Origin of the sequence: Methanosarcina vacuolata Z-761 (assembly GCF_000969905.1) — an archaeon.
GTDB classification, from domain to species: domain Archaea; phylum Halobacteriota; class Methanosarcinia; order Methanosarcinales; family Methanosarcinaceae; genus Methanosarcina; species Methanosarcina vacuolata.
On sequence record NZ_CP009520.1, the window covers coordinates 3517963 to 3633305 of the forward strand.

General features: G+C 40.7%; 85 protein-coding genes, 3 tRNA genes, 1 other RNA gene, 3 pseudogenes and 1 CRISPR repeat array (1 of these 93 running past the window's edge). Of the genes and pseudogenes, 56 read left to right on the top strand and 36 right to left on the bottom strand.

The genetic code is table 11. The annotated features are described in order from the left end of the window. The first annotated feature begins 717 nt into the window (after positions 1-717). From MSVAZ_RS14515 to MSVAZ_RS14540, 6 genes are all read left to right on the top strand, one after another. The gene (locus MSVAZ_RS14515) at positions 718-1533 is read left to right on the top strand and encodes a formylglycine-generating enzyme family protein (protein ID WP_232316116.1); all 816 of its coding nucleotides are present in this window, start codon (positions 718-720) and stop codon (positions 1531-1533) included. Positions 1534-2017: 484 nt separating this feature from the next. After that, a complete protein-coding gene (locus MSVAZ_RS14520) occupies positions 2018-2332 on the top strand; it encodes a hypothetical protein (RefSeq protein ID WP_048122098.1) in 315 nt (104 codons plus the stop codon). Positions 2333-2348: 16 nt separating this feature from the next. Next, positions 2349-4112: an SUMF1/EgtB/PvdO family nonheme iron enzyme gene (locus MSVAZ_RS19715; RefSeq protein ID WP_082091152.1), complete on the top strand. Its 1764-nt coding sequence runs from the start codon at positions 2349-2351 to the stop codon at positions 4110-4112. A gap of 196 nt (positions 4113-4308) precedes the next feature. Further along, positions 4309-6726, top strand: coding sequence for a ribosome rescue protein RqcH (gene rqcH, locus MSVAZ_RS14530; RefSeq protein ID WP_232316117.1), 2418 nt, complete (start codon positions 4309-4311; stop codon positions 6724-6726). Next, the gene (locus MSVAZ_RS14535) at positions 6723-7775 is read left to right on the top strand and encodes an mRNA surveillance protein pelota (protein WP_048122103.1); all 1053 of its coding nucleotides are present in this window, start codon (positions 6723-6725) and stop codon (positions 7773-7775) included. The genes rqcH and MSVAZ_RS14535 overlap by 4 nt, the downstream gene beginning before the upstream one ends. Positions 7776-8714: 939 nt before the next feature. Continuing rightward, positions 8715-10946: an S-layer protein domain-containing protein gene (locus MSVAZ_RS14540; protein ID WP_048122105.1), complete on the top strand. Its 2232-nt coding sequence runs from the start codon at positions 8715-8717 to the stop codon at positions 10944-10946. A gap of 260 nt (positions 10947-11206) precedes the next feature. On the opposite strand, the gene MSVAZ_RS14545 is transcribed toward MSVAZ_RS14540, so the two are convergent. Together MSVAZ_RS14545 and MSVAZ_RS14550 are read right to left on the bottom strand one after the other, a co-directional pair. Further along, on the bottom strand, positions 11207-11926 hold the full coding sequence (locus tag MSVAZ_RS14545) for a DUF1614 domain-containing protein (protein WP_048122107.1): 720 nt from the start codon (positions 11924-11926) through the stop codon (positions 11207-11209). A 312-nt stretch (positions 11927-12238) separates the two neighbouring features. After that, positions 12239-13114 (bottom strand): DNA integrity scanning protein DisA nucleotide-binding domain protein, encoded by an 876-nt coding sequence (locus MSVAZ_RS14550; RefSeq protein WP_048124136.1) that lies wholly within the window; start codon positions 13112-13114, stop codon positions 12239-12241. Positions 13115-13534: 420 nt separating this feature from the next. On the opposite strand from MSVAZ_RS14550, the gene thpR reads away from it, so the two are divergent. Then, positions 13535-14080, top strand: coding sequence for an RNA 2',3'-cyclic phosphodiesterase (gene thpR / locus MSVAZ_RS14555; protein WP_048124138.1), 546 nt, complete (start codon positions 13535-13537; stop codon positions 14078-14080). 206 nt (positions 14081-14286) lie between these two features. Here thpR and MSVAZ_RS14560 read toward each other — a convergent pair whose 3' ends face one another. Further along, positions 14287-15366, bottom strand: coding sequence for an epoxyqueuosine reductase (locus tag MSVAZ_RS14560; RefSeq protein ID WP_048122109.1), 1080 nt, complete (start codon positions 15364-15366; stop codon positions 14287-14289). 649 nt (positions 15367-16015) lie between these two features. Here MSVAZ_RS14560 and MSVAZ_RS14565 point away from each other — a divergent pair. Then, positions 16016-17020, top strand: coding sequence for a replication factor C small subunit (locus tag MSVAZ_RS14565; RefSeq protein ID WP_048122111.1), 1005 nt, complete (start codon positions 16016-16018; stop codon positions 17018-17020). Between the two features lie 118 nt (positions 17021-17138). Then, positions 17139-17651 (top strand): COG2426 family protein, encoded by a 513-nt coding sequence (locus MSVAZ_RS14570; RefSeq protein ID WP_048122113.1) that lies wholly within the window; start codon positions 17139-17141, stop codon positions 17649-17651. A gap of 298 nt (positions 17652-17949) precedes the next feature. Here MSVAZ_RS14570 and MSVAZ_RS14575 read toward each other — a convergent pair whose 3' ends face one another. Continuing rightward, positions 17950-18171 (bottom strand): histone family protein, encoded by a 222-nt coding sequence (locus MSVAZ_RS14575; protein ID WP_255420828.1) that lies wholly within the window; start codon positions 18169-18171, stop codon positions 17950-17952. Between the two features lie 344 nt (positions 18172-18515). On the opposite strand from MSVAZ_RS14575, the gene MSVAZ_RS14580 reads away from it, so the two are divergent. The 3 genes from MSVAZ_RS14580 (at position 18516) to MSVAZ_RS14590 (ending at position 21109) form a co-directional block, all read left to right on the top strand. Beyond that, positions 18516-18848 (top strand): hypothetical protein, encoded by a 333-nt coding sequence (locus tag MSVAZ_RS14580; protein ID WP_157206102.1) that lies wholly within the window; start codon positions 18516-18518, stop codon positions 18846-18848. A 128-nt stretch (positions 18849-18976) separates the two neighbouring features. Beyond that, positions 18977-19930 (top strand): class I SAM-dependent methyltransferase, encoded by a 954-nt coding sequence (locus tag MSVAZ_RS14585; protein ID WP_048122118.1) that lies wholly within the window; start codon positions 18977-18979, stop codon positions 19928-19930. Positions 19931-19972: 42 nt separating this feature from the next. After that, entirely contained in the window at positions 19973-21109 is a 1137-nt protein-coding gene (locus tag MSVAZ_RS14590; RefSeq protein ID WP_048122120.1) for a tyrosine-type recombinase/integrase, read from the top strand. A gap of 34 nt (positions 21110-21143) precedes the next feature. Here MSVAZ_RS14590 and MSVAZ_RS14595 read toward each other — a convergent pair whose 3' ends face one another. Beyond that, positions 21144-22217, bottom strand: coding sequence for a hypothetical protein (locus MSVAZ_RS14595; protein WP_048122122.1), 1074 nt, complete (start codon positions 22215-22217; stop codon positions 21144-21146). Positions 22218-22628: 411 nt separating this feature from the next. Here MSVAZ_RS14595 and MSVAZ_RS20550 point away from each other — a divergent pair, with 411 nt between their 5' ends. The 4 genes from MSVAZ_RS20550 (at position 22629) to MSVAZ_RS20555 (ending at position 26484) form a co-directional block, all read left to right on the top strand. Next, positions 22629-22790 carry a hypothetical protein gene (locus tag MSVAZ_RS20550; protein WP_157206103.1) on the top strand — a complete coding sequence of 54 codons (162 nt, stop codon included), beginning with the start codon at positions 22629-22631 and terminating at the stop codon, positions 22788-22790. Further along, positions 22787-23428 carry a hypothetical protein gene (locus MSVAZ_RS14600; RefSeq protein ID WP_048122124.1) on the top strand — a complete coding sequence of 214 codons (642 nt, stop codon included), beginning with the start codon at positions 22787-22789 and terminating at the stop codon, positions 23426-23428. Before MSVAZ_RS20550 ends, MSVAZ_RS14600 begins: the two co-directional genes overlap by 4 nt. Then, entirely contained in the window at positions 23428-25704 is a 2277-nt protein-coding gene (locus MSVAZ_RS14605; RefSeq protein WP_048122126.1) for a phage/plasmid primase, P4 family, read from the top strand. The genes MSVAZ_RS14600 and MSVAZ_RS14605 overlap by 1 nt, the downstream gene beginning before the upstream one ends. Before the next feature lie 600 nt (positions 25705-26304). Further along, on the top strand, positions 26305-26484 hold the full coding sequence (locus tag MSVAZ_RS20555; RefSeq protein WP_157206104.1) for a hypothetical protein: 180 nt from the start codon (positions 26305-26307) through the stop codon (positions 26482-26484). A gap of 1025 nt (positions 26485-27509) precedes the next feature. After that, positions 27510-28243: direct repeats of the CRISPR family, unit length 37 nt; unit sequence GGTCTAACCCTAGTTCCGTCACAACAAGCTCAGGAAC. A gap of 190 nt (positions 28244-28433) precedes the next feature. On the opposite strand, the pseudogene MSVAZ_RS14615 reads toward MSVAZ_RS20555, so the two are convergent. The 5 genes and pseudogenes from MSVAZ_RS14615 to MSVAZ_RS14635 all read right to left on the bottom strand — a co-directional run. Beyond that, positions 28434-29525 (bottom strand): annotated as a pseudogene (locus MSVAZ_RS14615) (RNA-guided endonuclease InsQ/TnpB family protein); the annotation flags it as partial. Between the two features lie 78 nt (positions 29526-29603). Beyond that, the gene (locus MSVAZ_RS14620) at positions 29604-32597 is read right to left on the bottom strand and encodes a type I restriction endonuclease subunit R (protein ID WP_048122130.1); all 2994 of its coding nucleotides are present in this window, start codon (positions 32595-32597) and stop codon (positions 29604-29606) included. A 2-nt stretch (positions 32598-32599) separates the two neighbouring features. Beyond that, positions 32600-33997, bottom strand: a complete 1398-nt coding sequence (locus MSVAZ_RS14625; protein ID WP_048122132.1) for a restriction endonuclease subunit S — start codon at positions 33995-33997, stop codon at positions 32600-32602. Then, complete coding sequence (locus tag MSVAZ_RS14630; protein WP_048122134.1) at positions 33994-35829, bottom strand: DUF262 domain-containing protein; 1836 nt, start codon at positions 35827-35829, stop codon at positions 33994-33996. Before MSVAZ_RS14630 ends, MSVAZ_RS14625 begins: the two co-directional genes overlap by 4 nt. After that, the gene (locus tag MSVAZ_RS14635) at positions 35826-37970 is read right to left on the bottom strand and encodes a type I restriction-modification system subunit M (RefSeq protein ID WP_048122136.1); all 2145 of its coding nucleotides are present in this window, start codon (positions 37968-37970) and stop codon (positions 35826-35828) included. The genes MSVAZ_RS14630 and MSVAZ_RS14635 overlap by 4 nt, the downstream gene beginning before the upstream one ends. Before the next feature lie 968 nt (positions 37971-38938). Here MSVAZ_RS14635 and oadA point away from each other — a divergent pair. From oadA to MSVAZ_RS14660, 4 genes are all read left to right on the top strand, one after another. Next, entirely contained in the window at positions 38939-40660 is a 1722-nt protein-coding gene (oadA, locus tag MSVAZ_RS14645; RefSeq protein WP_048122140.1) for a sodium-extruding oxaloacetate decarboxylase subunit alpha, read from the top strand. Positions 40661-40682: 22 nt separating this feature from the next. Further along, positions 40683-42164, top strand: a complete 1482-nt coding sequence (locus tag MSVAZ_RS14650; protein WP_048122142.1) for an acetyl-CoA carboxylase biotin carboxylase subunit — start codon at positions 40683-40685, stop codon at positions 42162-42164. A 110-nt stretch (positions 42165-42274) separates the two neighbouring features. After that, positions 42275-43252 (top strand): biotin--[acetyl-CoA-carboxylase] ligase, encoded by a 978-nt coding sequence (locus MSVAZ_RS14655; RefSeq protein ID WP_048122144.1) that lies wholly within the window; start codon positions 42275-42277, stop codon positions 43250-43252. Beyond that, on the top strand, positions 43236-43916 hold the full coding sequence (locus MSVAZ_RS14660; RefSeq protein WP_048122146.1) for an S-layer protein domain-containing protein: 681 nt from the start codon (positions 43236-43238) through the stop codon (positions 43914-43916). The genes MSVAZ_RS14655 and MSVAZ_RS14660 overlap by 17 nt, the downstream gene beginning before the upstream one ends. A 354-nt stretch (positions 43917-44270) precedes the next feature. Here the strand turns inward: MSVAZ_RS14660 and MSVAZ_RS14665 are convergent, their stop codons facing one another. The 5 genes from MSVAZ_RS14665 to MSVAZ_RS14685 all read right to left on the bottom strand — a co-directional run bounded on the left by MSVAZ_RS14665 (position 44271) and on the right by MSVAZ_RS14685 (position 49549). Next, a complete protein-coding gene (locus MSVAZ_RS14665; RefSeq protein WP_048122149.1) occupies positions 44271-45230 on the bottom strand; it encodes a coiled-coil protein in 960 nt (319 codons plus the stop codon). 31 nt (positions 45231-45261) lie between these two features. Next, positions 45262-45885: a hypothetical protein gene (locus MSVAZ_RS14670; protein ID WP_048122151.1), complete on the bottom strand. Its 624-nt coding sequence runs from the start codon at positions 45883-45885 to the stop codon at positions 45262-45264. A gap of 122 nt (positions 45886-46007) precedes the next feature. Beyond that, positions 46008-46298 (bottom strand): DUF424 domain-containing protein, encoded by a 291-nt coding sequence (locus tag MSVAZ_RS14675; protein ID WP_048122153.1) that lies wholly within the window; start codon positions 46296-46298, stop codon positions 46008-46010. A 268-nt stretch (positions 46299-46566) separates the two neighbouring features. Continuing rightward, positions 46567-48669: a minichromosome maintenance protein MCM gene (locus tag MSVAZ_RS14680; RefSeq protein WP_048122155.1), complete on the bottom strand. Its 2103-nt coding sequence runs from the start codon at positions 48667-48669 to the stop codon at positions 46567-46569. A 121-nt stretch (positions 48670-48790) separates the two neighbouring features. After that, positions 48791-49549 (bottom strand): RNA methyltransferase, encoded by a 759-nt coding sequence (locus MSVAZ_RS14685; protein ID WP_048124142.1) that lies wholly within the window; start codon positions 49547-49549, stop codon positions 48791-48793. 600 nt (positions 49550-50149) lie between these two features. Between MSVAZ_RS14685 and MSVAZ_RS14690 the strand changes: the two genes are divergently transcribed. The 6 genes from MSVAZ_RS14690 to MSVAZ_RS14715 all read left to right on the top strand — a co-directional run bounded on the left by MSVAZ_RS14690 (position 50150) and on the right by MSVAZ_RS14715 (position 56004). Then, positions 50150-50533, top strand: a complete 384-nt coding sequence (locus MSVAZ_RS14690) for a ferritin-like domain-containing protein (RefSeq protein ID WP_048122158.1) — start codon at positions 50150-50152, stop codon at positions 50531-50533. 659 nt (positions 50534-51192) lie between these two features. Continuing rightward, positions 51193-51870 (top strand): nitrite/sulfite reductase domain-containing protein, encoded by a 678-nt coding sequence (locus MSVAZ_RS14695; protein ID WP_048122160.1) that lies wholly within the window; start codon positions 51193-51195, stop codon positions 51868-51870. Between the two features lie 755 nt (positions 51871-52625). Beyond that, positions 52626-53405, top strand: a complete 780-nt coding sequence (gene hdrE, locus MSVAZ_RS14700) for a dihydromethanophenazine:CoB--CoM heterodisulfide reductase subunit HdrE (RefSeq protein ID WP_048122162.1) — start codon at positions 52626-52628, stop codon at positions 53403-53405. Positions 53406-53409: 4 nt separating this feature from the next. Further along, the gene (hdrD, locus tag MSVAZ_RS14705) at positions 53410-54639 is read left to right on the top strand and encodes a dihydromethanophenazine:CoB--CoM heterodisulfide reductase subunit HdrD (protein ID WP_048122165.1); all 1230 of its coding nucleotides are present in this window, start codon (positions 53410-53412) and stop codon (positions 54637-54639) included. A 107-nt stretch (positions 54640-54746) separates the two neighbouring features. Continuing rightward, positions 54747-55382: a DUF116 domain-containing protein gene (locus tag MSVAZ_RS14710; RefSeq protein WP_048122167.1), complete on the top strand. Its 636-nt coding sequence runs from the start codon at positions 54747-54749 to the stop codon at positions 55380-55382. Then, the gene (locus tag MSVAZ_RS14715) at positions 55375-56004 is read left to right on the top strand and encodes a DUF116 domain-containing protein (RefSeq protein ID WP_048122169.1); all 630 of its coding nucleotides are present in this window, start codon (positions 55375-55377) and stop codon (positions 56002-56004) included. The genes MSVAZ_RS14710 and MSVAZ_RS14715 overlap by 8 nt, the downstream gene beginning before the upstream one ends. A 127-nt stretch (positions 56005-56131) precedes the next feature. On the opposite strand, the gene MSVAZ_RS14720 is transcribed toward MSVAZ_RS14715, so the two are convergent. Beyond that, a complete protein-coding gene (locus MSVAZ_RS14720; RefSeq protein WP_048122172.1) occupies positions 56132-57760 on the bottom strand; it encodes an IS1634 family transposase in 1629 nt (542 codons plus the stop codon). 304 nt (positions 57761-58064) lie between these two features. On the opposite strand from MSVAZ_RS14720, the gene MSVAZ_RS14725 reads away from it, so the two are divergent. From MSVAZ_RS14725 to MSVAZ_RS14740, 5 genes are all read left to right on the top strand, one after another. Next, positions 58065-59228 carry a geranylgeranyl reductase family protein gene (locus tag MSVAZ_RS14725; protein WP_048122174.1) on the top strand — a complete coding sequence of 388 codons (1164 nt, stop codon included), beginning with the start codon at positions 58065-58067 and terminating at the stop codon, positions 59226-59228. A 735-nt stretch (positions 59229-59963) separates the two neighbouring features. Further along, positions 59964-61088, top strand: a complete 1125-nt coding sequence (locus MSVAZ_RS14730; protein ID WP_048122176.1) for a geranylgeranyl reductase family protein — start codon at positions 59964-59966, stop codon at positions 61086-61088. A gap of 18 nt (positions 61089-61106) precedes the next feature. After that, the gene (locus MSVAZ_RS14735) at positions 61107-62231 is read left to right on the top strand and encodes a geranylgeranyl reductase family protein (RefSeq protein ID WP_048122178.1); all 1125 of its coding nucleotides are present in this window, start codon (positions 61107-61109) and stop codon (positions 62229-62231) included. A 130-nt stretch (positions 62232-62361) separates the two neighbouring features. Then, the gene (locus MSVAZ_RS21370) at positions 62362-62544 is read left to right on the top strand and encodes an FAD-dependent oxidoreductase (RefSeq protein WP_232316118.1); all 183 of its coding nucleotides are present in this window, start codon (positions 62362-62364) and stop codon (positions 62542-62544) included. Beyond that, on the top strand, positions 62529-63536 hold the full coding sequence (locus MSVAZ_RS14740) for a geranylgeranyl reductase family protein (RefSeq protein ID WP_332310053.1): 1008 nt from the start codon (positions 62529-62531) through the stop codon (positions 63534-63536). The genes MSVAZ_RS21370 and MSVAZ_RS14740 overlap by 16 nt, the downstream gene beginning before the upstream one ends. A 139-nt stretch (positions 63537-63675) precedes the next feature. Here the strand turns inward: MSVAZ_RS14740 and rnpB are convergent. Beyond that, positions 63676-64033: RNase P RNA component (rnpB, locus tag MSVAZ_RS19065), an RNA gene on the bottom strand. A 326-nt stretch (positions 64034-64359) separates the two neighbouring features. Here rnpB and MSVAZ_RS14745 point away from each other — a divergent pair. From MSVAZ_RS14745 to MSVAZ_RS14760, 4 genes are all read left to right on the top strand, one after another. Then, a complete protein-coding gene (locus tag MSVAZ_RS14745) occupies positions 64360-65499 on the top strand; it encodes a methanogenesis marker 9 domain-containing protein (RefSeq protein ID WP_048122180.1) in 1140 nt (379 codons plus the stop codon). Further along, positions 65486-66529 carry a triphosphoribosyl-dephospho-CoA synthase gene (locus MSVAZ_RS14750; protein ID WP_048122183.1) on the top strand — a complete coding sequence of 348 codons (1044 nt, stop codon included), beginning with the start codon at positions 65486-65488 and terminating at the stop codon, positions 66527-66529. The genes MSVAZ_RS14745 and MSVAZ_RS14750 overlap by 14 nt, the downstream gene beginning before the upstream one ends. Next, positions 66526-67173: a DUF447 domain-containing protein gene (locus MSVAZ_RS14755; protein ID WP_048122185.1), complete on the top strand. Its 648-nt coding sequence runs from the start codon at positions 66526-66528 to the stop codon at positions 67171-67173. The genes MSVAZ_RS14750 and MSVAZ_RS14755 overlap by 4 nt, the downstream gene beginning before the upstream one ends. Before the next feature lie 152 nt (positions 67174-67325). Continuing rightward, entirely contained in the window at positions 67326-68045 is a 720-nt protein-coding gene (locus tag MSVAZ_RS14760; protein ID WP_048122187.1) for a dihydromethanopterin reductase (acceptor), read from the top strand. A 223-nt stretch (positions 68046-68268) separates the two neighbouring features. Here MSVAZ_RS14760 and MSVAZ_RS14765 read toward each other — a convergent pair whose 3' ends face one another. Together MSVAZ_RS14765 and MSVAZ_RS14770 are read right to left on the bottom strand one after the other, a co-directional pair. Then, complete coding sequence (locus tag MSVAZ_RS14765; RefSeq protein WP_048122189.1) at positions 68269-68775, bottom strand: nitroreductase family protein; 507 nt, start codon at positions 68773-68775, stop codon at positions 68269-68271. 175 nt (positions 68776-68950) lie between these two features. Continuing rightward, positions 68951-69781 (bottom strand): metal-dependent hydrolase, encoded by an 831-nt coding sequence (locus MSVAZ_RS14770; protein WP_048122191.1) that lies wholly within the window; start codon positions 69779-69781, stop codon positions 68951-68953. A 273-nt stretch (positions 69782-70054) separates the two neighbouring features. On the opposite strand from MSVAZ_RS14770, the gene MSVAZ_RS14775 reads away from it, so the two are divergent. Both MSVAZ_RS14775 and MSVAZ_RS14780 read left to right on the top strand, forming a co-directional pair. Then, a complete protein-coding gene (locus tag MSVAZ_RS14775; RefSeq protein WP_048122194.1) occupies positions 70055-70474 on the top strand; it encodes a pyridoxamine 5'-phosphate oxidase family protein in 420 nt (139 codons plus the stop codon). 654 nt (positions 70475-71128) lie between these two features. Further along, on the top strand, positions 71129-71539 hold the full coding sequence (locus tag MSVAZ_RS14780; protein ID WP_048122196.1) for a pyridoxamine 5'-phosphate oxidase family protein: 411 nt from the start codon (positions 71129-71131) through the stop codon (positions 71537-71539). A 108-nt stretch (positions 71540-71647) separates the two neighbouring features. Here the strand turns inward: MSVAZ_RS14780 and hdrB are convergent, their stop codons facing one another. Genes hdrB through hdrA form a run of 3 tightly spaced genes read right to left on the bottom strand, consistent with a single transcriptional unit; the run spans position 71648 to position 75685 of the window. After that, entirely contained in the window at positions 71648-72592 is a 945-nt protein-coding gene (gene hdrB, locus MSVAZ_RS14785; protein WP_048122198.1) for a ferredoxin:CoB-CoM heterodisulfide reductase subunit HdrB, read from the bottom strand. Continuing rightward, on the bottom strand, positions 72546-73256 hold the full coding sequence (hdrC, locus tag MSVAZ_RS14790; RefSeq protein WP_048122200.1) for a ferredoxin:CoB-CoM heterodisulfide reductase subunit HdrC: 711 nt from the start codon (positions 73254-73256) through the stop codon (positions 72546-72548). The genes hdrB and hdrC overlap by 47 nt, the downstream gene beginning before the upstream one ends. After that, complete coding sequence (hdrA, locus tag MSVAZ_RS14795; RefSeq protein WP_048122203.1) at positions 73253-75685, bottom strand: ferredoxin:CoB-CoM heterodisulfide reductase subunit HdrA; 2433 nt, start codon at positions 75683-75685, stop codon at positions 73253-73255. The genes hdrC and hdrA overlap by 4 nt, the downstream gene beginning before the upstream one ends. Before the next feature lie 554 nt (positions 75686-76239). Here hdrA and MSVAZ_RS14800 point away from each other — a divergent pair. Beyond that, positions 76240-76641, top strand: coding sequence for a transcriptional regulator (locus MSVAZ_RS14800; RefSeq protein WP_048122205.1), 402 nt, complete (start codon positions 76240-76242; stop codon positions 76639-76641). A 1452-nt stretch (positions 76642-78093) separates the two neighbouring features. Then, positions 78094-78507: a transcriptional regulator gene (locus tag MSVAZ_RS14810; RefSeq protein WP_048122209.1), complete on the top strand. Its 414-nt coding sequence runs from the start codon at positions 78094-78096 to the stop codon at positions 78505-78507. Between the two features lie 590 nt (positions 78508-79097). On the opposite strand, the pseudogene MSVAZ_RS14815 reads toward MSVAZ_RS14810, so the two are convergent. The 3 genes and pseudogenes from MSVAZ_RS14815 to MSVAZ_RS14825 form a co-directional block, all read right to left on the bottom strand. After that, positions 79098-80682: pseudogene (locus MSVAZ_RS14815) on the bottom strand (IS1634 family transposase). Positions 80683-81073: 391 nt separating this feature from the next. Continuing rightward, positions 81074-81147: transfer RNA gene (locus MSVAZ_RS14820), tRNA-Ile, on the bottom strand. Between the two features lie 59 nt (positions 81148-81206). Beyond that, a tRNA-Ile gene (locus tag MSVAZ_RS14825) sits at positions 81207-81283 on the bottom strand. Between the two features lie 224 nt (positions 81284-81507). Here MSVAZ_RS14825 and MSVAZ_RS14830 point away from each other — a divergent pair. Beyond that, positions 81508-81579 (top strand) — tRNA-Ala (locus MSVAZ_RS14830). Positions 81580-81692: 113 nt separating this feature from the next. Here the strand turns inward: MSVAZ_RS14830 and MSVAZ_RS21375 are convergent. Both MSVAZ_RS21375 and MSVAZ_RS14840 read right to left on the bottom strand, forming a co-directional pair. Further along, positions 81693-81899, bottom strand: coding sequence for a hypothetical protein (locus tag MSVAZ_RS21375; RefSeq protein ID WP_048122211.1), 207 nt, complete (start codon positions 81897-81899; stop codon positions 81693-81695). Between the two features lie 106 nt (positions 81900-82005). Further along, positions 82006-83112: a hypothetical protein gene (locus MSVAZ_RS14840; protein WP_048122214.1), complete on the bottom strand. Its 1107-nt coding sequence runs from the start codon at positions 83110-83112 to the stop codon at positions 82006-82008. Between the two features lie 259 nt (positions 83113-83371). Between MSVAZ_RS14840 and MSVAZ_RS14845 the strand changes: the two genes are divergently transcribed. Both MSVAZ_RS14845 and MSVAZ_RS14850 read left to right on the top strand, forming a co-directional pair. Continuing rightward, on the top strand, positions 83372-83890 hold the full coding sequence (locus MSVAZ_RS14845; RefSeq protein ID WP_232316119.1) for a nucleoside deaminase: 519 nt from the start codon (positions 83372-83374) through the stop codon (positions 83888-83890). Between the two features lie 908 nt (positions 83891-84798). Further along, entirely contained in the window at positions 84799-85797 is a 999-nt protein-coding gene (locus tag MSVAZ_RS14850) for a YVTN family beta-propeller repeat protein (protein WP_048124144.1), read from the top strand. Positions 85798-86135: 338 nt separating this feature from the next. On the opposite strand, the gene MSVAZ_RS14855 is transcribed toward MSVAZ_RS14850, so the two are convergent. Both MSVAZ_RS14855 and MSVAZ_RS14860 read right to left on the bottom strand, forming a co-directional pair. Continuing rightward, positions 86136-89900 (bottom strand): PAS domain S-box protein, encoded by a 3765-nt coding sequence (locus MSVAZ_RS14855; RefSeq protein WP_048122219.1) that lies wholly within the window; start codon positions 89898-89900, stop codon positions 86136-86138. A 926-nt stretch (positions 89901-90826) separates the two neighbouring features. Next, a complete protein-coding gene (locus MSVAZ_RS14860; protein ID WP_232316120.1) occupies positions 90827-91345 on the bottom strand; it encodes a hypothetical protein in 519 nt (172 codons plus the stop codon). Between the two features lie 550 nt (positions 91346-91895). On the opposite strand from MSVAZ_RS14860, the gene MSVAZ_RS14865 reads away from it, so the two are divergent. From MSVAZ_RS14865 to MSVAZ_RS21870, 10 genes and pseudogenes are all read left to right on the top strand, one after another. Continuing rightward, the gene (locus MSVAZ_RS14865; protein WP_052725536.1) at positions 91896-92378 is read left to right on the top strand and encodes an FKBP-type peptidyl-prolyl cis-trans isomerase; all 483 of its coding nucleotides are present in this window, start codon (positions 91896-91898) and stop codon (positions 92376-92378) included. Positions 92379-92383: 5 nt separating this feature from the next. Next, the gene (locus MSVAZ_RS14870; RefSeq protein ID WP_048122225.1) at positions 92384-92953 is read left to right on the top strand and encodes an FKBP-type peptidyl-prolyl cis-trans isomerase; all 570 of its coding nucleotides are present in this window, start codon (positions 92384-92386) and stop codon (positions 92951-92953) included. Positions 92954-93002: 49 nt separating this feature from the next. Continuing rightward, the gene (locus MSVAZ_RS14875; RefSeq protein ID WP_232316121.1) at positions 93003-93548 is read left to right on the top strand and encodes an FKBP-type peptidyl-prolyl cis-trans isomerase; all 546 of its coding nucleotides are present in this window, start codon (positions 93003-93005) and stop codon (positions 93546-93548) included. A 28-nt stretch (positions 93549-93576) separates the two neighbouring features. Continuing rightward, on the top strand, positions 93577-93984 hold the full coding sequence (locus MSVAZ_RS14880; RefSeq protein WP_048122227.1) for an OB-fold nucleic acid binding domain-containing protein: 408 nt from the start codon (positions 93577-93579) through the stop codon (positions 93982-93984). 290 nt (positions 93985-94274) lie between these two features. Next, positions 94275-95453 carry a nucleotidyltransferase family protein gene (locus MSVAZ_RS14885; RefSeq protein WP_048122229.1) on the top strand — a complete coding sequence of 393 codons (1179 nt, stop codon included), beginning with the start codon at positions 94275-94277 and terminating at the stop codon, positions 95451-95453. 342 nt (positions 95454-95795) lie between these two features. Further along, positions 95796-96392: a diacylglycerol/polyprenol kinase family protein gene (locus tag MSVAZ_RS14895; protein WP_048122233.1), complete on the top strand. Its 597-nt coding sequence runs from the start codon at positions 95796-95798 to the stop codon at positions 96390-96392. Positions 96393-97114: 722 nt separating this feature from the next. Then, positions 97115-98742: pseudogene (locus MSVAZ_RS14900) on the top strand (IS1634 family transposase). Between the two features lie 84 nt (positions 98743-98826). Next, positions 98827-99048, top strand: a complete 222-nt coding sequence (locus MSVAZ_RS14905) for a hypothetical protein (RefSeq protein ID WP_048122234.1) — start codon at positions 98827-98829, stop codon at positions 99046-99048. Continuing rightward, positions 99038-100129, top strand: a complete 1092-nt coding sequence (locus tag MSVAZ_RS14910) for a UDP-2,3-diacylglucosamine diphosphatase (protein ID WP_048122236.1) — start codon at positions 99038-99040, stop codon at positions 100127-100129. The genes MSVAZ_RS14905 and MSVAZ_RS14910 overlap by 11 nt, the downstream gene beginning before the upstream one ends. A 30-nt stretch (positions 100130-100159) precedes the next feature. Next, positions 100160-100435 (top strand): pentapeptide repeat-containing protein, encoded by a 276-nt coding sequence (locus MSVAZ_RS21870; protein ID WP_394297491.1) that lies wholly within the window; start codon positions 100160-100162, stop codon positions 100433-100435. Here MSVAZ_RS21870 and MSVAZ_RS14915 read toward each other — a convergent pair. The 6 genes from MSVAZ_RS14915 to pheA form a co-directional block, all read right to left on the bottom strand. Continuing rightward, positions 100351-102846: a vWA domain-containing protein gene (locus MSVAZ_RS14915; protein ID WP_048122238.1), complete on the bottom strand. Its 2496-nt coding sequence runs from the start codon at positions 102844-102846 to the stop codon at positions 100351-100353. The two genes, MSVAZ_RS21870 and MSVAZ_RS14915, sit on opposite strands and share 85 nt — an antisense overlap. Beyond that, entirely contained in the window at positions 102843-104726 is a 1884-nt protein-coding gene (locus tag MSVAZ_RS14920) for a vWA domain-containing protein (RefSeq protein WP_048122240.1), read from the bottom strand. The genes MSVAZ_RS14915 and MSVAZ_RS14920 overlap by 4 nt, the downstream gene beginning before the upstream one ends. 2 nt (positions 104727-104728) lie before the next feature. Beyond that, positions 104729-105610: a DUF58 domain-containing protein gene (locus tag MSVAZ_RS14925; protein ID WP_048122242.1), complete on the bottom strand. Its 882-nt coding sequence runs from the start codon at positions 105608-105610 to the stop codon at positions 104729-104731. A gap of 111 nt (positions 105611-105721) precedes the next feature. Continuing rightward, on the bottom strand, positions 105722-106696 hold the full coding sequence (locus MSVAZ_RS14930) for an AAA family ATPase (protein ID WP_048122244.1): 975 nt from the start codon (positions 106694-106696) through the stop codon (positions 105722-105724). A gap of 195 nt (positions 106697-106891) precedes the next feature. Next, positions 106892-107785 (bottom strand): OadG family protein, encoded by an 894-nt coding sequence (locus tag MSVAZ_RS14935; protein ID WP_048122246.1) that lies wholly within the window; start codon positions 107783-107785, stop codon positions 106892-106894. Between the two features lie 781 nt (positions 107786-108566). Then, on the bottom strand, positions 108567-109448 hold the full coding sequence (gene pheA, locus MSVAZ_RS14940; protein WP_048124148.1) for a prephenate dehydratase: 882 nt from the start codon (positions 109446-109448) through the stop codon (positions 108567-108569). Between the two features lie 314 nt (positions 109449-109762). On the opposite strand from pheA, the gene MSVAZ_RS14945 reads away from it, so the two are divergent. Beyond that, the gene (locus MSVAZ_RS14945) at positions 109763-110194 is read left to right on the top strand and encodes a transposase (protein ID WP_084626159.1); all 432 of its coding nucleotides are present in this window, start codon (positions 109763-109765) and stop codon (positions 110192-110194) included. Further along, positions 110151-110342 (top strand): hypothetical protein, encoded by a 192-nt coding sequence (locus MSVAZ_RS21875; RefSeq protein WP_198146751.1) that lies wholly within the window; start codon positions 110151-110153, stop codon positions 110340-110342. The genes MSVAZ_RS14945 and MSVAZ_RS21875 overlap by 44 nt, the downstream gene beginning before the upstream one ends. 56 nt (positions 110343-110398) lie before the next feature. Here the strand turns inward: MSVAZ_RS21875 and MSVAZ_RS14950 are convergent, their stop codons facing one another. Beyond that, complete coding sequence (locus MSVAZ_RS14950) at positions 110399-111391, bottom strand: IS701 family transposase (protein ID WP_052727998.1); 993 nt, start codon at positions 111389-111391, stop codon at positions 110399-110401. Positions 111392-111797: 406 nt separating this feature from the next. Here MSVAZ_RS14950 and MSVAZ_RS19730 point away from each other — a divergent pair, with 406 nt between their 5' ends. After that, on the top strand, positions 111798-112058 hold the full coding sequence (locus MSVAZ_RS19730) for a hypothetical protein (protein WP_232316122.1): 261 nt from the start codon (positions 111798-111800) through the stop codon (positions 112056-112058). A 2067-nt stretch (positions 112059-114125) separates the two neighbouring features. Then, on the top strand, positions 114126-115343 hold the 5' portion of the coding sequence (locus MSVAZ_RS14960; RefSeq protein ID WP_084626161.1) for a glycosyltransferase family 2 protein. Its footprint extends 372 nt past the window's final position; the window shows 1218 of its 1590 coding nt (coding positions 1-1218); its start codon is at positions 114126-114128; its stop codon lies off the right edge, out of view.

The window sequence follows — 115343 nt, forward strand, 5'->3', positions numbered from 1 at the left end:
TATGGATTCTGATTAGGAGCATAGATTAGGGATTCTGACCAGAATTACGGTTTAGTAACTCTAATCAAGGGTATGGTTTAAGAATCTGAATAGGTCTTGTTCAATGATTTCGATCAGGAGTTTTAATTAAGTTTTTGGTTTGGGACTTTTTAACTTTGATAGCATTTATCTAAGAGAGTCTGGCTGGTTTTTTTCTATGATAGATCAATCTCATATTTTACTTTTGGTTATATGAGTTTTTTTAAAAACGTTTAACAGTCAATTTAAATTTAGATACTTTTCTTTATTGCGATGGGATACATAAAGACTCATTGTCCAGGTGTTTTTGGCAGTAAGGTTCACTCTCAACTTGAACAACAATGTGCAACAACATTATAATAGAGTTCCAGAATCTAACAATAAAAGCTAAAAACAAAACTGAAATAGGTAAGCTGAAAATAAGCTGAAAATAAACTGAAAACAAGCTGAAAACAAAGATTAACAAGCTGAAAACAAAAATTAATAAGTAAAAATTAAAATTCGAAGTTGACAAATATGAATTGAATTATAGCTGGGAAATTGTACTGAAAAATGAAAATTGACAAATCGGAATTTAAAAACGAAAAGTAGTAAGAATTAAAAATGAAGATAGACAATCAATAATCGAAAATAGCAATTAATAAGTAAAATCGTAATTCATAAGTAAAAAACTGACAGATAAAAAAATATCCATAGGGAGTGGGGCTTTTGGGAAATAAATTGAATATCAAGACTTACATTAATACAATTCGATACTACCTGAAAACTGAAGAAACTGAAGAGTCGTCTATCCTTGAACTGGCTGATGATACTGAAACCTTTGTCAGTCCTTTTACAGGTATGCAATTTGCACTGATCCCGGCCGGCGAATTCGAGATGGGATCACCTTTAGAAGAGAAGGACAGATCAGATTCCGAGTCTCCAGTTCATAAAGTAAAAATTAATAACTCTTTTTATTTGGGTAAATCCGCTGTCACGCAAAAACAGTGGAAAAAGATAATGGGCAACAACCCTTCATACTGCAAGGGTGAAGACCACCCTGTTGAGATGATTTCCTGGAACGAAGCTCAGGAGTTTGTCATAAAGCTGAATGAAATGGAAGGAACTGACAAATACCGCTTACCCTCAGAAGCCGAATGGGAATACGCCTGCCGCGCCGGCACACAAACAAGGTGTTTCTTTGGTGAGGATGAGGCAAAACTTGATGAATACGTCTGGCATGCTGGAAATTCAGGAGATAAGACTCACGTAATTGGCTGCAAAAAACCAAATCCCTGGGGACTTTACGATATTAACGGAAATGTATGGGAATGGGTACAGGACGAGTGGCATGAAAATTACAACGGTGCTCCTTCGGATGGGAGTGCGTGGGAAGATGGAAGTAACTCTGGTAAGATTTCTCGTGGGTGCAGCTGGCTCTGCGAGACCGGGTTATGCCGTTCAGCGGGCCGTTTCAAGCGCAAAACTGAAAGTCGGCTTGCCAATCTCGGGTTCCGTCTGTTGAAGGAATTATAACTTTCCTCTTTTAAGGGAATTATAACTTTCTTCTTAAGGGAATTGTGATTTTCTTCTTTAAGGGAACTATAACTTTGGCTCTTCGTCATTTCCTATGGATAAGATGATTTTCACTTCAAGACCGTATTGTTTTTAATGAGTACAGTATGAGAATATCCACACAAAACAACGAAGAGCCGTAACTTTCTTCTTAAAGGAACTAGACCTTCCTTCTTTTACTCAAGTAAGCTTAAACATTGAATTGTCTGTAAAATTTTCGAAGAACTTTCCCTTTTTTGCAAGCTTGTTATTTATTATTGAACAAAAATCTTAAATCATATATTCTCTAAAGAAAAACTAAGTCTTAGATTGTGGAACAGTTGGTGGTAGAATACAGCAAGTTCTCGATAAATCTAATTTCTCTATCGTACTCACCTCTGAAGGCATTGAAATTTTTTCGGAATATTGGCAGGAGCAGTGCTGTCAGCTATATAGTTCAATTTGCATGAATATACCTGATGGCTGGATAGAACCTTTAAAATCCGATTGTTCTGAAGGAGATAAAGCTGATCTAACAACCATTTTCAGCACACTTGCAGTTTTCGGCATAACTGGAAAGGTCTTTGCAGAGATAATTCTTGAAGCAATGAAAAACTGGCTAGAATATAGGCCAACTGCTGAAATTGAACTAAAATACCCTGACGGAAGTACGGTTAAGATTTCAAAGTTGCCTCTTAATAAATTATCTAAGTTTTTTGAAGAAAACCCGCAGCTATCAGTCTTTGAAGGTCTGAGTTATTTCATGAACTCTAATAAATAAAGTGTGTGTTAGCGTCATGACTGGAAAAAGAGTCGGGCTTGTTATTGGAAATAATTATCCAGATTCCGATAAAAAATTGAGGTTTGCAGTAGCTGATGCTCTCGCAATGAAGGAGGTTCTGCTGAATAAAGATATTTGTGGGTTTGACGAAGTTATTGATCTGGTCGATCGAACAAGTAAGGAAGCTCTTGTTGAAGTCGAAAAGATTCTTAAAAGGGTAGATAGCAATCTTGTTTTTATCTATTTTTCTGGTCATGGGAAAAAAGACTTTGAAAATGATTTATGTCTTCTATTCAATGATACAGAAGAGGACACCTTAATGGCAACCTCATTAACTTTTGATTTTATTAACAAATGCAGGCGCTATCCTTCTCGAAAATCTGTAATCATAATCCTTGACTGCTGTTACAGCGGTGCTGCCGGAACAAGGGATACTTCTGATGTGATTGAAGCCTTGAAAAAACATTCCGGTTCAGGAACAATTATTCTTACTTCAACCGGGTTGACAGGTTCTCCTGCTGCAAGAGAAGAAAAAAAGTTCGGGCACGGAGTTTTTACTAATTATTTGATAGAAGGACTGGAGAAAGGTTACGCTGATAAAGGCAATGGTTACATATCCATTGAGGAGTTGTACGACTACGCTTTTGAAAAGACAAAATCTGAGGGGTACCAATCTCCAAAGAAGGAAGGGAACATAGAAGGGTCGATATTTATCGGCAGGAATCCTCAAAAGATAAGGGAAAATGAATACAATTTAAAGAAAAGTAAACTTCTAAGTGAATATATTAGAACACTTCACCCCCTCATACTAAATGAATCTCTTACAGTCTTGAGAAAAGCCTATGATGTGCCTCCTTCTCTTGAGTCGGTTGAAGAAACTATGTACGATCTGCTTAATTCACTATTGAAAAGTGAGCTTCAACCTGATAATTATAGCGATGCAGTACAGCATCTTAAGGGAATAAGTACAGGTTCTGATAGCTCTCAAAATATGAACAACGTTGGTAAATCGAATACTGCCGTTTCAATAAGTGAAAATAAAGAGCCTCCTGTGAACTCTGAAGAACCTAATATTCCCAAAACCTTCACCAGCCCTTCTACAGGTATGGAATTCGTACTGATCCCAGCAGGTGAGTTCATGATGGGGTCGCATTCTCTCGAAAAGGGTAGGTTTGATGATGAAGATCCAGCTCACAAAGTAACAATTGGATATTCCTTTTATATGGGTAAATATCCAGTTACTCAAAAACAGTGGAAAAAAGTTATGGGTGATAATCCTTCAACCTTTAAAGGTGAAAGTCGGCCTGTGGAAAGCATCTTTTGGGAAGATGTTCAAGAATTTATTAAAAAATTGAATAAAAATGAAGGTGCTAGTAAATATCGTTTACCATCGGAAGCTGAATGGGAGTATTGCTGCAGAGCCAGTACACAAACAAGGTATTTTTTTGGTGACAATGAGTCAAAGCTTGATGAATATGCGTGGTATGATGATAACTCAGGTTCTGAGACTCATCCAGTTGGTCAGAAAAAATCTAATAAGTGGGGTCTTTATGATATTGTTGGGAATGTTTGGGAATGGGTTCAAGATAAATGGCATCACAACTACCTCGTTACTCCTTCTGATGGTAGTGCATGGGAAGATGACTATAGCTCCTCACATGTAGTCCGGGGTGGCAGTTGGAGCTACCCTGCCAGACGCTGCCGTTCGGCAGATCGCCGCAGGAACTTACCTGAGAGCTGTAAGAGCGACATAGGCTTTCGTCTCTTGAAGAAACTGTAACCACCTTCTCCATTATCCCTTTACAACTAACGCCCTGACGATCCAAATTTTATTTATAAAGCTAAGTTCGAGCTCGAAGCGTGCGAAGCCGCCGAGCCTGAGTGCTGAGCCGCTTCACTTTACATCTAATTTCACTAAATTCTTCAGTAATGCTTATACCAAAAGCCTCTATTATATCCACTTCATGAAACAGGATATGTCAAGCGCCGACGTTGCTGCAGTTGTTGCCGAGCTGTCAGGAGGTCCCAAATCCATTATTGATGCGAAAATCGGGAAGATCTATCAGCCCACGAATGAGGAAATTCGCATCAACCTTTACGTTTTTCACCAGGGCAGGGACAACCTGGTTATTGAGGCTGGGAAGCGCATTCATCTAAGCAAATACCTCAGGGCAAGCCCAACGCTTCCCCAGGCTTTTCCGATGCTGCTTAGAAAATACCTGATGGGAGGCAGGATTACATCTGTTGAGCAGCATGAGTTTGACAGGATAGTGAAAATCGGAATTGAAAGAGCTGGAGTCCATAATACTCTTATTGTGGAACTTTTCGCCCCGGGGAACATACTTATTGTCGATTCGGAAAACAGGATTATTCTGCCTATGAATCCTGTAACCATGAAGGATAGGCGTCTGAGGAGTGGAGAAATTTACGAACTGCCTGAGGCACAGATAAGTCCTCTCAAGGTTAAGGTTTCTGACCTTATGAAGGAGTTTTCCACGTCTTCGGCTGATATCGTCAGGACGGTTGCCACAAGGTTCAATCTGGGAGGAGTTCTGGCAGAAGAAGTCTGTGCCAGGGCAGGAATTGACAAAGCGAAGCCTTCAAAGGAAGCAACTGAAGAAGATGCATCCAGGCTCTGCAATGCAATGCACGATCTCTTTTCTCCGCTTTTGAGGGTAGGAACCGGAGATAAAGAACTCGAAGAAGCTGAAGCCGAGACTGAACTTAAATCAGAGATAGAGCCTAAGCCAGAAACTGAACTTAAATCAGAAATCGAGTCTAAACCAGAAACCGAACTTAAATCAGAGATCGAGTTCAAACCAGAAACCGAACTTAAACCTGAAGCCGGAGTTGAAAGTGAGGCTCCCAAGCTCAGGCCTCAGCATGTGAAAAAGGAAATCAATGGAAAGCTGGAAACTTTCGATGTGCTTCCTTTTGACCTTATTCGCTATTCAGGATTTGAAAAAGAGTATTTTGATTCTTTTAACACGGCACTTGATGAATTTTTTGGAAAAAAGGCGCTTGAGCAGGTCGAAGAAGTAAAGGCAGCTCAGAAAAAGGAAAAAACCCTTGGCGTTTATGAACGGCGGCTTCTTCAGCAGGAAGGGAGCCTTACAAAGTTCGAAAAAGAAATCGAGAAAAATAATACTCTTGCCGAGACTGTCTACGCAAACTACCAGGTTATTGAAGAGCTTCTTTCCGTGCTCAACAGCGCAAGGTCAAAGGGGTACTCCTGGGACGAGATCCGCTCCATTCTGAAGCATGCTAAAAAGACCGTGCCTTCTGCGCAGAAAATCACAAATATTGACCCAAGAACCGGGACTATAGCTGTGAACCTTGACGGGAAGAGTATTAGTGTTGACATCCGCAAGACAGTGCCGCAGAATGCTCAGGAGTATTATGAAAAGGTCAAGAAATTTAGTAAGAAAAGAGATGGAGCTCTCAAAGCTATCGAAGATACCAGGATGGCTATCGAGAAAAAGGCTGTGGCAAAGGCTGCAAAGGCAGGACGGAAGCTCCAGGCGTCCAGGAAAAAGCACTGGTATGACAGGTTCAGGTGGTTTGTGTCCTCGGACGGCTTCTTTGTTGTGGGAGGCAGGGATGCAGATACCAACGAAGATATTTTTAAGAAATACCTGGAAAAGAGAGACCTTGTCTTCCATACCCAGACTCCGGGTGCTCCTCTCACAGTTATCAAGACCGGCGGGGAAGAGGTTCCTGAATCTACCTTACAGGAAGCGGCACAGTTTGCTGTATCTTATTCCAGCCTCTGGAAAGCAGGGCATTTCAGTGGAGATTGCTACTGGGTTAAAGCCGAACAGGTCAGTAAAACTCCAGAATCAGGAGAATATGTGAAAAAAGGAGCTTTTATCATCCGTGGGGAGCGCAATTACTTTAAGGACATTCCTCTCGGCGTTGCAGTCGGGCTTGAACTCAAAGGCGAGACGAGGGTTATAGGTGGACCTGTTTCTGCTGTCAGAAAACATGGGGATTATATCCTCGAAATTGTCCCTGGGGCTTTTAACCAGAATGATATCTCTAAAAAGATCTACAGGATTTATGCCGATGAACTCAATGATCCCCGTTTTGTGAAGCAGATTGCCTCTCCTGACCAGATCGCTATGATGGTCCCGCCCGGAGAATCGGACTTAAAGAGCCAGAAGCCGAAAAGGAAGGGAGAAAGGATCGAGGGGGAAGGCGAGGAACATGAGGATTCGGAAGTTGAGGACGGACCCGAAGATAACGAAGAAGAACTTGAAAAGGAATTCGGAAAAAACTTTGGAAAGGGAACTGAAGACGAATCCAGGGAACAACTCGCCAACGAAGACACAGAAACGAAAACCGGGGAAGGAATGGAAGAGGAAATTGAAATGCATGGAGTGAAAAAGGCATGAGAGTTACAAACCGTTCCCTTAAGGGAAGGGAAGGGGAGATTGCAGTAACAGCCGAAACCCTCGATGACCTCTGGCACCTAAAATATATAATCGAAAAGGGGGACCTGGTCTTTGCGGTTACCAAACGGAAAGCCGATTCGGCAAGTGACAAAATCCGCCCTGAAAAGGTTGAGAAGGTAAAGGTCAGGCTTGGGATCAGGATTGACGATATCGAGTTTCACAAGTTTGCGAACCGTCTCAGGGTTCATGGGATGATAGAGCGTGGAATGGATGTGGGTTCTTATCATACTCTCAATGTCGAGATCGGAACCAATCTTTCTATCATCAAGGAACACTGGAAGAATGACCAGCTCCAGCGTATCCAGGATGCTGAAGAAGCTTCGAAGCGCCCTAAAGTCGTTATAGTCGCAATAGAAGAAGGTGATGCCGATATTGGCTTTGTGCATCACTACGGAATAGAGATCTATTCTCATATCCGGCAGTCCTCTGGTAAACGAGAAACTGGCTTGAGGAACGAGTTTTTCAGAGAAGTTGTAGAACAGCTAAGGCATGCTGTTCCAGAGGAAGCATCAATAGTTATTGCCGGACCCGGGTTTACTAAAGAGGATTTCATAAAATATTTTCAGGAAACCGAACCTGCTATGGCCTCAAAAGCCCTGATTGAAGATACTTCCATGATAGGAATGTCCGGCTTTCAGGAAGTTCTGCGCAGAGGTGCAGTTGACCGTATTATGCAGGAATCCCGTATAGCTCGTGAATCTGCTCTGATGGAAGACCTTATCCGTGAGATCTCAATGGACGGCAAAGCTGCCTACGGCCTTGCCGATGTTAAGAACGCCCTTAATTACGGAGCTGTCGAAACTCTGCTTGTTGCCGATGAAACCCTCCGTGAAGGGCGGGAAAAAGGAGAGGATATCGACAAACTTCTAATGGAAGTTGAACAGTCCCAGGGAAAGGTTATTGTTTTCAGTACAGACTTTGAGCCCGGAGAAAAGCTTCATAAACTGGGAGGAATCGCAGCTCTGCTTCGTTTCAAGGTGACAGGCTGATTTTCGGTCAAGACTTTGTGTAAAAGGGTTGTAGCTCTGCTTCGTTTCAAAGTGACAGGCTGATTTTCGGTCAAGACTTTGTGTAAAAGGGTTGCGACTCTGCTTCGTTTCAAGGTGACAGGTTGAGTTTCGGTCAAGACTTTGTGTAAAAGGGTTGCAGCTCTGCTTCGTTTTAAGGTGACAGGTTGAGTTAATCAAACGAGCCATCCAGGAGTATGGCAATTTAATTATTGAGCATGGTATTTGATAGCCTCTCTTCAATAAATAGCGATTTAGAGTTAATATGTGGCCAATAACTAAATTTTCAAGACTCATTTTAATTATTACATTCTTTTGACCCAGTGCTCTCATCGTTTCTTTCATGTTTATAAGAGCCCTGAGTTTCTCCAACTACTGTTGAACCTATAAAATTTACAGCCCCTGTAGATCTGACAAATCTTAATACAAAGCTATTTATAATATTACTAGGAAATAGGATTCCGTATTCCTTTAAAGGATGTTAAATAAACCTGGTATAGATGAGAATTAGTTGAATTATAAAACGGCAGAGAAGAAGCTTTCAAAACAAATTTCACACGAATCCTTGTTTGAGAGTGGCATCTTTTAACTTCTGACGAAATTTGTGGAAAATTTGAGGGTTATTCTTACAACACCAATCTACGAGTTCATCCCAAAAACGCGTTTCTTCTCAAATATTTTAGAACTACTTTCTGTGACAAGAAACTCAATTGATAGTTTACAAGCCTCATTGCCGAGGGCTGCGTTTGAGATTAAGAAAAATCAATTTAGAGTTTCGAAATGAATTAATTAGTAAAATTTATCAACTACTTAGATTTATTTGTTGTTACTTTTTAAAAAATAAATATTACCAATACTGATATTATCGTAGATATTATGTTAAAACATATGATAACAAATAAAGAAGAGTGATAATTTCTTATGAGACCCCACATTCAGAGGACTTTGATTTCCCTGCTTGCTTCGCTTATGGTTTGTTTGTTGATCGTTCCCGCAGGTTTTGCAGCTCAAACTCCAGTTATCTCTGGTATTCCCCTCGACACAAACGAAACCTTATCAGATGGATTCTGCTGGAATGCGACCACTTTTGGCGGCTTTAATTATCCTGTAAACCAGCACAAAAACTTCGTAGCTTCTGAAAACTGGTCTGGTGAACGCCTTCAGTATGTAGAAAAAGACGGCAAAGATGAACTTGGAAAAAGCTATCCTGGAAACCATGTAATAGGTGAAGGAGAACTTGTTTATACTACCCGTCCTTTCTCTTCAAAATACAAGGTTGTTTCCGAGCTTGATCTTGACGCCAAAACAACTCCTAAAGAGCTTAGTGGGATGTTCTACTACAAACTCGCTTGGTTTGGAAAACCGTATATTACCGTCGGAGGCGACTCCACCCGGCTTACAAACCTTGTAATGGACCAGAAATCTGACGATAAAAAAACATTAAAGGCTGGAGATTCCTGGGATCTAGGGAGTAACTATTCTCTGGTAGTTAACCAGGTTGATGTTGATGGCGAAAAGGTATGGTTTGAACTAGATAAAAACGGGGAAGAAATTGAGTCAGGAATTGTAAACACAAGTGGAAATGTTGCTGATAAAACCTTTACTGCAACTGCGGATTTCGGAGATAAGAAAGACCAGCTCTACTTTACAACCTATGTAGATTCCGTATTCACAAGTGCTACTGATTCTTTTGCAGTCTTTAAGTATACCTGGCTCATCGATAAAGATAAAGTGATGCTCATTGAGAATGGGGACGAATATCAGGGTTTTGAGGTAAAAGAAGCTTCTGAAAACGAAATCGTCCTTACGAATTCAAATTCTATCACTTTGAACCTTGATAAAGATAAAAAGAACTACTTTACTGATTCCTGGTATTTCCAGACCTCAGATGAAGGAAAGGGAAGCACTTCTCCGGAAGGGTATGTTATCTATCCGGCAAAAGAGCTTAACAGCTCTGGAAATTATACCTTGAGAGGTTTGCCTTTTGACACTAATGAAACCTCATCTGATGGTTTTATCTGGAATGCGGCCACTTTCAGCGGCTTTAATTATCCTGTAAATAAACATAAGAATTTTGTAGCTTCTGAAAACTGGTGGGGAGAACACCTTCAGTATGTAGAAAAAGACGGTCAGGATGAACTTGGAAAAGATCATCCTGGAAACCATGTAATAGGTGAAGGAGAACTTGTTTATACTACCCATCCTTTCTCTTCAAAATACGGAGTTGTTTCCGAGCTCGATCTTGATGCCAATACAACTCCTAAGGAGCTTGGTGGGATGTCATATTATAAGCTTCCCTGGTTTGGAAAACCGTATATTGCCGTAGGAGGCGACTCCACCCAGCTTGCAAACCTTGCAATGGACCAGAAATCTGACGATAAAAAAACATTAAAGGCTGGAGATTCCTGGGATCTCGGGAGTAATTATTCTCTGGTAGTTAACCAGGTTGATGTCGATGGCGAAAAGGTATGGTTTGAACTAGATAAAAACGGGGAAGAAATTGAGTCAGGAATTGTAAACACAAGTGGAAATGTTGCTGATAAAACCTTTACTGCAACTGCGGATTTCGGAGATAAGAAAGACCAGCTCTACTTTATAACCTATGTAGATAAGATATTCACGAGTGCTACTGATTCCTTTGCAGTCTTTAAGTATACCTGGCTCATCGATAAGGATAAAGTTATGCTCATTGAAAACGGGGACGAATATCAGGGCTTTGAGGTAAAAGAAGCTTCTGAAAATGAAATAGTCCTCACAAATTCAAATTCTATCACTTTGACCCTTGATAAAGATAAAAAGAAATACTTTACCGATTCCTGGTATTTCCAGACCTCGGATGAAGGAAAGGGAAGCACTTCTCCGGAAGGGTATGTTATCTATCCAGCAACCGATGTTACTGTAGAGGATAACGCTTCTTCAGGTGTCAATAATTCTGAAAATACCTCGAGTGAATCTCTCTCGAATGAGTCTGCACCCTCTACATCCTCTGCTTCTCTTCTCGAGAGTAAGGCTGACGATTTAAAAGATGTTAACAGCAGCAGTCCTGAGGAAAAATACGGAATGGAAACTTCCGCAAAAGCTCCTGGTTTTGAGGTGCTTGCAGGTGTTTTCGGAATAACTCTTTGTCAGTACTTCATGAAAAGAAGGGATTAAGAGATTTATCTCAAAAATTGAGGATTAAAAAAGAGTAGTCTTTTTAAGTTCTCTTCCTTTTTCTCTTTTTTTCTCTTCCTTTTTTTCAGTTCGTTTTCTTTTACATATTTAGCCTTACTACTTCTGATTCCTGTTAATTGATTCCTTTCAATTGATTCCTTTCAATTGATTCCTTTCAATTGATTCCTTTCAATTGATTCCTGTTAACTGATTCCTGTTAACTTCTCCCTATTAATTGATACCTGTTGACTGGTTCTTTGTTATATCAGGAGAAGAGCGATGAACCCGCTTAGAAAGATTCCGTCAAAGGTTCCTGCCCCTCCTATGCTGGCAACCGGAGCTCCAAGATTCTTAATTTTTCCCAGGTTAAGAAGATCGGCTCCAATAAGGGTTCCGAGTACTCCTCCTGTATAAGCAATGACAACGCGGCACTGGTCAATTGGACAACCTGGAATATGAATTATCGAGGTCAGCAAAATCGCAGCAAGGGCAGCTGCAAGGGGTGGGACCAGCGCCGGGGTTGCAATACCTATGCCGCGGATCGGCTTTGCTACAGAATGAGTTATGATTGTAACTATTAAGATGCCGGTTCCTGCAAGAAGGAGAGATGAAGGGAATTTCATAAGAAGGTAAGCTGAAATTAGAATCGGAATAACCGCTCCTCCTACGTTCACAGCAATTGTCGTTTCATTTCTTATCACACGCCGAAATGGAACTCTGTAAGATACGCCAAAAACACGGACATATGTATCTCTAACTACCGGAGCATCGGATCTGAGGGTTGCCAGAGGGATATTGATACCGCTTCCGAAGAGGGACAGTAACATGATAAGAAGCGCATCCTCTATAGAGAAGCCAATCTTCGTAAAGGTGGAAACAATTATTCCAAAAAAAAGAGAACTAAGCCCGAAAATCAGAATAAAGATCAAAAGAAGAAGGAATGTAAGGCTAAAAGGAATGTAAAAAAGTTGTCTTCTCATGAAAATGCTCCACTTTCTTTATTTCCCCGATATTTAAACATATACTCTTTTATTTTCCCGTATATTTATACTCTCTTTATTTTCCCGTATATTTAGATATATAATTTCTTTATTTCCCCGAATATTTAGAAATACACTTTCTTTATTTCCTGGCATATTTAGAAATACACTTTCTTTATTTGAGTCTATGTTCTGCCCTTCTTCTTACACGTTCTACTGAAAGCCTTTTCTCTTGAAAAGTTAGCAACTCAACACTCTGGGAATACAACTAAAAATTATTAATCCTGTATAAAAAAGTTCTGATTTTCAGGATTAAATGTATCTTACCGCAGGCTTCAGGCATTCCATGCAAATTATTTCTTTTGCATCTTTATATACCCTTATAATCCCGCCCGACTCGGATACCGTAACTGCAATCGCAACCGTATCTCTGCTGATTGCGGCTGCCGAGACGTGTCTACCTCCCAGTCCTTTATCAATATCCACATTTTTTGCATCAACGTCAAGGTAGCGGCCTGCGGCCTGGATTATTCCGTTTTCATCTACAACAAAAACCCCGTCAAGTTGGGAAAATTCCTTTATGGACTCCCAGTTTCTCTTGTCAAGGATATTCCGGTAAGTTTCATCATGGCCTGCGTAAGGATTCAGTATTAACTGGTGAGAGCGTTTCAGAACCTCTTCGGAATCGCCTATTATGAAGGCAGATCCTATCTTTTTGCCTTCCCTGCCCGTAAGGACAATATCAAAAGAGATTTTCATGATTGCGCTCATCACTTCAGGCTTTATCCTTTCCTGGCATTCCTTCATAGCTTTTATAAGGGGATTTTCATCGAGGTTATGTACAATAATCGAACTGGAGCTGCGGGTTTCGATCACGCCTACAATAATCCCGTCTTCCAGTTTTCCAAGCACGTATTCTATGGCGGCGGCTTGCTGAAGGTGATCAGAATTACCTGCAGCCTCGCGGTTTATCTGGTCACCGAGTTCCTTTATAGGATTTTTTCCATCCTTTCCAGTGGAGACAAGGTGATCTATTATGCTTTTAGGACGCATGGAGATGTAATAGACCGGAATTCCCCCAGTTTCGATCCCTTCAAAACTCAACTCTCCGGAAACCATAATTGCGGCAGCATCAAGTTCTCTGGAAATCTGGGCTGCCGTCTCTGCAATTATACGTGCTCTATTCATATGATCCACCGCTTTTTCTTTTTGCAGCAACCGATTTGAGGCTCCACTTTTTATTATTAGAGTTATTATTTTTTTTGAACTAACATTATTTTCTTAAATCAAGGTTATTATTTTTTAACTTAGCGTTTTTCTCCTGACTAAAATTCTATACTGCAGGTTAACATTGAGACCAACTTAATAAATACTTAAGCTTATTTCCTTCTCTGTACTTATCTCTTGTATATTATAATTGCCCTGTAATCCATTGATATGTCCTTTTTTTCCTGTCCTTTTGCACTATTGTCTCTTTCGTATTTTTCTAAAAGATTTTGTGGAGGGTTTACAATTCCTTCAAAAAATAGACCTAAACTCAGTTTTTCCAGACGAAAATTAACAGGAAGATTTTTCTGGTTCGCTTTTCAATTAAGATTGGTGAATGCTTTGATCAGGACATTTATAGCAGTGGAATTAGATCCCAGTTTTACGGAGAAGATTCGAGAGCTTCAGGCCAGATTTTCTGGTTTTGATTTGAAGTTTGTTGATCCTGAGCTTGTTCACATAACTCTGAAGTTCCTGGGAAATGTGGATGAATCAAGAGTTTCCTCACTTTCTGCAGCTCTCGACTCTATTACGTGCGAGCCTTTCGAAGCAAAAGTAGGGGGACTTGGAGTATTTCCCAAGCCTTCGAATCCCAGAATCCTCTGGCTGGGTGCAACCGGAAACTTCAGGGAGTTACACGACAATGTAGAAGAGTTACTGGAACCTTTTAAATTCGAAAAAGATGACAGAGAATTTACTGCCCATGCTACTCTTGCCAGGATAAAGTTCCTCAAGAAAGATCAGAAAAACACATTAATAAATATAGTAAAGGAATTAATGGACATCGAAATTGGTACTATGTGGGTAAATAAAGTGCTTTTAAAGAAAAGCACACTGACTCCGAAAGGGCCGATCTATGAAACTCTGCATACTGTGTACATGGACTAATCGACGTATAGGGGACAGATGAAAAATGGATAGAACTCTGCATACCGTATACATGGACTGACCTGTGTTACATTTCTTTCTTCTCTACCTTTTCTGCCCTTCCTGCCTTCTCTATAGATCTTTCTTTCGTGCGGTAAGCGCACCTCATATTTGTGGTCCTTAAACCTCATTGTGGTCCTTAATTAACTCCCCCTGTTCTGGATCGTTTACTCCTCTGGAACCGATTCGTACAGCTTTTTCCTCTCCGAAGACATGTTTTTGAAATACTCATTTGCTTCTTCAGGAGACACGGCTCTAAGTGTTCCGTCTGGCTCCTGTATGACCACACCGCTTTCTGTTAGCATCCTGTATCTGGCTTTCCGGACTTCTTTGTCAGGATGGCAGACAAAGTGGCAGTTTGAACAGGTATATTCCATTCTGTTTCCTGGAATCAGGCATATGAAAAATCCGCCTTTGATACTTGGCCTTTTGAGGTACGCTTCTATTGTACCGGGCATCGCAGCGATAAAATCTTCATCCTTTTTGGGAATCTCAAAACGAGCCGGAGACCAGGTAGACCATTTTCCGGAGGCATTAAGACCTGTAAGTCCTCCGCAAACAAGGAAACATCGGCTGTTGCTTCTCCTTTTTCCGTAGCTAAACTCTTTTCCTCCAAGATTTACCGTTACCTTCTCAAGAGGGTCAACATATCCAGAAGAGCAGACTGCAAGGCAGATCTTACATTCGTCACAATAGTTTTCTTCTTCCGGCAGTGGCTCTGTTGGGATAAGCTCTGCATCAGTAACTACAGATGCCAGGACAATTGCTGATCCGTATTCCTTAGTAATTATGTTTCCTGAGTATCCGAAATGTCCTATTCCGGAGCGAACTGCCAGGTATCTATGGGAAATAGGGGGGTGCATATCCAGCAGCCAGTTTTCCGAATCCTGACGGTAAACGAAATTTGCAATCTGTGGGACAGCTTTGTACCCATACTGCTGTAAGAATCCTGCCATTTCCAGGGCTATCCCATTGGCGAGGGTGGTAGTTCGTACTTTATTGGTTTCAAGGGATGTATGGTCCTCTTTTCTAAAGTAAGGTTCTATAAGGTTCTGGTCAAAAGCAAGGGCAAAAACAATTGCCGACTTCGCCTCTGGCAACACATATGTCAGATCCGTAGAAGGAGGGCCACCTGCAAGGGTTTCGGTTGTTGCGATGCCTACTCTAAAGGCTCCAAGGGTTAGAGCCATTTCTTTGAGCTCTTCGGTTAGTTTCTCAGCTTTCGATTTATCAGTTTGTTCTTCCATTCTCGACTCCTCAGGCAAATTAAATAAAATTGATCTCAATTTATTTTATGTCAGACAAATGATATATTCATGATCGGCATTCGAATATACCAATTCCCTACAAGTATAGTCCAGTGACTTTTAAAATAATATATAGTATAGATTTTTTAAATTTGAAAAATTATTATTATATATATACGAAAAGGACTATTTTGTAAAAGTGAGAAAAGATCAATTAGTCCAAAATAAAATAAAATCAAATAAATATAATGGTCAAATAATATTTTATGTAAGTAATAAAAAATTAAATAATATATAATAAAAGATATAGAAAAATTGAGTGACGTAAATATTACTAAAATCAATAATGGAAATGATAGTATAAATCGTAGAATTATTGATGGTGGCAAAACTGGAAACTTAAATAAGTTTGGCTGAGAGAGTAAAAGCGGACCAAGAAAATGAAATGTTATCGTTTTTCTTTAACCGTTCTACTTTAGAGTTGCCATTTTTCGTCTCTTGTTATTCTTTTATTTTGCTTTCTATACATTTATATATTGGTTGCATCCTGGCTGTAACGCATAAACTGTATTTAAAATGCAGTTAAACACAACAACTCAGAACATTCAAAAGTTTAAATATCATCTTCTCTAATATGGTGCAAGCATGAATGGAGGACTCTACGATTAAAGAAGAGATATGGATTGAGAAGTACAGGCCTGTGCGGCTGGACCAGGTGGCGGGGCAGGAAGAAACAATCGAACGCCTGAAGTCCTATGTTGCAATGAAAAATCTTCCTCATCTGCTGTTTTCCGGGCCACCGGGAGTCGGAAAAACCGCCTCTGCAGTTTCGATTGCAAGAGAGATTTTCGGGGAAGACATGTGGCGTGAAAACTTTACCGAACTTAATGCGTCGGATGAGAGAGGAATTGACGTTGTCCGGACAAAGATCAAAAACTTCGCAAAAACTGCCCCTATGGGAGAAGCCGAATTCAAGATTATCTTCCTGGATGAGGCCGATGCACTGACCTCAGATGCCCAATCTGCACTCAGGCGGACAATGGAGCGTTTCAGCAATAACTGCCGGTTTATCCTATCCTGCAATTACTCTTCCAGGATTATCGAGCCTATCCAGTCCCGCTGTGCAGTCTTCAGGTTCAGGCGACTTTCCGAGGAGGCTATCAGGAAACGCCTTGAATACATAGCTAAAGATCAGGGGCTGTCCGTTACTGAAGACGGATATGAAGCTCTTATTTACGTAGCCCAGGGAGATATGAGAAAAGCCGTGAATTCACTCCAGGCTGCTGCTTTCGTTGAGCCGAATAAATCTATATCCAGGGAAACAATCTATAGAACTACCGCAACCGCAAATCCGGAAGATATCAGAAACCTGATTGAAACTGCCCTGCGTGGAAACTTCAGGGCTGCTCGAAAGGAACTTAACAGATTGCTCTACGAAGAAGGGCTCTCTGGAGAAGATATAGTTGGACAGATTTACAGGGCAATCTCCGAAATGGATAACCGGATGATTCTGGACCTTGAGCTTTCTGAGAAGCGTATTGTTGAACTCGTAGACTTAATAGGTGAGATTGATTTCAGGCTCACGGAAGGAGCAACTGAAAAGATCCAGCTTGAAGCTTTACTCGCACATTTTGCGCTTTCTAGCTCAGATTAAAGGTTTTAACGACTCGGAAAAATCTTCTCCCCACCAGGTATCTCTAGAACTGTTAAAATGGCTTGAATTCGGCCATTTTTAAAATATGAACATACGGAATTAATAAATTCTGATTACCATGTCTGTTGAAATAACATTAGTAGAAATGTTGGGGTCTGTTCCCCACTGGCTTGCAGTTTTGATCATGGGAGCTATACCTATCTCTGAACTGAGAGCGGCAATCCCTGTTGCAATAGGCATCTATAAAATGAGCCCATTTGAGGCCTTCTTCTTCTCAGTGCTTGGAAACCTCCTTCCTGTAATTCCTCTTCTGCTCTTTCTTGAGCCGGTCTCAAACTATCTCAGACGTTACTCGATCTTTGATACTTTCTTCACCTGGCTCTTCTCAAAGACTCGCCGGAACCATACCGAGAGCTTTGAAAAGTACGGACTCCTTGCCCTAACCATCTTTGTAGCCATCCCCCTGCCGGCTACCGGGGCCTGGTCTGGCTGCGCAGCAGCATTTGTATTTGGGGTCAAGTTCAGGCATGCCTTACCTGCAATTGCTGCAGGAGTGATGATAGCAGGAATTATAGTAACGGCAGTTACTGTAACAGGAATAGGTCTCGTTGATATGATAATGGGAGCATAATTTCCCTTTTTATCAAAGATCTGCCCTGTAGAATCCCTAACCGCAACAAATCTGGAAAACGTAGCTGTATAATAGAGTCGCACGTAAAAAGTAATAGAGTTTCACGTAAAAAGTAATAGAATCTCACGTAAAAATTAAGAGAATTTCACGTAAAAAGTAATGGAGTTTCACGTAAAAAGTAATAGAATCTCACGTAAAAATAGGAAAATGCTGGGTACCAGCATTTTATTTTCTGTTTCGTCCCGTAAAGTAAGATGATACCACTGGTGAATAGCGTTAATGGGTGGTCAGTCTTAGTTTACAGCATTTCTTTTGCTAATTTTATGTCTTCAGCTTTTACAGTTTTTCTACCTGCATGTTCTGCGAGTTTTATTGCTTCTCTTGAAATCTCAAGTCCATATTCTTCCAGAATTTCTGTAAGGGCCATTCCTGCACTCTCACTAACTCTATGAGCACCTGCAGTTCTTATTAAACGCTCAATTGGTGCAAATGGTATTACTTTTGCCATATTATCCTCCATTCTTCTTTATTTGTTAATATATATCCTTATAATTCCTGATTTTGTAATCAGATTCTATAAATAACTTTGCTTATGTTGGGGTTTTTACTTCCTTTCCAGCTTTTAATACCTTTTTCTCCTTTATTTTACTTTCCAGAGCCTCACTATTTGTTTTTTATTTATAGCATAAATTACGCTTCGGAGACTCCTGTCCGTTTTGCTCGCTTCGCCTGCTCAAAAAGACTGATCCACCCAAGTACTGATGGGAGCACAGAAAATCGAAAATTTTGTGAGAGTTGTGATATGTAATTTCAATAACTATGCCCTGCGAGAGAGTTGCGGCTTTATAGCAACCGTTGCGCCGGTTGATCACGCCGATAGGGTTAGGGGACAAAGTTGTCAAATACAAATATTGGCTCATGGTTTTCGGTCAAGCCTTTTTTGAAAAGGGTTGCGGTCAAGCCTTTTTTGAAAAGGGTTGCGGTCAAGCCTTTTTTGAAAAGGGTTGCGGTCAAGCCTTTTTTGAAAAGGGTTGCGGTCAAGCCTTTTTTGAAAAGGGTTGCGGTCAAGCCTTTTTTGAAAAGGGTTGCGGTCAAGCCTTTTTTGAAAAAGGTTGCGGTCAAGCCTTTTTTGAAAAAGGTTGCGGTCAAGCCTTTTTTGAAAAGGGTTGCGGCCAAGCCTTTTTTGAAAAGGGTTGAGGGTTAAGAGAGGGGTGAATTATGGGGGAGAATAACTGTTTTAATTTACGGTTATTGGGTGGGGAGTAAACCCAGTTTAGATCTCTTTTTCGAAATCTTGATATGAGATTATCCGAATCTAAACAGATATGCTTTTACAGGAACTCCTTGGCATTAATGAAGACGTCTATTTTGTAGAGGAAAGCTATCTCGCCCAGAGGACTATTGAGCGTACACTTGATTATCTTAAAGGGGTCCGGAGGTTTGCAGAGGCAAGGAAGGTGCGGCTCCTGAGAGTTTACGAAGGGAAGTACACACTTGGGCTTTTTCTTTTTAATTCGGCAGACGAGGAAGTCCCTGTAGATTTCTGGTCGGTTTTTACGGGAGCTCTTGCAGGAGCTAGCTCTAAAAAGGATTTTGAAGCCATTACAGACTCTCTTTTTACTTTCAATGTCCCTGAAAAAGAAATTGAAGTTTCTTCGGAAACCTGGCGAGACGCCGTTAATGAGTACTATTCGCTAATGCTTGTAAACCGGAATCTCTGCCCGGGCTGTGCGGTTAAATCCGAGTCTTACGGGAGTGTCTTTTCGGAAAATCGTGTGCAAAGGGTCGCAGAAATCTTCGATGTTCTTCAAAAAAAGGGGATTTACCCTGAAGGCAGGCTTCTTGAAGTCTGCTGTGGAAATGGGATGTCCACACTTGCCCTCTACAGACTTGGGCTTAACCCACTGACTGTAGAAATTAACAAATGTACAGTCTGCCAGGGGCTTGAACAGGGAGTTTTAAACCCTCGAAGAACGGTTGTAATGGATGCAACGGCTCTTTCCAGATATTTCGAGCCGGGAAGTTTTGATGCCGTGATGGGATTTATGCTGGGGCTTGTCTATGAATTCAATAAAGAGCTCTGGATAAATATTGTAAGAGAGATGGCCTCGGTCGCAAATGAGGGTGCTCTCATGCTTTTTACAGTTAGCAGCAAGCCGGAGGCTGAAATTCTTGCCGGAACCCTTCTCAGGTCGGGAGTCAAAGGTGAGATCGTAGATAACACCGACTCTGAAGGGACTTACGATCAGTGGTTTTTTGTGGGAAGAAAACAAAAATAATGACCTATATTGTTTATCAGGCATGAACCCATTTATGTTAGCATGAGTAACCAGAAGATCCTAAAGGACTATTTAAGAAAGTGCAAAGCCGATGGACTTAAAGAAGCAACTATCAAAACGGCTGAAGTTACCCTTACACCATTTATTGATTGGTGTGATGACAAGGATCTACAAGCGTTTACACCCGATGATATATACGACTACCTGGACTTTATAGACAATTACAAACGGACAACCAAAGCTGGTAAAGTCATAAAGTATTCCCCAAATACAAAACAGCGGATCAGGATCGTACTCAAGAAGTTTTTAAGTTACGTAAATCCTGATCTCGGAGCGGTCATTAAACTGCGAAAATTAAAGGATGGGAAAATCCCAGAGGACATACTAACACAAGACGAAATAGAGAAACTTATCGAGGCTAGTAGAAGCACTAGGGATAGAGCCATTGTCGCTACTTTTTACGAAAGCGGGGCACGAAGAGGAGAATTATTGGAGGTACGATTAAAGCACGTAACATTCGATGAGAAGGGTGCTGTACTGAATATTCAAAAAGGGAAAACAGGCAGTCGCCGCATTAGACTCGTTTTGGCTTCTCCTTATTTAAGGCAGTGGATAGAAACCCATCCTTTGAAAAATGACCCCGATGCTTACCTCTTTTGCTCTAACAAGTCACCATACAATGTTATTACTTATGTGGGATTGGCTAAACAACTTCATGAAATCGCGAAAAGGGCAGGAATACAAAAACAAAGAGTGCATCCACATGCCTTCAGGCACGCAAGAGCAACCCATCTCGCAGAACTCTTGCCAGAACAACTTTTAAAAGAGTATTTGGGCTGGACTAAATCCTCTACAATGGCTAGTGTATACGTCCACCTCTCAGGCCGTGACATGGATAATGCAATACTGAAGCTTCATGGTATTGAGACCGACGACGCACCAAAAAAGCTAACAGTAAGTAAATGCCCCAGGTGCCGGGAAATCAACCCTGAAAATGCAGTATTTTGTCTAAGGTGCGGTTTACCACTCACACAGGAGGCGGCAATGACTGTCGAAACAACGAAAACAGAATACATGCAGGTTGCAGAGCTAGACGAAATACAGGAAATGAAAAATGAGTTACAACAACAGCGTGAAGAGATCTCTAAACTAAAGGAAACGATAAAACACGGGAAATAACTGCTTTAAAACAGATTTACAGGGCAGTTGAGGGTTAGTGAGTCTCTGTTTTCTCCCTCAATTTTTCGAAATACTGAATATAAAAATCGTCATATGCTTTGAGTTTAGAGAATAGGTCTATTTCCGGATTCGCTTTATAATAAGCATGCATCTCTTTTGTTTTATTCACAAATTCTATTTCTTCAGGAGAAATAGTACCCTCATAAATGTCTTTCTCGACACAGAAATCAAACATTCTTTCAATCAGTACCGGACCTATGTAGAGTGGAAGCTTCATTTCGAACAGCTCACCTGACTTGTCCAACTGATAATAGTAAGACATAAGTTCTGAGTTTTCATCCTTTATTTTCTTTAGCCCTGCTGCAAACTCTGTCTTTATGATTTCTGTTATTGATATTTCTACTCTTTTAGAAATATTAAGCTGGGTTATCAGCGTTTTTGATTCTTTGTCCTTTATTTTCTTTGCCTCGGTCTCAAGCACTGTCGTTAATATTTCTGCCTGGTTTGGAATATTCAGCTTTGTCATTATTCTTTTCATCATTTCCGTGAACAGACCTACAGCGCCTCCTAGAAACATGTCTTCCAAAATCCTTTGCTCCCATTCAGGATAGTCCTTCCCCCATTTATCAAAATCATGCTTGTAAAGCTCGTAAGCTATGGTATCTACAGTTTCAGGGTAATATTTTATGCAAGTATCAAAAAATGAACTTGACAGGAAGAGTTGAATGCGAAATTTATTGGCCATAGGGGAATCTGGGTGAAGAAGAAAAAACCGTTTGAGAACGATCTTTAAAGTTTTTTCATATTTTTTCAGTTGTATTTCAGGGAAATGAAGTCTGATGTTTTTTACATGTTCGATTTTCCCTATGTCCCAATTATTTGGTAATCCTGACTTCTTCGGTGGAACTTTCTCAATACACAAATAGGGCTCGTGTTGTAAATCTTTTAGATGTCTTTTCATGTTTCTTATATCGGTTATCCCATATTTTTTTTCTAAATGTTTTCTTATATATGGCTCTGGAACAGTATCGTTCTGACCTATAATGAACTCGATTATTCCAGCCTTTACTTCATTTCGCTTTAGGTGATCACTTGCAGTTATCTCCATACGTTCTAAAGTATGCTATATGGTTTAATAGGTTTTGTACAGTTTTGAGAAATGACATAGGACCTAATTTTTGAGAAATGACATAGGACCTAATTTTTGAGAAATGACATAGGACCTAATTTTCATCAAATACCACTTTTTATTATTTATAAAATAGTTACGGATTAATTATCGGTGATTAAAAGCGAAATTCAGTTTTGAAAATCGAAAAATCCAGAAAGTTAAGTATTCATTCCTAATATCGCTCCCAATTCGATGGGCAAAGAGCATGAAGTTCTCCAAGGGCAACTCCTTGAGAATAGAAGTGCAAGACAATTGCAATTTAAGGGTTAAACCGGTTCCACAAACCCGACAAGATTCTGAAGGAACCGGAACCGAAGCCCCAAGCTAACTAAAAGAAGAGGTATCGGTATGAAAACAATGACTTTAGAGAATAAAGACTTTGCCGCATGGGCAAAAGAAAAGTGCGCCCGTTATCCGGAAATCATAAAGTATATGCGAAATAGCTTTGACCCGTTGGAAAGGGCAATCGCGATCAGAATTATGAAAAACGCAGGAGTGGACCAGCTATGACTCCTTCTCAGAATACTTCAAGAACGCTATCAGTAAAGAAAACTCTCTATGCTCAGGAAATGAGTAACAAGGGAACTACAGATGGTCCACAAAGCAGAAGCCCCCCGAAAAATGGTTTGAAGTATATTCCCATGAAAACTGATCCAATCCTGACCGCAGACTATCCATACGACTATAGGATGGAGCTGCTGGACAGATTTACTCAGGTTAGTGAACCCGATGAAAAACTCGTAAACGAGATGTTCCAAGCCTTTGAAACATTAATTGCAGTGGGAATTGGCGATGAAGTCTTCGTTAGGAGGTGCTACAAATGGCCCTACGAGCGAATACATGGGGGGAGGAGGTCAGTAATGACCACATTCTACGTAGACACGATCTCTTATGTTCGTGTAACTAAGGACCCTCATGGGAATGGTTTCAAAATCGTTCCACTGACGGCCGGCCAAGTTCGAGCTTCACGTCACTCCTCCAATTATGAGAGGGATCTGCGAGATCTCTATTGTGAAGTTACACTGAACAGGAACGCAGACGAACAGGTCGCAAATGAACTTTTCCAAGAATTTGGGGCACTAATTGCAGTTAATTTCAAAAACGGCAGTTTCACTAGGAACGGCGGTTTCACCAGGAGGGGTACATAATGCCCCTCCCCGCGAATATCGACTCTATTATTCCTTTGGAAATGGTAGTTTATAATCAGTGGGTTCTCTGGAAATATGAAGAGGTAGACGGCAGGATGACAAAAGTCCCATATCAAACCAATGGGAAAAAAGCCGCTTCCACAAGGCCAGAAACTTGGACGACATTAGGTGACGTATTAAAAGTAGCTGATAACTTTGATGGTATCGGATTCGTATTTACTGAGGACTCCGGGATAGTAGGACTGGATTTCGACCATGTAAAAAAAGGAGCCATTTGGGACCTTGAGGCTCTCTACGAGATTCGAAGCCTCAATTCATACTCCGAATTATCTCCGAGTGGCGAAGGTGCTCACGTTTATGTATTTGCGAAATCCCCAGGCAACGTAAGAAAAAAAGGCAATCGGGAAATGTACAGCTCTGGTAGGTACTTCACAGTTACGGGAGACAAAATTCCTAATACTCCAGACAGCATAAATGAAAATCAGGAAGCTGTAAATGCACTTTACAAAAAGTGGTTCACTGAAGACAACAAGGAAAATACACGGATAAAGCACCCTGAGAGCGACAACCCCGATGAAGATATTATAAGCTTCTGCAAAAAATCGAAGAACGCGCAGAAGTTTGAAAAACTGTATGCTGGAAACGTCGAAGGATATCCGTCGCAATCTGAGGCTGATCTGGCTCTGTGCTCTATTATTGCCTTCTATACGCAGGATAAGGAACAGATCCAGAGAATATTTTCAGGATCGGGGCTATATCGGCCGGAAAAATGGGGACGTCGGCAAGACTATGTAGAAACCACGATTAAAAAAGCTCTCTCTGGCCTTACGGACGTGTATACAGGCGAAAAGAAAAAAGACCAATCTGCAAGGCAGAAAATAGAAGTTCCATTCGATGTCGTGGGCAACAGAATAATGCAGAAATTCCACATAATGACCTTGGACGATACGAAGGAAATTTTCCTTTATGAGAACGGCGTTTATAAAGCCGAAGGCGCGGAAACTAAAATAAACAAAGAAATCCGCGAGGAGTATACCAGGGTATACATAGATGAATGGAACGAAAAAATAGGAACTGATTTGCCTGAGCATCTGCCTGTGGGAAACGGTGTATATGTCAATGAAGTGATGAATTATATAAAAATATACACCGCGAAAAACAGGGTCGAAATAGACCAAGGGCAGGAGGATCTCATCAATCTGAAGAATGGAATCTTCAATTTCGAGACACTCAAACTTGAGCCGCACGATCCGGAAAAGTATATGATTCGACAAATTCCGGTCATTTATGACCCTGAAGCACAATGCCCCCAAATCTCCAAATTCCTATCGAGTGTTGTCCACGAAGAGAACGTAAAAGTCTTAATCGAGTTTGCAGGGTACGCTTTACTTCCAACCACTAGGATGCAGAAAGCACTCATGCTGTATGGAAACGGCGGGAACGGTAAGTCCATATTCCTGAGATTTCTAATCGCTTTTGTAGGCGAGGCAAACACCAGTAATGAGAGTTTGCAGCGATTGGAAACTGACAAATTCGCCGTATCAAACTTATATGGGAAGCTTTTAAATGTTTTTCCTGACCTCAGTGACCAAGCCCTAGGTCATAACGATACATTTAAAGCACTGGTCGGCGGCGACAGGATGAGGGCGGAAAAGAAGTACAAAGACGCCTTCGCATTCTATAATATAGCTCGCCTGGTATATTCCGCAAACAAGATACCACCAGCCAAGGATGATACAAGGGCATACTACCGAAGATGGATTCTGGTCGAGTTTCCGAACGTGTTTGAGGGCAGCAACGAAGATAAAGACTTAATCCGTAAACTGACCACAGAGGATGAACTCAGTGGATTTTTAAATCTCGCAATCGAGGGTGTATTTGAGGCTGTATATGTAAATGAGAAGTTCTCATACTCTCGCTCAATCGGTGATGTTGAAAAGCTATATAAAAAGAACAGCTCTCCGGTTGAGGCTTTTGCAGAGCAGTGCTTAATACCTTCGGATTCAAACACAGAGAAAACGACTATGTACGATGCATTCATGACGTGGGCTAAGAACAACAATGTGAAGGCACTCAGTTACATTGGCTTTTGCAAAAAAATGAAATCGCTTGGATACACAGATGCAAGGCCGTGGGGTGATAGGCATGAGTCAAGGGGGAATGTTTGGGCGGGTATCAGCATCGACATGGGAAAGGTTGAGAAAACACAGCCTGTCTCAAAAGAGACTACGGGAGACATCTGGGACGGGATGACAGGGTTTAAACCCCCACTGTAGTTATAATTTTGAAATTATTGTGTATATACCATATAAGCATACAATACGCGTGGATATTAAATTGGCCATAATAGTTTTTGGCAACCATCCTGTCTCCCGGCCTCAATGGTAAAAACGTCATCATGTGAGCTCATAGCCTGGAACAGGATGGCTTTTTTATCCTGTACCAATTCGCTGCCAATGCACAGAACCGTTTCAAAGTTGCTCCCCTCGGATCTTGTTGACACTGTGTTTAAAACGATAGCGTCAATAAGTTCTTGAACTCTTCAGTATGCGACGCGCTAGCCCCGACATGTCACGGGTGTTTCTGCAGGCTTCCTAGGAGATCTTTTTCTATCTATGTTAATTAAATCCTGAGACTGAATCAAATGATGTCAGAGAAGAATGTCGGAATCTAAAGACTATTTTGAGGTTCAACCCGTTGAGTTATACTTAAAATATATAATAATGTGAATATATATCATTAGGGATCTGTATATTGAATATTGGTGATAAATTATGTCCTTTGATTATGATGGAACGAAATGGTTTGTCGCTGGTTTTGAGGGTGGAATAGCTGGGGAATATCATGATGTACCATGGGAATTTGAGGGATCAACGGTGCGTGCCGGATTTCTCTGGAAAGGCGACTTGTCGCCCTGTGGTCCCGATCGGATCAACTGTTCTATCATGCATTCTCATGGGGGCATAGATAGTTTTGACATTGTTTTTTTGTCTCCCGGTTGGTTCGTTGCAATGAAGGGAGGTGAGCCTTACAGGTTAGGTAAGCGTATTGTGTAACAAACAAAACAAATAAGACTTATCCAGAAAACGCTGTACTGTCTAAATCCTATTTATTATGATGGGACTTACGTACTTGATTTGGGATCTCAAGTGTATAAGTCCCAAGATGATAACCTAACTATATAGATATATAATCTTTACCTTAACTATATACCAATCTGCTTTTAACATGTTGCCTGCACAATCAAATCAGCCTGTAAAAACAGTATCGTTTGGGCGCGTCTAACTAGCGAAATGATGTCCATAGAAAAGCGAACCACCCTGCCGGTCCGAAAAGTCATTCGGTTCTAGCTACCCCCAGGGCTTCCGTTGTTGTTTCTCGTTCGGATTGGATGTACGACGGTCAAGATTTATATTGTGCATGTTTTCAATTTGCCAGAACTACCGGATATGTTCACGCTCGACCAAAACGAGGTGGTACTTTCCACAGGCTCTAGTAGTTTTTACATAAACGCTTACTGACGCACTCGCATAATACTCTTATCTCAGCAGGGTCTGGTCAATATGTCCTGCTAAGCTCAACGGGCTACAAGCTATAAGATAGAACAGGGCTAGAGGCAAAAGCAGACGTAATTTCACGGTGTCAGCCTTATATTCAGGGTTGGCACCGTGAATGACTGATTGCTGCGTTGACGAGACGCAGCGATAGAAACGACGGGTTGACGAAACCCAACAAGGTGACTAAGCACGAGTGCACGGACGCACGCGGGCGAAGTGCAGTATTGACGATGTACTGCACCCCTATATTATCTCGTGAGTATTTAGCGTTTAAGAATTCCTCGGACTTTTTTCCAAATGTAAACAGTTGGCCCAGACTCCCTCCTGAAATCTTGTCTGTTTTTGCCAGAGACGAACACAACTTGGCGTGGGGGCTACCCCCAGGGCGTCGCCTGAATTCCGCCGCAACAAGCTCAGGACCCCGTGGGCGGGGCAAGGGTCACAGTCGTCATGCAGGTCTAACCCGACCGTCACAACAAGCTCAGGAACATCGAGTACGTTGCTCGCGAGTCCGGACACGTTGGGGTCTAACCCTAGTTCCGTCACAACAAGCTCAGGAACAATCTGAACGAGCGATTTCATGGTCCGTTTCTGGGGGTCTAACCCTAGTTCCGTCACAACAAGCTCAGGAACTCGTTTAGTCTGGTCTTTGCGTTCTTGTGTTCCTGAAGGTCTAACCCTAGTTCCGTCACAACAAGCTCAGGAACCCTGCAGGTCGTGGCCGGTCTTATCGCGATGGCGGCAGGGTCTAACCCTAGTTCCGTCACAACAAGCTCAGGAACAACACCTAGAGGCACAGGGGGCATTTGTGCTTATGCCCCCCGCAGTCATGCTTTTTTCAAAAACGGGTCTAACCCTAGTTCCGTCACAACAAGCTCAGGAACCTGTCTTACATTGTGAAATGCTATCGGATGTCTCTTTTGGGGTCTAACCCTAGTTCCGTCACAACAAGCTCAGGAACATGAACGTACATGATAGGGACGCGCTTGAGATTTTTGGGTCTAACCCTAGTTCCGTCACAACAAGCTCAGGAACATTGATCTTGGCGATCTGGCCATTCATCCTTTTTGAGTGGTCTAACCCTAGTTCCGTCACAACAAGCTCAGGAACTCAGGTGCAGGCCACTATCAACCAGTGCCCGAAGGCAGGTCTAACCCTAGTTCCGTCACAACAAGCTCAGGAACCCCGTTTGCTTTACCATATACAATTTCAGATAATTTAGGTCTAACCCTAGTTCCGTCACAACAAGCTCAGGAACAGGGCAAAAATTCCCTCTTTTCGTTCATCTGAGCTATTTTAGAACTGGATTGTTTGAAAGACAGTATTTCATGCCTTTTTGGATGTAACCCGACATCCTCTATCCCGTCTGCAAAAGCTTCCGGGATTGCCTTTTTGATTATATTGAGCGCCCCGTTCAAATCTGCGTTTATGATAGTTCCGCTGGCAGACCTGAACTGTCCTCTGTTTATCCGTTTTCCTACGTATGACTCGTGGTGTTTCACAGGTTCGTTATCCAGGAAACTGCATTTCGAGGTATGACTTTCCTCATTGACTATGACGTCAATTCCGACTTCTTCGGCCTTGTACTTGATCATCTGAATCAGCGTGGCAAACGGGATGTTCACGAAGTTCTGGTTATTTCGCTTCCCGTGGTTGATTTTCTGTTTCCAGTCGGGATTGTTTCCGATCACGATCGTTTTGACCTCGTTTGATCTGGCATACTCGATAACGTCCCTGCTCAACTTATGGAAGTAGTCTTTGATCTTGTTATTCCGTTTCCAGTCAAGTTTAGCAAGCTTCTTGCCGTATTTGAGACCGGACTTATCGTAAACGCTCTGGACCCTTGCCTTCTCCTTATTGTAGAACTGGTTCATGCTTTTCACAACGCCGCCCTTAACGACAATCGGGTCTGCCCCGAAGTTGTTTCCGATAGTTACGACGTTAGATACACCTAAATCAATTCCGATTACCCGCGTGGAATCCAGCTCACAGGGCGTGACTTCCTTCTCGTAAACGATCTCACAGACGTAGTTGAACCGCCTCGGGATTATTCGTACCTGGCACAGCTTTACGTCCTTCAGCCTTGTTTTAAATTCCAGGTCGATCTTTCCGGGGAATTTCAGGACACCATCTTTGATTTTGCACTGCTGATTCGTGAAGACCAAAATGTTCTCCCCGTCTTTCGGCTTGTACTTTGGTGGGTTCGGCTCACCCTGAAACTTCGAATGATCCTTTTTCCATTCCTTGATGGCCCTGAAAAAAGACTTCCAATTCTTATCGAGGAGTTTTAAGATCTGCTGAGATGTTTGTGCAGGGAGCTGTTTGTACTCATCTGTGTTTTTCAACGTTGAGCATAACTCAGAGTACCTAATCCATTTCTGGCTACGTTTGAGTTCCTGCTGGATCCGATAATTCGCTGCGTTGTACAGGTTTTTTGAAGCGTGGCACGTAGCTGATATGGACTCTGATTTGAATTGTATCTGCTCAGTCCGTGTGACTGTCATACCCGAGTTCTCCCGCAGTATAAAATCTGACCCCATATATATAATTAGCAAGGAGATATATTAAATCAACTAATACTGAAAATTGACGTTGTGACGTCTCAGTTATATTGCATTTCATTCTTTTTTGCTGTCGTCCCAGGTCAGCGAAAATAGTGTGTCCAGCACGGCACGGCGGAAAGATTCGTTATCACTAAACTGCTTGAAGAACTCAGTCTCGATACTCATGCGTGCAATTGCTGCACGTTGAGCAGCCTTGTCAAGTTCAATGCGAGCGTTTTGTTTGTCCGAGTTTTTTCGGGCATTCTGGTAAGCGGTGTCTGCCAGTACCGCTGCCGGAAGTTCTTCAGTTATCAGGTGGATAATCCTATCGGAATCAGTCCAGTGGATGCCGCCAAACTGGTCGTTAAAACTCTTGATGATATTACTGAGCCGGTCTAATTCAGGTTCAGATTTGAACCCACCACTGCTTGCAGGCACAGGCTCGATTTCGGCATCTGAATCCGGAAGCTGGATTTTTACCACAGCCTGTTTTTCAACTCTGTAACTGTCCATATCTATGGCTTCGAGAATGCCTTTCGAGAGATCTTCTTCGATAGGGGCTGGCAGTTTGGGTACCAGGAAGTTAAGGAATATTGAGAGCTTTTCCCATTCGGCATCTGTATATGGAAGAATCGATGCAAGGAAACCATAGGTACGGTTGAAAGCTTTTGCTTTGCCTTTGAAATCAACCTGTCCGTCTTCATCAAGCTGTTCTTTATAAACGGCTACACATACGTCAAGAATGGGATCGAGTTTATCGCGGTCAGAGCCATTGAGATAAAGTTCAACTAACTGCTCTATATCCTTAGGCGCATAGACCTGGTAGTTATCAAGGTCGGCCTTCAGGTCATGGAGCTTGTTGGGGTCAGTCTCGTCACTCAGAATTGTAGTACGGTAGTAATTTGAGAAAGCAGCCTGGATTGTATCAGTGGTATTCATGAAGTCCAGAACAAAAACGTCATGCTTCTGAGGGTGTGCCCGGTTAAGCCTTGAGAGTGTCTGAACAGCCTTGATATCAGATAGTACCTTGTCCACGTACATCGTATGCAGGAGCGGCTCGTCATAGCCGGTCTGGAATTTATCGGCACAGATTAGGAACCTGTAAGGGTCTTCTTTGATCTTTTCTTCGATCTTATTTGATGGGAAATCGTTGATCAAGGCCTCGGTAACTTTTACACCACCATATTTGCGCTCTCCTGAAAAAGCGACAATTGCCTGATACTGGCTTTTCCTCTCGATGAGATAGTCGTGGATAGCATAATAGTACTGAATTGCGCGTTCTACCCCGTCCGTAACCACCATCGCCCTTGCCTGCCCGCCAATTTTTTTAAGCGCGATCACTTGCTCCTGAAAATGATCAACCATGATCTCAGCTTTGAGCTGGATAGCGTAGTTATGACCTTCAACATACTTGCGGAGTTTCTTCTTCGCTTGCTTGGTATCGAATTCCGGATCGTTTTCCACAGTTTTGATAAGTTTGTAGTAACTGTTAACAGGAGTATAATAACTGAGAACGTCCAGGATGAATTCTTCCTGAATCGCCTGTTTCATGCTGTAGGTATGGAAAGGCCGGTGTTTAACCTGTTCATCTTCTTGATAAGGTTCCCCGAAGAGTTCCAGGGTTTTGTTCTTAGGAGTTGCAGTAAACGCAAAGTAGCTGGCATTTGGAAGCATTTTGCGGGCCTCCATTCGTTTTTCCAGTGCATCGTTTATGGTATCTTCGGGATCAAAAAGGGCTTCGTTCATTGCTGCCGATGTGCGCCCTCCCTGGCTGGAGTGAGCTTCATCAATTATGATTGCGAATTTACGACCACGGTGATCCGTTCCAATTTCATCGAGGATGAACGGAAATTTCTGGACCGTGGAGATGATTATCTTTTTTCCGCCTTCAATGAACTTCCTGAGGTCGCCTGAGTGGTCGGCGTGCCCTACTGTTGAGCTTACCTGAGCAAACTGCCTGATTGTATCGCGGATCTGCTTATCGAGAACACGCCGGTCAGTGATGACAATAATAGAGTCGAAGATTTCTTTGTCATCTTTTTTGAGGCCAATAAGCTGATGTGCGAGCCACGCAATGGAATTGCTTTTGCCACTGCCAGCCGAGTGCTGGATAAGATATCGATTGCCTGCTCCGTGTTGACCTGCATGAGCAAGAAGTTTCCTGACTACATCGAGCTGGTGATATCGAGGAAAAATCTGCACTACCTTTTCGATTTTTTTTGTTTTCGCGTTTTTATACTCCACTACCTGCGCGTAATTTTCAAGGATATTGGTAAGGCTTTTTGGCGTGAGAATGCGCTTCCACAGGTAATCGGTCTTGATACCATTTGGATTTGGAGGGTTGCCTGCACCGTCATTGTAGCCCTGGTTGAAGGGAAGGAACCAGGAGCTTTTGCCGCTCAGTTGTGTGCAGAACTTTACCTCCTGGTCATCCACAGCAAAATGAACCATACAACGCCCGAACTGGAAAATAAGCTCTTTTGCATCACGATCTCGTTTGTACTGTTCCACTGCGTCTTCTACTGTCTGCTTCGTGAGGCTGTTTTTGAGTTCAAAAGTGGCTATAGGCAGCCCGTTGATGAAAAGCGCAAGGTCGAGGGCAAGTTTTGTTTCATCCCGGCTGTACCTGAGCTGTCTGGTTACGCTGAAGCGGTTCAGAGCATTGTTCACTTCGGCTTTTGTGTTTCCGGGCGTGGGAGTTCCGTAGAAGAGATCTATATTGTGAGGCCCGTGCTTTATGCCTTTGCGCAGAACGTCGATTACGCCTCGCTTAGTGATTTCCCCCTGCAAGCGGAAGAGGAATTTCTGTCGTGTTGGGCTGGAGTTCCCGAGGTCAAGGGATTCTGCCAGTTCGGGCTGTGTTGATTTCAGGAAAGCAGTCAGTTGGACAAGATCCACAGAGTACTCGCGGTTATAATCCTGCCATCGCCCGAGTATCCAGCCGGTACCACCGTAAAGAGCGCATGGTTCTCTGCCTATGTCTGTCTGTGCCTGAGAAGTTGCCGGCTTTCCGGCCATCGCTTCAACAATAAGGGTTTCGAGACCTTTTTCAGTGGTATCGGTTGGCATGTTTATTCTTCCTCTGGCTCACTTTCAAGCTCTTCTTCAGCCGTTTCTTCGTCTCCGGCAAATTCGTCTTCGAGAACTTCTGTTTCATCGGTTTCTTCAGGTAGATTCGCCGCTGCCTCTCTCACGTCTAGTTTGCCAGTTACAACGTCAGCTATCAGGCGGGTGCGGTATTCACGTAAAAGAGAAATTCCTTGGTTATACGCATGAATTGCATGTTCTAGTTCACTAGTTGCATTGTAAATTTTATCAAGAATCGCTTGCTGTTCAACAATTGGAGGCCGAATAATAGGTATGCTAAGGAATTGTTCGGGATACAAGCGGAGGCGTGAAGAACGGATACCAGTTGAACGACAAACATACTCAGCTACATAAGGCTTTATTCGCAACAATAAGTCTATGAACTGAGGAAGAAATGCATCTTTTTGAATAGGCCTGTAAACTGCATAGGAAGGGCTTACGATACCAGTCTGTCGTGCAATACCAAGTGCCGCCATCCAAGCCCACATAGTGTTAATAACAAGATCGCCTTCTCTACAAAGCTTATGACCCACATAAGACTCGGCCATAAACATCGTTATGTTCTTTTCAGATCTTGGTGTAACACCTGTAATATGTGAGACGGAAAGCAATTCTTCAGAGCCCGTAGAAGAACGCTCGTCAACTTCTCGATAATACCACTTGGCTGGTTTTACTTCCCAATGCTCTGGTATCTCCCCTAACCACTCTATCCCCGAAGGCTTGAGCTTAACATTGGGATCAAGCCCACGGGTGACAGCTTGATGGATAATTGCCTGCTTCTGCTCCTCCAGCAGCTTGATTAATTTCTTTTTTGCAAGGATATAGTGCCGAATGCGTCGGTCTATGTGATCTAGATACCGGACGATGGCGGATTGTTCGGAGAGAGGAGGAACCGGGCATGGAAGATACTTGAAATCACGCCAATCAAGATTTTGACGAAGCCCAGAACCACGTCCATAGAAAATTTTCATCAGGTCATAAGTGTGAAGAAGGAGATGACCATACTCCGGTATTAGAAGCTTCTGTGTTTGAAAACACATATATGCAGAAGTGATTATGCCTTTCGTCTTAGCAAAACCAAACCTCAGGCTGTTTTGATCGTTTTGAAGATCAGTCGATCGGATTATGATATCATTTGGCTCAATAATTTGATATGTCTCAAATGATTCAGGAACTAGACCATGCAACTTCTCAGGAGGTTTGATAACTATCTGTCCATAGCTGAGGGAAAGTACTGTTTTTTCTAGAAGCCCGATATTAGGCACTTTCTTTTCAGTAAAGCATGCACGTCCAGGCAGTTGTTTCCAATGCTCCGGCACATCTCCTATCCAAGGTATGCCTGAATCTTTGTATGCTGGATAGGGTTTGAGGGCGTGGATCATTTATCCACTTCCCGTAGAAGATCTTCTGGAGTCCAGATGCGCTTGGCGAGTTGAAGGTAAAGCGCTCCACGTTCATCAAGATCTTTTTTCTTGAACTGCACATGTGCCTTAAACGGCAAGCCGCTATCTTGCACAAAACGCAGGAAACCTGAATTATGATCATAGCACTGAGGATGCAAAGAGCGAGCGAGAAGGTTTAATTCTTGGGTGTTATAATGTGGCAGTTTTTCCTCATAAGCTAAGTCACCATAACTGGCGTTAAAACTCTTAGGTAGAAGTAACAGCCCACCTATGCGGTTGCGGTACTCGGCGAAATCAGCGTACTGGCTGAACTCATCAATATGCCTCTCGTGATGGTCAGCCCATATGTGTTCTATTTCATAGCGTTCCTTTCCTTCTTTAACATACTCAATGTAACGCGAGGTTTTTCCGGACTGTATTTCCACATAGTCAGTCAGGCGGGCTAAAACACGGTGCAGAGAACGACGATTCTGCTGATGAACACGTAAAGAAGTATTGCTCTCAAAAGTTTCTTTCTCTTTGCACAGGATTTCATAGAGCTTGCATGCCAGCGGTTCAGGGTCCAACCCACGTATATCACGCATGATGAGGAACATAGAATACTGCATGGTGGAATAAGCAATGCTTCGGAAGTTCCACAAGCGCCAAGTGAGCAGAATATCTAAGAAGCGACTTACAATACGTAGCTTTCTTCTCACAACTTCGTCTTTGTCACTGGGACGAAGTGGAGCAAGTAACAGCATATATTGTAGTGTGAATCCATTCTGGGCATTATAGAGAACGCACTCCAGTCCATCAACTGACTTGTGTGATGCCTCTAAGAGACGCAGGTATTGACGGCTGTAAAAACCAAAATCTATTTCTATGAATCGATAAAAATCAGAGCTTTGCTTGAGCCCAATTGATTCTCTTGCATCATGCAGCCAGCGATGAAACTCAGTGCCTATGCGGTCGAAGTCTTCGGACTTTGCACCTTTCTTGCGTTCACGAATCTTGGTAGCGTACTGGCTACGCAGCCAGGCTTTAAAACAGTCCGATTCTACATCCTTGCCTGCTTCGTTTAGCTCGCGGATTCTTTCACGCCAACGGTCGTTGGCAGAAATACGTTTGGATGTATTATCGATGTTAGCCAACAGGTATCCCTTGAGCATTTCCGTATTACTGAGAGACAGGCCGCGGTCATTCATTGTCTCAAAAATTGTATAAGCATCATCGTCGGAGTAAGCAGTTATCTCAACAAGATGCACGTTTTCCAGCAACCAGTCTATGAAGTACGGCAACGCATTATCACACAACTCTTCGGGGAAGCAAGCCTCAAGATCTTGATAGCGCTGATAAAGATTCTGCACTGACTCTGTGCAGTCAGTGACGTCAAAGGGCTGTCCTTCGTATAGAGCTTCCATGCAAGCTGTCCGATCTTCAACATAAATATTGAAAGATTTTTGGCCGAATTTCTCGGAAACTATCATCTCATCTACATTAACTTGGTCTTTACGGCCATTTTGTAGATTACGCAACAGGATGAGTAGCAATGTGAGGCTAGTAAGGCGTTGCTGACCATCAACGATGTAATTGAGATTGTCCTTCTTGCTGATAATAATTGAACCAAGAAAGTAGTGTGGGTATTCAGCGACTTTGTCGCGTGGGTGATCTGGCTGATATTCTTCAAGGAACTTCCCGCTCAAGTCAGCAACCAATTCTTGTATATTCTTTTCACGCCAATTGTACTCCCGCTGGTAATAGTCGATAGAGTACTTTACTCCCTTGAGCAGACTGCGGACTGTTTTGGCATCTCCTCTTATTTCTCTCATCTACTATCTCTCCCTATGATTTCATCCAGCAGCCCATCGGTCTCTTTCTCAAGCGCTAGAATATCTGCACGGATTTCCTCAAGAGAACGCAACGGCTGAGGCTTGTAGAAGTAACGGGTAAAACTGATCTCATACCCGGTTTTTATGCTGCTCTCTTCGATCCAGGCATCCGCAGCATATGGGAGTACCTCGCGCTGGATAAAAGCCTCTATGCCTCCTTCCTCCAGCAACGGCACCTGTTCAGTATCGCGAAGTTCTGTATCAGGCTCATATTCTACCACACAGAGCTTGCCGTTCACAGTTGCCTCAAAACGACCATGCAGAGGGTCAGCCTCAGCTTTTCCGGGTTTATACACCTTTTTGATAACAGGTACAGCCAGCTCGTCTTTCCTGGCAAGGCTGTTCTGTAGAATTTTGAGCCGTTTGGATGTGAGTTTGACTCCGGCCTTGCTCGCCAGGGTCTCGACAGAAGAGAGGAAAGTATTGAAATCATTATGTGGACCTGGACCAAGCTGAACTGCAGCCATATCGATAAGTGTGGCAAGATGCTCTTCCCCGACCTCTATACAGGTCTTTCTGAAGTTGGCGGTCGCATCTAGTGTCAGATCAATAGCAAGACGTAATGGCCTTTCGACTGTCACTTTCCAGTACCCAAAAGCAGCATTTGGGAAAATTTTAGATTGCTCGGATTCTTCAAAAGCGAGAAAGGTATCACAGATCTTCTGGACATCCTCATCAGACAGCTCACAGTTTTTCTTGCCCAGGTTCTTGCGAAGAGATACGTACAACTGCGTTGCATCGATAAGCTGAACTTTACCCTGTCTGTGTTCTGGCTTGCGGTTTGTTAGAACCCATATATAGGTCGCAATGCCGGTGTTATAGAACATATTCAGAGGCAAGGCGACAATCGCTTCCAGCCAGTCATTTTCAATGATCCACCTGCGAATGTTACTCTCACCCTGGCCTGCATCGCCAGTAAAAAGTGAAGAACCATTGTGAACTTCAGCGATTCGGCTTCCGAGTCTAGTATCATGTTTCATTTTCGAAAGCATGTTGACCAGAAATAGCATCTGCCCGTCACTAGAACGTGTGAGTAACGAATATTCTGGATCGTCTGCATGTTCTATAACAAACCGCAGGTCTTTAATGCCATCTTTTCCACCCATCCTTTCAAGGTCGCTCTTCCAGCTCTTACCATAGGGCGGGTTTGAAAGCATAAAGTCGAACTCGCGGGCCGGAAAAGCATCGTTGGATAGGGTCGAATACTCAGGTCCTCCAACAAGGTTGTCTGCTGCGTCGCCTTCGCCCTTGAGCAGAAAATCAGCCTTAGCAATAGCATAGGTTTCGGCGTTGATCTCCTGGCCATACAGATGTGTTGCAACCTGTTTTTCGTGTTCTTCTGCGAGCTGTTTCAGTTCTTCTTCAGCCACGGTCAGCATACCGCCGGTTCCACATGCCCCGTCGTAAAGCAGGTATGTTCCTGATTCAATCCGGTCGGCCACAGGAAGGAAGATCAGCCTTGCCATAAGCTTTACAGCATCGCGTGGAGTCCAGTGCTCGCCGGCCTCCTCGTTATTTTCCTCATTGAAACGCCTTAAAAGCTCTTCAAAGATCGTACCCATACCGTGGTTGTCAAGACCAGGATATTTCACTGAGTCGTCGCCATTCATAACCGGATCTGGACTCAAGTTTATCGACGGGTCAAGAAACTTTTCGATTAACTTGCCGAGCACATCAGCCTTGGAAAGACGTGGAATCTGGTTTCTGAACTCAAAATTGTCAAGAATATCCTGGACGTTAGGAGAAAAACCGTCAAGGTAAGCTTCAAAGTCGGCCTTTAGCTGCTGCTGGCTTGCTCTGGAACGCAGATCCCTCAGGGTGAATTTCGATGTGTTATAGAAAGCCTGCCCTGCAGCCTCGCGTAATGGCTGGTCCTGGTTTTTGATGTCTGCCCCATCGAGAAGTGATTTCATATCGAGAACAGATTGTTTTGTAGGTTCAAGCACCGCATCCAAACGTCTCAGAACAGTCATAGGTAGGATTACATCACGGTACTTACCACGGACATAGAGATCTCGCAGCACATCGTCTGCAATTCCCCAGATGAAATTAGTGATCCAGTTTAAGTCGTTTTCAATCATTTTGTAGCCTTGAAGTTGTGCTCAGTTTATATTTCCAAGAGAATTTCGGTTAGCCCTTTATCTTACTGTTTTCAGGATTTTCTATTCAAGTATGTATAGTAACCGTTTTAACTTTTTCTTTTCGGTTTTGAAGTTCCACAATAAGCGGGGTTTCCGTGTGAAGCTGAAATGACACGGATTTCAAATGTGCGATGAAGTTGCCTCGCCCACAAGCCAATATTTATTTAAAAGAAAAACGAGAACTTTATGAGATAAATATAACAGAAAATACTAAATAGTAGCCCACCATGTTAATCTATAGACACATAGCACAATTTTTCATGGCTCTAAATATCGAATTTTTTTCTAGCGGTGAACTTCCCTCTATCTATCAGTCTTATAACTATATAATAAATATGATGGTGAACAGTATAGAAAATTTTACTGGTTGGAAGAAAACAAAAAGCTTAACCTGGAAGCTGCAAACTCAAGGAAATTGCTATTTTCCGGTTCAGACAAGTATATTTTTTTCGACTTTCAAAAAACTTTAGTTTTCTAATTTCTAATTTTTAATTTATGAAATGGCTTTTAATTTGTACCATGAACCTGGAACTTTTTAAAAGCTATACCCTTAATGTTAACAGGCGAAAAGTATATACTTGTTAACAATTGTATATTAAAGAATTCTTATCAACGCAGATCGATTAAGTACTGCGTTCACATCTGTAAAATTAATATCCTCTGGTTGCGGTTCTGGAAAGTCGGTTAAAAGTCGGTTAAATATGACCGGAAATCCCTCTTTCCGGCAAAACCGCAGAAAATCACATCAAAACCACAACCTGAGGACTTATACATTTTACTCAAACGGATCAAAATCTTAACCCGGATAATTCCGGAATATCAAAAGAAACCCCGAAAATAATCGTTCAAAGTATACTATCAAGAATATTAAATCCGGTTATTTTGATTCGACTTTAAGAGGTTCATCCATGAGTGTAAAAATTACCGAAACCATCCTCCGGGATGCACATCAATCTCTCCTGGCAACCAGAATGCGGACAAGAGATATGCTCGAAGTGGTTGAACAACTGGACCAGATAGGGTATTTCTCCCTTGAAATGTGGGGAGGCGCCACCTTTGACAGCTGTATCCGCTACCTTAATGAAGATCCCTGGCAGCGCCTGAGGGATATCAAAAAAGAAATGAAAGACACATACGCTCAGATGTTGCTCAGAGGCCAGAACCTTGTAGGGTACAGGCACTATTCGGATGACGTAGTCAAGAAATTCGTTACAAAATCCTACCAGAACGGAATTGACATCTTCCGGATTTTTGATGCTGTCAATGATGTCCGGAACATGGAATTCTCTATCAAAGTGGCAAAAGGTCTTGGTGCGCACGTACAGGGTACAGTCTGCTACACCATAAGTCCGGTACATACCGTTGAGAAATATGTTGAACTTGCAAAACAACTTGAAGGACTGGAGTGCGATTCCATCTGTATCAAAGATATGGCAGGCCTTCTTTCCCCAAATGACGCCACACATATAATCAGTGCCATGAAAAAAGAAATCTCCATTCCAATTTCTCTGCACTGCCACTGCACTTCTGGAATGGCTCCAATGAGCTATATGGCAGCCTGTGAAGCAGGAGTCGATATTCTGGACACTGCACTTTCTCCCCTGGCCTGGGGAACTTCTCAGCCTCCAACCGAAACAGTCGTAGCCGCCCTCAAAGGTACTCCTTACGATACCGGGCTGGACCTGACTGCTTTTGAAGAAGCCGTAAAATATTTCAAAGTATTAAAAGAGAAATACCGGGGCATACTTGACCCTATTTCCGAACAGATCGATACTAACGTGCTCATCTACCAGATCCCTGGCGGAATGCTCTCTAACCTTGTATCTCAACTAAAAGAACAGAACGCTCTTGACAAATATGATGCCGTACTTAGTGAAATGCCCAGAGTTAGAAAGGAGCTTGGATATCCGCCTCTTGTCACCCCTACAAGCCAGATCGTGGGCACCCAGTCGGTTCTTAACGTGCTCATGGGCGAACGCTACAAGGTTATTCCAAAAGAAGTTAAGGATTATGTGCGCGGCCTATACGGGCGCCCTCCTGCTCCCATAAGCCCGGAAATAATAGGCAAGATAATCGGGGACGAGGAACCTATTCACTGCCGTCCTGCCGATCTCCTTAAGCCTGAATACGAGAAAAGGAAGAAAGAAGCCGAAGAAATGGGTATTGCTAAATCTGAAGAAGACATACTTACCTATATTCTCTATCCGGCTATCGCCCCCAAGTTTCTGAAGGGAGAAATGGAAGAAGAAGCTCTTGCAGTAGTTGCCCCTGCCCCTGAAGTACAGCAGGAATATAAAGTCCCGACCCACTTCAAGGTAGAAGTGGATGAAGAAATATATGAAGTTAGGATTGAACCTCTTGGCGGGGAAGTTTCCATATCTGAGGCTTCTCCCAAAAAGCCGAGTGCTAAGGCTGTTAAAGGAGCGGTGAGCGTCTCAATGCAGGGCATGGTCCTCTCTCTTAAGGTCAAGGTCGAAGACACTGTAGAGGAAGGCGATACAATCGCTGTCATCGAAGCTATGAAAATGGAAAATGCTGTTCATGCTTCCCATTCAGGCACTGTAAGAGAGATTTTTGTTTCCGAAGGAGATACTGTATCTCCTGGCGACATAATAATGTCAATCGACTAAATGTAACGAGGTGGAAGGCATTATGTTCAAAAAAGTACTCATTGCAAATCGCGGTGAGATTGCAATCAGGGTTATGCGTGCCTGCCGTGAACTTGGGATTTCCACGGTTGCGGTCTGCTCGGAAGCTGATAAAAATGCCCTTTTTGCCAAATATGCAGACGAGGCCTACCTGATAGGCCCGGCCCCTTCCAGCCAGAGCTATCTGAATATGGAAGCTATCCTTGCAGTTGCAAAAAACACAGGAGCTGAAGCAATTCATCCGGGCTATGGTTTCCTCTCCGAAAACCCGGTCTTTGCAAAACGCTGTGAGGAAGAAGGAATTGTTTTCATAGGCCCTCCAAGCCATGTGATTGCCGAGATGGGAAGCAAGATAAGGGCCAGAAATCTTATGATGAAGGCTGGTGTTCCGGTTGTGCCCGGGACGAAAGATGCAGTTGAAGACCCGGTCGAGGCTGTAAAAATTGCAGAAGAGATCGGCTATCCTGTTTTGATTAAAGCTTCGGCAGGCGGCGGCGGAATTGGGATGAAAGTGGTTAATTCCAGCGACGAACTTGCCGCTTCACTAAGTTCTACCAGGCAAATGGCTGGCTCAGCTTTTGGGGACTCTTCGGTTTTCATTGAAAAATATGTGGAAGAACCCAGGCACATAGAGATCCAGATTATGGCAGACGGGTATGGAAACACGATTTACCTCTCAGATAGGGAATGTTCCATCCAGAGAAGGCATCAGAAACTTATTGAAGAAGCTCCTTCACCTATTATGACTCCTGAACTCCGGGCCCAGATGGGAGAAGCCGCAGTCAGGGTAGCAAAGACGATTGGTTACGTAAATGCAGGGACAGTGGAGTTTCTTTATTCAAAGGGCAACTTCTATTTCCTTGAAGTCAATACTCGCTTGCAGGTCGAACACGGGATAACTGAGATGGTCACAGGTGTCGATATTGTAAGAGAGCAGCTCAGGATAGCCTGGGGAGAAAAGCTTGAATTTAATCAGGAAGATATCATTATTAACGGGCATTCTATTGAGTGCAGGATCAATGCGGAAGATCCGTTAAATGATTTTGCTCCTTCTCCCGGAAAGATCCGTGGATACCGGTCAGCAGGCGGGCCTGGAGTCAGGGTGGACAGTGGAGTACATACAGGTTACACCATTTCTCCTTACTACGATTCAATGATTTCGAAACTCTGCGTCTGGGCAAAGACAAGGGATGCAGCGATTGCCAGGATGGAAAGAGCTCTTTACGAGTATGTGGTCGTTGGAGTAAAAACCAATATACCCTTCCATAAAGCAGTCATGCGTAACCCGGTCTTCCGCAGGGGCGACCTGACAACGGCCTTTATCGAAGATAATAATATTATGGAAGCCGTCGAAGAGGTTGTCAAAGCAGATGCTGAAAAAGGGGCTACTCTGGCTTCGGCTCTTGAAGCAAAAGACAAAAAAGTTGCGGCCATTACAGCTGCCGTGCACGCCTATGTGAGCATGGCCCAGAAAACACAGCGGTGACATGTGTCCTCCTGAGAAACAGGAACAGGATTCAGGTCAGTTTGACATGAAACAATTTAAGCTAAAAAAATATATACGGTTGAACGCATACATTTGTATGGGGTACGAGGATGGGAGATAAAAGATCTCGAATTATCAAGGCACTTAAAGATGCACAGAAAGGTCCTGTTTCCGGCGAGGAATTGGGGCTCAAGTTGGGGATCTCGAGGACAATGGTCTGGAAATATATCAAGTCCCTTCAGGCTGATGGTTATGAGATAGAATCATCTCCGAAAAGGGGATATGTCCTGAAATCCGTACCTCAACTCCTGTACCCGGAAGAAATCCAGATGGGTCTCAAAACTACTCTTCTAGGGAAAAAAATCCATTATTACGAAGAGGTAACTTCTACAAATAGTACTGCAAAAGACATCGCGGCATCGGAAGAAGAAGGTACGCTTGTTATTGCCGAAGTGCAGAAAGGAGGCCGGGGCCGTCTGGGCAGGGAATGGGTCTCCCCTCATGGTGGGATCTGGATGTCCGTGATCCTGAAACCCGGGATCCCTCTGAGGCATGCCTCAAGGCTTACTCTGGTTGCAGGGCTTGCAGTTGCAAACGTTATTCGCAATATGGGCCTTGATGCTCGCATTAAATGGCCAAATGATGTCCGAATTAATGGAAAAAAGGTTTGTGGGATTCTTACCGAGGCAAAGGCCGAAGTGGATAGAGTAGATTATGTTGTGCTGGGAATAGGGATTAATGTAAACATGGATTTGAAAGATATCCCTGAATCGTTCCGTGCGGGTTCCACAACTTTGAAAGCCGAGCTTGGAAGCCATATAAAAAGGGTCTCGTTCCTTCAAGATTTCCTTTTTGAGCTTGAGCAACAGTATATACTCTTCAAGACCCAGCCTTTCTCGCACATTCTTAATGACTGGCTTGCCCTCTCCGATACCATAGGAAGAGAGGTAAAAGTCACGACACCCTCACGAATTATAGAAGGCAAAGCTGTAGGAATAACCCCAGACGGAGCTCTCGTAATAAGAAAAGCCGACGATACCAAAGAAGAAATTATTGCAGGCAGATGCATTTATGCGCGTTCCAAATAAACAAAGAAGAAAGGAAATTAAGAAGACAAACCTTGTTTCTGTATTTTTCTTTTTTTTCCTAATTTCCTTGTGCTTCTCAGTCTTTTACTCGATATCACCTGCTTTAGCTGCCACCGATAAAGAAAAACTTTCCATTATTCCTGCAGATGAAGAAAAACTTTCCATTATTCCTGCTGATAAAGACAGCCTTTCTATTATTGCTATCAATGGAGAGGAAATTTATATCAGGTCAGGTTACTCCCACAACTTTTTACAGGATTATCAGCTTTACATAAAAGGTACGGATACCGAAGGCAAAAGAGTCTGGATTGAACTTAGCAGAAACGGAGTTTCCCTTCAGGATAGTATTGTTACTGAAGGCTCTCAATTTGTGTATTCTTATAACTCTACGGAAATCCTTAATCTTACTGTGGATACGATATACGAAGGAGCAGATGGAGTGCTTGTGAAGTTTTCACCTGTATACCAGTATCTTGACCCCAGGCTTCCTGTGCCTCAAACGCCAACCGAATCTTTTGACAATGCTTCGAATAATACATCCTCTTCCGCTGCCCCTGAACTGGAAACTCACGCTGAGGGCTTTGATATGCCCCTCTTCCTTCTTGGGCTTGGAGCCGTGCTTCTGGTAACAGGTTTCTTTGCAGGAAAAGGGAAGAAAAAATAAAATTTTTAACGATACAATGGAAAAATCGTTCCTTAGTTATGAATCATTATAATCCTTAGTTATGAATCATTATAATCCTTAGTTATGAATCATTATAATCCTTAGTTATGAATCATTATAATCCTTAGTTATGAATCATTATAATTAAGAAAAGAACTACGGACGGGGCGTTGTCTATGTATCAACGTATCATAATTAAGTTGCCATGACACCAGTTTCGGTCTCCGGCTTCCTGAGTTTTCAAGTGGCTCTTCGCCATTTCCTATGGATAAGACGATTTTCAGTTCAAGACCGCATTGTTTTTATGAGCGCATTATGAGGATATCCATATAAAACATCGAAGAGCCTTCCAACTTACTCGTTGGAGAATTTAACATCCCCTTTTTCGATAAGGAGTTTAAGATCTTCAAGGCTCAAACGAGCGTTTTTCTGAAGCTTTTCGCGGGCATCACTGTGTTTTTGGTTTACTTTAGTTTCTTCTTTCGTAAGCTGCAGGTCTTTTAACCTGTCCAGATATAAGGAAAGTTCCTTCCGGTTATTAGCAATACCATTCTTAAGCGGGTCAATTTTTTCTTTAATGGAGTTTATGTTTGTGATTTTATCCGTAAGCTGGGCATGATATGTATTTGCTTCTTTTCGGATTTCGTCTGCAGACTTGAAATTTTCGAGCATTTCCAGGTGGCAGGCCTGAGATCCGTCTGAGAGTGCCTGGATCTTTTCGTGGAGTTCGTCTCCCCTCTTATGGATTCCTTTTGACTCTTTATAACTTTCCTGGATTTGCGCGTGCAGTTCATTTGCCTTCTTTGCAGCTTGCAGACGTTTATTGAGATCGTTCAGCTTCTGGAAGATTTTAATTTCCACTGCAAGAGGCAGTTCTTTATTAATAAAAGCGTCAATTTCGGCTTCATAAGCCTTTGTAAGGGAGTCCACACTTCCGTGGGAACATTTATTGTATTCGTCCCGCTGTTCCTTGAGTCCCGCAATTCCTGAAAACAGTTCTTGCGTCTTTGAGTTCACGTCACTTCTTCTTCCCTTATACTCACCGATTTCTTTGTTAATCTCGTCCCGCTTGTCTCTTAGTTCCTGTGCTTTTGCAACCTTTTCCTTAACCTGATGGTTCAGAGAGTCTCTCTTTTCTTTCAGCTCGTCGATATCGGTCCTGTTAATCTTCAGTTCCTTAAAAATCGATGCCAACTGCCTTTCGCTTTTCTCTATCTTGCTCCTGAGCTCGTTTACCTTGCCCTTCAGCTCCCGTTCGCTAAGGTTTGAAAGGTCGGCCGTTGCAATTTCTGTGCTTGAAACGTCGTTGGTCATGTACTATCACCCGCGTGTTTTTGAAAAAGGGTTATATTTTCAACTTTTCCCAGTAATTTAGAGCTTCTTCGTGGTTCTTTATCTTGGTACTGAGCCATTTATGCTGGGATTTACCTTTAGAAATATCTTCACCTTTACTGCCATCATCCTCTGCAAGCTGTTTTTCAGACTTTATTATTTCTTTAAATTCAAGATTTGAATTCCTGGCTTCATCCATTCTGGAACCCACTAGCGAGAGAACATTTTCTCCAGGTCCGGCTGCCTGAATAGTTTCACGCAGTTTTTCCATAAATGAGTCTTTAAGTCTCTGCTCCTCTTCAGGTTCGATCTGCCCTTTGATTCTTTTAAACTCTTCCTTAAGTTTGTTTGCAGTAATCGGGTCCAGCTTAGGAAATATTTCTTTTTCAAGGAGTGCTTCGGTCTGATGGTAAAACTGCTGGCGTTTCTCCTTGAGGACTTCTTTTCTCTCCTCCATCTGGATTCTGAAATTCTTTACGTTTTTTACATTTTCTTCGACCTGGCTCAGCCTGCTGTCCAGCTCTCCAAATTCTTTTTTATATTCTTCCAGAAACCGTCTGTGTTTTTCCACAACTGCGGAGATCAGCTCCTCTTCTACCAGCACTCTGATTCCGGCTTCGTCAATGTTCTCAGTCACTGTATCACAATCTGCATTTTAGTTTATACATATGTTATCTATTCCGGTATATAATCAGCCCTGAAAACCAGTGGTTTGGCTTTCACTGACTCAGCCTCTCAAGGGATTAATTCACAACTGCATTAAACCCTGAAGATCTGGGCGTGAGGTACGCCGTCAATTATTATTACTGAATCCGGATCAATTAACCCGCATTTAATACCAAATTTGATTGTTTTTTCTCCAAAGATATTTGCAGTCGTAGCTTCTTCAAGGGCTTTCTTGAGTTCTTCTTCGGGAACGTGTTCCCCTTCATAAAAAGCCCTGCTGATCTCGACTACAGTACTGCCGTGTTTCAGGGTCTTTCCGAGCACTTCCTTATCGCAGGCTGCAACAAGCACATGCTCCCCATTTTTATAGATCTTTATATACATACTCTCCCTTTTAAATAGTATTGCCCTTTTAGTATTTACAGTTTAACCGTCCTCATATAATTGCTATGTATGTGTTATGTAGGTTTTTTTCGCGTTCCAAGGATCCGAAAAACAGATTCTGGAACTTTCAGCGCTTTGCTTCTTTCAGTTTAAACAAACCTTAAACTTAAACAAACCTTAAACTTAAACAAACCTTAAACTTAAACAAACCTTAAACTTAAACAAACCTTAAACTTAAACAAACCTTAAACTTAAACAAACCTTAAACTTAAACAAGCCTTATATGGTTCTGATCCGGAGAAAGCAAGTCTCCTCTTTGCTTCATTTTCTTAATATTCTCTTCAGCATGAACCCTGTTTATTCCGTGTTCGTTTTCAGCTATAGCATAAACCTCTTCGAGAGGAGCTTTAGCTCCCGGATGCTTCTCACTTACCTTCTTAATTATATCTCTCAGGATTTTTATCTTGTTTCTCTGGCTCATGCTTGTACCAGATGCAAGTATATCTGCATCAAGGGCTCCGGTTTCGGGGTCAACACCTACGTTTTTCAGGCAATTCATCACAATTTTGATAGTTCTTTTTGCATCTTCAAGCGTGACTGTATTGCTCAGGCGGATTCTTGCACTTGCTTCCGAGAGGCGGACAAGCGCTTCAAGTTGCCTCGCAGTTACGGGCACAGGGGTGTTTTTGCTCTCTCCGGTTTTTCTGAGATCCGTATAGAAATTTATGAGATGAGCTCTTGCATCCTCCTCCATTACAGGAAACACATTTTTCCGGGAATATGCAACGTATTTTCTCATGATTTCAGGCTGTATGACAGGTTCGATTACTTCCATTTCGGCTTCGACAATATCTTCCGTAATAGGGGATCCAGGAAGGTTTTCCCGCTGCTCGAAGAGTTCTCCTGCATAGTGAGACTGCAGGATATGGTTCGCAATTTTGGTGTCGAGGGTATGGTCAGGAGTATCGAGCAAAACAAAGATAAGATCAAAACGGGAAAGCAATGCAGGAGGCATGTTTATTTGTTCTGCAAGGCCTTCATACCGGTCAAAACGTCCGTATTTTGGATTTGCAGCCCCCAGGAGAGCACAGCGGGACTTAAGCGTAGCAATAATTCCCGCTTTGGCAATACTTATGGTTTGCTGTTCCATTGCCTCGTGCAGGGCACTTTTATCCTCAGTTTTCATTTTGTCCATTTCATCAACCGCAGCAATCCCCATATCAGCCATAACAAGGGCACCTCCTTCTATTGTCCATCTACCGTCATTGAGGTCATCTTTTACGGCAGCCGCAGTTAAACCGCTTGCTGATGCACTTCTCCCTGAAGTAAAAACGCCTCTCGGGGAGAGTTTGACAACATAGCGCAGGAGCTGGGATTTTGCAATTCCAGGGTCTCCTACAAGCATAATATGTATATCGCCTCTTATTCTGGAACCGTCAGGAAGGTTTTTCACAACTCCAGAAAACAATTGAAGGGCAAGAGCTTCTTTTATGTCCTCGTAGCCGTAGATAGAAGGCGCAACAGAACTAACAATTTTGCCATATATTTCAGGATCACGGGAAAGTTCAAGGATCTCTTCTTCGTCTTCAGTAGTTATTTCAAGTTCGTCGTAATCCTTATCCAGTTGCTCTATGGAATTTGCTTCAAGCACAAGGTCATAAAAGGTAGATTTCCCATCTTTCAGAGTGCGCTGCCTTGATTTCAGAATTCCGTTAATTATAACCCTGTCTCCGGGGGTGACATTTCCTGTCAGGTCATCTTCAGAGTCCACCTCAAGGCTCTGGGGCTGTGAACCTCCTTTCAGGTTTTCGGGTGATTCCTGGATCTGCAGTTTCTGCGCATCGATAAAGGTAGACTCTTCTATCCTTATCTTAAAGGGCCCTTTCTTTCCACAACTCTCGCCTTCACAACCTGCGAAGGGCTCCTCGAATCTGAAGCTGTTTTGGTCCACAAAAGTAATATATCCACACCTGAGGCACTCAAAAGCAGCTTTAGTAATTCTTGGCCTCACCTCGGTTGCTTTCCTTATCATACCCTCAATTGCAATAAAGCGCGCGAGGTGCTTGCTTCTTAACTCTCTTATAGGTATTCGGTTTGGGATTCTTATTACCCTTACGTGAGCCTCTTCCAGGCTTTTTTCTACAGGAAGGTCAATTTCTTTCAGGGCAACTTCAGCTGCCTTTATAAGTTCTTCTGGATGGTCAAGAAACTCTTTTGAAAGCTCTCTGTCAAACTTCTCTATATCCGTAAAATCTACGCTAAGGCTTCGCTGATCCGGATATTCGTTTGCAAGCTGGAGGATTTCATTCCAGTAGTAGTCTTTAAAAAACCTCTTTAGCTTTTCATCCCACTTGCTTTCTGTTTCGGTCATATCATTCTCAATCTGGCTTTAAGCAAAATTTTTATTTGTCGTTACGGTTTTCTGTCTAAAAAAGGATGAAAAAAAGTAATAATATGTATCACAAATTCTGATGTAAAAACAGGGTTTATTCTCATATGAACTTTTCTATGCTGGCCGAAGCTTCTGTTTCCTGGCCCTCAGGCTCGTTTAATTCGTATCCCATTTTTCTTTCGGTTTTTCTTATTATGCCCCTTAAAGTTTGAACTTCCCTGGGGGTTAACCCTGCCCTTCCGAATATTCTCCGCAACATCAAAAAAGTTTTGTCTTTTTTATGAGGGGGATAATCGATTTCCTCCAGCAGTTTTTCCATATGCTCGTATAAAAGCTGGAGATCAAACCCATCAGCAAGCGGACTGTTACCTCCTTCCAGCTCCGAGAGTTCGTAAAGCACCACTGCAACGGCATGTGATAGATTCATAATCGGATATATTTCAGAAGTTGGAATCGTAAAAAGCATATCAAAACTTTTTAGCTCATCGTTCCGGAACCCTGTGTCTTCGCGCCCGAAAAGAATTGCAATCGTGCCGCTGCAATCTTTCAGCCTCTCTTTGAGCTCTCTGGAAGTATAGAGTGGAAGACGGATGTGTTCCCCGGTTTTCAGGCTTGCTACCCCTGTAGTTCCTATCCTCAGGTTTGCGCCTTTCACAGCCTCTTCAAGCGTTGAGACAATTCTTGCTCCTTCAAGGACATCTCTTGCATGCGATGACATGGCTCTTGCTTCTCCTTCGAGTTTACAGGGATTTACAAGCACCAAGTCACTATATCCAAAGTTCTTCATTGCTCTTGCAACAGATCCGACATTTCCCTGATACATGGGCTCTACAAGTACTACACGAATCTTAAGTGACAAATTTCTCAATCCTTTTTTAAAGTCAGTTTTCAAGTGTGATTACATCTTCCACACAGACAGTCACACACATTCTGCATTGCGTTTTCACACCCTGTACATTTTTCTCATCAATATATATTTTCATGCAGATTATTTTCCGTGTGTTTCGGTTTCATATGGTGTGCTTTGGCCTTATTATATTTTGGTTTTATTATCTTCTGTTTTATTGTTTTTCGGTCTCATTGTGGTTATTTCGTTTTTATTGTCATTTCTTTTTTCTATTTCAGTCCTTTCCTGTTTTAGCTCTTGCTTTTTTGTTTCTTCCTTCTTTGTAGTTTCTTCACTGTTTGAATTCAGAAATATTATCTTTCCTCACGTTAATCCTAAATATATTAGTCTTAAGTTCGATTAGCCTTAAGTTCACTGATGAGACCGAAAGACGAGATCGAAAGACGAGATCAAAAGACGAGATCGAAAGACGAGATCGGAAGATAAGATCGAAAGATCAAATCACCGGGTCCATTCTGGTATTGACATCAACTGTGGCTAAACCTTAAATTCAAAGACTGCTCTATGTCTAAACTATAAAAATGGTTATTTTTAAAAAGAAATGGTGATTCAATGACTCTTGAAGAAATTCTAAAAAACACATTTAAAGGAGAGACTACTGAAGTTGGCTGGTATCTCGCAATGTCAAAGGTTGCTGAGCGGGAAGGATTTCCGGATGTCGCGGTTTACCTACGCCAGATCGCCATGGACGAAGCCTGGCACGCTACCGAGGTAGCTGAAATCCTGGGACTTGTAAAAGAAACAACTCTTGAAAATCTGGAAATGATGTTTGACGGGGAGAGTAAAGCCGAAATTGAGAAAGCTGAAGCTGCAGAATTAGCCAGGAAGGAAGGCAATACAAAAGCTGCCCTTTTCTTTGAAAAGGCATCTCTGGACGAAGCCAGGCATAAAGCAGGGCTTAATGGATTTCTGGAAAGAATGAGAAAACAGCAATGAGAAAACAGCAATAAGAAAATAGGATCCTTTGATCCTTTTTCCATATTTTAAGTTATTGAACTGGTATTTTTAACTGCTAACTATTTTTTATCGCTAATTACTCTGCTTGTCGTCATCAGGTTGGTTAATTCGTCCAAGATTTTAAGATTTTATTCCAATTTTGTGAATTATATAAAGTTCTGTAGAGCTATGAAAAGCTGAATTACGCCAGACATACTGTTTTTATATTTTCGGCAATATACATGAAGTTTTATATTATTTTGAGTAATATTACCTCTGGGTCTTAAATATGTTCCTGGATTCTAACATATTTAGTCCAGAAAAATGGGGGAATATCGGATTCTTCACCTTCTGTATGGGGGTCTAATTTCAGGGGGAGCTGAATCAGGACTTGCTATGTCTGCCAATTGATTCAGTAATTGATCGGCTCTGATCTATGAATTTAGCTTTTGCTTCCGAGTTTCGACACCGGTCTCAGGTCAATTAGGTCAAATAATTCTATCAAAACCTCAGGCAAGTAGCAATAAAATTGTGAAACAGACATCGAATTAAACAAATTTTGAAAATAAATACAATCGAACAAATTTGAAGTAAAGATCAAACTAAACAATCCAAGTAAAATATGAATGAATCAGTGAAGTTGGAGGAGTGTATAATATATGGTAAGTCATGAGTATGTGAAAGGAGATCTTCCCGAAAAAGCTGCAATTCTGCAAAGAGATGGAGAAACATATGCAATTGCTCCACATATTCCCGGAGGAATCGTATACCCGGAAACTCTTAGAAAAATAGCTGACATTGCAGAAAAGTATGGAGCTGCAGCCCTTAAGATTACCTCGGCCCAGAGGATTGCAATTGTAGGGTTAAAAGAAGAAGATCTGGATGCAGCATGGGGAGAACTGAATCTAAAACCCGGAGCTGCTATAGGACTCTGTGTCCGCAGCGTTAAAATTTGCCCTGGAACTACATTTTGCAAGAGAGGCAAACAGGACTCAGTCGGTCTTGGATTAAAACTTGATGAAAAATACCACGGGATGCAGCTTCCTTCCAAATTAAAAATTGGGGTTTCTGGCTGCCATAATTCGTGTTCCGAACCCATTATAAAGGATATAGGGCTAATGGGCACAGCAAAAGGCTTTACTTTATCCGTCGGGGGCAGTGCAGGGCCACGTCCGAGACTTGGTAGCGTAGTGGCAAAAGACCTCACCGAAGAGCAGGCTCTGGATCTTGTTGAAAAAATAATTAACTTTTATAAAAAATACCCCAAGCCAAGAAGAATCGGAGAAGTTATTGACGAGATCGGGCTTGAGAAATTCAAAGAAGAAGTGGGGTTGTAAAAAGCCTTCTTAATTTGGCATGAAAGTTCTTCCAAGTACTTTCATTTCTTTGTGCCTGTGATTAGAGAATTTCATGTGCGTTTTGAGAGGCGCTTTTTACATAAACCAATATTTTTCGACAAGCACTTTTTGAAAATGGTTGGGACAGAACCGTTGACCCGCAACTGTCGCGCTGTTTGATCACAAACCGTTGCGCCGGTTTATCACGCCGATAGGGTTCGGGGATAAGGCAACCAAACTCAAATGTTTCGCGGGTTTTCGATCAACATTTTTTTTAAAAAGGGTTGCGGGCAAGCAGTTTTTTGAAAAGGATTTTTGAAAAGGATTATACTTTACTTTCCTTACTTTCCTTACTTTATTTACTTTCTTTTTTCTGCACTTTTACTTTTTACTTTTTTGTCGCTTAATTTCTTACTTTACCGTCCAAAAGAATTCTACGAATGTTTTGTATACTATTTGTTTTATAATTTAACTATAATATATTATACTTTCACTTTTTACTTTCCCGTTTGATTACTTTCACTCAACTCATTTTTGCGACTCAGTGGGCTTTTTAATCTGTTGATTAATAAAGATAATGTTTAAATATAATAGATACAAACACTAACAGACTATACAAACCTTATGTAGACAGTCGCTACGGCTATCATTCTGTCTTTACTATCATTGATGTTCTGTAACATGACAATTGTAAAAGCAGTATTAATTCCCAGTTTTTGGTCCATACATAGGAGGAATAAATTATCATTGAGGAAATGCTTTATTTTTCTGGGCTCTCGGATGCACTAAGGCTGACGTTTGTCCAGGTAATGATAATGGCTACATTAGCCTTTGTTATTTTCATATACGGTCTGATTGTCGCCTTCCAAAAATGGGGAACAGGAGTCACAGGTTATGCTCTTGAGCCTCAGGAAGGAAAAAAAGGAAGTGCAATCACATTCTTAAAAACCTGGTGGAAACAGGTAACAGAAGAATCTCATCATCACGGAACGCCTATTCTGGAGATTCTTATACTTGATATTGTCTTCCAGAGAAGAATTCTCAAGAGAAGTCCTTTCCGCTGGATTATGCATCTATGTATTTTTGGGGGTTGGATGACCCTCTTTGCCCTATCCGGACTCATGTTTACAGTTGAAATTACCGAAAAGATCGGAATTGAACTCCCGTTCACTCCTGACGTGTTTAGAGAGTGGCTCTCCATTCCGAACTATGTCTTCGGGTATATTCTACTTATCGGAGTCCTTATAGCAATAGTAAGAAGACTGTTTGTCTCTGAAGTCAGGGAAGCTTCAATTATGTATGATTGGGTCTTAATCGGAGTAATTTTCATAGTTACTATTTCCGGTTTCCTCGCCGATGGAATTCGAACAGGCTTAATTTGGAGCTTTGGGCTTGACCCCGCAGCAGCACCACCGGCCGCTCTATTCCATTCCATATTTTCCCTGCTCTTCTGTATTGCATTTATACCATACAGTAAATATATTCATGTAATCGCCATACCGCTTGCACTTCTTGCAAACAAAGGAGGCGAATAAAAAGATGGCAAAACGTACTCCTTCAATCGATACGAAGAATCTTACCGCAGTCCAGCTCATGGAACTTGATGCATGCGTTCGCTGTGGTGAGTGTGTAAAATGGTGTCCGACTTATGCCGCTTCCGGCGGGAAACCAGGATTAGCTCCAAGAGACAAGATCCTGCGCTGGAGGCAGTACATGAACAAATCCTATGGAATCAAAGCAAAAATCTTTGGTCCACAGGAAGTTCCTCAGTCAGAACTTGAAGAATTTAAAGATGATGTCCATGGCTGTACGACATGCGGTGTCTGTGCAACAGTTTGTGAAGCAGGTATTAACACTGTGGAACTCTGGGAAGCCATAAGGACAAATCTTGTAAAGAAAGGTATAGGTCCTTATGGGAAGCAGAATGCGTTCCCAAAACTTGTTGGTCAGTACCATAACCCTTATATGAAGGACCAGAAAGACAGACTTGCCTGGGTTCCCCCAGACGTGAAAATAGAAAACAAAGCAGAAATTGTCTATTTCACTGGCTGTACTGCAGGGTACAATCAGCTCGCTCTGGCCTTTGCAACATCACGTGTGCTCAACAAGCTGGGCATTAAGTTTACCATGCTTGGTGAAGAGGAATGGTGTTGCGGCTCAGCCCTTATCAGGACAGGCCAGGTGCATGTCAACAATGTTGCCCGTGAACTTGCAAAACACAATGTGGAGTCACTCCAGAAAAAAGGTGCTAAAAAGGTTTTGTTTGCGTGTGCAGGCTGTTTCCGTGCTGCAAAGATCGACTGGCCCAGGCTTCTTGGCAAAGAACTGCCTTTTGAGGTTATTCACATTACACAGTTCCTTGCAGACCTTATAAAAGAGGACAAGATTAAATGGGAAAAGCCTATCAACAAGACGATTACCTATCACGACCCCTGCCACCTTGGCCGCCACGTTGGAGTCTTTAATGCTCCCAGATATGTGCTTTCCCATATTCCTGGTGTTAAGTTCGTTGAAATGGACAGGTCAAAGGAATTCCAGCGCTGCTGTGGAGCTGGCGGTGGTGTAAAAGCAGGAATTCCTGACCTTGCTGTGGCAATGGGAGAAGCCAGAGTTAAGGATGCTCTTGAAACCAATGCAGATATCCTCTCGAGTGCGTGCCCCTTCTGTAAGAGGAACCTCTCGGATGGTCGTGACGCCCTCAAATCTGATATTGTTGTAGAAGACATCATCGAGCTGGTTGCAGAGGCTCTTGGCCTTAGCACCTCATAAGCGTGAAGAGGAAGGCTGGATTTCCAGCTTTCTTTATTCTCTTTTCTTTATCTCTTTTTATTGGTATATAGCAAAACTTAAATATCGATACTTACCTCCCCTTGAACATGTATATTCCTTACGAATTTCTTGGAAAAATATTCATATATCTGGTTCTTTTTGCTCTCGCAGGAACAGGGATCGCCCTGCTCATAGGGGCATATTCCTTTAAAAAACGCAGAATAATTTTTCCGGGGTTCGTGCTGTTTACACTTTATCTTTTTTATTCCCCTTCTAAATTATTGTGCAGATTTTTTAAAATACGGGAAAATCTCGTAGATGATATTCTTATTGATTTAAGAAACGCCATAATGTTGGATCGCTTTGTTCACACAAAAGAGAACAGGGTTGTGTTCCTTCCTCAATGTATGAGACACCCGGAATGCAGGGCAAGGTGTGACCCAATCCATGGTTATGAGTGCAAACGATGCGGAAAATGTGACATTTCAAAGATATATGAAGCTGCAGATATGTACAATTTCAAGGTTTTTATAATCCCTGGGAGCAGCTTTGTCAAAAAGATCTTCAAGGAGTACAGGCCCCAATCTTGCCTTGGTGTGGCCTGTTACAATGAGCTTGCAGAAGATATGCAGGAAGTATCTTTTATCCCTGTGCAGGGTGTTCTTCTCCTTCGGGATGGTTGTTTCAATACCAAAGCTGACGTGGAAGAAATTATCAGAAAAATGGAGATGTGCGATGTATAGTTTTATAGGAAAAGCTCTGTTTTTTACCATAATTTTTTCGGTTTTGATCTCGATATCTGCTCTCCTGGTGAGTCGAATCAGCCTGAAAAGAAACGTATGGCTTGCAGGTTTCTTTTCAAATGTACTTGATTTTTTTTATTTACCTATAAAATATTTCTTCTGTAAGTTTTCGGATCCACGAATTCTGGACAAATGGATAGTATCTTTGAAAAACATAGCTAATGCATCAGATTTCTCAAAAACCAAAAATCGCATAATTATTGTTCCGCACTGCGTGCGTTCATTAGATTGCCCTGCGCCGTCAACAATTTTTGGAATTCAATGCCGGGACTGCGGGAAGTGCATTGTATCTCAACTGAGAAAAGATGCCGTAAAATATGGATACGACTTATATATTACCACCGGCTCTTCAGCTATCGGAAACATCCTTAAAAATAAACCTGCCGATGGTCTACTTGGAATTGCATGTAATTATGAAATAAACAAAGGAATGTGCGCTTTAAATGGGAAAAAAGTTGTGACTTATGGCGTCCCTCTGTTGAACGATGGTTGTTATAATACGATAGTGGACTATGATAAAGTAATTGAAACGCTCAAACGTTTTGATAAAAAGAAAATCTAATTCAAATATTCAGCTCTGTAAAAAGAAAATCTAATTCAAATATTCAGCTCTGTAAAAAGACAGTGCGCCCAATTTTATCAAAAATTTGCTCGATATCCTGTATCCTAGATTCGGCAGGTTAACGCAACTATAGATATATATTTTCATATTTCTCTCCCATGAGACTCAATATTTTCCAGTGAATTTCTTCCATATTCAGTATTTCTGACTTTGTTTTCCCTTTTTTCTGCGTTATAAGTTCTGTAATTCCCTGAAACTTGAAAAATATCCATCTCATTGTTGGTCTTTTTGTTGGTTTCCCTTTTTGATCTGGAACCGTTTCATTTTCTTCTTCTAACTTTGTCCTTAATTTCCATTCTGCAATAGAATAAATCATTAAGCAGAGAACCATTATCATTGTCAACGCTTCAATTCTTGATTTATTCTTGAGATAAACCTTCGATATGCTAAAGGCATCACTTTTCAAAAATCTGAATCCTTTTTCTACTTTATCCTGTCCTTTGTAATACTTCAGCATCTCTTCAGGAGAAAGACTGATATCATTACTTGCAAGAATGAAAAGTCCCATTTTTTCCATTTCTTTTAAAACAAAAGCATCATTAACCTTTATAACCCCATCAATCTTATAATATGTCTTTAATTTTTCATTTTTTAAAGGTCTGCCTTTTTTACCTGCTTCGCGTTTTTTAATGGTTTTCAAATCTACTTTTTCAAAAAGAACGGAAGGGAAATCTGCAATCCATTTTTCTGCTGCTTTTAATGCATCTTCTTCACAGAAAAAGTCATCTCCTGCCAGTTTTTTAAGCGACTTTTCTGCTTTTTCAAGCTCTTTTTCAAGCTTCCTTCTGAGAGTTACCTCTTTTTTTTCTTTCATTTTATGAGAGAGTAACAAAACCCACTTTTGTTTAACTCCACCATAATCCACAAAGGTTTGATAAAATGAGTATCTTTCGTCGCTTTTCAACGTTTTCAGGTTTAGATTTGCATTTAGCAGTTCCTTTGCCTCAGTAATTGTTGCAGGAACACGACTGATCCAGAATGACTTTCCTATGTTCTTGATATTATTATCAGTGTAAAAAGAACTATCAGCTACATAGTACACTTTGCTTTCAGGTCTTAAAGCTGATTTGAGAGACTTGATTGCTTCCAGAATTGTGCTTTTGTCTGAAGCATTCCCTGAATGGGTGTTCATGAAAAGTGGTATTCCATGCTGATTAACAATCAAGCTCAAAACAAATTGTTTGAGGTCCCATCTTCCGTTTTTGGGTATTCCAAAAGTAATATCAATATACTCAGTTTCTTCGTCTTCATAATCCCCATAAACGCTGACACTTGTAGTGTCAGCGTGTAAACAATGGACAGGAATAGGTAGACGATTCATAATGTGAAGAGTGATTTCAGTAAACAGTTTTGTAGGACCATACTTTACGATTCTGTCAAGAGTTTCTCCAATAGCATATTGATTCAGGTCTTCTCGTGTGACGCTGTCTCCAAAAAGTCTTCCTATAGAAATAGTCCTGAAATAATCAGGAAAAAGGTACAGACGTTGCCCTATGAAACCAAGACCATTGAGTACCATGGCAAGGATACAGACGGAGTGAGGAACCTTGTGATCTCGTTCTTTAGGAAGTTTCTCATCGATCAATTTGTCAACTTCAAGCTCTTGGAAAACTCCAGCAATAAGACCAAGGTGACCTAAGAAGCTTGTACGTTTTATTGAGGATTCAACTCTTCTACTGTTGTTTTTATCTGCCATGGAAGATCAAGAAAAGAAATATGAAAATTAATTATATTAACTTATATGTTTACCTGCCGAATCTAGGCTGTATCTTCTTTTTATCTCCTTGTAATTCTCTTCGTCATTTTTTGGCCTGATTGTTGTTCTCAGACACAATCAGTTTTTCAAGGTCAGCCTCAAATAAAGCACTGTAAATCTATCTGAAAAAAGTACACTTTAAGCTCTTATTAACAACTAACTTTACACAGTTAGAGACTATTCGCATTTTTAGTAAAATCTTTGTAAGATTGATAACTATTATATTCAAACTTCCACTTTTATAATGATTTATATGAAAAAATATGATGTGATTATTATTGGAGCAGGACCTGCAGGGTCGTCTGCAGCATATATGTTAGCTAGATCTAAAATTAATGTACTTGTTATTGACCGATATCCTTTCCCACGTTATAAACCCTGTGCAGGGGGCTTAACTGTAAAAACATTCAAATCTTTTGATTTTTCGATTTCAAAGGAAGTAAAATACAGTACAAACAATGTTGTAGCCTCATACAAAAACAAGATATTTCATAATATTTCAGGTAATAAAACACTTACTAAAATGGTTGAGAGAAAAGAATTTGATAACTTCCTTATTAAAAAGGCTGTTGATTCGGGAGCAACGTTTCTTGATGGAACGAAGGTCACTGAAGTTGTTTGGAAGGATGGGGAATTCAGTGTCAAAACAGAGGAGCAGTTTTTCCAATGTAATTATTTGATTGGGGCTGATGGTACTAACAGTATTGTTAATAGAACATTTAACATTGTTGAAAAAGATCTTTACGGTTTTGCAATCGAAATTAATTGCCCTTTAAGCAAGGATAATATTGGTAAATTTAATATGACTTTCGATTTCGGAACGATTCCAAATGGTTATCTGTGGATTTTCCCTAAAGACCAATATGCTTGTATTGGAGCCTATACAACAAATAGAAAAATGAAAGATATCCAAAAATATCTTTTTGATTATATTGAGAGTCTTGGGTTGGTACCCGAATCTAAAGAACTTAAAGGGCATATTATTCCTTATTATGGAATCTACTATAAACAACCCGATTTTCCATGTATTCTAGTCGGAGATGCTGCAGGCTTTGGAGAATATTGTACCGGAGAGGGTATTTATTATGCAGTAAAAAGTGGCATCATTGCTGCTGAGGTGATTTCTTCAAGTATTAAGTCGGGAATTTTTGAGTATCGAACACTACAAAGAAGATATCAAAAAGAAATTATTCGAGGTTTGAAGTTAGCATATCATATAGGAAAATTTTTTTACAGCCATCTACCTCTCTCATTTAATCTTTTGATGTCTTATTTACTTGGAGGTATTCTGTATGAATCTGCTTCCAGAGGCTTTACGTTTGATCAATCATTTTCGAAAATCCATGTTATATTATCAAGCTTACTACTGAATAAATCCCATATTTCTAATAACAAGTATTATAAATAAATTTAAAACGATGAAACTGTCACATCAAATAAGACTAATGATTTTCACTGATTCCCCATTACAGAGGAATAAGCACAGAGTAGTTCTCAGATGTAAGTTTCATAACTTATTATTTGGGAAGTTTCCATATTTAATTTATATATAGTATATTAATTATTTATATCTTTAAATATTTTCGAGACCTCATTGCTTTGAGCAATAGCAAGTCGTAAAAAGACAGTAGTTGATGAATTTTCTAGTATATCGATTCTCAAATATATACATAATAAGAAAATAAACATAGTTTATGACACAAATATTATTTTAAAGTCACATGGAATTTTGTAACACGGAAAACGCAGACGGTCGCAGAGTGATTCTATCTGGATATTACAACCACGGAAAACACGGAAAGCACGGAAGAAACACATCTTTACTACTTATTTCCGTGTCTTCCGTGCTTTCCGTGGTTTTCAAAAAATTCATTTTGGACATACTTTGGAATCGATGCACTAGTTTATCAAATATATATAGCTAAATGTAAACAATAAAATCAATTTTTATCGAATAATTAATATTGAATCCCGTATAATGGCAAAAATTACAGAATAATTATCCTGTTGCGTGACAGAGTAGTATAGCCGTCTGGTGTTTTTCATGACAGAGTAATATAGCCATCTGGTGTTTTTCATGACAGAGTAATATAACCGTCTGGTGTTTTTCATGACAGAGTAATATAACCGTCTGGTGTTTTTCATGTATGACGTAATCATTATTGGAGGTGGTCCTTCTGGATCTTCGGCCGGAAGAAGAGCAGGAAAACTTGGACTAAAGACACTGCTGCTTGAGAAAGAAAATTTTCCCAGATACAAACCCTGCGGAGGCGGGCTCTCAGAGCATGCTATGTCTTATCTCGATTTTGAACTTCCTGAGGATATTATTGAATGGGAAGTTACAGGGGCAAAGGTTATTTTCAAGGATCAATCAGTAAACGTACACAAAGGCCATCGGGTATTTGCGCTAGTATCCAGGAACACATTTGACACTTTCCTTCTTGAAAAAGCAAAAGAAACAGGAATTGAAGTCCATACCGGGGAAAAAGCTCTGTCTTGCAGAGAAATGTCCGACTTTATTGAAGTGGATACCAGGGAGAAGACATACCAGGCAAAGTTTGCGATAATTTCAGAAGGTGCCCAGGGACTCATCAAAACCTGTGTGCGCCCCACGGATAATAAAGACGAATATGGAATTTGCCTTGTTACTGAAATCCCTGCTGAAGAAAGAGAAATTGAAGAACGCCTGGGAAAAACCTTAGAACTTCATTTAGGGGTTGCAAGAGGTGGATACGGCTGGATTTTCCCTCACAAAACCTATTATTCTGTTGGAATCGGCGGAGTTGTCAAAGACTTCTCGCATCCTAAAGAATCCATGCTTGAGTTCCTTAAGAAAAATGGATTTTCCGGGGATTATAAACTTCACGGACACAAGATCCCCTGGGGAGGGCTTAAGCGCAAAGTGGTGGGTTCAAGGGTTCTTCTAAGCGGAGATGCTGCCGGATTTGTAGACGCGTCTTCAGGTGAGGGGCTTTCCTATGCGATTCGTTCAGGACAGTTAGCGGCTGAGGTAATTGCAGGAATTTGTCTGCAAGGCAAAAATCTGAAAGATTTGAACGAATATCAGGCTCTCTGCCGGGCTGAGTTCGGGACTCATCTTAAATATTCCCTTATTTTGTCCAAATTAATCCATAGTTTCCCAGAAAGATCTTTCAAAATGTTTATAGACAATAGAGAAATCCTGGATAAGTATCTTGAGGTTATGGATTTCAAGATTGATTATAAGGATTACCTGCGCTGGGCACTCCTGAATTTTAAACTCAGGTAATTTCGAAGGTGTTTGGATATGTATGATCTAATAATAATTGGAGGAGGACCTTCAGGAGCCTCGGCTGGTAGGAGAGCAGGAAAGCTTGGCTTAAACACGTTATTGCTTGAGAAAGACGAATTTCCCAGATACAAACCCTGTGGAGGAGGACTTTCAGCTCATGCTATTTCTTATCTTGACTTTGAGCTTCCTCGTGATGTCATCGAGTGGGAAGTCACTGGGGTGAGGGGTGTTTTCAAAGATAAGACAATTGAAGTGCACAAGGACCACAATATATCTTCGCTGGTTTCTCGAGCTGTTTTTGATAACTTCTTGCTCAAAAAGGCAAAAGAAACCGGAATTGAAGTCCATACAGGAGAAAAGGTTCTGAGCTGTAAGGAAAAAACTGAGTTTGTGGAAGTAATTACAAAAGAACAAACTTATCAGGCAAAATTTGCTATTGTTGCAGAAGGAGCGCATGGGCTCCTTAAAACCTGTGTCAGGCCTGCAGATACCAGGGAGGAATACGGGATATCATTAGTTGCAGAAATCCCTGCTGAAGAAAGAGATATTGAAGAGTACCTGGGAAAAACCGTTGAACTGCAGTTAGGGGTTGCTAGTGGTGGATATGGTTGGATTTTTCCTCATAAAACATATTATTCCGTCGGAATTTTCGGGGTTGCCAAAAATTTTCCTCATCCGAAAGCTACAATGATTAATTTCCTGAAGGATAATGGCTTTACCGGGGATTACAAATTGTCTGGACATAAAATCCCCCTGGGTGGTATTAAAAGGAAAATTACCGGTTCCAGAGTTATTCTCATTGGAGACGCTGCTGGATTTGTAGACGCTTTTTCAGGTGAAGGATTAGCCTATGCCATTCGCTCAGGGCAGTTTGCTGCCAATGTGATTGCCGAGGTTTATCAGCAGAGAGGAAAAATAAAAGACCTTCATAAATACGAATCTGTTTGTAAGGCAGAATTCGGAACTCATCTTAAATATTCCCTTATTTTTTCCAGGTTAATCCATCGTTTCCCAGAAAGGTCTTTTAAAATGTTTATAAACAATAGCGAAATTCTGGATAAATATCTTGAAGTTGTGGATTTCACGATTGATTATAAGGACTACTTGCGTTGGTCCCTCCTGAATTTCAAACTCAGGTAACAGATAAGATAACTTTTTCAGATTTTGTTCTTTCTGCGGTCTTTTTATCGCTCCAGCCTTAATATATTTTAAGGGCAGATTATTCTTATCTGTATATAGCTGCACTTATTCCATAAGCGGGTGTCTTAGCATGTATGATCTGATCATAGTAGGGGGAGGACCTTCAGGAGCATCGGCAGGACAGACAGCTGGGAAAAGGGGCCTTTCAACCCTTCTAATTGAAAAAGAAAATTTTCCGAGGTATAACCCTGTGGAGGGGCTCTTTCTTCTTATTGTTTATCTTGCCTGGATTTCAAGCTGCCTGAGTCCATAATCGAGAGAAATATCCCAAAGGTGAGAGTTTATTTCAGGGACCAATTTATTGAAGGAATAAAAGAAAATAACCTGGCCATGCTGGTTTCCAGAAAAGTCTTTGATAATTTTTTGCTTGAAAAGGCCAGGGAGACTGGAATTGAGATCCATACCAAAGAAAAGGTTCTTGATTTGATTGAAAAAGAAGATTGCGTTGAAGTCAGAACCACGTATAATACCTATCTTGGGAGGTTCGTTCTTATTTCAGAAGGTTCCGGTGGAGTCCTTAAATACAAGGTAAGGTCGAGAGATACAAAAATAGAATATGAACTGGGCCTGGTGTCGGAAATCCCTGATGACGATGAAATAATAAATAACAGGTTTCCAGGCACTATAAACATTCATTTTGGGATCGCGCAGGGAGGTTATGGCTGGATCTTTCCCCATGCCGGATATTATTCTGCAGGAATTGCAGGGACAGCTCAATATCTTGAGCATCCGAAAAAAATACTGCTGGATTTCCTGGAGGAAAATGGCTTATCAGGGGACTTTCCGGTTCGTTCCCATATTATCCCCACAGGCGGGATAAAAAGAAAAATCCTCAATTCAAGGCTGCTTTTGAGCGGGGATGCTGCCGGATTTGTAGATGCTTTTACTGGAGAAGGTATTTCATACGCTATCAGGTCAGGACAGCTTGCTGCGGAGACTATTGCAGATCTTGTGATGTACAGCCAGAAGTTAAGTAGCCTTAAAGCCTATGAATCCGCCTGCAGGCTGGAATTCGGGAATTATCTTGCCAGTTCACTTAAATTGAAGAAAATACTGCATCGTTTTCCTGAAACTTCTTTCAAACTGGCTGTTAGCAACGGGGAGATCCTTGAAAAATATCTGGATGAAGTGATAACAAACAGGAATCATAAAGACTACGTCCGCTGGTTACTGCTGAACTTCTGCCTGACTGAGCCTGTATCCAGAATAAAGTCTCTTACACTGGAAGGAAACGATAAGGATTGATTTAATAAAATAGAGGCAAATAAAGGAAATTGGAGTAACAGAAGAGCGAATAAATAAATGAAAAATCACGGTAAAACAAATAAATAAACCGGATAAAGAAAAAACGAGTAGAAAAAAATAGAGAAAAGTAAGTTTATGCGAGTGAGGCACGTAAGCTCCCTTCTGTTCCTGCAAAGATTTCCTGCCACCCATCAGTGGAGAAAATGGTCCTGATGACTCTTGCAGTGACGGCATTCGGCTATGCGTTTCCAAAAACAACCGGGAGAGTCCGGAATTCTCTTTTTCCCGATTTCCAACTTGCACCCACGAGGATTCGCCGTTTCATCCATTTACCCTGAGACCTCAGCTTCCGCATCATCGCACTTTCAGGGGATGGTTCTCGTTTCTGTGCCAGGGCCCGGGCTCTCGCCCGACATCCTTTACAGATATTCGTGTATCCGGAGCGGTGGGGAGACTTTCCTCAGACCCAAAGGCCCGTCAGCCGTCCAGCCTCTCTCGCATATTATCTTTTAGTGACCTCCATATATTTTTCTAATTATATATATTTTTGGGATGCCTGAGCTGAAAAATACTTTTATTTAATATTACGACATTTATTTTCTTTCTCCGGGCGGTTACAGGTATGCCCTTTCCTCATAGTTTATATAAATTTTGTGTGTTTAGAGTGCGTCCAAATATTAATATATATGCATTATAATTCGTAAGTAATGGATAGACTTTTTCCATCTTCAAGACTTGTCCGAAAAAAGCTTATCGGTAATTTAATATCGGGCAGTAGCTATAATTCTTTTCAGTTTGCAGGCTTATTTTTAAGAGGTAAAACATGAGTGATTGTTTGTTCGATTTGCATATTGGATATGTTCGTTTTAAAAACCCTATTGCACTGGCGCCTATGGCAGGAACTGTCGATAGTGCTTTTGCCAACCAGTATGCAAGCAATGCCGGGCTGGTAATTCTTGGAGCCTTTAACCTTGATAAGGCTTCAATAGCTGTTGCTTCAGCCCTCGTAGCCCGGGGTAGAAAAGAGTTCATTTCCGATGAACCTATGGAGCTTATAAAAAAGGAAATCCGAGCAGTAACGTCCGGAAGTGCCGTAGCTGTAAATGTCAGGAGTACTACACTTGAACCCCTCATTGAAGCTGCAAAAATTGTCAAAGAAGAAGGAGCAATCCTTGAGTTAAACGCTCACTGCAGACAGCCCGAAATGCTCGAAGCCGGACTGGGAGAAGCTCTTCTCCACGACATTCCAAGGCTTTCGGCGTGGATCAAGGCAATAAAAGAAACCGGAGTTGTGCTTTCAGTAAAAGTAAGGGCAAACGTGGTTAATGATATCGAACTTGCAAGGATTATCGATAAGGCAGGTGCGGATATCATACACGTTGATGCCGAAATGGAAGGTTTCGGTACCGACCTTGATGCAATCCTTAATTACAGGGACGCTACAAGGCTCTTCCTTATCGGAAACAATTCGGTCAAGGACTTTGAGGCAGCAAAGGAGATGTTTACCCGAGGAGCCGATATGGTCTCCGCTGCCAGGGGAGTCCTTGAAAATTCCGGACTTATACAGGAACTGGTGGAAAACGTTACCTCTTACCAGCAGTCAATAGGCTGGTATAATGCTCCTAAGCACGTTTGCAGCGAAGGGGACTTCAGGGGACTGGCTTTCTGCTGCCTGCCTGTAAAACCCTGTCCTGTACATGAAAAGTTCCAAAAACTGGGATATACGGCAGAGGAGTTTGCCAGGACAAAGTTTGACTTTGCGAAAGGCACAATGCTTGAATACGGAGAGGACACGTGCTTTGGAAGCCTTGTATGGTGTTGTAAAATCACCAAACCCTGCTGGATCAGAGACGGAGTGTTAAACACAATTGGGCTCTCTGATTCAGAATACATGAAGCTTAAAAAGCAACTGGCAGATTACGTACTGGATCATGCCAGAATTCCGGTAAATGAATCCCATTAATACTGGTTTTACCTGCCAGATACCTGGACTGGCAGAAAACACACATATTTCAAATCTTATTGCCCGTTGTGCCCAGCTAGCTATGCTACTTGAGGTATCAGCCTCTCCAAAGCCAGGAAACGTCGATAGGGAGCATAACTATCCGGATACCTGCTTTGAGCATTTTGTAGCGTCTTCGGTAAGTGTTTACCCTGTTCTCGAACTGGCTGCAAGAAGCAGGAATGGTATAGGTGCACTTATCAGAAGTGCTGTTTGCGAAAGTTCTGCCTGGCAAAAAGGAGGGAATACTCATTTCGGCGCCTTTCTGCTACTTATCCCTCTTTCAATGGCTGCAGGCAAACTCTGGAATTCCTGCGAAAAAACCCCTAAGCTCTTACCAGACGAATTCGAAGTCCTTGCTGCACATGCACATGCATTTGTTCAGGCAACAGATAGTGAGGACGCTGTCGAGTTCTACAGAGCTTTTGAAGTTGCAGGGGTCAGAGTTAACAGTGTGGATGAGTTCAGCCTTGGAGACCCGGAGTCAACATCTGAATTAAAGGCCCAGGAAGTCACCCTTTACGAGCTTATGGATATCGCCAGGGGATATGACCTGATTGCAAATGAATGGGTTACGGGCTTCGGACGCTGCCTTGAGGGAGCAAAAAGCATAACTGATTTCATGCAGGCTCAAAATCCTGGAGCCGAGAATTCAGTTTCGAACTGTTCAGGCACAGGTATCAACGAAGCTATAGTATATACCTTCCTGAAACTGCTGTCCCGGCACAGGGATACTTTCATTGAGACCAAATTCGATAAAGATACTGCGGATTATGTTTCATTCAGGGCAGGCGAGATTCTCTCGGCCTGGGAGGAGGCTTCAGGTAATGCTGAAGCTTCAGGTAATACCACCAGAGACTTTGCAGCTCTGCTCCCTGCTGTACAGGAGTTTGACTCCGAACTTCTCAATAAAAGAATCAACCCGGGTTCAACAGCCGATATCATTATAGCCGGGCTTTTTATTGCCCTTCTGGGGGGCCTGCGCTTTTGACCGGATTTTTTACTGAACGCAGAAAAAAAAGAAGCGAATCTTCATCTGTTGACTCTGTCGATTTATATTCCTTTGGGATCAAAGAAGGCATTTCCGAAACAATTATTAGCACCGGTCTGGAATCCCCCAATGCTGCCCCCATCGGAATAATCGTAAAAAACGGAAGGACTTTTGTCCGGCTTTTCAAAGGTACCCACACCTGGGAAAATGTTTCTAAAGAAAAGCACCTTGCCGCAAACATAGTGTACGATCCCTTACTTTTTGTGCGTTCAACTTTTTTCGATCTTGAGCCATCTGAATTTGACCACGTGTCTGTCCACGGGATCAGTATTCCTATCCTGAAAACAGCTTTAGCCTGGGTCGTTTTCGAATGTACTGATCTTAATGATACAGATCATGCTCTTGTGGCCGACCTTATTCCTGTAAAAGCAGGTTTCAATGAAGCTAACTGGAAATGCCTGCCCGTACCTAACAGGGGATTCAACGCAGTGCTTGAGGCTACTGTCCATGCGACCCGCTACCAGCTTACAGGAGAAGAAAAATATCTTGAGCTAATCCGTCACTATGAATCACTGGCTTCCAAATGTGGGGGAGAAAATGAGAAAAAAGCTATGAAGTTGCTTTATGAGGTACTGGGACTGTGAATCCTTTTTGCGGTTGCCAGCTCCTCAGATAAAATCCTCAAATAAAATTTATGCCTTCTTGTCTACAGTTAAAGTTTGTGACTTCTCATTTTTATTATCCGGAATCTTTTTTTAGAAAATTATATTATCCACCTCTGGCATGACTTATTTCCATGAGCTTTCAGAGAATTGCGTGGGGCATTACAGGTGCCGGGCATTTCCTGGACCGCAGTTATCAGGTCTTTAAGGAAATCAAGCTCAGAAACCCTGAAGTTTCCGTAAACACGTTTGTTTCCAGGGCTGGAGAAGAGGTACTGCGCATGTACGGGCTTGAGCAAAACCTTGTTCAAATCTCCGGCGGGGACTACCTCGAAGAAATCTTCCGGGAAAGCGAGCAGGGTTCGAGTTCTCCTAAGGTCGGACGCTTCGGTCTTGACCGATATGATGTCCTATTTGTCACGCCTGCAACCTCAAATACGGTTTCGAAAATCGCTTATGGGATTGCGGATTCCCTTGTTACCAATGCCGTTGCCCAGGCTGTAAAAGGAAGAGTACTTGTTTATATCGTGCCTGTAGATATTGAAGGTTCAATCATATCCGAAATGCCCTATAATATTGACAGAAAACAGTGTAAGCATTGCGAGGACTGCCCTCCAAGAGAAAACTGCCCTCAGGGTGCAATTACTGAAAAAAACGGTCTAACAGACCAGATCGATCTTCTGAAGTGCAAAGGCTGCGGAATCTGCAAGGAACTCTGCCCCTATAAAGCCATCAAAGGCGGGCCTGTGGAAGTCCTTGTCCGGGATGTGGATATGCACAACGTTGAGATTGTAAAAAGCTTGCAGGGGATTACCGTGCTTGAAAGCCCTGAAAAAATTCTGGATTTCTTTTGAATTTTTATCAAGACTTTTCAAACAAGCCTTTTCAAAAAATGCTTGAGAGCAAACCTTTTGGAAAAAAGTTTGATCGAAAAACTACCAAAGCAGCGTTTTAATTTGCGTTCAAAGATGAGTGATTTTACGTTATCCTGCGGCTTTATCTGTGTATGCCTAACAAAAGAATAATCCTACCAATAATGATTCCATTACGATGGCAGAACATTAAGATGGCAGAACATTAAGATGGCAAAATATTAAGATACTCATCGTAAGCGATTATTTCTTCAAGAGATTTCCTTTGTCTGGCAGCAGGCGATTCGGCTGGGACCCCCACGGTCAGTAAAGCTACAACTTTTTTGTCCTGAGGAATCTTGAGTAGTTTTTTGACTTCGTCTTCGTTGAAAGCGCCAATCCAGCAGGTGCCCAGCCCTAGCTCGACAGCCTCCAGGACAATATGCTCAAGGGCAATGGCAAGGTCGACCTGGTGCCATTTTTGGGAGGGATCTCCAACGCCTGCAATGATGTTTGAGGCGGTACCCACGAATGACTGATTATTGCAAGCAGCAACAAGCTGTTTTTTGACTTCCTCACCCCCGACAACAATAAATTTCCAGTTCTGCCTGTTTGCAGCCGACGGTGCAAGCCTTGCAGCCTCAAGCAGTTTCTCTAGCTTATCCTTTGGTATGCGCTCGTCTTTGTAAGTCCTTATGCTTCTCCGATCCTTAATTGTGTCAAATACACCCATATTAGTCTCACCTGCGGTTAGAAGGTAATTGGTTATTTCTATAATATCACTGTAACTCTTATAAAGGATAATATGCAGCTCGTATAAAGGGTAATATGCAGCTTTACTTTTATAGCTGCATTTTCATGAACAAATGCAGGCTGAGAGGGTATCTTTGTAAAAACTGTTTAAATAGTTACTTCCCAGGGTTCCTTCTTTTTCTTACATCATCTTGCTTCCCTATTCTATCTACTGCTCTCTCTAATTCCCGTACCTTTTTAGCATCCCGTATCCATAGATTATCGTTGTCAGTCTTTGCGGTCAGAAGTATCAAACCCCATATCAAAGCAACAAATGCAAAAATAAGGAGATAAATACCCGATTCGTTTACATCTATAGCTCCCAGTGAATGTAGGATCAACAGTATTGCAGAGGCAAATAACAGGGAAACTCTGTATAAAAAAGGCCTGATATCCCTCTTTCCTTCGATTTTGTTGCCTGTGTAAATACTACCTTTTAACTCACGGGTTCCAAATGGAAATAACCAATTGATTCCTGAAATCGTACAGGAATCTTCGAGTAAATGTAAAAATTGGCCAGATATCAAACCTAAAAATAAGAAACCTATAAGAGTAGCATTTATTCCATGGAAAATAAAATAGCCGATTATTGCTGTCAACAAAGTGAGTACAAAGGAGCTTATGAATACTCCTATAGGCGAATGCATTATGCCTCTATGCTGCTTCTCTACAACGTATTGAAGATTCATCTTTTCTTTTAAGTTAAAGAAACTGAAAGAAAAAACTATCAGCTTGTGAAGAGGAACCATAATGTCATAAATTATTTTGAAATCATAGTGTAACTTGGGCTTTTCGTCACTGTCTGCATCAGGTATCAGCGAGCCTATGACAGTAGCCGCAAGTAAACAGAAGGCGTATACAGGGTGGGAGTTCTCTGAAAATATCAGAGGAATCGTAAATGGAAATATCGTTCCAAGTGTTATAGAAACGTGATCTTTCCCCAACATATAAAAAATACAGGTCTAAATCTATATTAATTTATTTTATATGATATTTGAAAAAAATCCCAAATGAATATTCATAGATAGAAAAATTCCCCGTGAACTCAGAATGGAATTCTCATTCTTCAGGCGAAGTTTTAAGCATATTTACGACTCATATTTATCGCAGCTTACATATCTGATAAAGCTCTTTTCCTGGAGTACTTCAGGATAAAGCTGCTTTCTCATTTCATTTTTCAGGAGAAGGGCCAGAAATAAGTTTGAGATAGGGGATTTAATATGACGTCAAAATTGATGGACTACTTTAACAAACAACCGAGAATTGGGGTTCTCAGCACATCGAGTAAAGACGGGAAGGTAGATTCGGCTGTCTTCGGCTCACCTCAGATGATCGATGAAAAGACCGTTGTGGTTGCAACTGGTAAGAACCGCACGTTCTCAAACCTTCAGGAAAACCCTTACGCAATGTTCCTGATTATGGAACCGGGAGAAGATATTATGGCATGGAAAGGGATCAGGGTCTATCTGAAGCTGAAGGAATCTGCAACGTCGGGGGAGATGCTTGATATGATCAAAAGCCAGATCGCAAAAATAGCCGGCGAGGAGGCGGCAAAGATGATATACGCAACTGCCACCTTTGAGATTATTGAGATGAGACCTATCGTTGATATGGGACAGGGCTGGGAAAAATCAATCTGAGTTCTCAAAGTTGTAGGCATCAAAATCGGAAATCAAAACCAAAGTTGTGGTGACGCACCCGGCTGTAAGTAGAGATATCGCGCTGCTGCTCCGGTTAAAGTGGCTATTCAAAATCAAGAATTTTTATATCCGACATTTTTCTTTTTTCCAATCGCTATCTTTTCCAAATATGCAAGTTTAACTTTGCTGCCCAGCGGTTCCCGCCTGAACTCCTGATACCCGGTTTATGATTAAGAACTGATATCCATCCCGTGCTTGAGAACAGTTGAAAATACTCATACCAGGTAGGAGGACTCGTTTTGTATTCAATACCTTTCATTCTTTATTCCTGTAACATTTACTTTAACAACTGGAAACACAATCAACATAAAAGAAATATATTCTTTTCTTTTATATTTGTAAATTTGTTTTTATTGAATGTCTTTAACTTATTAGTTACAAGTTTTAGTCATAGACTCATTAATAGAGTATCGAAGTTCTTGATGGGATGTACATTAGCAGAATAAAAAGTTTTAAACATAATTAAGACGATTATTGATACAGTCTGCTGATTAATTATATTTTTTTATGACAATATTTTGTGACCAGGCAGCTTCGCAAACTCAACTCTTAAAGGAAAGAAAGCTAAAACAGGCTATAAGAGGAGGTTTAGATATGGCATCAAAATTGATGGACTATTTTAACAAGCAACCGAGAACTGGAGTTCTCAGCACAGCGAGTAAAGATGGAAAGGTAGATTCAGCTCTTTTCGGCTCACCCAATATGATTGATGAAAAGACCGTTGTAATTGCAACAGGTAAGAACCGCACGTTTTCAAACCTTCAGGAAAACCCTTATGCGATATACATGATAATGGAACAAGATACGGACTGGAAAGGGATCAGGGTTTATCTGAAGCTGAAGGAATCTGCAACGTCAGGGGAGATGCTTGATACGATTAAAAGCCAGATCGCAAAAATGGCCGGGGAGGAGGCCGCCCAGATGATGTATGCAACGGTTACCTTCGAGATCACTGAGCTGAGACCTATCGTTGATATGGGACAGGGCTGGGAGAACTCGATCTGAGTATTCAGAAGTGATGTGAATCAAAATAAAAAATTAAAAAATCGGAATAAAAAGATCAAAAGAAAAAATGACCGGCTAAAACCTTAAAATGGAGATTAACTCAGGTTTTTAGATTATGCCGGTCTTTTCCAGAAACCCTTCAAGAGGCACGGAGTGAGTCTGGAAGCCGCACACCTTGTAAGGGTCAGCGCCCATTGAAAGGGCTACGAACTGGGCAATGTTCATGTGCACCATATCATATTTTACGCCAAACTCCTTTTCGATAACCGGCTGGTAGCGGTCATACTGGATCTGGCAATTCGGGCACATGTGAAGCATAAGCTCTACGCCTGCTCTTTGAAGGCTGTCGAGTTTTGTCTTTGTCACCTGAAGCGAGGTACTTTTGTTAAGGTGAAGCTGGGAAAAGCCCATTCCACAGGTAAGAGTCCGGTCTTCGTACCAGCGCACAGGGTCGGCTCCGCAGGCTGCGGCTATGTTATCTATCAACTGGGGGTTTTCAGGGTTTCCGAGGACATCGAGATATTTAACTTTATAGTAATGGCAGGCGTGATGGGATGCAGTTTTAACCCCTGAGAAGTCGAATTTCTTCTGCTCCTGGATTTTATCCACCTTGCTTAAAAGAATCTCTACTGCATGGTAGAAGTTTGTCCTCGGATTCATATCGTCTTTTTCGTAAACAAGATTATCAAAGCCCTTTTCTCGGAAGATAGAGTTGATTTTTTCCCGGACTTCGGTATTGGTATTCAGGGTTTCACAGGCTTCCTTATTTATGGCATAACAGGTTGAACAGAGGCAGGTTATATTGGGATAGCCGCATCTTCTTGCAACTGCAAAATTTCGGGCCGCAATGGCTGCTGTTGTCAGTCCTTCAAATATATCAGTATAATGGCCTATTCCTGTGCAACATGACTGCTCATCATTTATACAGTAATCTACTCCAAGCCTGTCAAAGACATAACAAGTGGAGGTTTCCACTCCTGGGTACTCTTGCCCGACCATGCAGCTTTTAAATAATAAAAGCTGGCTGTCCGGGATATCTTTTATCGCTTTCAAAGCCGAAATCTCCGCTTCTGTTTTCTCTCTTGATGCACTGGTTCTCCAGGAGCTGATGCAAAAGTTTTTCCTGTATTTTTGCTTTGATCCATTTTTCCCTTTCAAAATAGCCTGTGGCCTCAAGAATAGACTGAACTTCCCCATGGGTGTTCCTGACATCCTTTGAACTCAACCCCAGTTCAGTCCGGATTGACTCAAGATCCTTTTTGAAACTGATCCAGCGTTCTCCGAGGTCTCTTTCCATATTTTTAACTCCAGCCCCCGGGACCTTGCTAGCTCCGTTTTCTGCAAGATATTCTCCGATCTCAAGGAAGTAGGCCAGCTTTTCAACTCCGATACCCTCGTTAATAGCCATCTGCCTGAGTACCTGTACGATTGTTACAGGGCTATTATTTCTGGGACAGCGCACATTGCAGGAATAACAGTAGAAGCAGGACCAGATCATTTCAGACTCAAGCACACTGCGGTCATTTTCCAGCACTTTTTTTATAATCTGGCGCGGGCTGTAATCCGTAAAGCGGGCTGCAGGACAGGAAGCTGTGCAGGCTCCGCACTGGATGCAGCGGTCAAGCCCCAGAGAAACAGGTGTCCGGATGCTTTTCTTTGCGGTTTCTGCAAGGGTTTTACATTCCGGGGTATCGTATTCGTTTACATATGGAATCATTTGATCATCTCTCCTTCCTTGGCAAGGCTGGTAAAAGTGCCTGCAAGCCCTCTTGTGTTTGGAACATAAGCTTTTTTGAAATAGAGCCGGTTTCCTGAATCTCCAAGTTCTTTCTTCAATTTCTCGAAATGGCTGACAGTTAGAGGATATATAATCTCAGCTTTTGGGCTGTCTGGAGGGTCCTCTATAAAAAGGACAGCCGATACCCCGTTTTTGAAGGCGTGAAGTAACAGGTCTTTATCAACCACGAGGTTTGTGGGTACTTTGATTAACTTGACATTTGAAGGATAGGTCAGTGCACTATTTCCTATATTGTCGCAGGTTAAGGACGCGATCCCGCTGTTTACAAAGCCCAGCAGGTCTCCTTCTTTGGCTACCCCTTCAACTTCGGCTTTTAGCTGGCTTTTTGTAAAGCCTTCAATCTGAATAGCTCCGTTCTGACAGAGTTCAGTACAGTATCCGCACCCTGTACAGACAAGCGGGTCTACGATAATCTTTCCATTCTCATTCAAGGAAAAAGCCTCGAACGGGCACTTGAGACATTCCTTACACTGATTACAGAGAAGCTGGTTGATAGTTGGAATTTCGTTTACCAGGGCTTTTGGGCTGTCGGCAATAAAGGCCCTTGCTCTTACAGATGCAAGTCCTGCCTGGGAAATAGTATCTGTAACATCCTTAGGGCTCTGGGCAGTGCCACAGACAAAGATCCCGTCCAGTGAGCTGTCTACAGGCCTCAGTTTCGAGTGCCTTTCCTTGATAAAGCCGCTTTCATCCTGGCTGATATTCAGTATACTGGCAATTTTTCGGGTTCCCTTTGAAGGGACCATGGCCGCAGAGAGTACAACGAGATCAGCAGGCAGCTCTGTTATTTTCTGGTTAAGGGTATCTTCGAGTCTGACAAGAAGGCTTTTATCCGGTTTCTCGACAATTTCGGCAGGTCTTCCCCTTACAAATCTAACTCCCATATCCTGGACTGCGCGATAGTAGTTTTCGTAAAAGCCAAGAGCCCGCAAATCGACATAACAGATCGTGACCTCCGTACCTGGATATTTTTTCATTATCAGGTTAGAGTGTTTTAAGGCTGCCATGCAGCAATACCTTGAACAATAGCGGTTTCCACTTTCTTTTTCGTCCCTTGAGCCCACACACTGGATCATAACTATCCTTTTAGGAGTTCCCGGAACGTTCTCTGAAAAATTATCTGAAAAATTCTCTGAAGAATTCTCTGAGGAGATTTTACTACCGCAGGTGCCTGTTGAGCTGACAGCATCAGGGTCCAGGCTGAAATCAGAAGGCCTGACCAATCCACCTTTTGTAGGGCCATTAATCCCAAGCATTCTGGCAAGTTCCATTTGAGTCATAACATTTTTGAAAATTCCATACCCGTACTGGGGTTTCTGGGATGCGTCATACTCCTCAAACCCGGTAGCAACAATAACTGCACCTACATTGAGTTCAATGATCTCTTCCTTCTGTGAAAAGTCAATCGCTCCAGATTTACAGACCTCTGCACATTTTCCGCAAGTCTCGCCCTTGAATTGCAGACAGTGGTCAGGGTCTATGCAGTAGATTTTTGGAACGGATTGGGAAAAACGCAGGGAAATTGCCTTTTTGTCTATGTACCCGCAGTTGAACTCGTTTTCAACCAGGACCGGACAGATGCGGCTGCATCGGCCACAGCCTGTACAGTTATCATGTACGTATCTCGGTTTTTTCCTTAGCCTAACTGTGAAGTTGCCGGCACTTCCGCTTAAACGTTCCACCTCAGTCCAGGTTAAAAGGTTTATTTTCGGGTTAGCTACTACCTCATTCATCAGCGGGCTTAGCGAGCACATCGCACACTCTTCCGCAAGCTTGTCAGGAGAAAAAACTTTGCCGATTTTTGCCATATTTCCACCTATACTGGAATCTTTTTCGACCAGGTAAGTGGAAATTCCGTTATCTGCAAGGTTAACTGCCGCAGTTATCCCTGCAATTCCTCCACCAATAACGAGGGCCTGCGGAACGATATTTACTTTTAGTTCTTCAAGTGGCTCATGATTTTCCAGGCGGTTAATTTTTCCCCGAAGAAGTGAAAGAGCTTTTTCAGTCGCTCCGGCTTTGTCCGGATGCACCCAGGCACACTGCTCCCTTAGATTTGCGATTTCAAGCATTGCCCGATTTAAGCCTGCTTCCTGAATACACTTTTTAAAGAGAGTGCCGTGTTTGGAGGGTGTGCACGAACCTATTACTATCCGGTCAAGGTTCCCTTCCAAAATCTTATTTTTAATAAGTGTCTGTCCCTCTCTTGAACAGAGATACTCATAATCAAAGACCGGGACCCCTTCTGCCTTAAGGGTTTTCTTAAGTGAATTAATATCAATACGTTCGGAAATGTTCCCACTGCAATGGCAGATAAATACAGCGGTTTTGTCCAGGGCAGCGTTCATTATATTAAATCTTTCAGGGATTCATATTTAAGACTTGCCGGAATGCCCAAATAGTTATCCTAATTGAGACAGAACGTATAGAATAATTGCAAAATACGGATAATTTGTGAGTAAAAAAGTGAACTTTAACGTTTCTTTTGCGTTGTTCGCACTATAATTCAATTTCATTGGCAAATGAAACTACAATCAAAATGCGTTTATCCTATATATAAGAAAGCTTGCAGAACCTATGGGTATAAATTGTCCTTCTGTCTGGAAATTCAAAGCCCTCTGCCCACAAAAAAATAAAATGTAAAATTGTCGAGAAGTTTTTATATGCGCATAATTATATATATGGAGAAAGTATTATTATTTAAATCAACAGAGAAAAACAGATTTTGTTAGATACTCCCACAGATCAGAAACTTGTATAAATAGAAATGTATTTAATAAAAGTAATAAAAATGTTGAAAATATAACAAATCTAAAATAATATGTTTCTATTGATCTGAAATACTGGACGGGAAACTAATATCGGAAGCAATCACACTCTGTTCTTTCGGTATAATCGGTAGATGATAGTTGTGGCAGATAATGAGTTTACATCAGAGGATAATGACTTTAGGATGGGAGAGGTTGAATACGAGATGGTGGAGCTTTTAAGAAAGCTTAATATTAACAGGCCAATTGCTCTCACCCTTGCATGCCTCTCTAAAGGAGAGGAAATTTCTTCCCAGCGCATCGAAATGGTATCAGGCTTGAGACAACCGGAAGTTAGCATTGCAATGCGCTATCTCCGTGAAAATGACTGGGTAGACATGCGGGAAGAAAAGAAGAATCAGGGAAAAGGCAGACCGGTTAAATTGTATAAACTGACGGTCCAGATGGAAACGATTATCAATTCAATAGAAGAAGACGTAATGACTGAAAGTAAGGCCGTGCTCCAGAACATAGAACGCCTCAAGAACCTTTCCTAAACTAATTTTAGAGCAGAAATATCACAAACTTTTTTCACAAATTCTCAGAAAACTTAATTCTTAGTTATAAAGTCTGGGTTTTATAACCCGGATTCGACTTCTTATTTGTTAAACGTCTATTATACGGCAGGATAGTTGAGGAAAGTTTAGCTTTTCCTTGAAATTAGGTCATTTTTTTCAATTCTTATGATCTCACTTTTGCTTCTTGTGACCTCTTTATTCCATTTTTGCAATATCTTTGGCGTGAAAATTCTTCCAGGTACTTTCATTTCTTTGTGCCTGTGATTAGAGAATTTCATGTGCGTTTTTTCGGTTCTTTTGATACTGGTTCTTTGGATAGTTGGTTCTTTGGATAGCTGGTTCTTTTAATAGCTGGTTCTTTGGATAGCTGATTCTTTGGATAGCTGATTCTTTTGAGATCTGGTTCTTTTGATACCTCTTTTTCCACTTGAATCTGAATTTTTAAGACGACAAAAGAGCAGCAATTATTAGGATATAAGATCCGGATTTCGCGCTTGAAACACAAAATTAAACAAAATAGACTCTCCAGTTAGACTTGTAATTTATAAAGTTAAAAATCCAGGTTATCGATTTTCTTAGTTCAACTGTACAATTTCTACAAAACAGAATATATAAAGGATACAAGGAGTAAACATCTGAATATAGGTCAGGAGGGCATATCGTGAGCTTTAGCAATTTTTAGTATAAAAATATCCTGCAAATTCTTTTTACACTTATATAAATTTAAAAAACTCGGGTTTAAAAAAAGTAGAGTTTGACGTAAAATTTGAATTTTAAAAAAGTTAAAGTTAAGACAAAGTTTGAGTCATAAAAAAGGTCAGAAATTAAGATTCTGTCATAGTTTGAAAAAGGACCCTGGTTGAGACGGAAGAATATTAAACTTCGATATTTTCAGGAAATTTTTAAGTTTTTAGAACATCGAAGCAAAATCCCTGCGTTTTCAAACGTGGAATGAATGCGTAATCGGCCTCAGCATCACGTGTTCAACTTTGAGAAAATAGTGGTATTGTTGTGTTTTATATATATTGTTAAGTTTTGTCTTGGAAGCTGGAAATGCTACAAGAGCCGCTTAACTTTGCTACTGGACTTAAAATAGAAGGTTATACAGAGTAATTCTGTAGGTAAAAATTTGAACGTTGATGGCGAGAACCGGAATAACAATTGCCCTGGGGCAGTATGGCATCGGTTGAAATTCCGTAGGTGCCCGTCAATTCATTACCGGGAGCTGTCACAAGATTTTAAAGTCAAAGAATACGAAGAGAAGAGTTATAACCTGCGCCGAAAAGGAAAAACAGTATCATCTGGACATTTTTTGAATAAATGAACATCAAAAACACTTAAAGAATTATTAGTTAGTAGTATATATTAAAAAGAGAAACATAAATAAATATTTATATTAATCAACTATATAATGGTTCTTTGGGTGATTAAATGGTAGATGAAAGTGGTCCAGTTATGGATATTTCGGACACAAAAGAAGAGGTTCCGGTAGCTATGGGACCAAACGAACATGAAATGATAGAACTATTTAGAAGAATTAACGTTAGCAGGCCAATCGCTCTGACACTTGCATGCCTTGCAAAAGGCAGAGAGATCTCATCTCAGAGCATTGAAATGGTATCAGGCTTGAGACAACCTGAAGTCAGTGTTGCAATGCGGTATCTCCGCGAAAATAACTGGATTGATATCCGGGAAGAAAAGAAATCAAAGGGTAAAGGCAGACCGGTAAAGTTATACAGGCTAACAGTCCCAATGGATTATATTGTCAGCAAGATCGAAGAAGATATTGTAGCTGAGAGTACAATCGTGCTTAGAAATATTGAACGTCTGAAACACATTGCTTGAAATTGTTCATGGGGATTCATCCCCACTATAATTTTTCCCTAAAGATTAATTCTTTTGTTACAGAGGTATTTAATTTCCGAGACTTTTGCTTATTTTAATTTTTTGAAATATGTAGGCCAACATCATCGGAATTAATGCTAAATTTTGGTGATCCCAGAAGATATTAAAAAATCTCTAATTTCCTAAATTAATTCTCTTATTTTGGCTTTTCGTCATTCTCTATGGATAATACTATTTTTAATTCAAGACAGTGCTGGATTTTATGAGGCTTATGAGGATTTTATGAGGATTTTATGAGGATATTATGAGGATATTATGAGGATATTATGAGGATATTATGAGGATATTATGAGGATATTATGAGGATATTATGAGGATATTATGAGGATATTATGAGGATATTATGAGGATATTATGAGGATATTATGAGGATATTATGAGGATATTATGAGGATATTATGAGAATATTATCAGGTAAGCTTCATAAAATCCAGAGCTGTGCTGGATGAAAAGTAGTATTGTTCATGAAGAATGGCGGAAGGCCAACTGAGGATCGACTGAGGACCTATGAGAATCCTGACTTCCGCTTTTTAAGCGCATAAATTCAATTTTCCCATAATTTCTTTTGCTTTCTGTGAGTTCTGTAACTATTACCTCTCCATTTTGCAGTTCTACTTTTCTGATCTTCTCAAGCTCTAAAAGTAAACTCTCTACTGTATAATCCTCAATAATTTTTGTTTCCTTCATCATACTCAGTAGCTTCATTCTAATAATTAGTCCGATAAAGCAGACAAAAATGAATCCCTTTGTTGTTGAATCTTTGTTTGTGTTTAGTGGAAGCGACTGAATATCATTTTTCATTACTTTGAATCCTTTCTCAACAATATCTCTTTCTCTGTAGTAAGTGAGACATTCTACCCAATCACGTTCTCCATAATAAAAAAGGAAAAACTTCCCCATTCTGTTTATTCTCTGCGATACTGCATTTTTCTTGATATTGATTTTGAAATGGTCATCTATCTTTTTCCACGAATAGAAACTTGCCATTTCCCTTGCTCTCTCTTTGAACACCTCTGCCGCATTTCTCCATCCTGGTATTGCTGTTTCTTCCAGTTTTTCCTTCATATCATAAAGACGGGAGTAAAATGTGCTTTTTTCTTCCATTTCTCTCTTTGGATCATAGAAACAGTATCCATTGATCTTGAATTCCTTTTCCTCAAGAGTCACTGGCTTTACAAATATTGGTTTTTTGTGAAACTTATGAAGATATTCCGGACTTTCGATGTCTTTTTGTACTGAACTCATAAGCTCTTTGACACTTTTAAGTGCCATTGTAGCTGGCATAATAAAAGGAATCTTTTCCCTTACTAATTCCTCAATGTTTCCCTTGCTGAAAAAGCCTCTATCCATTACCAGTGTATAGTTTTCCATTCCATGAGCTTCTATCTTTTTTAGAGTATTTTTAAGAGTTGTAACGTCTACAATACTTCCAGGATAGATGTCATACATCACCGGAATTCCTTTTTCCTTATCCACAATCATGGAGAGATTTATTTGAGGAAGATCGCAATTGTCTCTATTGTATCCGTATTCAAGAAGATTAATTAGTTGTGAGTAGCTCGATAAACTGGTAAGATCGTACATTAATGTGCGTTTTGTCCCAAGATTTCTAAACATTTTACCCATAAACATGGATGGAATGTCGCTATTACCTACTTTTGCAAGTAGATTACTGATGTTTTGACTTTTCAAGGGTAACTCAGGCCACTGGAGAGAAAGAACAGAATTCTCATACCAGGTTTTAAGGTTATACATAGCTGTAGGACGAATTACACGATTAAGTGCCATTGAAAGTATCATGTTCCTGTCTTTTTCATTGAACAGATCACCAAGATACTCTTCAATTTTGAGTTCTTCTACTATTTTCTGTAATGGAAGGAACTCACCATAGTTATAAGCATTTACAGGTTTGCTGGAAACGAAAGAAGTCTCATCTTGCACGATTTCATCGGAAGAGTTTAATGCGTCACGAACTCTAACAGGTTTACCGTTTATGTTTCTGCCAACATATTTGGATTTATGGCGAATTTGTTTCTTTTCCTTATCGTAATAAGGAATATCTTCGTACCAGTACTCAATTCCATTTATTTTCTTGATGCGGAGGATAGACTTCATGCGCTTATATAATAAGCGCATAATAGTATAGATAGTTTTTGAATTGTTGTTTGGAAATGAGTAAGTTAGTATGCATCTGCACACGAATTAAATGAGCAAAATAGGGATACAAAAAGTATGCGCTTAAAATTTGGGAATTAAGGTAGTATGCATCTGCACACGAATTAAATGAGCAAAATAGGGATACAAAAAGTATGCGCTTAAAATTTGGGAATTAAGGGAGAATACTATGAGGATATCCGCCCAAAACAACAAAGAGACCAGTTTTTAAAGAGACCTATTTTTTAAAGTGACCTATTTTTTAAAGTGAAAAAGACTCAGAAATACACGAAAAAGATTCAAAACAGAATGACATTAATAAAAAACAAAATAGCATCAATAAAACATATAGTGGGCCCGCTGCGATTCGAACGCAGGACCTCACGGTTATCAGCCGTGCGCTCCACCAGGCTAAGCTACGGGCCCAAATGAAGGATAACTGGGTTATAAAACCTGTAAACTCCTGAGAAAGGATTGTCATATTGTGGTGGGCCCGCTGCGATTCGAACGCAGGACCTCACGGTTATCAGCCGTGCGCTCCACCAAGCTAAGCTACGGGCCCAAATGTCAGGTTTTTTAAAATTACCGAAGTAGAAAGGCTTTTCGGGAAAGCTTCCCAATCCGACAACACTTCTAATACTCAATTTACTACTTATAACTTTTGCTTGAAGCTCTTAAATTTCTAAGTTTCAAAAATTTATATGTAAGACGTCGAGCCTATGTGGCGACAGCTTTATATAAGATATTGAGTGTATGAGGGATGCTGATAAAGCATAAGCCTGATATGGGCCGGTAGATCAGGGGAAGATCGCTACCTTGGCATGGTAGAGGCCTCGGGTTCAATTCCCGACCGGTCCATTTAATAACTTTTAATAGTCTTGGACAACACTACTATTTTTCAAATGTCTATTTTACTTTCTAGTACTTTTTAAAGTCGATGGAAGCCAGAAAACCTCTATTCTCCTTTAAAATTATCTTTTTTGCTTAATGACAGGACATATCTTAAAAATTGAAATTAAAAGGCTAGTTAAATATTTGGAAATTAAAGGGACCCATAGCATAGAAGTTGGCTTATAATCAGCTTCTATTTTGTGTTTTGAGAGTTGTATAGGTCTGTTAAACATTACATCTATTTTGAAAGTGTTTATTACTGCCTCAAATGGTTCGTTATTTTCCATGAAGGCAGTACTCTGGAGTTGAGTTAGATTACCGAGGTATTTATAATTCTAGCCCGACGAAGACAAAAAATAGACGAGCAGATTTCAGCAGGATAATATAAACGCTTTATTTCACTGTATCTGCCGTCACATCTCTATTGTGCCAGGTACTGTTAGAACTATGCCATGCATATTCGTAAACATGATAATTATTTCCAATATAGTAGACACGTGGATCTCCGCCGTAGATTATTGATGAAAGTTTATAACGTACTGCTGGCTGTCCACCAGAATCTACTGTCACATCTCTGTTGTGCCAGGTACTGTCAGAGCTATGCCATGCATATTCGTAGACATGACTATTATCGCCAAAATAGTAGACACGTGGATTTTCACGGTAGGTTATTGATGAAAGCTCTCTAAAATTTTCTGCTGGTTGCCCACCAGAATCTACTGTCACATCTCTGTTGTGCCAGGTACTGTCAGAGCTATGCCATGCATATTCGTAGACATGGCCATTATTGCCATAATAGTAGACACGCGGATCTCCAACGTAAGTTATTGATGAAAGCGGACTTGCAGGCAATGCTGGCTGTCCACCAGAATCTACAGTCACATCTCTGTTATGCCAGGTACGGTCAGAACTATGCCATGCATATTCGTAAACATGATAATTATTTCCAATATAGTAGACACGCGGATCTCCAACGTAAGTTATTGATGAAAGCAGACTTATAGACAATGTTGGCTGTCCACCAGAATCTACAGTCACATCGCTGTTATGCCAGGTACTGTCAGAGCTATGCCATGCATATTCATAGACATGATAATTTTTGCCAAGATAGTAGACATGTCTATTAAACGGAGTATAATTGGTTGTTGATGAAAGCGAACTTATAGACAATGCTGGCTGCCCACCAGAATATGCTGTCACATCTCTGGAGTGCCAACTGCCACCAACCCAACTACCACCAACCCATCCTTCATTGGCAAGTTCGTAGACATGATTGTTATTGCCAAAATAGTAGACATAAATATTATCAAATCCATCGTTTATTGACGTAAATGCGCTTCCATCTACTGCTGGTTGTCCCCCTGCCTCTGCTGTCACATCTTTGTTGTGCCATGTACTGTCAGAGCTATGCCATGCATATTCGTAGACATGACCATTATTTCCAATATAATAGACACGTGGATCTCCGCCGTAGGTTATTGATGAAAGTAGACTATTCATTTATTTTCATACCCCCAATTTAATCGTTATAGATTAAAATTGGCGGAATATTATATATATACTAGTATAAACGCTTGTGAATAATATTGGTATTTTTAAGTGGAATAAGAAGTAATTACCAAAATGCCTAAAAGTTGATTTTTCAAGTTTTTGCGATTGCCAAAAATAATTTTATCGTTATTTGAAAGGGGAGTTTATGAAACACTTCATTACACAAGACACGCCTGTTACGGAAGAAGTGCTTAATGTCATTGCTCATTTGCCCACGAAAAGTCTTCCTGCGATAGTTGAAGATAAATTTTTTGTTAAACTGAGCGACCTAAATATTATGCGTATAGCAGTTTTACTTGCGCAAAAAAGCTATGACGAAGGTGGGTGCCCCATCGGCGGCGTTATCATTGATAACAATACTCGCCGGATTATTGGAAAAGGACACAATACGCTTGTGCAGGATAACGATCCTTACAACCACGGTGAAACGTCAGCCATACGCGATGCAGGACGACAGGACTTCAGTAATACTACAATTTTCACAACGCTTAGCCCATGTGACACTTGTGCCACGTTAATATATATGCGCCAATTCAGCCGCGTGGTCGTCGGCGATGTTACTAACGCCTCGGGTAACGAACAGATGCTTCGCGAGAAGGGTGTCAAAGTCGATATCCTTGAAGACCCTGTGGGAATAGAATTGTATGCAAAATATCGTGCCGAAAAGCCGGAACTCGACATGGAAGATTGGAAAGGCCTGGCTGCCGTTCGTAAGGCTGCAAGATAGAATTAAAAAAATAGGCAGTCCAAATAACCCTGATCAATACCGCCTTTTTCGTTTCTTGAGCCATCTCTGAATGGCTCGATATTTGTCCTTGGAAACAGCAGTTTTGATCTGATTATATGCCTCAAAGGTTTTAGCGATCACATTCATTTTAGCAATCACATTCGTTTTAGCGATTACATTCCGCAAAGATGGAAAAAAAGAAGAAAGCAAAAAAGCGGTGTAACGTGGTTCACAAGGCTTGACCTGCACCAATGAAGTATATTACGGGATCAGTTTTGAAGCTGTCCTGAATTTGCTTCATTTTACGGATACGCGTTAATGAAGTATATTGCGGGATCAGTTTTGAAGCTGTCCTGAATTTGCTTCATTTTACAGATTACGCGCAATGAAGTATATTACGGGATCAGAGTTCAAGCTGTCCTGAATTTACTCCAATTTACAGATTGCTCCCTCATGAACCAATTAATATTATATAGGTAACAATATAAAAAAGTAACGATAGAATTCAATTTTATTTAATCAGTGTTTATATTTAACAGGCTTATCCACGAATTGGTTACCTGCAGTTACCGATTTGAGTATTATTTTTCAGAATTATTATTTTTCAGAATTATTATTTTTCAGAATTATTATTTTTCAGAATATATCTTAAACAACCACTTGGTTGCAGATGACCTGATAGCAACCTTTTACTATTACATCTCCTTCTAACCTTGAAGAAAATAGATTTATCTCAGCATTTTGCTGATACAAAGCACCCCCACTTTTTAATGTATGTAATCTATTATATTCTTGTATTAATATACTCTTTTTGTTCAAACGGGGGAATTTGCAAGTAGTTGTATAAAATGATAAGACAGCTGCTGTAAGCTCTTTTCTCATCGCCAATAGTATTTTGGGGGATTAAAATGAAAGAAAGAACATATGCTAAAACACACAGTGGACATGCCTTCATAAAAGTTTTGGGAATAGCAATGCTGGCTATTTCAATGATGGTGAGTATAGCAGGCGCAGAACCCTATGCATATATTACGAACTCCGGAAGCAACAATATCTCTGTAATTGATACAACCACAAACACAGTTACAGCCAATGTGACTGTAGGAAACTATCCTGTTGGAGTTGCAGTCTCTCCAGATGGAACAAAGGTATATGTGACGAACTCATTCAGCAACAATGTTGCTGTAATTGATAATGCAACCAACACTGTTACATCAACAGTGAATGTCGGTAAATGGCCTCTAGGAGTTGCAGTCAGTCCGGATGGAACAAAGGCATATGTGGCGAACGGGGGCAACAACAGCGTTTCTGTAATTGACACTTCAAATAATACAGTTACATCAACGGTGGATGTCGGTAAATGGCCTCTAGGAGTTGCAGTCAGTCCGGACGGGACAGAGACGTATGTTACAAACGCATTCAACAACAATGTTTCTGTAATTGACACTGTAACTAACAATGTTACAGACACCGTGCCTGTAGGCTACATTCCTGTTGGAGTTGCAGCCTCCCCGGATGGAAAAATAGTGTATATTACTAACACTGGCAGCAACAGTGTTTCTGTAATTGACACTGAAACTAAAACTGTCACATCAACGGTAAGTGTTGGAGAATATCCTGTTGGAGTTGCAGTCTCTCCGGATGGAACAAAGGTATATGTGGTGAACGCTGGCAGCAACAATGTTTCTGTAATTGACGCAGCAACCAATTCCGTTGCAGCCACAGTAAATGTAGGGAATATGCCTCATGGTGTTGCAGTAACCTCTGACGGAACAAAGGCATATGTGTCAAACTCCGACTACAATGGAACCGTCTCTGTAATTGACACTGAAACAAACACAGTTACAGCTACTGTACCTGTAGGAAACTATCCTGTTGCCATCGGGCTGTTTATAGTTCCTCTTTAATCAGGTAGAAGTTTACATCAAGAATGGAAAACTTTCGTCAGATGGAGGACAGACGTTTATTGATCTGGCAAACATCGTAATCAATGCTTTAAAAACAAGCTGAGTAAGCAAAGATTATTAGGAATGCGCACACAACAAGCTGAGTAAGCCGTTAAAACTCGAGGAGGTAAAGAACTCCTCTTTAACTATTTAATTGAATATAATGTAGATAATGTAGACTCTGCTTAAAAATCTAGTAATTTTGAATTTTACATTTATCACTGGATATTGGTACTGAGTCAGCCAGGAGTCTGAACAAGGCCCTTAGAGATCCGTTATAACAAGTATAAATGGAGGCATTAGTCCATTAATTGTTTTAACGTAGCTTGTGTCTGATTATTATTTTCTTCTTTGACCGTGAACCTTATAGCAAATTCGGTTCCATCATTCCTTTTCAGCTCAAGTTCCCCATCTAACTGATCTACAAGGGTGGTTATCAGCTGAAACCCAAGACTATCAAGATCTTCAATATTAAGGTCTTCAGGAATACCAACGCCGTTATCCGAGACGGTCAGAACAAAACTGGTATACCTATTGAATTCCTTTCTGTGTTCTCCATTTTCTTCTTTATGGAGTTCGATTTGGATCTCTCCATTGTCTCTGCCCGGAAATGCATGTTTGAGAGAATTGGAAACCAGTTCATTAACAATAATTCCTAGCGGGACAGCAATATCCATATCAAAGAATGCATTTTCTTCCAGATCCATACACAGATGGATTTTCTTCTTACTAAGGCTGTAAGTCTGGAAAAGGTTTTCAGCCAGTTCTTTTATGTATGCCGAAAAGTCAAGTGTCTCAGTTTCTTCTCCTTTATAAAGCTCTTCGTGAATAAGAGCCATAGATATAACCCGGTTCTGGCTTTCCCTGAAAGCCTCAGTAACTTTAGGGTCATTGAACTTATCAGCCTGAAGATCAAGGAGAGAAGAGATAACCTGCAGGTTATTTTTTATCCTGTGGTGGATTTCTTTCTTACGGGCAGTCTCGATATTTGCCAGAGCTTCTTCTGCCTTTTTCCTTTCAGTAATATCAAGAACAAAAGCTACGCCTTCATTGCGTACCTGATCGAAGGTAGTTGCTCCAACAATGGCAGGTACTCGCGAGCCATCTTTACGGATGAATTCCTTCTCGTAAGGCGTATTTGAGCCTGTTGATTTGAGTTCCATTATGGCCTGCTCATCCAATCGACTGTACTCCGGTGGAGTCATCTTGTTCCATTTAACCCTTCCAGCCTTCAAGTCCCCGCGCGTGTAACCAACTATATCCAGTAACTTGTCATTGGCATCGGTGACCGAACCGTCCAGGTTAAAATAAAATGCACCAATCATATCCGACTCGTAATACTGGCGCAGGCGCGCTTCACTCTCACGCAGTGCTTCTTCCGCCTTGATACGCTCAGTAACATCTCTTACAATAGCTGAAATGGCCACGAGTTTTCCAGCGATGTCAAACACAGGAGAGAGAGCTGCTGAAATATTTATAATAGTACCGTCCTTTCTTAACCGTGATGTTTCGTAGTGCTGAATCTTTTTTCCCTGTTTGATCTTTTCGGAAAACTGCTTAATTTCCTCTTTGAAATTTTCGGGTTCAAGTACGGATACATTTTTTCCCAAAATTTCCTCGGCTGAATAACCATAAACCTGTTCTGCCGCCTTATTCCAGCTGGTAATGATACCCTCAAGAGACAGAGTTATAATAGCATCATTCGAAGATTCCACAGCGTTCGCCAGTATTTGAAGTTTCTCTTCTGCTCTTTTATGTTTAGTAATATCCTGAACTACTCCTTTTACTTGAACAGGTTTATTCTTTTCATCAAAAATAATTTCAGGTTGAGAATGGACTGTACGTTCTTCTCCATTAGCCAGGACAATCCTGTAATCAATGCCAAAAGGCTTCTCATTTAAAGCTTTCTTGATAGCGTTATCAACATAATCTCTATCGTCGGGGTGTATATAATTTAAAAGTTCTTTGTAAGTTGCGCCTGATTCATGAGGATTACGTTCAAAAATCCGATACATTTCATCGGACCAGTATGTTTCACCAGTTACGAGATCCCAATCCCAATTTCCAATCTGAGCTATCTTTTGAGCTTCAGAAAGGCGTTTTTCACTTTCCTTCAATGAATTGTAAGCTTTCTCAAGCTCTGATGTCCGTTCTTTAACTTTTTCTTCTAGGTTCTCATGAACTCTTATTAGAGCTTCTTCTGCTTTCTTAAGTTCAGTAATATCACGTGCAGCTGCAAAGACCCCAATAACCTTCCCATTCTCGTCTCCATAAACTGAAGCATTGTACAAAACGGGAGTTATATGTCCATCCTTATGCCGAATCTCCAGAGGATAGTCCCTGACCTCACCGTGCATGAACACCTGCTGATATCCTTTTCTAGCTTCCCCGGGCTCAGTGAAATAATCTGAAAAATCAGTCCCAATCAAATCATTTCTTGAATATCCAGTAACCAGTTCAGTAGCGCCACTAACATCCGTAATCTTACCATCACGTCCAATGGTTACTAAGGGGTCCAGGCTGGCTTCAATCAGACTACGATTATAAAGATTTGATAATTTCAGAGCTTTTTCCGACCTTTTTCTCTGCAGAGCCTGCGTCACAGCAGGCGCGATAGCTTCAAGATCTTCCTGCTGTTCGTAGCTATAGCCGTTTTCACGGTTTGCAACCGCAATCAAACCTATCGTTTTTCCATCCTGGACAAGGGGGACGCCAAGAAACGATGTAATCGGCGGATGCCCATGCGGCAAACCAATACTGTCGGGGTGTGATAATGGATCATTGGTAAAGAAACCTTTCTCGTTGTTAATGACACTGCCATAAAGGCCATGAACAGCAAAATTGGTAGGAGGACTACGATGTCCTTTCTTGTCGTACATAAGGCACTGTTCCCATGCAAGCTCGCTTTTTGCAATATCGTGCAAGAACCCGTCAGCGCCCATTTCATTGATAAAACCAAACTGGCTGCTGGTTACTTCCAGGGCTACAGATAGACATGCTTCACCCAGTTCTTCTTCTGTATTTGCCTGTACCACGTTCCTGAAGATCTGATTGATTCCTTCAAGAATACGGTTGTATCTACGAATACGATGCTCTTCTTGCTTGCGCCTTGTGATATCACGGGCGACGTAAACACTCCCAATGAGTTTTTCTTCAGAATCGTATAGTGGCGAGACATTTACTAAGAAATTATCACCAAGACAACCTTCACAAATCTCTGCGATGTGCTCATCCCAATCCTTAAGCAGCTGCCTTTGTGGGCAAAAAGAAGGAGGCTTGTCTGTCCCATGGATAACACGATAGCAGGTTAACCCTATGCACTCTTCAGGTGTCATCCCTGATCTTGCCGCAATAGCTTTGTTCACACGAACAACTCTATGTTTATCGTCAATTATGGCTACCAGATCTGGCACAGCATCAAAGGTATATTCCCAATTTTTTGCAGCCTGAATAGCTTCTTTTTCTGCTCTTTTTCTTTCGGAGTTTTCTATCCTCTCCCATTTTCCGTCCCTTTTGATCAAAGCAAATTGATGGCTGGATACTACATCAATAATCTCGACCGTACTGCACATATCGAGATAATATGGGCATAGGGCTATCACATGGTGTTTGTCGAGAACAACATCTACTTTATTTTCATAATCAATAAATTCGTTCCAGCCTTCTTTTTCCAGCCAGCGATTGTCCCCTGCAACCCTCAACCCATCATAACCCCTTGCCAGAGCCTGGTTAATTTTTTCAACCCAGCTATTTACAACTCTATCCAGATCGAAAATACCCTTCTTTAAAAATCCACTGGTGTAAGGGATGATTTCTATTTGTCCTTTCTCCAGATAAACATCAAAATCAGGACCAGCCGTTATCATGGATGTTTTTGCCTCTTCCACTTCCAGAGGCTGTGAGGTAATCCATATGCATAACTCGTTATTTTCCAGCCCGGCTTTAAAATAAGGGACAAGTATATCCATCAAATCTTCTTTTGTCTGGTAGAACTGGCAGAAGTGTGTTCCCCAGGGTACTTCGCCAACAGTATCAATCCCAGAATCTCGAATGTTTTTTCTCATGGGTATTGTCTCCGGGTTTTAAGAATACCAGGATAGTTTTTTTTCTCATGGGTATTGTCTCCGGGTTTTGATAATACCAGGATAAAATTTGGCTCTTCACCACTCCCTATAGATAAGATGATTTTCAATTCAAGGCCACATTGGTTTTTATGAGGAAACTATGAGGATAGCTACACAAAACAACGAAGAGCAAAAAATTCTTTTGCACCAGTGTATTTGATTTCATTTTTACTTTATGATTTCTATTATATCTAAGTGCACTCTCTAAAGGTCTCAAGAGAAACTCAATAGTGCACAAGTCCTCTCGAAAGCTTACTATAATATATTTTGTGAATTTAAGAAGATCTCTATTTACCTTACAACTTTTTCTTCCTGACTACTGGAACTTATTATTTTGGAACTAACGGATTCTTATTCAAATGCTTTTACAGCCACAAGAACAAAAATGAATTGAAAATTATCCAAATTATAATATAAAAGTAATAGATATATTAAGTTTATTGACGTTAGTTACAGACTTTAGTTACAGGAAAGATTAATTCCCGCATCTCAAATGAGACACAGCCAAAAAGCTGAGATTCCAAATGATTAACTGAGTTTTCTGATTCTGGAAAATAATCATGAAACTTTGCTGATTTAACTTTGCTGATTTAAGAAAAAATGGCTCTTCGCCATTCCCTCTGAACAAGACGATTTTCAATTCAAAACCTCATTGATTTTTATGAGGACATTATGAGGATATTCACAAAACAATGAAGACCCGAAAAAATTATTTTTGAGATAAACTCATCAAGTAAACGATGGGATAATTGAAACGATGAAGTAATTGAAACGATGAAGTAATTGAAACGATGAGGTGATTGAAACGATGAGGTGATTGAAGCGATGGGATAATTGAAAGGTCAGTTAATTAATAAACTAATTAATTAACAGATAGTCTTATCCTCGCTATTGCAGGCAACTCTCAAACTCTTTTGGTTATAAAGATCTCTTTCCAGTGATTCTGTTTGTCCGATAGTATCTTCTCCCCACTTTTGTTTAACTGCCTCACTCCACTGGAGTTTATCGTCCCCAATCATAGATTTTGGAATTGCAAAAATGTTTTCTCTCGTTGTTCTGGAAATCCCGGATTTTGACAACTTATACTTATTCGTTTTCTGATCGTATACCATCTGGTGATCGAGTTTAAATGCACTAACGGCCTCTGAAAACTTGCAGTTAACCTGGTTTAATTCTTCGTTTGGATCTTTTCCCTTCCTTCGCTTCATTTTTTCTATTTCAATCTCTTCTTTTCGTATATCCTCCAGGTACCATAAACTCCTATCAACTTCACTTTTAAATACAATCATATGCCATTTGAGAGACAACGAGTACGGTTTTCTTAAATATTCTTGCAATTCGGCAATCAGATCGGAATCATCTGTCGTACTTTCAATTTCTTCCATTATTCTTTTCATTTTGGCCAGATTTGCCTTCTGTCTTTCCTGACTTGTTACCATAGCTATCCACAACAGATTAACTTTTATTAGACTGTTATATACAGAAAGTATATTTTAAACCTTCGATAATAGATCATAAAAGTTAAATTTAGAAAAAATTTCGACTTGTTTGCCACAAAATCTCACGAAAATTAGGGTCGCAGGAATAGTTGCTGTGATTTGAGCCTTTTCTCTGGGTTTGAATCCATTTTAATTTTATTGTCGAGTCAATCATCAAGGATTCAATAATTCCGAATAATTGCAATCGATTTTATACGACATTTTGTTGTTGACTCAACAGTGGGGCCTGCGCTCTTTATTGTGGGGTTCACATTTGTTTACTCATATATTGAATATCAAAAAGAATAACGGAACCAAATCTCAAATTAAAACTTAAAAATGAAGATTACAGGAATTCCTGTAATTCCGGATTCTGAAACTTCTGTTTACTCGGTTTTTGACTTTTATTTTATCATCACGTTTATCTAGCATGTTCTCGTTTGTTTTATTGATTTATATGGCCGAGGATATAACAAAAGATACCAGTAGAATAATTAAGAATGGGGATACAGTCTCAGTTAATTATGTAGGAAAACTTGAAGATGGTACAATCTTCGATACTTCCTTAAAGGAAGTTGCTATCGAGGCAGGGAAATACAATCAGATGAGAAATTATGAACCCCTTACATTTACCGTCGGCGTAGGCCAGATGATAAAAGGATTTGATGAGGGCGTTGTCGGAATGCAAGTGGGAGAAGAAAAAACCCTTACAATCCCGCCTGAAGAAGCATATGGAGAGTACAGAGAAGAATTTGCAAGAGAGATCCCGAATAATACTGTTAATTTTACTCCGGAAGTCGGGATGAAGCTGGCTACGGACAATGGTCTGACAGGCACTATCACGGATGTAAACGAAAATAACTTTGTTGTAGACTTCAACCATGAGCTTGCAGGCAAGACCCTGATTTTCTCAGTCACAATCGTTTCTGTGGAGGAGTGAAAGTGATGAAGGCCAGGAAAAAAGCAGTTTTCTTCATAGCTATACTGCTCCTGGTAAGTACAATTCTTGGCAGCGGATGCACGGATAGCGGGAGCAAGGGAGGAGACAGCAGAGCAGTAAAGTCCGGAGATTCTGTCAAGATCGACTATACCGGGAAGCTTGAAGACGGCACGGTTTTTGATACCTCAAAAGAAGACGTTGCAAAGCAGGCAGGTATATACGTTGAAGGACGGGAGTATACTCCTCTTAACTTTGTCGTTGGCTCGGGACAGGTAATCCCTGGTTTTGACGAAGGTGTAATCGGAATGAAAGTAGGGGAAGAAAAAACCCTGACGATCCCTCCAGATAAAGCTTATGGGGAATATGAGGAAGCAAGAGTCCTTGCTGTCCCGATTGAAGAATTAAATCTAACAAACCGATCCCAAATTCCTGAAGTGGGGCAAACCTTGAGAGATATGTACGGAAATCAGTACAAAGTAACAGCTGTAAACGATACGCATATCACTCTTGACGCCAATCATGAGCTTGCAGGCAAGACCCTGATTTTTGATATAAAACTAATCTCAATAGAATAAATTTAAGTTACTGAAGAGCAAATTGAGAGTTAGAGTATTTTTTTAAAATGTGCATCATTTCGGTATCTGGATAGATTTTGAAATGGCGTGGGTACCAGAGAAAAATGCACAGGAGAAAGAGATAATGGAAAATTCTCGTACTGTGAAAAAAGGGGATTACCTGCTTATTGATTATACTGGAAAATTCGAAGACGGAACGGTCTTTGATACCACTTTGAAGGAAAAAGCCCTCGAAGCAAGGATCTATGACGAAAAAAAAGGCTACCGGCCTTTTTTTTTCAGAACGGATACATTCCAGGCAATAAAAGGTATCGATATGGGAGTGCTTGGAATGAAAGAGGGTGAAGAAAAAACCCTCATAATTCCGCCTGAAGAAGCCTATGGAATGTATAAGAATTACCTTGTCCAGGAGATCCCTCTCGAAAAGCTTGGACTCCAGACCCCTCCTGAGCCAGGAACAAAAATCATAACACCCGCTGGGAGTGAGGTTAAAGTGCTCAACTCCACGGAAACTTCTGCTACCCTGGATTTTAACCACGAACTTGCAGGCAAAACCCTCATCCTTGAAATAAAACTGGTCTCGATCATAAACTGATTCCAGGCCCAAAATCGGGGGGTAAAGGATGGAAAAAGAAGAAAAAGTAATGGTACTGCTGCTGTTCATGACATTGACTTCTCTTATGACAGCTTATCTTTGCTTTGGGTCGGAACTTACAGCTTCTGGACAGGAGACCGGAGAAGAAGCCACGCCGTATAGCCGTGAGTCCGGTGAAGGGGAGAAGGTGTTCCTTGAAGCCCAGGTTTTGAGCAAACGGTTAACCTATACAGGCGGGCACCTGCTTTTACAGGTAGACTGCAACTCCGAAGTCCTGAGCGTCTTTATTCCGAAAACCGCAGGCGCAGAAGCTCTGAATAATTCAATTCAGAAAGGAGATTTCATCAGCGTAACTGGCACCGTTTCGGAGTATGAAGGGAAAAGGGAAATCAAGGTGGAAAGAAAAGAAGATATTCTTCTGAGTTATCAACGTTAATCTGATTTCGTCATTAATCTGATTTCGTCACTAATCTGATTTCGTCATTGATCGGATTTCGTCATTAATCTGATTTCGTCATTAATCTGATTTCGTCATTAATCTGATTTCGTCATTAATCTGATTTCGTCATTAATCTGATTTCGTCATTGATCGGATTTCGTCACTAATCTGATTTCGTTATTCATCTGATTGATCGTCATTAATTGAATAACCATTATCAATAACCTTTGAGACAACGACAACAAAATCGTTAATAATATATTCATATAAGGACATTTGGGAAAAATATGAAAGCGTGTATCATGTGTGGAGGGGCTGGGACAAGGCTCAGACCGCTAACTTTCAAGCATCCTAAACCCAGCATACCGATTCTTAATAAGCCGTCAGTCCTGCATCTGATAGAGCATCTTTCAAGGGAAGGGTTCAATGAAATAGTCATGACCCTGGGGTACATGGGAGATCTCATAGAAGAGCAGCTCGGAGATGGGCACATGTTTGGGGTACATATCGAATATGTGTATGAGAAAGAAAAACTCGGAACTGCAGGCGGTATTAAAAATGCTGAAGAATACCTGAAAGACGAGCCGTTTATCGTGCTTGGTGGGGATCACGTCCTCAACCTGGACCTGCGGGAGATGTACCGTTTCCATGAAGAAAACGATGCTCCGATAACCATAGGGCTTATTTCGATTGACGACCCGAGAGAATTCGGAATTGCGGATATGGACATTAACAACCGGATCCACCGCTTCCTGGAAAAACCGAAAGCAGGCCAGATATTCAGCAACCTTGCAAGCACCGGCATTTATGTTTGCAGCCCTTCGATATTTGAATGGATACCTGAAGGCAAGAAATTCGACTTTGCAAAAGACCTTTTCCCCTTCATGCTGGCAGCCGACAAAAAAATCAATGGTGTACTTGTGCGGGGACAATGGACTGACGTTGGAAGTTCGGCAGCTTACAGGCAGGCACAGCGCTGGATGCTCGATGCCCTTCCTGGAACAACAATCGAAGGGAATTTCACAACCCGGAACGCAAGAATAAAAGGTCCTCTGTCCATAGGAAACAATGTATGCATAGGTTCGAATTCGTCCCTTGTAGGGCCAATAGTAATAGGGGAAAATACAACTATAGGCGATAACGTCCTTATCGGGCCTTACAGTGTTATAGGCTCAAACTGCACCATAGAGGACAATACAAAAATCCTTTCATCCTATCTTTTTGATAATGTGTCCATAGGAAAGGGATCCAATATCTCAGGCGGGGTAGTGGCAGACGAAACAATCATCGGAGAACACTGCTTCCTTGAAAATGGAACTGTTATTGGACATAAAGTACTGATCGGAAGTAATTCAACAATACATTCCGGAGTTAAGATCTGGCCCGAAGTTGTTATAGATAAAGACTCAAGCATAAAGGAAAACGTGATCAATTCCGGTTATGACGCTGCACATGAAGGTTCGTAAAATTTGGATTTCAAAGATTTGGATTTCAAAGATTTGGATTTCAAAGGACAGAATCCAGTCGAAATATCAACTGGATTTCTGAATCCGCATTTTTCAGGTTGATTCAGGGTGAAATTGCTTTTTGGAATCCGGGTTGATTCAGGGTGAAATTGCTTTTTTGGAAGCCTGGTTGATTCAGGTTGAACTTACTTTTTTAGGACCCTGGTTGAATTTCGCTTTTCTGCTGTTTATTTTTCATATTCATCTTTTGACAGGCACATGTGAAGTTTTCAGGACACGTAGAACGAAAGACATACTGAAACAGATATAACTTTATACTAGATCCTGACAAGTCTTTTTGCCATGTCGTCCAGAGAATTTATCTTTGAAATCCTTAGAAAAAGTGTGCATCTGGTTTCAATCCTGATCGTGCTTATCTACGAACTTTACGGAAAAGAAGCCATCCTATGGGCACTCATGCTATTTCTTGTAACTGTTATTATTCTTGACTACTTCCGGGTTGAGCATGGAATTCGAATACCTTTTTTCCATATTATGTACAGAAAAAGTGAAGCTGACCGCTTCGGAGGACATATCTTCTTTGCGCTCGGGGCAATTTCAGTAATATCCCTGTTCAGTCGAGAGATCGCTTACGCTGCAATTCTTATGGCCACCTTCGGGGACCTGGCTGCAGCTCTTATAGGAAAATTCTATGGAAAGAGGAAAGTTTTTCAAAGAATATTTAAAAATGACAAATCGATTGAAGGCTCAGCTTCGGAATTTCTTATTGATTTCCTCATAGGGCTGCTTATTCTCGGGAATCCCATTGTCTCTCTAATGATGGCGTTTCTTGCAACCCTTACGGAAACGGCAGTCAATAAAATTGATGATAACCTTATAGTGCCGGTTTTCGCAGGTTTTTTCGGGCAGATAACCCTGAATTTTCTGGCATATTTATAATCAAAGTTGCGCTGGCGTCTTCGCTGAAAGCAACGGATTATGTTCACGCCAAAGCTCCAAAAAATGGACTTGATAAATTATATTATCATTACCTGTTTTCGGGAAAGTTTTCCATCCCTGCAGCAAGCTAGCGGGGTATTCGACTGAAATAACTGTTATATCAGTCCACAATATATAAATCATTAATTTTAGATGAAAACAAAATATAATATAAATTGGTTAAATATTAATATTTTTGAATATAAATAGTTATAAATTACATAAATTTATAGTATTTTTAATTAAAAAGATTCTTAAATAGATTATAACTAAAGATCGTAGTAGTTACACAGAAAAACGCAAACAAAAAGAGGATTAGTAAACTAGAAAAAAGACAAATCTACTCTTCTTATTTAATTCAATCAATAGATCACTGATCCGACCTAAAATAGTGGACTATTTTACTCATAATAAATGTATATTAAATATTTAGGGATGATTATCTGGACTGATGAGAAATCAATATGATAAAACCTTATTGTCCAAAACACGGAACTATCATGACTCCTATGAATATGGATTCCTTGTCAGGTGCATATAAATCCCTTGAAAATAGTTGCGTAAGAACCCCCATTTTTGAATCAACGTTTATTCTCTCTGGTTCGGTTATTTTTAACCTAGCTTCGGCAGGTAAACATATAAGTTAATATAATTAATTTTCGTATCTCTTTTCTTGATCTTCCATGGCAGCTAAAAACAACAGTAGAAGAGTTGAATCCTCAATAAAACGTACAGGCTTCTTAGGTCACCTTGGTCTCATTGCTGGAGTTTTCCGCGAACTTGAAGTTGACAAATTGATCGATGAGAAACTTCCTAAAGAACGAGATCACAAGGTTCCTCACTCCGTCTGTATCCTTGCCATGGTACTCAATGGTCTTGGTTTCATAGGGCAACGTCTGTACCTTTTTCCTGATTATTTCAGGACTATTTCCATAGGAAGACTTTTTGGAGACAGCGTCACACGAGAAGACCTGAATCAATATGCTATTGGAGAAACTCTTGACAGAATAGTAAAGTATGGTCCTACAAAACTGTTTACGGAAATCACTCTTCACATTATGGCTCGTCTACCTATTCCTCTCCATTGTTTACACGCTGACACTACAAGTGTCAGCGTTTATGGCGATTATGAAGACGAAGAAACTGAGTATATTGATATTACTTTTGGAATACCAAAAAACGGAAGATGGGACCTCAAACAATTTGTTTTGAGCTTGATTGTAAATCAGCATGGGATACCACTTTTCATGAACACCCATTCAGGGAACGCTTCAGACAAAAGCACAATTCTGGAAGCAATCAAGTCTCTCAAATCAGCTTTAAGCCCTGAAGCAAAGTGTACTATGTAGCTGAATAGTTCTTTTTACACTGACAATAATATCAAGAACATAGGAAAGTCATTCTGGATCAGTCGTGTTCCTGCAACAATTAATGAAGCAAAGGAACTGCTAACTGCAAATCTAAACCTGAAAACGTGAAAAGCGACGAAAGATACTCATTTTATCAAACCTTTGTGGAATATGGTGGAGTTAAACAAAAATGGGTTTTGTTACTCTCTCATAAAATGAAAGAAAAAAAAGAGGCAACTCTAACAAGAAAGCTTGAAAAAGAGCTTGAAAAAGCAGAAAAGTCGCTTAAAAAGCTGGCAGGAGATGACTTTTTCTGTGAAGAAGATGCATTAAAAGCAGCAGAAAAATGGATTGCAGATTTCCCTTCTGTTCTTTTTGAAAAAGTAGATTTGAAAACCATTAAAAAACGTGAAGCAGGTAAAAGAGGCAGAATTTATAAAGATGAGAAATTGAAGACATGTTATAGGATTGATGGAATTATAAAGGTTAATGATGCTTTTGTTTTGAATGAAATGGAAAAAATGGGACTTTTCATTCTTGCAAGTAATGATATCCGTCTTTCCCCTGAAGAGATGCTGAAGTATTACAAAGGACAGGATAAAGTAGAAAAAGGATTCCGATTTTTGAAAAGTGATACCTTTAGCATATCGAAGGTGTATCTCAAGAATAAATCAAGAATTGAAGCGTTGACAATGATAATGGTTCTCTGCTTAATGATTTATGCAATTGCAGAATGGAAATTAAGGACAAAGTTAGAAGAAGAAAATGAAACGGTTCCAGATCAAAAAGGGAAACCAACAAAAAGACCAACAATGAGATGGATATTTTTCAAGTTTCAGGGAATTACAGAACTTATAACGCAGAAAAAAGGGAAAACAAAGTCAGAAATACTGAATATGGAAGAAATTCACTGGAAAATATTGAGGCTCATGGGGGAGGAATATGAAAATATATATCTCTAGTTGCGTTAACCTGCCGAAGCTAGGTTTTAAATAAAGAATTATTTCAACCCACAAAACAACGAATACACGTCAAGGGTTACAAATATGATTGCTGGTACAATAAACAATACCCTGAAAGCAAAAGATCCGACGAAAACAATAGCAGAAGATTCGGTGAAAACAGCAGAAGATTCGGTGAAAACAGCAGAAGATTCGGTGAAAACGAAAGGGCCAATGTGGAAAAAAGAAGATTTAGGTACCCAAATACGCTCATTTGAATATCAAATTTATGGAATAATGGAAAAAGTGGTGTCTTATGAGTCCTGAGACGGAGTCAGCTTACATAGTTGTCTCAGATGTGCATTTGGGTAGTGAACAATGTAATCAAAATGAGTTTTGTTGTTTTCTTGAGTGGATAAATAGTTTAAGCAGTCAAGAAAATACTGATCAGATTGTAAAATGTAAGAATAAAGAAGTCAAAATTAAAAAACCTTGCAAAATAATTCTGCTGGGAGATATTGTGGAATTGTGGGATCCTAAAGATGGTGATAGAGATAACGTTATTAAAGATTCTATGAGACCTCTCTCCTTACTCACAAGTGTCGGTTGTGACAAAATATACGTGGTTGGGAATCACGACTATTCTCTGGGTGAACTGGAAGGAAAGATTAACTGGGAACACCTGTGCAATGAAACAGAACTTGATATTTATGATAGTCACTATCCTAAAAAGGATAAAAATGGAATTGCCCATGGTTTCAATATAGGAAACAGGTCTTATTTCTTCCTTCATGGTCATCAATTCGACAAAGAGCAAGCAGTTCTTGCATATGTGTCTCATCTCATCGGTGAACTTTGGAATCCATTAAACTGGTTTCAGGTCCTTTATAATATCCCATTTACTAAAAAACACTGGAAAAGAAATTTTGTTATATTTTTAGGCCTGGTTTTTGGTGGAAAATATCTTATGTGGAGTGCGTTTCTACAATCCAGCTTCTGGGTCACTGCAATATGGGCTATAATTACTGGTTTTTTTGCATTTAGCTCCATTCCCGGTATTGTTGCACATACACAAGAAATTATATATAAGCATATAAATCCCCTGGATAAAACCGCAGAAGAAGTTATAACCGATGAATATTACAAGAAAAAGAAGGATACTATACAGGCAGATGTTGTTGTTTTTGGGCACACTCACTTTGCAAGTTACTATCCCCTTGATCTCTCTGAAAAAGAGGGTCAGAAAAAGAAAAAGTTATTTGTTAATAGCGGATGCTGGGTTGGAACAGATGAAGATATAAATGGAAAAATGCGTTACTCAAATACGTTTATATATATAGATAAAGGCGGAGCATATATTATGAGGTGGTGTGGTTCCGGTAAAATCGATTGTATTGATGTTGTGTGAACTGCCTACTACCTGCTGATGAAAGCGAGGATGGAATTTTCCGCTGTTTCTCAGTCTCACAAAGTTAAAAGAACCCTTTGGGGTTCTTACTTTCAGGATTATTACTTTTGGGATTCTTACTTTCGAGACTCTCACTTTCGAGACTCTCACTTTCGAGACTCTCACTTTCGGGATTCTTACTTTAGGGATTCTTACTTTAGGGATTCTTACTTTAGGGATTCTTATTTTTCAGCTCCAATCTCAACCTGCGCATTCTTGAGATTTCTCATTTCCCTTATGCGCCTGGCAAGGATTTCTCCCAGATAAAGCACAAGCGCAGCAAGGAGTACATACACTTTCAGGCTTACCTGCTCATCAGATTGTTTCACTGAATTCTGCCGCGCATCTTTCAGTAGAAGGGCCCTTGCCTCTTTCTCATTGTAAATTTTCCCTCCGGTCGCAAGGACAAGAGGCTCTATATCCTCATTGAGCCCTACATCCCGATACTCAAGCTGATAATTTACCGCAAGTGGGTAGCCTGAGATATCATGAATCCCAATACTATCCGGATTCACAGTTGTCTCATAGGTATTTCTTCCGGTTAGAGCAAGGTCCAGAGCATTACCATCAAGTTTTAACTTCGGAATTCCTTCATCGTACATTTTAAGCGTCAGGTTGGAAGGAGTGCCGAGCCAGGTATCCGGGCTGTCCACAACAGTCCCTTCTTCAGCTCTCGGGTTCGCTACTGCCCAATTGATCATGCTCGAAATTAGTTTGGCACTCGACCCATTATAAACATTAGTCGCCCAGCGAGAACCGTCACCTTGTCCATTATCTGTGGTAAAAGCCGCAACTCTTCCCAGTCCGAAGCGCCATGTAGTAAGTACTGGTTTTCCATTTGAAGTAGTTATGACCAGGCGTTCAGCCCCGGATTTTGGAGTCACGTCGTTATATCCCGTGATATTGGAAGTAAGGTTCACATCTTTCGTAATGAAGCTATTTGGAGAATAAGTATAGAGAGAATAGTCAGACGTTACATTTTCTTCTTTATCTTTATCTTCTTTATCTTCTTCCTGAGACTTATTGGTTGACTCAAAGACTATATTTGCCCTTTCACTCATATTAATGTGGAAATAATTCTTTTCAAGCCCGAGTTCCTTCATAAACATCTCAGCATAATAATTTCTGGATTTGTCAGTCTGAGAAGGAGCTACAGAACGGACATGGATAAAATACAGGTTTACGCCGAGTTTCTGCAGTTCTTTTGCAGCCTGAAGGCCTGGCTCATAGGAATCCTCGATTGCTCCGTCTGAAATAATAATCGCATCAAGTTCACCTTCCTTGCCTGTAAGCATTTCCTTTGAAATGTTGAGTCCTGCGTCTAAGGATGTCTTGCTCTCCTCATCAGGAGTCAGCCGCTCAATTTTGTCTTTAAGAGTTGCCTGGTTCTGAGCAAGTCCAAGGAAAACAAAACCTCCGGAAACATCATATCCCTTGCTCCCGAATGCGATAACTTCAGCATTTGCATCTTTGAGATTTTCGTTCTGAAGAATATATATGGCATTTCCCAGGATGTCTCCCTGGGTTTTGTGGGCCGCAGTACTGGGAGAAACGTCAAGGATCAGGACAAGGTTTCTTCCTCCCTTATATTCGGAAGGCTTTGAAAGCACAGGTAGGATTTTTTCAAACGAGGAATTAAGATAATTGCCGTAATTATATGCTCTTTCTCCTCCTACAACTACCAGTCCACCCCCATTAGTAACATACTTCCGAATTTCTTTTACCTGAGTTTCCGTAAGATTATCGGCGAACTGGTTATCAAGTACAAGAGCTTTGCTACTATTCAGAGCACTTGCTCCAGGATAAGTAGTGAAAACAGAAGTATTGTAAAGTTTATTGAGGATTTGAGCGAGGGGTGAATTTGGCTCACCGGTAACAAGAGTGAGCTTTGGTTTGGGAATTACATACACGGATTTATAAAATTCATTGTTAATATTGTTCAGATCTTCTCCGGAAGGAGTGATCTTTACACTGATATTGTGAGCACCAAGAGTGCTAAAAGTTTGCCTGAGATTGGGGGTAATACTATACTGCGTTGCGTTTTGAGTTATATCGCCGCTCTGGGAAAGTTCCCCATCTACGTACGCTTCATAGGAATAGCTAACACTTTGATTTGAAGCCTGACGGACAACTATTTCAAATTCGTTTGGGTTATCCACAACTACACTTTTGTCCCCAAGAATTTCGACACTGAGGTCATTTGTCTTGAGTTCAGGCTCGACAAGGTAGACTGAAGTATTGGTTTCTTTGGCAAACCCGAGAGCATCAACAAGGCTCTTTCCTGAGTTATTGTTTCCATCAGTAATAAGAATAATCTGATTACCAGTGCCAGAATACTGAGTCACAGCATCTCCAAGATTTGTTTTATCGCCTGTAAGCTGGACTAAGGTAGTAGAGGTATCAGCTGCAAGGGCTTTATACAGGTCGGTACCTGTTTCATTAGAAAAAAGCTCCATACTTGAGGTCTTATCCTGAATTAGTATAAGTGAAGGATTTTCTTCATTAGCAGTCTGCGTAACCGTTGTAAATGGAGCAGCCAGAGCGAGTATAAGGAGGAAAACTACAAGCATCCTCCATTCCACAATCTTCGTTTTTGTCTTCCGCAGGAGATAAAACCCGGCAACTGTCACAGGAATGATGAGTAAAAGCATTTCCGGGTGTTCAAGGGATATGTTCATAGTTCACCCCGCCGGCGCACGATTATAATTTCAGCTAGTATGAGAAGGAACATAACTCCTATCAGGTAATCAGTAATGTCATTTTTGACAGTATAAGTATCAGCCCTTACAAGTGTGGACTTATCTTCCGCAACAGCCCGCTGAATAACGTCAGATGCATCAACTGTTGTGTTTGATTCCTTGTCATTATAAAGGTTGACTGCAATCTTCTTTCCTGAAATTTCGTAAATTCCCGATTCATCAAAGAGAATATGGTTTGAAGTGAAAGTTTTCGAGGGAGTTTTGATTTCCTCGGTCTTCGAAAGAGACGTCAAAGTACCTGTATTCAGGTTATATTCAGAAATATCACCTGTCCCTCCGAGCCATTCAACAAGTTTTATCCAGAACACAGGATACTCAGGCAAGTTATGGAAATTGTTCCAGGCATCGTCTCCGAGCTCGTCATCCAGGCCCATATAGAAAACGGTCCCTTTACCTACCTGCCAGTAACTCAAGAGAGGAACTCCATTTTCTAGAGCTACCAGAGTTGTCGAACCGGTCCTTTCAGTTGCGTTCAGGTATGTGTGGACTGAGATCTCATCACTTCTAATGTCCGTTGTAATACTGCTTTGCTGAACTTCCTTAACTCCAAGATCGTTTCCGTTTGTTTCATTCTCAATCCCAGTAGGCTTTACAGGCAGGATCTTTATCAGGCCAACCTCAGTTTTCTCGGGGGCTAAGGCGCCGCTTGCAATGAAAACTGCATTACCGCCGTTTCTGACATAATTTTCAATTGTCTCTACTGAACCGCTAGCAATTGGAGTCTCTTTCTGCGCAAGCACTACAAGCGTGTAATTGTCAAGGGAAGAAGGCACGGCTTTTACGACACTGATATTGCTGTTAGGGAGCAGGGAAAGGGCAGTTCTCGAAGGCAGTTTCCCATCGTCAGTGACATAGAGTATACGCTGCTCTGAAGTATCTGGAATGGAAATGTAAGCTTTATTGTCAACAGACAAACTATCCTTCACATTAAGCTGAACTGTTGTAATCCCTGGCCCAAGGTTTTCAAGCGTGAACTGGTTTGTCCCACCTGCGGGAACGTTAAGGGAAAACGACGTTGAGTTTCCGGAAGTCCCGGTTCCAGTCTCGATTTTAACTTTTTCGGCTTGATCTTTGTAGTTTTTAATTACACCTGTGTAGCCGTATTTTCCGTCCGTGGATTGGATCCATCCGTTGATGATCCCTATATTATCGGCAGGCTTTCCGACTTTTACGAAATTTACTGAAATCCCATAAGACTCAGCCAGATTTTTGGAACTAACAGGATCGTCTCCTTTCGAATTCGTGAAATCCGAAATAACGATGATTCTTCCTCCTCCTTCCTTTGATAAAAGACGCATACCTGTAGTTATGGCCGCAGACAGGTCGGCAGTGCCTGCCCCTGGCTGAACTTTACTGAAAATACCCTTTGCAGAGGACGCGTCGCCTCCATCAAGAGCAAGAAGAGGCGTATCCGAAGCCAGGATTATGCTGTTTTTCTTGCTCACATAGCCATCAGCAATCTTAACAGCATCAGCAAAGCGAGAGTCAACCTGCATACTTGCAGAGGTATCAAGGACCAGCACTGTATGCTCTCCACTCAGCGGTTCCTGTGAAGTATAATAATACCCTGCTGCGCCAATGGAAAGAAGAATAAGAATCAGGAGCTGAATAAGAAAAAGTGGGTCCTGCACGATTTTGGTAAGTGATGCATAAACCCGTTTTCTTTCCCTCTCAAGTTTAAGGACAAACATGAGAGAAGGAATTGCAAGTACCTTCGGTCTGGGACGGAGCATGTAAATAATAATAAGCGGGATTACACTCAGGAGAGCGATAAGAGCAAGGGGGTTTTCAAAAGGCATTTTTAGCGTCTCCTTCTCCTGATGGTATGGTAGAAAGCATCAAAAATAGGGGTGTCGGTTGTAAAAGTATAGAATTCAGCCCCTGTCTTCATACAGGCTTTTTTAATTCTTGCGCTGTGATCATCGAGCTTTTTAATGTAGCGTTCTTTAAACTTTTCACTAACATATGTCCTGACTTCTTCTCCGGTTTCAAGGTCTATAAGCTTGCTGTTACCCTGGATAGGGAGCACTTTTTCCGTGGGGTCGAGCACCTGGATCAAAATCAGGTCATGGTCAGATAACCTGGAAACTGCAGTTTCTATTGCTTCTGGTTCCTGAAGAAAGTCCGAGATAAGGATTACAAGGGATCTTGACTTGATTTCCCTGCTGTACTTTATAACAGCTTCCCCAATAGAAGTGCCTCCGGATAATTCAAGCTCTGTCAGCCTGTCAATTGCCCGCAGAAGGTTTTTTCGCCCGCGGCTGGGTTTGTGTATATCAATTTCCTGTGAAAAGGTTGAGATTGCAAACCTATCGTTATATTTTGTTACCATGTAGGCATAGCCTGCAGCGAGCATGGCAGCATATTCGAATTTCGAAGTCCCTTTTTCAGGGTAGTCCATACTTTTACTGGCGTCCAGAAGGATATGGGTTGTAAGGGTTTTCTCTTCCTCAAACTGCCGCACATAGAGCTTTTCAGTTCTCGCATAGGCTTTCCAGTCGATATCTTTCAGGCTGTCGTTAAGATCATATTCCCTGAACCCGATGGTATCGATGCCGTGCCCGCTTCGGGTGGAGGGACGGTTTCCGGCGTAAACGGTTGATACCCTTTTCCGGACAGAGAAGGTAAAGCGGTCAAGCTGCCTGAAAAAGTCCGTTTCGATGTTTTGTTTTGTGCGAGTCATTCTGGATCGTCAATAAAAAGCCCGGTTTATTCCGGGCCCGGAAAACCCTTCAGGGTTATTTTAACTTATTTTACAATTCCTTCACTGACCTGGGAATCCCAGGTTCAGGTTTCATTTGAGCTTCTGGATAATCTCCTCAATAGCCTGATCAGGAGTCATCCCACTTCTTTCGGCTTCGAAGGTCAGGATGAGCCTGTGGCGGAGAACCGGATATGCCATATAATCGATATCCTCTTTGCTTACGAAGTTTCTGCCTTCTATAAGGGCTCTGGCTTTTGCGGCAAGGATAAGGCCGATGGATGCCCTTGGAGAAGCCCCGTACTCTATATGTTCTTTGTCTTTTCTTGTCATGCCCACAATAGAAAGGACGCGCTGCTTGAGTTCCTCGGAGATTGGGACCTGCCTGGTGAGCTGCTGCAAATCGAGGAGTGTGGATTTCTCAAGGCCCCTGGAAATTTTTGGGACTTCGGATTTCGTATAGCGGTTTATTATTTCCATTTCTTCTTCATGGGAAGGATAATCTACAAGGATTTTTAAGAGAAAACGGTCGAGCTGGGCTTCAGGCAGGGGATATGTGCCTTCCATTTCTATGGGGTTCTCGGTGGCAAGAATAAAGAAGGGACGGTCAAGCATGAAGGTATCGTTTCCGACCGTTACCTGTTTTTCCTGCATAGCTTCCAGCATGGCTGACTGGGTTTTCGGGGATGCCCTGTTAATCTCATCCGCAAGAACAACATTTGCAAAAACCGGCCCTGGCTGGAACCTGAATTCTTTTTTGTTGTCCTTCTCTTCAATAACGTTTGTCCCTGTAATGTCAGAGGGCATGAGGTCAGGAGTACACTGGATCCTGCTGAATTTCAGGTTCATGGCCTTTGACACTGTGGAGATTATAAGCGTTTTTCCAAGCCCTGGATTGCTCTCAACGAGGGCATGCCCTTCGCAGAGTATTGCGATCACGATTTGCTCCACTACTCTATTCTGGCCCACCACAACATTTCCAATATCTTCAAAAAAGCTTTTGAAAATTCTGCCTGCGTTCTGGTAGGTCGTGGCAGCCTGGCCAGAATCGGTATTAGTTTCATTCATATCCGCTTCACCCTTTAAGTTTCTGTTTTTAGAGGCTTAAGAAGCCCGCATTTTCTGGATGTTACCTGATCCCGCAGCAGTATATCTCCAGAACAGTATATCTCCAGTACACTGCCTGTTATTCAAAAACTGCTTTTAGACAACCTTCGATTAACCTGAGTTCAGATAAATCCTACTTTAAATAAATTTTTCCAATTATTCTTCTGCAAGTCCTTCAAAGTAACTCTGGATAACGTTCCTGTATCCTTCCGGTAAATTATCATAATAAGCCTTGGAAGCCTCAGCTTCAGGATTTACCATGCCTGACTGGGTAAATGATTCGTTCATCTGTTCCCCTTCTTCTTGACTTGTAAAGCCCTGACCTGTGCCCGGAGGAATCGTCAGATCAACATCTTTGCCTTCCACCACAACAACGGCAGGCTTTCCGAAGATGTTTTCCTGGCTGGTGTTATTCGAGGTCCCGCCGTTTTCGTCCACTGGGTAAAGGTCAGAGTTTGAATTCGAAACTAAGGGAAGCTTGTCGATTACTCCGTTAAGGTCAGTAGGGCTGAGAGTTGTCTGGTATCCGGTCCCTACAACATATGCTAGAACGGTAACTGCAAAAACTATTACAATCAGGTCTTTTGTAAGTTTTCTTCTGTCAAGAAAGGAAGATGACTGTACGGGTTTTGAATCAATTATGACTCCGCCTATAAGGTCCCGGACAATAATGTTATCCGTATTGCGGTTATCATAGGCAGTCCTCAATCTCTCCCTGAGTACAGGGTGTGTCTCTTCTAGAAGGGCAATCGCATCTTTCTTTTCAGCCCTGTAATGCCTGATAGCTGTAAGGATAAGGGAGAGGGCAAAAGCCAGAAAAATAAGCCCCAGAGTTTCAAAAACAACCCCAAAGCCCAGAATGCTGTATTTCGCATCGGTATAAGGTTCGAAGATGCTAAACATTAAAAATAAATCTCGCATATTGAAAAGCACGAAAAGGACATAAAGGACAAAATAAGTTGCAAGCAGGTCTGCAAAGGCATAGAGTCCTCTATATTTTTTTAAAACCGATTCGTGTTTATTTACTATTTCTTCAATACTCAGAGCCATCTCGCTCCTTTTTGCAGCCTGGAAAAAGACTGTGATTGGAAATAATTATGAGAAAGAATTATGTTTACGGAACATACAAATATACTATCAGAAGATATTCTAGGAAGAGAATAGAGAAAGATAGTATATAAAAGTACACGTTCCTGAATATGAATTTTTTAGATTTGTACAACATTCCAATTTTTGCCATAGTTTGTGTTTAAATTCACGGTTTTGAATATGCTGTAACTCCTTTATTGCCTTCTGTTAAAGTTCACAGGATTTTGCTTCTAGCCTTTTACTTGTAAAGTTAAATAATTACGTAACTATTCAGCCTATATAAAACAACATCAATAGCCATCTTGTTTAATATTTAATGAGCACTTTTTGGAAGGTTCATTTTTTTAAATTGTTGGCTATTGATTGCGTTTTTCAGTCTTGCATGGGTTAGCAATTTCACGTATGTGACAACTTTGAATCAACATCAGTAGACTGATTTGGGGTACCTGAATAGTTACATAATTACTATCATTTAAGAATGGATAATTACGATCATTCAAGAATGGATAATTACGGTCACATAAGTAGATAATTACGATCACTTAAGAATGGATCATTGCGATCATTTAAGAATGGATAATTACGATCATTCAAGAATGGATAATTACGGTCACATAAGTAGATAATTATGGTCACATAAGTAGATAATTACAATTTTTTAACGGAATAAGTAGGCCCCTCAAAGATGAATGATAAAGATATTAAAGATGGATAATTGCAGCGTTTTAAAGAAAGATGACTACTATGCTTTAAAAGCGGGATAAGACCCCACTATTTTTAGAGTATCGGTTTTACTTTTTATGTCTTTTAAGGTCTCTTCTATAAGTACATCGCCTGTGTGCCCTTCAAAATCAATATAGAAATAATAATCCCCAAGTTCTTTTTTAGATGGCCTGGACTCGATCCTGGTCAGGTTAATCTTGTTCTTTGCAAAAGCCCCGAGAATTTCGTATAATGCTCCTGGCCTGTCTTTTTCCAGATATACTATAATAGAGGTCTTGAAGGCTGAATGGCTGGAATTCTCAGGCTTACCCGTTTCACCATCTGGAACACATAAAACCTGCTCAGCCGGGCTTTTTCCTGCGGCTCGCAAAGCAATGAAGCGGGTGTAGTTTTCTTTCCTGTCCTGTATATTTGGAAGAAGAACCTTCAGCCTGTAGCACTCTGCAGCCTCCGGAGAAGCTATTGCTGCCATTTCTTCAAACTCTCCTGCAAGCCTTGCTGCATGGGAAGTGCTGCCCGTGCTCCTTAGTTCAGCCTCAGGGAAATATTTTTTTAAAAAATGCCTGCACTGGGCAAGCCCCTGAGGATGAGAAAGAATGACCTTAATTTTCTCAGGCCCGCCTTTTGAGAGCAGGCAGTGCTCGATTTTGACAACAATCTCTCCGACTATCTCAACACCATTCTCAAGAAGTAAATCAAGAGTAACACCTACAGAACCTTCAATCGAGTTTTCTATTGGAACTATCGAGATATCGGATTTTCCCTGTACTACAGCCAGAAACGCATCCTCTATATCTGAAAAGTACTGAATTCCTACACTATCTAGCCTATGTTTCAGGATCCAGGTTTGTGCTGCCTTTTCCGAGTATGAGCCTTCGGGCCCCAATACACCGATAATCATCTGAGGGGTTAATTGCGGCGATAGTAATAATATTTTTTGCCTCCCGAGTCCCATCACTTGATTCCCTTGGAGGGCGGGTCCGTTTCGCTGCCTGAGTTCCGTCTCGGGAGGAATCCCAGAATTATGCTTAAGGATCACAGAAAATTATAGATTTTCTTGGAGTTACGATGTAATCGCAACAGCATGCGGATCTTTTCGCTACCCGAGTTGTATTTCGGCAGCTTGTAGCCCTTTTCTCTGCGTTTAATAGAACAAATTTATAGTAAGAGCCTATCCCAAAAGCAATATTATGTTGAAATTATAAATTTACCTTTATGTCATTTCGTGAAATCGATGATTTTCTATGGGAATCCATGGAACCTTATCTTCCTCCACAGAAACCGCCTACAGGAAGGCCACGTGCAAATCTGAGGAAGTTAATGAACGGTATTTTGTACGTTGTTATGACAGGTTGTACGTGGAAAGATGTTCCCAGGAAATATGGATCTAAGTCAACAGCACATAGATTCCATCTATATCTGTGTGAACATGGCATCTATCAGAAGATTTTCAATGAACTTTTAAACAAAGGTTACGATTTGAATAAAATAGATCTTTCTCACTGTTTTACTGATACAAAGGATGTTCCAGCTAAAAATGGGGGAATATCGGCTACGATGGACATAAAAAATAAAAGGAATAAAAATAAGCGGTTTAATAGATTTGCAAGGTCTACTTCTCTCAATTATTATTGTTCCTGCAAATAAGAATGATTCTACAATTTATATTCCTAAACTTAAAAATTTCAATATAAAGAGACATGTAGGAAGGCCTGCTAACAGGCATTCCAAAGTAACAGCTGATGCAATGTATGATACAGCTAAAATTAGAAAATATAACAGGAGAAGAGGATAGGAGTTACGCAGTTGGCTCCTAGCATATCGTTTTTTCCAAACTTACAAATATCTGAATTAATTTAATGTGTATAGTGGATTCTTTAAATATGCTGTCACTGCCACTCTTCTAATTTTCATAGCACTTTCAAACCAGGATATTCCACTTTTGATTCTTTGTAATTCCAGTCTGAGAAAAGCTCTTAATGAAAACATTATATGTGCTCTTTGTGACTCTTCCTTTCTTGCCTGACATTTCTCCACACCACAAAACTGCTTTATCCCTCTATGATATTCCTCAATTTTCCATGACTTCTTTGCCAAGTCTTCACGTTCTGCTTCATCCATCTCCTGCACATCTGTAACCCAGTGTTGCGTGTCTCCATCTTTTGAAACTATCCTAAACACCTTTACAAATCCATATGCTTTGAGGTGAACCACACGTCCTTTTTGAGGAATATCTACTGTTTCAAGTGGCACATTTCCTTTGTTGTCAGGATTTACTAAACGATTACTTTTCAACCTTGTAAGGAAATGCCATTCTTTCTTCCTGATGGCTTTAAGGTTTTTCACACTTGCATACCATGTATCAAACAAAACGAATTTGGGATTAAAACCACGTTCTTCGGCTTTGTCAAGCATATCACGGAAATGGTCATTCTTTGTTTTGTCGTCTACATCGATGTTATAAATTCGAAAATCGATAGGTATAACGGTTTTACCGTCAGTCCAAACTAAGGTAACCAGACCTATTCCTTTTACAGTACGATGATGTTTTCCACTCCACATACGACGAACAAAAGCCATTTCTTCTGCGTATGGTTTATCTAAAGTTGAATCATCAACAATTAGGCATCCTTCTTCAGGCTTGACGTAATTTTTTACTTCTCTCCATAGCGATTCTGTGTCTGAAGGTTGCCTTTGAAGTAAGCGAGTAAAAGAGTCATGAGAAGGAGCATTAGCTACGTTTGGATAACATCTAGCAGCTTCAGTACAACTAAAAACGTTAGAAGCAGCTATGAGAAAATTAATGTAGTAAATGTCGGTACACTTAGGGGGATTTATGTCCATAACTCCGTACGTTTTTAGAGGGACACTAAACCATAATTATATTTTTAATGATATAAAGTTTTTGGGACTTCAAGTGCGTAAGTCCTAGAGGAATAAAGTCCAATATACCAGTAAATAAAAGAAATAGGAAGAAAAAGAAGAGAAGAAGACCAATAAAAGTAGATCAAGAAGAATACAAAAAGAACAATTAAAAATAGTTAAATGTTTGGGTGTGCTTGCTGCCGAATGTAGGTTATATTCTTAATGTCAAGGAAACTTAATGAAAAGTTTTTTATAATTTATTGCATCAATGTGATAATGATATAACAGTATTTCTAATAGTGTAACAGTATTCCAGTAGTATATTGTAATTCTAATAATCTTATAATATATGTGTTCAGGTGTTTATCACTTATCGGGTGTGTATATGTTACTAGGTGTTATCTTCACCAATGTTATGACGGATGTCATGCTTAATAGCGCAATTTCTATGATTACAACCCCTGGCATTCCTATGTACTCGAGTTTAATACTTATTGCGCTTACGGCCCTTCTCTCCTTAAAAGATATTTTATCTGCGTCTAAAATATGGAACAAACACCTTAATAACTCTTTCAACAATGCAATTGTACCTCTGCTTTTCAGTTTCATAGCTATTATTGTTTTCAAGGTAGCGGCCATTATCTGATACTGGACTTTAGGAAAGATGTTTCTTTCCTTCTAATTCCTTTATGCAAACAATTTATACTTTTCAATCTATTTTCTATTACTTTTCTACCTTTTTTGCAATTAGTAAGTTTTTTCAAGTTGTTTCATCATGAAGTAAGTGAAACAATATGGAATTACAGGCTTTACCATATTTCGGCTATATTGGAACTCCTTTAACTGAACTTTCAAAGATGTTGGTTGGATGGTCCTCTTGCTAGTGAAAATGTGTTGTGCCTAACAAATATAATTAGAAAACTGGTCTTACTGATTGTGAAAAAAGATAGTCCATATGTTCAAATGTGTTTTAATCCATTATTTTTGGCCCATATGGGACAATTTGCTTGACATATGGGACATATTAATATTAAATAACTCCACTAACTTGCCATAATATATAATAAATTATTACAAAAAGGCCATTAATTTGAACGTGAAATGTAGTACCAACTTCAAAATATTAGAATGTTTTGTGAGCTTTACTCATATCGATTTTAAAACTTAAAAATTGATAAAAGTAATACAAAATCGTTATTATTAAGACCAGTTTTAGATAATATTAACGGTTGCGCTGCTTACCGATATCGTTTTCATTCTATTTTTAAAACGTGAGTTTAAGATCCCTAACTCAGAGTAATCACTGGGTCTCTTAGTATGGAATATAATTATGAGTTCTTATCAATTTGAGGATAAAACTGGTTTTTAGATAATCTTATTCATGTTTTAGATTATTGAGCTGAATTATATTCTCTATAAACTCAGTCTTTCTAATTTATGTTCTCCTTTTCTAATTCACAAATGCGGTGACTAGAATATTAAGATAGATATAGCCATAGAGATTCAGAGCTTCAAGAAAAATTCTAGGCTGGTAGGGCAACTTGTGAGATTGAAAGTACGAATATTTTGGACTCTTATGATACTGTTTTGGGACTGCTCTTTCTTATTTTTTGAGAGTTATATTTAATATTTACGTTTGTGCTAATTCATGCATATAATTATCTTTATTATAATCACAAGTAATAGCAAAAATCTATGCTTCTTTACTCAATCTGCAAATAATATTATTTTATTAATGATTATTTTATACAATAATATTCATAAACTTTATATAGTCATCATCTGATGTTTTATTATTACACCATTATGTTTATTAACTAACTTTATACAATTGCTTTGTAATTTACAAATTAAGGTCCTTTGTTGTTTTGTGTGGATATCCTCGTAATGTCTTCATAAAAATCAATGGATTCGAATTAAAAATCGCCTTATCCACAGGGAATGCCGAAGAACCAATACTCATTTCGAGATCCATATTCTCAAAAAGAACTTACGTAAATGCATAAGAATTTACACGAATTCATTATTGAAATTTAAGTCCAATTGAAACAATTTTTGTTGTATCCTAGAATGATTTCGCAGATTCAAGACGATTTGAAAGTTAATATACAATACAACAACAGTCGACTCAAAAAGTTAAACTTGAGTTAATTATATAATTTCATTTTAATACTATAGAATGATCATGTAAAATGAACCAAATTCGAAGTTAAATAAAATGGTGAGTTGTACACGACATACAATTGAAATAAAAGAAATTAAAACAGCGAAACAATTTGGGGACAAAACATTTGAAACAATTTAATGGTATATATTTAAAACATTAATATACATAAATATTTAAAACATTAATATACATAAATATTTAAAAATATTAATATACATATATATTTAAAACATCAGTATACATATATAGTTAAATATTAATATATATGTATATATATATATTTAATACATTTTGTTATTTACACTTAATTAGTTTAGTAGAGAGTGTCGTAAAAGTCTAGAGATTCTAATTAATTACATACTATCATCGAACTTTAATTTTATAAATTGGATCATATAAGACTATGAAAGTTATTTGCTATGATATGATCGGCTGAATTTTAATTAATTTTGGACTTTTGCGACGCTCTCAGGTAATATCTTAACCCACGTTCCTAAATTTTCCCCTAAAAATTCTCATAAACGACTTTAAGAAGAGGTATTATGGATGAGTAACGAGCTTGGTACAGGTCAAAGCTCCCAACACATTATTACAAATGAAGGAAATTCTTACAAGGAGGTTACAGCTTCTGAGAACGTAACTGTAGTTCTTCCTGTACATAACGAGGAAGTCTCTATCGGAAGTGTCGTCTTGCGGTCAAAAAAATATTCTGATAAAGTTATTGTTGTGGACGATGCAAGTACTGATCATACTATTGATGTCTCCGAAATGGCAGGAGCCGAAGTAATCTGGAAACAAACGCACAAGGGAAATGATGTTTCTCTAAGGAAAGTGATTGAAAAAGCAACCAGTTCTGATATTATCGTGATAATGAACCTTGGAGTTTGCCATGACCCGAGCCTGATCCCGAAGATGATTGCTCCTATAAAAGATGATAATTTTGACCTTTCAGTAGGAATCTGCTTTTCAAAAGTAAAACCGGGTTCAGAAAACGTGCTTTTACTTAACAATAAAAATACCGAATCGAAACGGATTGGTTTTATTGCCCTCTCAAAAGAATGCCTCTCAAAAATTGATCTTCCCCACTTATCCCTTTTCTCCATGCGTTCTCTTATAAGTATGGCCAAAAAAGCCGGTATCAAGGTATTACACATCGATATTCAGGAAGAACACGAAGCTTCCCTTTTCAGAGCTTATAAAATTGGAGTTGTGGTGCCTGCCTATAATGAAGAGCGCCTTATCCAGGAAACGATTGGTGGCATTCCGGCTTACGTGGATAAAATCTACGTCATTAACGACGGAAGCACAGATCGCACAGCTGAGATCATTAATAATATGCCTGACTGCCGTGTAGTCCCAATTCATCACGAAGTGAACAAAGGCGTAGGAGCGGCCATCATAAACGGCTATAAACAAGCCCTTGCCGATGAAATGGACCTAGTTGCAGTGATGGTTGGGGACAACCAGATGGACCCTTATCAGCTCCCCAAACTCATCATGCCCATTATTGAAGACAAAGCCGATTATGCAAAAGGAAACCGCCTCCTTTCCAGGCAAATGCGGCAGGGAATGTCTACCTGGCGAGCCTTTGGCAACGGCATGCTGTCCATGATAACTAAAATAGGCAGTGGATACTGGCATATTGCCGATCCCCAGAACGGATATACAGTAATTTCAAGATATGCCCTGGAAACCATAGACCTTGATTCAATTTATACCTATTACGGTTACTGCAACGATATACTGCTCAAAATGAATGCCTTT

Coding starts and splice junctions, on each gene's coding strand:
- MSVAZ_RS14630 (WP_048122134.1), bottom strand. CDS start 35,829: ATGAGAGAAATAAGAGGAGATGCCAAAACAGTCCGCAGTCTGCTCAAG.
- MSVAZ_RS14735 (WP_048122178.1), top strand. CDS start 61,107: ATGTATGATCTAATAATAATTGGAGGAGGACCTTCAGGAGCCTCGGCT.
- MSVAZ_RS14945 (WP_084626159.1), top strand. CDS start 109,763: ATGTCATTTCGTGAAATCGATGATTTTCTATGGGAATCCATGGAACCT.
- hdrC (WP_048122200.1), bottom strand. CDS start 73,256: ATGATTCCATATGTAAACGAATACGATACCCCGGAATGTAAAACCCTT.
- MSVAZ_RS14745 (WP_048122180.1), top strand. CDS start 64,360: ATGAGTGATTGTTTGTTCGATTTGCATATTGGATATGTTCGTTTTAAA.
- MSVAZ_RS14865 (WP_052725536.1), top strand. CDS start 91,896: ATGGCCGAGGATATAACAAAAGATACCAGTAGAATAATTAAGAATGGG.
- MSVAZ_RS14595 (WP_048122122.1), bottom strand. CDS start 22,217: ATGGAGATAACTGCAAGTGATCACCTAAAGCGAAATGAAGTAAAGGCT.
- MSVAZ_RS14620 (WP_048122130.1), bottom strand. CDS start 32,597: ATGCCAACCGATACCACTGAAAAAGGTCTCGAAACCCTTATTGTTGAA.
- MSVAZ_RS14625 (WP_048122132.1), bottom strand. CDS start 33,997: ATGATCCACGCCCTCAAACCCTATCCAGCATACAAAGATTCAGGCATA.
- MSVAZ_RS14730 (WP_048122176.1), top strand. CDS start 59,964: ATGTATGACGTAATCATTATTGGAGGTGGTCCTTCTGGATCTTCGGCC.
- hdrD (WP_048122165.1), top strand. CDS start 53,410: ATGGCAAAACGTACTCCTTCAATCGATACGAAGAATCTTACCGCAGTC.
- MSVAZ_RS19715 (WP_082091152.1), top strand. CDS start 2,349: ATGACTGGAAAAAGAGTCGGGCTTGTTATTGGAAATAATTATCCAGAT.
- MSVAZ_RS14925 (WP_048122242.1), bottom strand. CDS start 105,610: ATGACTCGCACAAAACAAAACATCGAAACGGACTTTTTCAGGCAGCTT.
- MSVAZ_RS14870 (WP_048122225.1), top strand. CDS start 92,384: ATGAAGGCCAGGAAAAAAGCAGTTTTCTTCATAGCTATACTGCTCCTG.
- MSVAZ_RS14550 (WP_048124136.1), bottom strand. CDS start 13,114: ATGAATAGAGCACGTATAATTGCAGAGACGGCAGCCCAGATTTCCAGA.
- MSVAZ_RS14905 (WP_048122234.1), top strand. CDS start 98,827: ATGATTGCTGGTACAATAAACAATACCCTGAAAGCAAAAGATCCGACG.
- MSVAZ_RS14765 (WP_048122189.1), bottom strand. CDS start 68,775: ATGGGTGTATTTGACACAATTAAGGATCGGAGAAGCATAAGGACTTAC.
- pheA (WP_048124148.1), bottom strand. CDS start 109,448: ATGATTATCGGTGTATTGGGGCCCGAAGGCTCATACTCGGAAAAGGCA.
- MSVAZ_RS14775 (WP_048122194.1), top strand. CDS start 70,055: ATGACGTCAAAATTGATGGACTACTTTAACAAACAACCGAGAATTGGG.
- MSVAZ_RS14560 (WP_048122109.1), bottom strand. CDS start 15,366: ATGGAAGAACAAACTGATAAATCGAAAGCTGAGAAACTAACCGAAGAG.
- MSVAZ_RS14665 (WP_048122149.1), bottom strand. CDS start 45,230: ATGACCAACGACGTTTCAAGCACAGAAATTGCAACGGCCGACCTTTCA.
- MSVAZ_RS20550 (WP_157206103.1), top strand. CDS start 22,629: ATGAAAACAATGACTTTAGAGAATAAAGACTTTGCCGCATGGGCAAAA.
- MSVAZ_RS14800 (WP_048122205.1), top strand. CDS start 76,240: ATGATAGTTGTGGCAGATAATGAGTTTACATCAGAGGATAATGACTTT.
- MSVAZ_RS14810 (WP_048122209.1), top strand. CDS start 78,094: ATGGTAGATGAAAGTGGTCCAGTTATGGATATTTCGGACACAAAAGAA.
- MSVAZ_RS21375 (WP_048122211.1), bottom strand. CDS start 81,899: ATGGAAAATAACGAACCATTTGAGGCAGTAATAAACACTTTCAAAATA.
- MSVAZ_RS14590 (WP_048122120.1), top strand. CDS start 19,973: ATGAGTAACCAGAAGATCCTAAAGGACTATTTAAGAAAGTGCAAAGCC.
- MSVAZ_RS14860 (WP_232316120.1), bottom strand. CDS start 91,345: ATGGAAGAAATTGAAAGTACGACAGATGATTCCGATCTGATTGCCGAA.
- MSVAZ_RS14720 (WP_048122172.1), bottom strand. CDS start 57,760: ATGGCAGATAAAAACAACAGTAGAAGAGTTGAATCCTCAATAAAACGT.
- MSVAZ_RS14680 (WP_048122155.1), bottom strand. CDS start 48,669: ATGACCGAAACAGAAAGCAAGTGGGATGAAAAGCTAAAGAGGTTTTTT.
- MSVAZ_RS14520 (WP_048122098.1), top strand. CDS start 2,018: ATGAATATACCTGATGGCTGGATAGAACCTTTAAAATCCGATTGTTCT.
- MSVAZ_RS14695 (WP_048122160.1), top strand. CDS start 51,193: ATGGTAAGTCATGAGTATGTGAAAGGAGATCTTCCCGAAAAAGCTGCA.
- MSVAZ_RS14920 (WP_048122240.1), bottom strand. CDS start 104,726: ATGCCTTTTGAAAACCCCCTTGCTCTTATCGCTCTCCTGAGTGTAATC.
- MSVAZ_RS14540 (WP_048122105.1), top strand. CDS start 8,715: ATGAGACCCCACATTCAGAGGACTTTGATTTCCCTGCTTGCTTCGCTT.
- MSVAZ_RS14885 (WP_048122229.1), top strand. CDS start 94,275: ATGAAAGCGTGTATCATGTGTGGAGGGGCTGGGACAAGGCTCAGACCG.
- MSVAZ_RS14585 (WP_048122118.1), top strand. CDS start 18,977: ATGCTTTTACAGGAACTCCTTGGCATTAATGAAGACGTCTATTTTGTA.
- MSVAZ_RS14895 (WP_048122233.1), top strand. CDS start 95,796: ATGTCGTCCAGAGAATTTATCTTTGAAATCCTTAGAAAAAGTGTGCAT.
- MSVAZ_RS14660 (WP_048122146.1), top strand. CDS start 43,236: ATGCGCGTTCCAAATAAACAAAGAAGAAAGGAAATTAAGAAGACAAAC.
- MSVAZ_RS14565 (WP_048122111.1), top strand. CDS start 16,016: ATGGAGGACTCTACGATTAAAGAAGAGATATGGATTGAGAAGTACAGG.
- MSVAZ_RS14915 (WP_048122238.1), bottom strand. CDS start 102,846: ATGAACATATCCCTTGAACACCCGGAAATGCTTTTACTCATCATTCCT.
- MSVAZ_RS14600 (WP_048122124.1), top strand. CDS start 22,787: ATGACTCCTTCTCAGAATACTTCAAGAACGCTATCAGTAAAGAAAACT.
- rqcH (WP_232316117.1), top strand. CDS start 4,309: ATGTCAAGCGCCGACGTTGCTGCAGTTGTTGCCGAGCTGTCAGGAGGT.
- MSVAZ_RS14910 (WP_048122236.1), top strand. CDS start 99,038: ATGAGTCCTGAGACGGAGTCAGCTTACATAGTTGTCTCAGATGTGCAT.
- MSVAZ_RS14840 (WP_048122214.1), bottom strand. CDS start 83,112: ATGAATAGTCTACTTTCATCAATAACCTACGGCGGAGATCCACGTGTC.
- MSVAZ_RS14760 (WP_048122187.1), top strand. CDS start 67,326: ATGAGCTTTCAGAGAATTGCGTGGGGCATTACAGGTGCCGGGCATTTC.
- MSVAZ_RS14950 (WP_052727998.1), bottom strand. CDS start 111,391: ATGGACATAAATCCCCCTAAGTGTACCGACATTTACTACATTAATTTT.
- MSVAZ_RS21370 (WP_232316118.1), top strand. CDS start 62,362: ATGTATGATCTGATCATAGTAGGGGGAGGACCTTCAGGAGCATCGGCA.
- MSVAZ_RS14880 (WP_048122227.1), top strand. CDS start 93,577: ATGGAAAAAGAAGAAAAAGTAATGGTACTGCTGCTGTTCATGACATTG.
- MSVAZ_RS14750 (WP_048122183.1), top strand. CDS start 65,486: ATGAATCCCATTAATACTGGTTTTACCTGCCAGATACCTGGACTGGCA.
- MSVAZ_RS14935 (WP_048122246.1), bottom strand. CDS start 107,785: ATGGCTCTGAGTATTGAAGAAATAGTAAATAAACACGAATCGGTTTTA.
- MSVAZ_RS19730 (WP_232316122.1), top strand. CDS start 111,798: ATGTTACTAGGTGTTATCTTCACCAATGTTATGACGGATGTCATGCTT.
- MSVAZ_RS21870 (WP_394297491.1), top strand. CDS start 100,160: ATGGAATTTTCCGCTGTTTCTCAGTCTCACAAAGTTAAAAGAACCCTT.
- MSVAZ_RS14655 (WP_048122144.1), top strand. CDS start 42,275: ATGGGAGATAAAAGATCTCGAATTATCAAGGCACTTAAAGATGCACAG.
- MSVAZ_RS14635 (WP_048122136.1), bottom strand. CDS start 37,970: ATGATTGAAAACGACTTAAACTGGATCACTAATTTCATCTGGGGAATT.
- MSVAZ_RS14675 (WP_048122153.1), bottom strand. CDS start 46,298: ATGTATATAAAGATCTATAAAAATGGGGAGCATGTGCTTGTTGCAGCC.
- MSVAZ_RS14545 (WP_048122107.1), bottom strand. CDS start 11,926: ATGAGAAGACAACTTTTTTACATTCCTTTTAGCCTTACATTCCTTCTT.
- MSVAZ_RS14650 (WP_048122142.1), top strand. CDS start 40,683: ATGTTCAAAAAAGTACTCATTGCAAATCGCGGTGAGATTGCAATCAGG.
- hdrE (WP_048122162.1), top strand. CDS start 52,626: ATGCTTTATTTTTCTGGGCTCTCGGATGCACTAAGGCTGACGTTTGTC.
- MSVAZ_RS14780 (WP_048122196.1), top strand. CDS start 71,129: ATGGCATCAAAATTGATGGACTATTTTAACAAGCAACCGAGAACTGGA.
- MSVAZ_RS14710 (WP_048122167.1), top strand. CDS start 54,747: ATGTATATTCCTTACGAATTTCTTGGAAAAATATTCATATATCTGGTT.
- MSVAZ_RS14725 (WP_048122174.1), top strand. CDS start 58,065: ATGATTTATATGAAAAAATATGATGTGATTATTATTGGAGCAGGACCT.
- MSVAZ_RS14770 (WP_048122191.1), bottom strand. CDS start 69,781: ATGTTGGGGAAAGATCACGTTTCTATAACACTTGGAACGATATTTCCA.
- MSVAZ_RS14605 (WP_048122126.1), top strand. CDS start 23,428: ATGCCCCTCCCCGCGAATATCGACTCTATTATTCCTTTGGAAATGGTA.
- hdrA (WP_048122203.1), bottom strand. CDS start 75,685: ATGAACGCTGCCCTGGACAAAACCGCTGTATTTATCTGCCATTGCAGT.
- MSVAZ_RS14930 (WP_048122244.1), bottom strand. CDS start 106,696: ATGAATGAAACTAATACCGATTCTGGCCAGGCTGCCACGACCTACCAG.
- MSVAZ_RS14570 (WP_048122113.1), top strand. CDS start 17,139: ATGTCTGTTGAAATAACATTAGTAGAAATGTTGGGGTCTGTTCCCCAC.
- MSVAZ_RS14855 (WP_048122219.1), bottom strand. CDS start 89,900: ATGAGAAAAAACATTCGAGATTCTGGGATTGATACTGTTGGCGAAGTA.
- MSVAZ_RS14715 (WP_048122169.1), top strand. CDS start 55,375: ATGTATAGTTTTATAGGAAAAGCTCTGTTTTTTACCATAATTTTTTCG.
- MSVAZ_RS14690 (WP_048122158.1), top strand. CDS start 50,150: ATGACTCTTGAAGAAATTCTAAAAAACACATTTAAAGGAGAGACTACT.
- MSVAZ_RS14535 (WP_048122103.1), top strand. CDS start 6,723: ATGAGAGTTACAAACCGTTCCCTTAAGGGAAGGGAAGGGGAGATTGCA.
- MSVAZ_RS14850 (WP_048124144.1), top strand. CDS start 84,799: ATGAAAGAAAGAACATATGCTAAAACACACAGTGGACATGCCTTCATA.
- MSVAZ_RS14575 (WP_255420828.1), bottom strand. CDS start 18,171: ATGGAGGATAATATGGCAAAAGTAATACCATTTGCACCAATTGAGCGT.
- oadA (WP_048122140.1), top strand. CDS start 38,939: ATGAGTGTAAAAATTACCGAAACCATCCTCCGGGATGCACATCAATCT.